Below are 109,348 nucleotides of genomic sequence, written 5' to 3' on the forward strand. Positions count from 1 at the left end.
GGAAGGTCGCGGCCTGGAGCTCGTTGCGCACCGCATGGCGATCGAACGGGAAGCCGAACAGCTCGGCACTCGCCTTCATCCGCGCGAGATGGCGTTCGAGCAGCGGTATGCCCGTTTCGGAATCGAACGCCATGGTCTCGATCAGATCGAAGGCGGTGGGGCTGGTCAGGAAATCACCCTTGGCAAGGCACTCGTCCCATTCCTGCTGTGCTTTCGAATCGGCGACGATGCCGCCGCCCACCCCGAATAGCGCCGGCGACACCGCCGCATCGCCGCGCCGGATCGCCAGAGTCCGGATTGCGACGTTGAACATCGCATCACCGTCCGCGTCCAGCCGCCCGATGGCCCCGGTATAGACGCCCCGCGGCGGACTGGCCCGTTCGACCTCGGCGATCGCCTGCATAGCGCGGATCTTCGGCGCTCCCGTCACCGAGCCGCAGGGGAAGAGCGCCGCCAGCACGTCGAGCGCGTCGCGATCCTCGGCCAGATCGGCGGTGACAGTCGAGACCATGGTATGGACGGTCGGATATGTCTCGACCGTGAACAGGGCCGGCACGGCGACGCTGCCCGGCCGGGCGATGCGTGACAGGTCGTTGCGCATCAGATCGACGATCATGAGGTTCTCGGCCCGCTGCTTCGGATCGGCGCTGAGCGCCGCGGCGAGCGCCCGGTCGGCGGCCTGGGTGGCGCCGCGCCTCACGGTGCCCTTCATCGGGCGGCAGGTGAGGCGGCGACCGTCGAGCGCGAAGAACAGCTCGGGCGACAGCGACAGCAGCATGTCCTGCCCGGTGTCGATCACCGCGCCGAATCCGGCGCGCGCGCGGGCGCGGAGCTGCGCGTACAGGGCAAGCGGGTCGCCGGCATGGCGGACGGTCGCGCGGTAGCTGAGATTGACCTGATAGACGTCCCCGGCCGCGATCAGATCGAGCACGCGGGCGAACTGCTCGCCATATCGGACCTGGTCGATCCCCGGCTCGGGCGGAGCGAGCCAGGCGCCGTCGGGATCCGGTAGCAGCGCGGCGACCTCGCCTGGCGCAATCTCCGCATAATCATGGAACAGGCCGAACCAGAGAAGCGGCCGGTCGTCGGTCCGCGGCGCGCCCAGCACCGGTTCGAACGCGGCACCCGCGTCATAGGAGACGAAACCCGCGGCATGGAGGCCCGCATGCCGCGCCGCGCGGAGCGCGTCGAGCGCCGGGAGGACCTCCGCAATCGTCCGTGCCTCCACCACGCGCGCTGGCCGGCGATAGAGCCGCGCGGGCGCGGCTTCCAGTCGGGCATCGTCCAGCAGAACGAAGGGGGCGGTTTCACGGGCAAGCATCAGGGAGCCGCCAAATGCAACCGGGAGGCGGAGACGGCAAGCCCGTGCTTCCCGAAGACGCGGGTAAGACGGCGGTAACTAAAGCCTGCCCGCGGACGCGGATATCCCACGCTTGCCCGCGGACGCGGGCGGGCTTACCTCGACACCATGGCTCTTCCCCCTCTTCGCGCGGCGATCGTCCCGGTCACGCCGCTCCAGCAGAACTGCTCGCTCATCTGGTGTACCGCCACGCTGCGCGGCGCCTTTGTCGATCCGGGCGGCGACCTGCCCAGGCTGCGCGCCGCGGCGACCCAGCACGGCGTGACGATCGAAAAGATCATCCTGACTCACGGCCATATCGACCATTGCGGCGAGGCCAAGCCGCTGGCCGAGGAATATGGCGTGCCGATCGAAGGGCCGCACGAGGCGGACCGTTTCTGGATCGCGCGGCTCGACGAGGACGGCAGGAATTACGGTATTCGCGGCGTCGTGTTCGAGCCGGACCGCTGGCTGGTCGAAGGCGACACGGTGACGGTCGGCGACGTGGTTCTCGACGTCTATCACACGCCCGGCCACACGCCCGGCCATGTCGTCTTCCACCACGCGCCGTCGAAGCTGGCATTGGTCGGCGACGTGCTGTTCCAGGGATCGGTCGGCCGCACCGACTTCCCGCTCGGCAACCATCAGGACCTGTTGCGGTCGATCGTAGAGAAGCTCTGGCCGCTGGGCAACGACACCGCGTTCATCCCGGGCCATGGCCCGGCAAGCAATTTCGGCCATGAGCGGCAGCACAACATGTTCGTCAGCGACCGGGCGATGGCGGCCTGACGATCAGCCCCTCCCCTGAAGGGAAGGGCTCAACGCCAAGGGCTTCTTATCCCGCCGCCGGGACGGTCTCGATCACGGTCGGCTTCGCCTCATGCTTGGCGATCAGCGGCAGGCTGATCGTGTAGAGGCCGAGGCCGAGCAGCAGCAGGAAGGTGACGCCGGTCCCGATCGAGCGGCCATATTTCATGCCGTCCATGCCGAGCGGATGGAGGATGCGGGCGACGAGGAACGCAACGCTCGCCACCCAGAGCCAGGTCGAGCTGCCGGCGGTGAATTCGATCAGCGCGATCAGGATCACGATGAAGGGCGCATATTCCGTGAAGTTCGCCTGGGCGCGCATGCGGCAGATCAGCGCCGCGTCGCCGCCGTCGCCGATGCTGACCTGGGCCTTTTGCCGCACGCCCCCGGTGCGGAGCGCGAGCCACAAGGCGATCAGGGCGGCCGCCCCCGCCGTCGTGAGCGTGATCGGCAGCATGATCGGATTCATTATCTCTCTCCCCCTGAATATGATGCGCGAGCGTGCCAGCCCTTCGCCGTGCTTGCAACGCTCGCCCGAATCGCTATAGGCGCACGCTTCGCGATGCGTCCGGCCGCTGGTGCCTACCGCGGCTGACGGAAGCGTCGGTTGCGTAGGCGTCCCTCCGGGCGTACCGCGCTATTGACCCAGACAAGACAAGGTTTCGCCGAAATGGCCGTCCCCAAGAGAAAGACTTCGCCGTCCAAGCGCGGCATGCGCCGCAGCCACGACTCGCTCAGCATCGACTCCTTCCAGGAGTGTCCGAACTGTGGCGAACTGAAGCGTCCGCATAACCTGTGCGGATCGTGCGGCCATTATAATGGCCGTGAGATCGTCTCGGTCGAAGGCTGAGCCAGACAGTCCAACAGGGGGCCAGCCGCGTGTCGAACAGCTCCCGGATCGCCGTCGACGCGATGGGCGGCGATGAAGGTTTGGCCGTCATGTTGGCCGGCGTCGCGCGTGCGCGCCGGCGCTTCGAGGACATGCGCTTCATCCTGGTCGGGGACGAGGCGCAGATTCGCGAGGGCCTGAAGACTCATCCCAACCTGACCGCGCATAGCGAGATCGTCCACGCCCCCGAGGTCGTCGGATCGAGCGACAAGCCGAGCCAGGCGATTCGCCGCGCCAAGACGACGTCGATGGGCGTCGCCATCGACATGGTGAAGCAGGGCCGCGCCGGCGCCGCCGTATCCTCCGGCAATACCGGCGCGCTGATGGCGATGGCCAAGCTGTCGCTGCGTATGCTGCCCGGGATCGACCGCCCCGCGCTCGCCGCGATGCTGCCGACGCTCGGCGAAAACGACGTGGTCGTGCTCGATCTCGGCGCCAACACGGAATGCGACGCGCGCAACCTCGTCCAGTTCGCCGTCATGGGCGCCGCTTATGCGCGCACCAATCTCGATCTCGAATCACCCCGGGTCGCGCTGCTCAACATCGGCAGCGAGGACCAGAAGGGCACCGAGGAGATTCGCGATGCCGCCCAGGCGCTGCGCGATGCGACTCACCTGCCGATGACCTTCACTGGCTTTATCGAGGGCGACCGGCTGTCGCGCGGCGATGTCGACGTCATCGTGTGCGACGGTTTTTCCGGCAATATCGCGCTGAAGACGGCGGAAGGCACCGCCCGATTCGTCGCCGACCTGCTCAAGCGCGCCTTTCGCAGCTCGACCCGGTCCAAGATCGGGTTCCTGATCTCGAAGCCGGCGACCGAGCTGCTGCGGCACCATCTCGACCCGAACAACCACAATGGCGCGGTCTTTCTGGGCCTGAACGGAATCGTGGTGAAGAGCCATGGCGGCGCCAACGAGCTCGGCGTCGCGACCGCGATCGCCGCGGCCGCCAAGATGGTGCGGGACGACCTGACCCGGCGCATCAGCGAAGACCTGGGGAATTTCGAGGCAAAGGCAGCGTGATTCGATCGATCATCACCGGCACCGGATCAGCGCTGCCCGCGCGCCGCGTGTCGAACGAAGAACTGGCCGAGACCGTGGAGACCTCCGACGAGTGGATCGTCGAGCGCACCGGCATCCGCTTCCGCCATATCGCCGGCCCCGACGAGACGACGGGCACGCTGGCCGCCGACGCGTGCAAGGCAGCGCTGGCCGCAGCCGGCCGCACCGCGCAGGAGATCGACCTGATCGTGCTCGCCACGGCGACGCCCGACCAGACCTTCCCGGCGACCGCCACCAAGGTGCAGGCGATGCTGGGCATCAACGACTGCGTGGCGTTCGACGTCGCGGCGGTCTGTTCCGGCTTCCTCTACGCGGTGCAGGTCGCCGACAGCATGATCCGGGCCGGCGCCGCGCGCCGCGCACTGGTGATCGGCGCCGAGACGTTCAGCCGTATCCTCGACTGGGAAGACCGCACCACCTGCGTGCTGTTCGGCGATGGCGCCGGCGCGATCGTGCTCGAGGGAGAAGAGGGCGATGGCGCGCGCGGCATCCTCGCGACCCGCCTCCACGCCGATGGGCGCCATAACGAACTGCTCTATGTCGATGGCGGCCCTTCCACCACCGGCACCGTCGGCAAGGTGCGGATGAAGGGGCGCGAAGTGTTCCGCCACGCCGTCGTCAATCTGGCCGCGGTGATGACCGAGACACTTGCCGCCGCCGGCCTTGAATCAGCCGATGTCGACTGGGTCGTGCCGCACCAGGCCAATGCCCGGATCCTCGACGCGACCGCGCGCAAGCTCGGGCTCGATCCCGCGCAGGTGGTCGTCACCGTCGACCAGCATGCCAACACCTCGGCAGCCTCGGTGCCGCTTGCGCTCGACACGGCGGTACGCGACGGACGGATCAGGCCGGGCCAGCTGATCGTGCTCGAAGCGATGGGCGGCGGCTTCACCTGGGGCGCCGCCGTCGTCAGGCTATAGCCTATAGGATCGGACGCCGTTCTCAGAGTGTAACAAAGCCCTTTCCGTCCGCTCCCTCATTGTGTTAGGTTAAGTTCTTACCACTCGGGGGAGGGTAGCGAATGGCACCTGCGGGCACGTTGACAAGAGCTGATCTGGCCGAGGCGCTGCACCATCAGGTGGGGCTGTCCCGGGCCGATTCGTCCAAACTGGTCGAGCAGATTCTCGGTCATATGTGCGAAGCGCTGTCGAAGGGCGAGAACGTCAAGATCTCCGGTTTCGGGACCTTCGTGCTGCGCGACAAGGGCGAACGCGTCGGCCGCAACCCCAAGACCGGCGTCGAAGTGCCGATCGCGCCCCGCCGCGTGCTGACTTTCCGCGCCAGTCAAATGATGCGCGACCGCATCGTCAGCGCGGGCTGACCCCATCATGGCCGGCATGCCCGACAAGGCGGCCGGCGCGTTCCGGACGATCGGCGAGCTTTCCAGCGAGACCGGCCTGCCCCAGCATATCCTGCGCTATTGGGAAACGCGCTTTCCGCAGCTCCGGCCGCTGCAGCGCGCCGGCAAGCGCCGCTATTACCGGCCCGAGGATGTCGCGCTGGTGGCGCGGATCAACAGCCTGCTCAACCAGGAAGGCTATACGATCCGCGGCGTGCAGAAGCTGCTGTCCGACGAGCGCAAGCGCGCGCCGGCATCGCCCCGGGCGACCGGCGGCGCGGATATCGACGCGATCCGCTCGGTGCGCGACTCGCTTGCCGACGCGCTGGCGGACGATTCGAGCCGCGCCTGAGCAGGGTCGTTCGATCCAACACGACCCGGCATTTCCGTCCGCTTTTTTCCGCTGTTATGTTGGATTTCGCACCGGATTCGGCGCTGCTTTTCAACGGGTTGAGCGCGCTTTCCCGGTTATCGCGTAACAGCGGAAAAACGGGCGCGGAAAAGCGGAAGAAGAACGATTTCCGCGCGTGAATCGGGCGGAAAACCATCCAACAAAGCTGACGATGAGAAAAAGCGGATCGCGGTTCCGGCCTGAATCCCGACCGTGCCACGCTGCCATGACGATTCGTGGCGTTGAATCGAGCCGCGCGTCATCATGCCGTTGCGCCCGGCGCTACCCTACACCGCGCTCGCATGGGACGGGCCGCCAAAAGCCGCCCCGCGCCTATTCGCCGTCGAACACGGCGGGCATGGCGGGTCCGTCGAACTGCGAGCCGATCTTGCCCAGCGTCGTCTCTTCGATCGCATGGGAGACCAGGGTCGGGCGGTGCCACTCGCGCTGGGTGTCCTGGGCAATCTGGTCGTTGATCTGAACCGTCGGCATTGGCCGTCCCCTTTTCCTGCAGAACGATGCGGGTGCCTGCCACGACGCGACGGCAGCCAGCCCCTTGGCACGAGCCTAAACCATGTTTGTTTTCGGGCATCAAGCACCTCTCCCAGGCACTTGGCCGAGACAGTTACCCGAAAATGCCGTGCCGCGGATATCGAAGCCGCTCAGCCGAAGCTGGCCGCGCGAACCGCCGCTCCGTCCTGATATCCGCCGCGTTCGCACAAGACGGACCGGCCAAAGCCGTCCCGACGCCTGTCAGCCGTCGAACAGGGCGGGCTGGGCGACTCCGTCGAAGTCCGAGCCGAGCTTGCCCAGCGTCGTCTCTTCGATCGCGTGGGAGACCAGGGTCGGGCGGTGCCACGCGCGCTGGGCGTCCCGGGCAATCTCGTCGTTGATCGGAACCGTTGGCATTGGCCTTTTCCCTTTCCTGCAGAACGATGCGCGTGCCTGCCATCACGTGAAGGCAGCCAGCCCCTCGGCACGAGCCTAAATCATGTTTGTTTTCCGGCATCAAGCATGTGCCCCGGGCACCTGGCCAAGACAGTTACCCAAAAATACCGCGCCGCGGATATTGAAGCCCCTTTGCCCTCGCAAGCGCCGAGTCGATCGGCTAGCGCCGCCGCGATGTCAGCGCTCTTCGGCTACTTCCTGCGCAAAGAAACCGGGCTTTCCCAGCGCCCTCGCCTTGAGGCGATCGGCCGCGGACGGCGCGGCGCCCCCGCCTGGGCCGACGCGGCGGTGACACTCTGGGGTACGGCCGTGGCCGATCCGGCCACGCCGCGCGCCATCGTTAGCGACGGTACGGTACACAACCGGCAGGAACTGGCGCACGCGCTCGGCGTCGGTCCGGGCCAGCCATGTGATGCGACACTTTTGCACGCCGCTTTCGCGCGTTGGGGTGCCGCTGCGAGCGTGCGGATCCAGGGCGACTGGAGCGCCGCCATGTGGGACCCGCGCGAGCGCCGCCTGCTGCTCGCACGCGACCGGTTCGGCAGTACCGCGCTCTATTATCACGCCGCGCCGCACATCTTCGCCTTCGCATCGTCGCGCGCCGACCTGCTCGCGCTCGACCTCGCTCCCTCCGTGATCGACGAGTTGTATCTGGCGCAGGTGCTCGTCTCCTGGTTCGCTTATCATGGCGAACGGACCGCGGATCGGTCGATCGCCCGACTACCTCCCGCGCATCACCTGTCCGTGACGCCGGACCGGATCGACAGCCATTGCTATTGGCGGTTGGAGGACACTCCGGAAACGCGCCTGCCGCGGCGCGAAGATTATGCCGCGCGGATGCGCGAACTGCTCGATCAGGCGGTGCGGGACCGCCTGCCGCCGCATGGTGCGGTCGCAGCAACGCTGAGCGGCGGGTTGGATTCCGGCTCCGTAGCGGTGACCGCCGCGCCGATGCTGGCCAGCGACGGGCGCCGGCTATCGGCCTATGTTTCGACACCGGCCCATGATCCACGCCCCTATGTCGGGCAAAGTATCGGCGACGAAGGTGCCCTGGCGTCGGCCACCGCGCGCTCTGGCGGGACGATCGACCTCACGCGGATCGACGCGGCCGACGTCTCTCCGGTCGGCGCGCTGCGCGAGGCACTGGCGATCACGCGCGAACCGGAACACGCGGCCCCCGGATTTTTCTGGATGCTCGAACTGTTCCGCACCGCCGCGCGGGACGGCAACGGCGTGCTGCTGCTCGGCCAGATGGGCAATGGCGGCATGTCGTGGGACGGTGACCCGACATCCATGCCGCTGTGGCGCCAGATGGACCGCGGACGGGCCGTGGAGATGGCGAAGCTGCGGCTGCGGCGCGCGCTGCCCTGGCCCGCCGAGCGCGCCTATCGTCGGCTCCGCGCCCGCCCCGGCCATCCCACCTCGGCGATCCGAAGCGACTTCGCGGACCGGATCCGGCTCGATGAGCAGCGCGGCGACGATCCTTCCGAAGGCCCCTATCTGCCCGCGCTTGCGCAACGCCTCAGACTGATCCGGCCCGGCGCGCTCAAGGCCGGAGCGATGCAGGCCGAGCTTGGCGCGGCCGCGGGCATCGCGATCACTGATCCAACCGCCGACCCGAGACTGCTCGAATTCTGCCTGTCGATCCCCGATTCGGCCTATGTCGATCCCGAGACCGGCATGGGTCGCTGGCTGGTACGCGAGGCGATGAAGGGCCGGCTTCCCGACGAAGTCCGCCTCAACCGCTCGATCGGCCGCCAATCGGGCGATCTGGTCCCACGGCTGCGACAGGTCGCCGGCGATGTCGAAGACGCACTGGCCGAGATCGAGCATGGCCCCGGCGCCGGCTATGTCGATCTGCCAAAGATGCGCGAGGTCTGGCGACTGATGCAGACCGAGGACAGCCGCAGGGCGCTCGACCTTGGCGGAACATTGCTCCTGCGCGGGTTGATGGCCGGACTGTTCGTCAACGGCTTCGGCACTGACTATCGAGGCGGTCGCGACGCATGAGCCACCTCCACCTTGCGCATGGACTGGTGCTGTCGCTGCCCTTCGCGTGCGACGAATTTCCGCGCGCCGCCCCCGGAGCGGTGCCTGATGTCATCGTGCACGAGGGCCCCGTACCGGAGACGCTGATCGACGCGAGGTTCCGCGACCCGGCGCACGAGACGTCGCAGACCCGCTATCTGATGCGGGCCGGCGCGGCCGGACGGTTCCTCGCCGAAGGCGGCACCACCCTCCTTTTCCAGCGCGGACCGCAGTGCGAGGAATCGCTCTTCCGGCACATCCTGCTGAACCCGATGATGGCGGCGTTGCTGCGTCAGCGCGAGATGTTCGTGCTCCATGCCTCGGGCGCGGTGTCGCCGGATGGAGTGGTGTTGCTGTGCGGCGATTCGGGCGCGGGCAAATCGACGACCGCCGCGGCGCTGACCCAGCTTGGCTGGCCGTTGCAGACCGACGATGTCAGCGCACTTCGGCTCGACGGGAAGGATTCGATCGACGTTCCCGCCGGCGCGCGCCACGTCCATCTTTTCGAGGAATCGTCGAAAGCGCTCGACCTGGACACGCGAGGTCTCCCCCGCAATCCGTGGCACCGGATGAAGATGCCGGTGCCGGCGCTTGTCGAACCGGTCAGGCCGCCGCGCAGGCTCCGCCGGATCGTCCATCTCGAATGCGCGCACTCGCCCGGCATAGAGGTCGCGCCGGTGACCGGACGCGGTAAGCTGCCGCTTCTGATGGAGAGCGTCTACGGCCCCTATCTGGCCGAGACGGTCGCGGCGCGCGCGATGCTTGTCGGCCAGGCCCTGCGGAGCGTCGAGATGCTGCGCGTCAGGCGGCCTCGGACGAACTGGACGATGAGCGCGGTGCTCGACGCAATCATGTCATGAATGCTGTGATGACGGGGCGGATTCCCCCGGACACACAGAACCATATGGAAGAATAACCGGGGGTCTTGTCACTATGTCCAGCCAATCGCGGCCGATCGGGCCGGGGACGATCGTCGTGCGCGATTCAGCGCTGCCCGCCACGCCCGTGGACGACGACATCGTCATCCTCAACATCGCGACCGGACGCTATGTCGGGCTCGACGAGATCGGTCGGGACATCTGGGAGCGGATCGCCGAGCCAATCACGGTCGGCGACCTTTGCGCTGCGCTGGCCCCGCGATATCGCGCCGATGCGGACCGGATCGCCAAGGACGTCAGCGCCTTTATCCAGGAGCTGGCCGACGAGGCGCTGATCCGCATCGAGGCCTGAACGTCATGACCCGCCATGACGAGGCAGCCGCGCTGCTCGGCTGCCTGCGCTGGGATGCCGCGGGCGACAGCCGCCTGGCCGCGCTGACACAGGAGGAATGGCCTGGCTTGCTTGCACAGGCCGAGCGGGATGTCGGCCTGTCGCTGCTTGCGCGGCGGCTGCGTCGTGCGTCTCTGCGCCCCCCGGCTCCGGTCGCCGCGCGGCTGCGCGCGCATGGCATGGGGGTGGCGGCGCGGACCATGCAGGCGCGCGCGCTGATCGGCGAGGCCATTGCGGCGACCGGGCGCCCGATGCTGTTGCTCAAGGGCATCGACCTTGCCGACCGGCTCTATGCCAATCCCGGGCACCGCCAGATGGGCGATGTCGACTTCCTCGTCAAAGACGAGGATGCGATGGCCTGTCACGCCTGGCTCATCGCACGCGGTTTCACCGCTGGCGCGGTGCCCGACGACGCGATGCGCGCGATCGACTGGCAACACCATCTGATCTACGCGCCACCGGGCGGATCGGGGCTTCCGTTCGAGCTCCACTGGCGGCTTGCCGGTGGGCGGCTGGACTCTGCGATCGACATGGACGGGGTCTGGTCGCGCAGTCTGCCTCATTCCGCCCTTCCCGACGGCGCACGGGTGATGGCGTCGGAAGATCTGTTCCTGCACCTCTGCCTGCATCTGCAGCACCATGTTTTCGAGGTGCCGCTGACGAGCCTGTGGGATATCGCCGAACTGGCGGACTGCCCCGCCCTGCCGCTTGACTGGCGTGTCATCCAGGAGCGTGCCGCGGCCTGGGGACTGTATGAGACGGTCACGGCGACACTTCACCTCGTCGAGCAAATGCTCGGAGCGCCCATGGCCCGTCACTGGGACAGCGTTCCCGATCCGGCGCTCGCGGCACTGCTGCCCGAGACAGCCGCCTCGCTCGGCAGCTTTCCGGCCATCATGCCCATTGCCGGGGCGCGGCTCGGCCAGGCGCTGGCGAGCGGCGCCGGGTGGCAAGTCCGGGGTGCGGCCCTGCTGCGCGGACTCGTCCCGCCGAGGCTCGAGGTACGGGGTCGTTATGGCAGGCCCGACCAGGGCCTGTGGGGCGACCTGCGTTGCTACGCCATCCGCTTCCGAACGATCTGGCGCAGCAAGCTTGCCGTGCTGTTGTCCTGGGCGAGCGGCAAAGATGACCTGCGCCACTCGATCGACCGGATCAACCGTCTGCGCGATCGTTTCGACCGGCAGCGTTGAGGTCCGGCTCGGCGCGTGCCGGCCGGTGGGTTCAGGGTTGGCGAGGCAGGCTGTCTACCCTCGGGCGACTCCTATGCCCCTGGCGAGCATCTCGGCGACCGAGTCGGCGACCTGATCGGGCGAGGCATCGTCTTCCCACACGCCGTAGCGCAGGCCGAGGAACACGTTCATGCCCATGATCGCCCAGGCATGGACTTCCGACACGTCGGCACGGATTTCGCCGCGCGCCGCCCCCGCCTTGAGCCGGGCGGCGATGCGATCGGCGGTGACCGCATAATGGAGGTGAAAGCTTTCCGGATCGACGAATTCGGATTCGTCGATGATCCGGTAGATTTCCTTGTGGCCGCGCACGAAGGCGATGAACTCGCGGAGACCGGCGCGCTCGGCCGCGATCTGGTCGGGCGCGGCGCGAATCGCCGGGGCGACGAAGTCACGCACCTGATCCGACATGTCGCGCACCAGCGCGCGGAACACCGCGTCCTTCGAATCGAAATAGGTGTAGAAACTGCCCAGCGCGACGCCGGCGCGGCGTGTGATGCCGCTGATCGAGGCCTCGTGGAACCCCTTCTCGCCGAACTCGATCGCGGCGGCGTCCAGGATCGCGCGCAGCGTCTTGCGCCCGCGCTCGGTACGCGGCGCCTTGCCCTCGCTGGCCGCCAGCGCGGTATCGCCCCTTGAAAGACCTGTCTGATCCCTGGCCTCGACGCCAGTCCCGACCGTTGCCGGTTGGCCACGCTCACCCGCCATTTGCGGCTCCCTCCCATTCCCAAGTTGAAACCTGGTTCATGTTTCAGTATAGCGCCTTCGACTGGCGCACAACCCGGTAACAGACCGGGCGCATGCAAGCGGCGCCGCAGGAGGGGATATCTTCATGACACGCCATTATTCCATGCGCACGCTGCTCAACGCCGGCGCCGCGATTGCCGCGCTGGCTGCAGCGCCCGCCATGGCGCAGGACGCGCCGGCGGACCGGGCGCCGGCAGCAGAGGCGCCCGGCGACGATGCCGACATCGTCGTCACGGCCCGCCGCCGCGAAGAGACCCTGCTCGACGTGCCGGTCGCGGTGACCGCCTTTTCGGCGGCGAAGCTGGAGCGCACCGGCGCGCTCGACCTGACCGACCTGCAGAACATCACCCCCAATACCACGCTGAAGGACGCGCGCGGCACCAACTCCACCCTCGCCGCCTTCATCCGCGGCGTGGGCCAGCAGGATCCGGTCCCCGGCTTCGAGGCGGGCATCGGCATCTATCTCGACGATGTCTATCTCAACCGCCCGCAGGCCGCCGTGCTCGACATCTATGACGTCGACCGGATCGAGATCCTGCGCGGGCCGCAGGGGACGCTGTACGGCCGCAACACGATCGGCGGCGCGGTGAAATACGTCACCAAGAAGCTGCCCGATCATTTCGAGGCGAGCCTGAAGGCCACCTACGGCTCCTATGACCAGGCCGATGGCATCGTCAGCGTCTCCACCCCGATCGGCGACATGCTGAAGGTCGGCGTGTCGGGCGCGCGGCTGTCGCGCGGCGGCTTCGGCCAGAATACGAACCTGAACATCGACAATTACAACAAGGATATCTGGGCCGGCCGCGGCACCGTCGAGTTCAACTCGCCGGATTCGCGCCTGTTCGTCCGGATCACCGGCGATTACACGCATGACAAGTCGAACGCGCGCAACGGGTATCGCCTGATCCCGGGCCTGTTGTCGGGCGCGCCGGTGCAATCCAACGTCTATGACACGCGCGCCGGGCTCAACAGTCCAAGGAACGACATCGAGGCCGGCGGCCTGTCGATGGCGGTGACGGCCGACCTGACCGACCATCTGACGCTGCGCAGCATCAGCGCCTGGCGCAAGGACAAGTCGCTGACGCCGATCGATTTCGACGCGCTGCCCGCGGTCGATGTGGATGTGCCCGCGGTCTATCGCAACGAGCAGACCAGCCAGGAATTCCAGCTCCATTACAAGAGCGAGAAGCTGAACGGCCTGATCGGCTATTATTATCTCGGCGCCAAGGCGAGCACGACCTTCGACGTGCTGCTGTCGACGACGCTCGCGAACTTCAACGCCAATACCAAGGGCGATGTCCGCACCGAGACCAGCTCGATCTATGGCGACTTCACTTATGATTTCACGCCGCAGATCAGCCTGTCGCTGGGCGGCCGATATACCTGGGACGAACGCCAGTCCTATGTGTTCAAGGCGAGCTATTTTGGCCAGAGCGCCGAATTTGGCGGCAACCCGACCATCGTCGGCGCCCCCTCCACGGATTTCCGCGGCAAGGCGACGTTCAAGCGCTTTACCCCCCGCGCATCGCTCAGCTTCAAGCCGGTCGAAGGCCATATGCTCTATGCGTCCTATTCGGAGGGCTTCAAGGGCGGCGGTTTCGACCCGCGTGGATCGGGCACCTCGTCGCCGATCGCCAACCCGGCGGTTGGCCGGACCTATCAGGACATCTACGATTATCTCTCCTTCGACCCCGAGGTGGTGAAGACCTATGAGATCGGCTGGAAGGGCGCGGCATTCGACCGCCGGCTGACCTGGGCGCTGGACGGCTTCTATTCCGATTACAGCGATGTGCAGGTGCCGGGATCGGTCGGCTGCGTAATCGGCGGCGTCCAGTCCTTCTGCGGCATCACCACCAACGCGGCGAAGGCGACGATCAAGGGCGTCGAGCTCGAGACCAACGCCACGCTGGCGCGCGACTTTGCCGGGCCGGGATCGTCGATCTATTTCGCCGGCACGCTCGGTTATATGGACGCCAAGTACAAGACGTTCATCGGCCCGACCGGCACTGACGTCGCCGCTGTCCGCGTGTTCCAGAACACGCCCGACTGGACCCTGTCGGGCACGCTCGGCACCAGCGTCCCGGTCGGTTCGGGCACGGTCAATGCGTCGACCGTCGTTTCCTATCGCAGCCTGACACATCAGTTCGAGACGGCGAGCCCGTTCCTCGACCAGCCGGCCTATACCTTGTGGGACGCGCATCTGACCTACAGCTTTGGCGAGCGCGGGCGCTATTCGATCGGCATCCACGGCAAGAACCTGACCAACAAGCACTACAAGACGGCGGGCTACCAATATATCCGCACCGACATTGCGGGTAACCCGATCAGCGCGACGAACGTGCCGGTGCCGAACGGGCCCTATGTGCCGACCCTGGGCAAGGAAGGCATCGCCACCGCCTTTTACGGCAATCCGCGGCAGATCTTCGGGACCCTGGCCGTGAAGTTCTGAACCGCGCGACGATAGACGGCATCGGGACCGGGCGCTCGGCACAGAGCGTCCGGTCTCGTCATTTCAGGTGCAAAGGCGATCGATGACCGACACCCAATCCCGCGGATATCGCGCGCTGGCGCTGGCGATGCTGCTGCTCGTCTACACCTTCAACTTCGTCGACCGGCAGATCTTCAGCATCCTGGTGCCGGCGATCAAGGCGGAGCTGAGCCTGACCGATACGCAGCTCGGCGTGCTGGGCGGGCTGGCCTTTGCCCTGCTCTATTCGACCCTCGCTATCCCGCTTGCCTGGATCGCCGACCGGACCAGCCGAACCTGGACGATCACGATCAGCCTAGGGGTGTGGAGCGGGTTCACCGCGCTCTGCGGTTGGGCGGGGAATTTCGCGCAATTGTTCGGCGCGCGGCTCGGTGTCGGCGTGGGCGAGGCCGGGGGTGTCGCGCCTTCCTACGCCGTAATCGCCGATACCTTTCCGCCGGAGAGCCGGGCGCGGGCTCTGGCAGTTTATTCCTTGGGCATTCCGCTGGGATCGGCGGCGGGCGTGCTGCTCGGCGGCTATATCGCGACGACGGTCGACTGGCGGGCGGCATTCGTCGTCGTCGGGCTGGCGGGCGTGGCGATCGCACCGCTGTTCCGCCTGCTGGTGCGTGAGCCGGTGCGCGACCGGACCGTCGCCGCAACCGAGCCGGTGCGGCGCGTGTTCGCGATCCTGGCGCGCAAGCCGAGCTTCTGGCTGCTTGCCTTCGGGGCCTCGGCCAGCTCGATGCTCGGCTACGGTCTCGCCTTCTGGCTGCCCTCGTTGCTCAAGCGGAGCTTCCATCTCGAGTTGCAGGACGTGTCCTATTTCTACGGCGCGATCCTGCTGCTCGGTGGCGTGCCGGGCGTGCTGCTCGGCGGGATGATCGGCGACAGGTTCGGCACGAAGGACCGAGCTGCCTATGCGCGGGCGCCGGCGATCGCCTTCGTCATCGCGGTGCCGCTGTTCGCCGCGGGCATCCTGTCGTCGTCGGTGACGGCGGCGTTCCTTTTCTTCCTGGTGCCCCAGGCGCTGGCCTATGTCTGGCTGGCCCCGGTGATCACCGCCGTCCAACATCTCGTGCCGCCGCATATGCGGGCGACGGCGTCGGCGAGCTTCCTGTTCATCAACAATCTGATCGGGCTGGGAGCTGGGAGCTTTGCGCTGGGGGCTTTGTCCGACGGGCTGACCAGGCGGTTCGGGGACGAGGCGCTGCGTTATTCGATGCTGATCGGGCTGGTGCTGTATCTGGTGGCGGCGCTGCTGATGTGGCTGGCGGCGAAGCCGCTGCGCAAGGATTGGGTCGACTGACCCAGTTCGTCATGCCGGACTTGTTCCGGCATCCGTGTCTCGGCGAGCATTGCCCCTTATGACGACACGCGGCGCCTGATGCACGATGGACCCCGGCACAAGGCCGGGGTGACGTTCTGCTTGAGGCCTACCGCTCGCGCGTCGCGGCGAATTTTACCTTGGGGTAGCGGTCCGCCACGTACCCCACGTCCCAGGCCGTCTTCGCCATATAGACCGGGTTGCCGTCGCGGTCCTTGGCCATGGAGGAGCGGTTGAGATCCATGAACGCCTTGAGGTCGGCGGGATTCTCGGCCGAGACCCATCGGGCGGTGTCGAACGGCGCCATCTCCAGCCCGGCATCGACCTTGTACTCGGCGTCGAGGCGCGACAGCAGCACTTCAAGCTGAAGCTGGCCGACCACACCGATGATCCAGTTCGACCCGATCTCCGGATAGAAGACCTGAGTCACGCCCTCCTCCGCCATGTCGTCGAGCGCTTTCCGAAGCTGCTTGGTCTTGGTCGGATCCTTGAGCGCGACGCGGCGCAGGATTTCGGGGGCGAAATTGGGCAGGCCGGTGAAGCGGATCGTCGCCTTTTCGCTGAGCGTGTCGCCGACCCGCAACGTGCCATGGTTGGGGATGCCGATGATGTCGCCCGGGAACGCCTCGTCGGCGAGCTCGCGATTCTGCGCGAAGAACAGGATCGGCGAATGAATCGCGATCGGCTTGCCGTGCCCCGTCGGCGTCAGCTTCATGCCGCGTTTGAAAATGCCCGAGCAGAGCCGCATGAAGGCGATGCGATCGCGGTGGTTCGGGTCCATATTGGCCTGGACCTTGAACACGAAGCCGGTGACTTCGGCATAGTCCGGCGCGATCGCGTCGGGTTGGGCCGGCTGGGGCCGCGGGCCCGGCGCATGCTGGCCGAGCGCGCCGATCAGTTCGGCCACGCCGAAATCCTTCAGCGCCGAGCCGAAATAGATCGGGGTGAGATCGCCGCGGCGATAGGCCGCCGGATCGAAGGTGGAATAGCCGCCCTGCGCCAGTTCGGCCTCGTCGCGCAATTTCTGCAGGCCATCCTCGGAAAGGACCTTGGCCAGCGCGGGATCGTCCAGTCCGGTGAAACGCAGCGGCTTGCCCATAAATTCGCGCGACGGGCCTTCGGGCTGGCTCAGCGTATTGGCGTAGAGATCGTACACGCCCTCGAAATCGCTGCCCATGCCGACGGGCCAGCTCATCGGACAGACGTCGAGCTGCAGGATGTCGGCGACTTCGTCGAGCAGCTCGAACGGATCGCGGCCCTCGCGATCGACCTTGTTGACGAAGGTGATGATCGGCACCGAGCGCAGGCGGCAGACCTCGAACAGTTTCCGGGTCTGGGCCTCGATGCCGCGCGCGGCGTCGATCACCATCACCGCCGAATCGACCGCGGTCAGGGTGCGATAGGTATCTTCCGAGAAATCCTCATGGCCCGGCGTGTCGAGCAGGTTGAAGGTCAGGCCGTCTTTCTCGAAGGTCATCACCGAGGAGGTGACCGAGATGCCGCGCTGCTGCTCGATCTTCATCCAGTCCGAGCGGGCGCGCCGGTTCTGGCCTCGCGCCTTCACCTCGCCGGCGAGATGGATCGCGCCGCCGAAATAGAGCAGCTTTTCAGTGAGCGTCGTCTTGCCCGCGTCGGGATGCGAGATGATCGCGAAGGTGCGGCGGTCGGAAATTCCAGTCATCGCAGCGCCCCTAGCGGGTCAGGGGCGCAACGTCACGCCCAGTGCGCATGTCCAGCTGTCGCCGGGCGCGATCTCGAAGACGCCGGGCTTGTCGCGGAAGTCCCCGGCAAAGCCTTCCGGGTCGGCGATACCGTGCCAGGGCTCGATGCAAAGGAAGCGTGCGCCGGGCTTGGTCCAGATGCCGAGCTTCGCCGTATCGGGGAAGGCAATGTCGAGCTGCGCGCCGATCGGCGCACCATAGGTGACCTGGCGCGATTGGACCGGATCCCAGATCAGTGCATCGTCGGTGAAGAGATTGTCGCGCAGCGCGAGGATGCGCCCGTCGAGCGGCGACGGGCGCGGAATGTTGCCGATCAGGCCACCGGGAACGATCTGCTTGAGCGAATCGGGCTCATCGCTGTCGAACAGGATGTGATGCGCCTCGCGCGGCTCGCCATAGGGTAGCGGCCAGGCAAAGGCCGGATGCCAGCCGAAGCTCGCCGGCATGGAAGCGCCTCCGCGATTTTCGATGCGGGCCTCGATGTGAAGCGTCGTGCCAGCGATCACGTAGGTCAGGTCGAGCGCGAAGGCGAAGGGATAGGCGGCGCGGGTTTCTTCGCAGTCCGTGAGGCGGAAAACGGCGCGGTCTGGCGCCCGTTCCAACACCGTAAAGGGCATGCGGCGGGCGAAGCCGTGCTGCTTCATCGGATAGGTGGTGCCGTCGATGCGGAGCACATCATTGTTCAGGCGGCCGACGATCGGGAAAAGGATCGGGGCGTGGCCGGTCCAGAAGGCCGGATCGGCATCGGTCATCAGCTCCCGGCCTTCGGCGTCGCGGAGATGGGTGAGTTCGGCGCCGAACGGGTTGATCGCGGCGGAGAGGCCCGAGGAGGCGATGTCGATCAGATCCGTCACAAAACCTCCGTTCGCTTCGAGCGAAGTCGAGAAGCCTTACTATGAGGCCTGTTTCTCGACTTCGCTCGAAACGAACGGAAGAGGGAAACAGGCCTCGCTTAGCCAGATGCTTCAGCCCCGCAACACCGCCCCCAGCTTTGTCGCCGCCGCCACGACCTTGTCGGCGACGACCTTCAGTTCCTCGTCGGTGAAGCTCTTCTCACCGGGCTGGAGCGTGACTTCGAGCGCAAGGCTCTTCTGGCCATCGTCGACGCCGGCGCCGGTGAAGACGTCGAACAGGCGCACGCCAGTGATCGCCGCCTTGTCCGCGCCCTTCACGGCGCGGAGCAGCGAATCGGCGCCGAGATCGACGGGCACGAGGAACGCGAAGTCGCGGCGCACGGCCTGCAGCGCGGGCGGCGCATAGGCCGGACGCATGAAGCCTGCCGAGCGCTTGCCCGGGATCGCATCGAGATACAGCTCGACCGCGGCGACCGGACCATCGAGATCGAAAGCGCGGGCGGTGAGCGGGTGGACCATGCCGAAGGCGGCGAGCACCGTCTTCGGGCCGAGGCGCAGGGTGCCGGACTGGCCGGGATGCCAGGCATCGCCCGACGCTTCGTCAATTGGCCCCATGACCTGGAGATTCTCCACCGGGGCGCCGGCCGCGGCGAGCAGCGCGAGCGCCTCCGCCTTGGCATCGAACGCGTCGAACGGGACAGCCTTGCCCTGCTGCCAGCCGCGTGCGCGGCCTTCGCCGGCGAGGACGACGCCAAGCGTCGGGCGTTCCTTGTCAGCGAGATAGCGGCGCCCGATCTCGAACAGGCGCACGGTCTGCGCGCCGCGCTTCAAATTGCGCGCTGCCGCGGCGAGCAGGCCGGGGAGCAGCGACGGGCGCATGACCTTGAGGTCTTCGCTGATCGGGTTGGCGAGGCTCCATGCGCCACCGCCGAAGGGCGCCGCTTCGGCTTCGGACAGGAAGCTCCATGTCACGGCTTCGTTGAGGCCGCGCGCGGCGGCGGCGCGGCGGGCGCGACGTTCGAGCTTCTGCTCGGGGGTCGCGGTCGGGGTGGCGACGCCGGGGATGCGATCGAGCGGAACCGGCGGGACCTTGTCGATGCCCTCGATGCGGATGACTTCCTCAACCAGATCGGCCGAGCCGTCCACGTCGCGGCGCCAGCTCGGCACCGTCACGTTCCAGCCGGCATCGACCGCGAAGCCGAGGCTTTCGAGGATCGTCTTTTGCCGGTCGGGCGCGATGGCGAGGCCGCCCAGCGTCTCGGCGCGGTTGGTGTCATAGGCAATCACGCGCGGCATCACCGGCGGGGTGCCGGCACGTGTCACGCCACTGGCCGTGCCGCCGCAGATATCGGTCACGAGACGCGTGGCGATGGCGAGACCGTCTTCGAGGAAGGCTGGATCGACACCGCGCTCGAACCGGGCGCGGGCATCACTGGTCAGCCCCAGCTTCTGGCCGGTGCGGGCGATATGGTCGGGATCGAAGAACGCGCATTCGACCAGCACGTCGGTCGTTTCCGCCGACACGCCCGATTCCTCGCCGCCCATGATGCCGCCGATGTCATGGACATGAGCGTCGTCGGCGATGACCGTCATGGTCTCGTCGAGCGCATAGGTCTTGCCGTTGAGCGCGAGCACGGTCTCGCCCGCCTTTGCCCGGCGCGCGACGAGGCCGCCCGAGAGCTTGGCGCGGTCATAGACGTGCAACGGGCGGCCGAGATCGACCGACACATAATTGGTGATGTCGACCAAGGCCGAGATCGGTTTCTGCCCGATCGCGACGAGGCGGCGGCGCATCCAGTCCGGTGCCTCGCCATTGGTGACGCCGGCGACGGTCTGGCCGAAAAAGGCCGGGCAGCCATCCGTGTCGTCGGTGCGCACGTCGGGGCCGGGACCTTCGCCCGCCACCGGATCGACCTTCAGCGGCTTGAGCGTGCCGAGGCCAGCGGCAGCGAGATCGCGCGCGATGCCGCGTACGCCCATGCAATCCTGGCGGTTGGGCGTGATGGCAACGTCGATCACCGGATCGTTGAGGCCGGCATAATCCGGGAATGCGGTGCCGATCGGCGCGTCTTCGGGCAGCTCGATGATGCCGTCATGATCCTCGCCCAGCTCTAGCTCGCGCGTGGAGCACATCATGCCGTTCGATTCGACGCCGCGGATCGCCGCGACCTTCAGCACCATGCCGTTGGACGGCACGACCGCGCCGGGCAGGCCGAACACGCCGACCAGGCCGGCGCGCGCGTTGGGCGCGCCGCACACGACCTGAAGCGGGCCCTCGCCGGCGTCGACGGTGAGGACCTGGAGCTTGTCGGCCTGGGGGTGCGGGGCAGCGGTCAGCACTTTCGCCACCTTGAAGGCAGCGAGCTTCTCGCCCGGATTCTCCACGCCTTCGACCTCGAGACCGACACGGGTCAGCGCCTCGACGATCGTGTCGAGGTCTGCGGTCGTCTCCAGATGCTCCTGGAGCCAGCTCAGGGTGAACTTCATGCCCCGACTCCCCCGGACAAGGTGGGCACGTCGAGTGCCGCGAATCCATAATGTTTCAGCCAGCGGATATCGCCGTCGAAGAAGGCGCGCAGATCGTCCATGCCGTATTTGAGCATGGCGAGGCGATCGATGCCGCAGCCGAACGCGAAGCCCTGCCATTCGTCGGGATCATAGCCGCCGGCCTCGATCACTTTGCGGTGGACCATGCCGCTGCCGAGCACTTCCATCCAGCCGTCCGACCCGCCGATCACGCGCTTGCCGTTCACGAGGCTGAAGCCGACATCGACCTCGGCCGAGGGCTCGGTGAAGGGGAAATAGCTGGGGCGAAGGCGCAGGACGATGTCGTCGCGCTCGAAGAACGCCTTGAGAAAGGTCTCCAGGGTCCATTTGAGGTGGCCGAGGGTGATGCCCTTGTCGATCACCAGCCCCTCCACCTGATGGAACATCGGGGTGTGGGTGGCGTCGCTGTCCGAGCGATAGGTGCGACCGGGTGCGATGATGCGGATCGGCTTGTTGCCGCCCGCCGCCTGCATCGCGCGAATCTGCACCGGGGAGGTGTGAGTGCGCAGCAGCATCCGCGAGGAACCGAGCGCGGCCCGCGGCGAGCCAAGCTCGCCGTCGGACGACGGGCTTTGCCCGTCGCCGGCCGTGCTCGCCTCCGGCTGCGCCGGGAAATAGAAGGTGTCGTGCATCGCGCGGGCCGGGTGAGTTTCCGGGATGTTGAGCGCGGTGAAATTGTACCAGTCGTCCTCGATCTCGGGGCCGGTCGCGACCGCGAAGCCGAGATCGGCGAAAATCTCCGCCAGCTCGTCCATCACCTGGCTGACCGGGTGGACACTGCCCGTACCGACGCCGTCGGCCGGCAGCGTCATGTCGAGCGTCTCGCGGGCGAGGCGAGCGTCGAGGTCGGCGCGGTCGAGCGCTGCCTTCTTGTCGGCGATCGCGACCGTCACCGCCTCGCGCAGGCCCTGGATGCGCGGGCCTTCGACGAGGCGTTGTTCGGGCGACATGCCGCCCAGGGTCTTGAGCAGGCCGGTGATCGTGCCCTGCTTGCCCAGCGCGCCGACGCGTACCGTATCGAGCGCGTCGAGCCCGCCCGACGCCTCCACGGCGGCGAGCAAATGTTCACGCATCTGGTCGAGATCGGTCATGCAGCCCTCTTCGTATCAAGGTCGATCGCCCAGAGAATGAGCGCGCCGTCCTCCGGATCGTCGCGCGTGCCGGTACGAACGAAACCGTTCTTTTCGAGCACGCGCTGCGAGCCCGGATTGTCCACGCTCGTCCCGGCGGTCAAGCCGGGATGTCCGTGTTCGCGCAGGATCGGCAGCAAGGCAGCCAGCGCCTGCGTCATCACGCCGCGACCTTCATGCGTCGGGGCGATGCCATAGCCGATCTCGTAGCGGCCATCCTCGTCGCGCCTGGTGAAGCTGGTCATGCCGACCACCATGTCGCCCTCGGCGATCAGCCAGGCAGTCGGCTTGTCCGTCGTCGCGGCGACCTGCGCCGTGACGCCGCGGAGCATGGCGCTGACCTCGGGCGGGGCGATGCCCCCTTCGCACTGGACCAGCCCGTCAGCGCGCGATTCCTCGCCCAGCAGCCAGGCATAGTCACGGTCAGTCATGGGGTGGAGCGTGATCATCAACTCGATTCCCAACGAAAAGGGCGCGGGTGGAAAACCACCCGCGCCCCAAATTTCGGTCGCTACAGGTCGCTCAGGCGGCCTGGGGCAGAGCCGCCTTCGCCTGCGCGATGATGGCGCTAAACGCAGCACCTTCGTGCATCGCGATGTCGGCCAGGACCTTCCGGTCGAGTTCGACGCCGGCGAGCTTCAGGCCGTGCATGAAGGTGCCATAGGTGAGGCCCTCAACGCGGACGGCCGCGTTGATGCGCTGGATCCAGAGCGCCCGGAACGAGCGCTTCTTCACCTTGCGGTCACGATAGGCGTACTGGCCGGCCTTTTCGACGGCCTGACGGGCGATGCGGATCGTGTTCTTGCGACGGCCATAATAGCCCTTCGCCTGATCGAGGATCCGGTTATGCTTTGCGCGGGTGGTTACACCCCGTTTTACGCGTGCCATTCTCTATATCCTCCAGTTCAGCTCAGACCGTAAGGCGCCCAGGCCTTCACGGTTGCGGTGTCTGCCTTGGACAGGACCGAGGTGCCGCGGTTCTGGCGGATATACTTGCCGTTGTGGCTGATCAGGCGGTGGCGCTTGCCGGCGACGCCATGCTTCAGCTTTCCGGTGGCAGTGAGCGTGAAGCGCTTCTTCACGCCGCTCTTCGTCTTGAGTTTGGGCATTTTCGTCTCCTCATATTCGCGACGATCTATGAACGGCCACGGCAGCCCATACCGGCCGGGCAGTTCCTCTTACTCGCGGAAAGGCGGGCGCATAGCGGCATGCCCCGTGGAATGCAACCTTCTGGAACTTGCGGCGTGCGCGAACGGTTGGAGGGCGATGGATTTGCCGCCTAAAACCAACCCCGCCGAAGAAACGGCTGCGAATAGGGTCGAAGAACCGCCCGTCGCGACCGAATCGGCCGCGGAAACGCCAAGTACCGGGCGGCGGCTTTCCAAGCCATGGCGAATCGTGCGCAACGTGGTGCTTGGCGTTATCGGCACGATCTTCCTTGCCTGGCTGATCCTGTACATCACCAAGGGCCGGTTCCTGAAGCATCCGTTCGAACGGACCGTCGCGGCGATGACACACCGCACGGTGAAGGTGCCGGGCGACTTCCAGCTCTATTTCGATCCGATCACCATCCATTTCGTCGCCGAGGGGATGACGATCTCCAATCCGGCCTGGGCGTCCAAACCCAATTTGTTCGAGGCAAAGCGAATCGATACGCGAATCGCCACCTTCCCGCTGATCTTCGGCAATCGCCGGATCCGGTGGCTCGACATGCTCGACGGCGCGGTGGATCTGGAGTGGAGCAAGGACCGCAAGAGCAACACCTGGACGTTCAGCGAGGGCAAGGGAAAACCCTTCGAGATGCCGCTGATCCGCCGTGCGACCGTTTCGGGGACCACGCTGCGCTATGTCGATCCCCGGCTGCAGTTATCAGTCGATCTCGCTTTCCAGACGATCAAGGCGAGCGACACGCGGTTCGAGAATACGATCCAGTTCACCGGCAAGGGTATCGAGCGGACGACGCCCTTCACGCTGTATGGGGCGATGCTGACGCCGAACGCCACCGTGACCAACGGCAAGAACCAGCTCGAAATGCATATCAAGGCGGCGCGGACCGCAATCGACGTTTCAGGCACGCTCGACGCGCCGACGCGAATCGAAGGCGCGAACCTGAAGGTCACCGCGCGCGGCACCAACATCGCCGATCTGTTCAGCATCATCGGCGTGGCAGTGCCCGAGACCCGTTCCTATCGGCTCGATTCGGCGCTGACCAAGGTCGGCGACGAGTATCGCTTCACGGGGCTGAAAGGCCATTTCGGCGACAGCGATATCGGTGGCAAGCTGACGGTGGCGATGATCGAGCCCCGGCTGAAGATTACCGCGGCGCTGGCGACCCGCACCCTGGATATCGTCGATGTGGCGCCGTTCATCGGCTATAACCCGGATGAGGTCGCAGCCCGGGGCAAGGCGGGTGTGATCACGCAGGTCGGCGGCGCGCCGCGGCTGCTGCCCGATGCGACCCTGCGCGTCGAGGCGCTGCGCAATTTCGATGCGGCCGTGCAGTACAAGGTGCGTTCGCTGCGGGCGAAGAGCGTGCCGGTGTCGAACATCGACCTGACGCTCGGGCTCGACAACAGCCTGCTGACGCTATCGCCGCTGACCTTCGACATGGCGCGCGGGCACGTCTCATCGGACATCAGGATCAACGCGCGCCAGCCAGTGGTGCACACCGATTACGACATCCGCCTGTCGCCGACGCCGATGGGCGTGCTGCTGGCCGGGTACGGCGTGGACGAAGCCGGCACCAGCGGCACGGTGAAGGCACGGATTCAGCTGACCGGGGACGGCGATACCGTCCACGAATCGCTGTCGACCTCGAATGGTCGGATCGCGATCATCATTCCGGCCGGCAGTTTCTGGACGCGCAACGTGCAGCTGTCCGAGCTCGATATCGGCACCTTTGTCCAGAAGATGTTCGAGGGGAAATTGAAGGAACCGGTGCGGATCAATTGCGGGCTGATCGCCTTCACGGTGAGGCGCGGTATCGCGGCGGCCGACCCGATCCTGATCGACACCCAGAAGAATGTGATCCTGGGCAGGGGCGGGTTCAGCTTCCGGAACGAATCGCTCGATCTCGCCTTTCGTGCCGACGGCAAGAAGTTCAGCCTGATCTCCGGCCAGTCGCCGGTGGGCCTGAACGGCTATTTCGCGAAGCCCGGGATCAACGTGGTCAGTCCGCAATTGCTGACGCGAGCTGGTGCCGGGCTTGGCCTGGCGCTGGTGGCGAGCCCGATCGCGGGTGTCCTTGCCTTTGTCGATATCGGCGACGCGAAAAGCGCGGCGTGCGGGCCCGTGCTGTCGGGCGCGACTGCAACGGCGCAGCGTACCACCAAGGGGCTGCCGCGCGACGATGTCGGCCACGGCACCACGGCCAAGGCGGAAAACGGGAAGAAGACGCCGCAGGAGCGCAAGGAGCAGAAGAAGAAGTTTCTGGGGATCTTCTGACGCGAACTCAGTGCCCGCGACAGGCCAGGGCTTCCAGAATATCCTCGATCCGTGCCGGATCGCCCGCCGCGACGACTTCGCCGATGCTGTCGGCGGTGAGCGGATCGCCCCACCAGTCGCACATGCGCCCGCCGGCGCCCTCGACCACGGGCACCAGCGCCGCGAAATCGTGCAGCTTCAGCCCGTCTTCGACGACGATGTCGAGCCAGCCCGAGGCGAGGCAGGCATAATTATAGCAATCGCCGCCGAGCACCGTGCTCATCACCGCCGAATCGAGATGTTCGAAGGCGTGGAGCTGATCGTCGCCGAACAGCGCCGGCGAGGTCGTCGCAAGCAGCGCCTTCGACAGTTCGGGGCAACTGCGCGTGGCCGCGGGCTTGCCGTTGAACAGGGTCGGGCGGCCGATCACGCCGAGCCAGCGCTCGCGCAGGATCGGCTGGTCGATCACGCCGAGCACCGGCCAACCATCGGCGACCAGCGCGATCAGGGTACCGAAGATCGGGCGGCCCGAGATGAACGCGCGGGTACCGTCGATCGGATCGAGCACCCAGGCGCGGCCGCTCGTGCCCTCGCGCACGCCATATTCCTCGCCGATGATCGCATCGTCAGGGAAGCGCGCCTCGATCGCCGCGCGCATCGCCGCTTCGGCGGCGCGATCGGCAAGGGTGACGGGCGAGGCGTCTTCCTTGGCCTCGAGCCCATGGCTGTTGCGGAAATAGGGCCGGATCGCCTCCCCGGCGAGGCCGGCAAGGGTTTCGGCAAAGGCGATCTCTGCATCGGTGACTCGCATGGCTATCGCCTAGCCGGGCCGCTCGCGGCGCGCCAGCCCGGTCAGTTGGGACTCGCGTCCGTAACAATCGGCTGGCAACACTTTGCGAATGCGCATCCAGACGATCCCCGCCGCCGCGACGATCTTGCTCCTCGCCGCCCCCGCCGCCGCTCAGCTCCGCCCGCTGGTCGAGCCGGTCGCCTCGGCCGAGGCCGCCCGGCAGGGCGTCGAGGTGTTCCTGCTCAACGAGGGCACCGCCGCGGCACCGGCCGAGGGCCCGGCCGAGATCGAGACCATCGCCGGTGACGGTGCCCATTTGCGGCTGATCATCACGCCCGACGCAGTGCTGACCGTGCAACCCGGCGCGTTCGCCAGGCTGCATTACCGGCTGGCCGCCGCCGCGCCGGCCCGGCCGGCGGGGAATGCCCAGGGCTCGGACGCGGTGCCGCCCGCGGCGCCCCCTATCCAGGTCGCGGCCGTCGAACGGGTCGTCACGGATTCATCGGGTTCGTCGAGCGGTTTCTGGGATCGCTTCCGGCCGCACGAGCCGATTTACGGCGCGGCCGGCCTGGGCGATGCCGGTGCCAAGCTGCAATTCAGCTTCGCCTTCCGCGCGCTGGGCCGGGAAGGCGGCCCCAATCTCAACTTCGCCTATACCCACACCATGTTCTGGGCGCTGGGGGAGCCCTCCGGCCCGTTCCGCGCGACCACTTACAGTCCGGAAGTCTATGTCGACATGCCGATCGACCCGACGACGACGGTCGGCGGCGGCTATCGCCACGATTCTAACGGGCTGGGCGTGGGCGGCTCGATCGACGTCAATCGCGTGTTCGTCCGCGCCGCCAGGGATTTCCGGCTGGGCAACGGCTGGACCCTGCAGCTGGTGCCCCAGGCCTGGTTCTATGTCGGACAGCAGGGCGCCGCGCCCGATCTCGACCGTTATTGGGGCTATAGCGCGCTCACTGCCTCGATCGGCCGGAAGGACGGCATCAAGCTTTCGGTGACCGGCCGCGGCAATCCGGGGACTGGCAAGGGCGCGGCCGAAGCCTATCTGTCCTATCCGCTCGCCTCCATTTCCGACGATCTGCCGCACATCTATCTCTTTGGTCAGGCATTCACTGGCTATGGCGAGGCGCTGAGCGACTATAATCGCCGCGCTACACACGCCCGGATCGGCATCGCCTTCACCCGCTAGGCGCAACGCCACTCGGGGGTGGCAGCGCGGGCCGGACCAGCCGCGGGTCGCGCATTAGCCACGCCAATTAATGGTGCAAAATCCCAATATCGCGCCGTCATTTTTCCCATTCCGATGTGGGCGGGATTGGTCGACCCAGCAATTTCAATGCTTTGCGAGTTTGGCACGCTCGATGCAGTCATCCTGGCATCGGCGGCCGGATGGTCCGGATCGCCAAGATCAGGGAATGAAACAATGTCCGTCCGTTTTCACAATGTCCAGAACCTCGCGCTCTCGTTCTTCGGTGCGCTGCTGTTCACCGCGCTGATGGTCAGCGCAGCCGTCCCCGTCGTCCCGGTCGTCTGAACCGGGACGCAGACCCAGAGAAAGACCGTAAAATGACTCGCTCCCTCGTGATCGGTTTCGCGTCCTTCGCGACGACCGCCCTCCTCATCCTCGGCCAGTACGCCGCCGTCGGCGCGATCGGCTGAGGACCCGCCCCGCCGCCCGCAGCGATAATGCGGGCGTAGCGGGGGCGAAGCGTGTAGCGTTCCGCCAGGGCATCCGCCCGATAAGGAACCGCCGCCATGGCCAAGAGCCAGAAAAAATCGAACAAGGAAGTCCGCAAGCCCAAGGCGGAAAAAGCCCCCAAGGCCAACGCGTCGAACCCTTCGAGCAAGGGCAAGGCCGTCGAAATGACCACGATCAAGAGCTGATCCATGGCCAGTGACGACGACGATTTCGTCTATGACGAAGCCAGCGGCGAATGGATCAGCGCTGCCGATGCGAAGGCGATATCGGCCGACGCCGATGCTGTCGAAGTGCGCGACTCGATGGGCAATCTGCTCGCCGATGGCGACCAGGTGACCTTGATCAAGGACCTGACCGTGAAGGGTGCCGGCCAAACGCTGAAGCGCGGCACCCTGATCAAATCGATCCGGCTGACCGGCGATCCACAGGAGATCGACTGCCGGTACGAGGGCATCAAGGGCTTGGTGCTGCGCGCGGAGTTCGTGCGCAAGCGCTGACGCGGACCGGCCGGGCCGGCCGGGCCGGCCCGCGCCGCCGTCGATCAGGCGTCGGCTTCGGCCAGCTCGGCCTGGGCGTTGAGCGTGCTTTCCGCCATCGCCGTCAGCTTCTCGTCGGTCGCCTTCTCTTCGGCCAGGGTTTCGGCGAGCACGCTCGCGCAGTCGGCGCGGCCAAGCTGTTTCGCCCAGGCGATCAAGGTGCCGTACCGCGTGATCTCATAATGCTCGACGGCCTGCGCCGCAGCGACCAGCGCTGCATCGAGCACCTGCTTGTCGGCAATATCGCCGGCGATCTCGTTGGCTTCCTTGATGATGCCGTCGATCGCCGGACAGGTCACTGCCTTCGGCTCCCGACCATGCATCTGGAAAACGCGCTCGAGCCGGGCGATCTGCCCTTCTGTCTCGCGCAGATGAGTCTCGAAGCCGGCCTTGAGGTCGGCTGCGGTCGCTTTTTCGATCATTTTGGGCAATGCCTTGGTGATCTGGTGCTCAGCGTAATAAATGTCCTGCAGGGTATGCACGAACAGGTCGTCGAGCGTCTCTATATCCTTGGTGAAAAGTCCCATGTCTCGTCTCCATTGATATTGGCCGGTCCGGCCACAGGGGGCGCCAAGCGGCAGCGGTGAAACGTCCACGATGCAATCAAGGTTGCGGGCGATATCAGCGGCTTGATCTGCATCAGTGCGATTCCGGAACCTCGCTAAGCTTGCCTGTGTTCTTATTATGTTCTATTCTGCGGGTATGCAGCAATGCTTCGATTTCCTGGCCGGGGATATCGTCCGCTGGCGCGACCGGCTTGGGCCGGTGCTGGACGGCCTGGGCCTCCCGGCACGCCGCAAGCCAACAGGTCAGTTCGTCAAATCGCTGATCAGCGGGCGAACGCGCGATCCGGTATCGCTGGCCGCCTATCATCGTCTGCGGGCCTGTTTCGGATCCGCATCCGGAATCGCCGCCGCCACGCCAGCTGAGGTGGAGGACATTATCGCCGACGTCACCTTCGCGCCGAACAAGGCCAGATGGCTGGTCGGCGCCCTCCGACAGATCGAGCGGGAACGCGGGAATTGCGACCTCGCCTTCCTGGGCCGACCACCGCTCGACGACGCTCTGGCGTGGCTCGAGCAGCTTCCGGGCGTCGGACGCAAGGTCGCCGCGTCGACGCTCAACGCCAGCACGCTTTCGCGGCCAGTGATGATTGTCGACAGCCATGTGCTGCGCATCCTGCAACGGCTTGGGTTCGTCACCGAAGCCGCGGATGCGCGGACGGCGAGCGAGACAGTGACCGCGGCCATGCCGGGCTGGAGCGGCGACGACTTCCTGTCCTTCCACATCGTCATGAAATATCTGGGCCAGACGATCTGCCGGTTCGATTCGCCCGAATGCGCTGCCTGCCCGCTCGCGGCCGACTGTCCGTCACGGCACGATTGACAGGCGCGGCCGGGTTCGGACATGCCGGGGGCCATGAGCGATGCGGTCAAACTCCATCCGAGCTGGCTCGAACCCCTCCGGCCCGAGTTCGACAGCCCCTATATGGCGGCGCTCAAGGCCTATCTCGTCGCGGAGAAGGCAGCGGGCAAGCGCATCTTCCCCAAGGGCAATGAGTGGTTCCGCGCGCTCGACCTGACCGCGCTCGAGGAGGTGCGGGTCGTGATCCTGGGGCAGGACCCCTATCATGGCGAAGGACAGGCGCACGGCCTGTGCTTCTCGGTGCAGCCCGACGTCCGGCCGCCGCCGAGCCTGGTCAACATGTACAAGGAAATGGCGAGCGATCTGGGCATCCAGCCGGCGCGCCACGGTTTCCTGGAGCATTGGGCGAAGCAAGGCGTGCTGCTGCTCAATTCCGTGCTGACGGTGCAGATGGGCATGGCCGCCTCGCACCGCGACCGCGGATGGGAGAAGTTCACCGACGCCGTCATCCGCCTCGTCAATGCGAAGCCCGAGCCGGTCGTGTTCATGCTATGGGGCAGCTATGCCCAGAAAAAGGCGGCGTTCGTCGACAGCGTGGATCGCGGCGGGCGGCATCTGGTGCTGAAGGCAGCGCACCCCTCCCCGCTATCCGCACATGCGGGTTTTTTCGGGTGCCGGCATTTCTCCAAGGCGAACGCCTTTCTCGAAAGCCATGGGCAGAAACCGATCGACTGGGCGTTGCCGGCCCTGAACTGACGCCGGCGCGGCCAGCGGCCAGCGACCGCACACGATATGCTGAGTCAGCCCGACCTTGCTGTGCACCAGCAACAGCTCGTCCGCCTGCCAGCTGATCGGCTCCACCTCCCAGTCGAACGCGTCGCCCTTGCGATAGACCAGGGTGAGATGCGGGCTGAAACGATAGGGCTGCCCGCGCAAGCGATCGACCCGCGCGATCGCGGCCGCGAGCCGCGCCTGCAGGTCGAACAGCGCCCCGATCCGCTCGCTCGGCCGCAGCACGACCGATCGGGCACTGCCGGTCATGCGATCCATCACGATCCGGAACGGCGGGACGGCAACGCACTCGCCGATCGCCTGCATCAGCGGAACGGCCCAGCCCGGCAGGCGCGGAAAATCCAGCTTGCACAGCGTGATGTGCAGATAGTCGGTCCGGACGGGCCAGCCGAGATCGAGCAGACGGCGTTCCTTGTCGATATGCGCCGCCACGGGTGCCGGCGGACGCAGCAGGAAGAGCAGGCGATCTGACCGTTCGAAGAACATGGCATGCGACTCGACAGTGTGTTCTCTTTATGTTCTATTCTTCGCAGCGTGTCCAGTCGCCGGTGGTGCTGGGCGCCTTGATTGAACCGGGCCAGCCCGACGATGGTTCAGTGCATTGCCTGAGGAGAGGAAGACATGACCAGGAGCCACCGCGGCGGATTCCACCATATCGACCTGACCGTCCGCGACGTCGCCGCGTCGAAGGCAGTGTACGGCCCGGTGCTCGAATATCTCGGCTATCGCTGCGTCAAGGACGAGCCCGAGGGGTGCGAATGGGATCTGGGCCCGGACGGGTCAGGCGCATCCCTGGGATTGAGGGTCTGCGACCCCGCGCTCGCGTCCCAAGTGCATGACCGCTACGCGCCGGGATTGCACCATCTCGCCTGGCGGGCGGCAAGCCGCGAGGATGTCGACCGGCTGCATGACCTGCTGATCGACCATGGGATCAGGGTGCTCGACGCGCCGGCGCATTATCCTGACTATTCGGGCGACTATTATGCGGTCTTCTTCGAAGATCCGGACGGCATGAAGCTGGAACTGGTCCACGCGCCCGGCTGGATCTGATCGACACGCCAGCGCGAATCAGCCGACGCGCGCGCAGGTCTTTTCCGTTGCGTCGAGCCGATAGGACGCAGGATTCCTGCGCGATTCAGGTCTTTATGCATGAATTTGGCACGTGCGGTGCGTAAATCGCGCGGATTTGATGAGAAACAGCGCCAGCGATCTGATATCAACCATGATGCCCGGCGCGTCCCCGCGGCGCACCGGGAACCGAACAAACAAGATACATAAAATAACAGCAACGAGTCGCCGGCCACCAACTACATCCTATAGTATATTGCGGACAAGGCGCCTCGATGGCGCCTGCTCGTCTGGAATATCTTCGGTTCATGCTCAACGATCGTTTATGGATAAGCCGCAACCATTGCGGTATGTTTCGGAGAGGCTTGCCGGGGGAGAATCGCTCTCTCCGAGAAAGGCACCGTGCCTTCCAGGGGACATGGCGGCATCGCCATGCACGCTGGTCGGCGATGAATTCGCCCTGTGCCGGGCCGACATAGCTCTTCGAGGAAGCAGATCATGCAGCGACGACCGGAAATGTGCATCGTCAACCGCGAGCTGGTGGAGGATCTGGAACCCCTGGTCGGATCGCAGGCCGAGGTGATGCAGCGGCTTGGCATCAGCTGGAACAGCTGGATCAAGATCGTCGCCGGGCTGCCGGTGCGCAAATCGGTCGGCCAACGGCTGAAGGAGCGCGCCCTGGCCCAGGCCGCCACCGTGCAGGGTCTCAGGACGAAATTCCCGTGCAGCTCGGCGCCCGACGGCATCAACCGCGCGGCGCTGGAGAGCGTGTTCATGGCGCCCGCCGCCAATGACGCCGGTCCGGCGACTCGGCCCCCCGGCTATGGCCTGCGCGGCGTGCGGCAGGCGCGGTCGTTCGCGATGAGCGAGGGTGCGCCGGGGTGATCCCACGGCGCGAGCGCCGATGCCGTCATTTCCCACCACTGTCCGACCATCGGGCCGCGCGGATGCATATCCCGCTTCTCCCATCCTCATTTCGCCGCGTGATCGAAGGGGCGGCGACAGCGCGGATGAAGTAGTGGGCTAGCCTGCGGCGTGATTGAATCGACACGAAGACCGTGGTCGTGCGGGCGAATGTCAGTAGGGTCGCTGACATTGAAGGCAACAAGTCCGGCTGGCCGGAAATGGCCCCCGCCGCCCTCGCGGTCCACGCCTCTCTTTACAACTTGTTTACCATGTGGCCCGATAGTTTCCCGGACGATCCGGCGGGGAAAAGCCATGCGATCCAGTGTTTTCGGTGCCGCCCAGGCCGTCTGGCGGCGATGGTCGCCACCGCCGCCGGCCGAAATCCGCGACAGCCTGGTCGCCTTTCAGTTCGCCAGCATCCACCGCCAGATTCCGACGCTCCACCTCGTCGCGCTGATCAACATCGCGCTGGTCGATTATGTGCTGTGGCATCAGCAGGTGCCGCTGCGCGACTATGGCTGGACGGTGATCGGGGTCGCGTTCAGCCTGTGGCGACTGGCCGAATGGCTCCGCCGGCCGGAGACCGGGGGCGACCCGGTCGCGATCGCCCGGTTCCTGAAGGGCACCCGCATCGCGGCGATCGCCTCGGTGGCGCTGGTCAGCGCGTTCAGCGCCGCAAGCTTCGCCGAAGGCGGCCTGGGCTATCCCCTGCTGATCCCGATCTCGCTCGCCTTCGGCACGTTCAGTATCGCGCATTGCCTGGCGCCGCTGCGCCTCACCTCGATCGCGACGCTGCTGATCGGCATCCTGCCCTCCGGCGCGGCGATGATCGTGTCGGGCGATTTCATGGCGATGGTGCTGGGCGTCAGCATGATCAGCGTCGCACTGCTCAACATCGGCTTCCTGCGCGATTATCACCGCCAGATGATCGAGACGCTGATGCTGCACCGGCGCGTCGAGACACTGGCCAATGCCGATCCACTGACGGGCCTGCCCAACCGGCGCGCGATCTGCGAGGCGATCGAGCGGGCGCTGGCCGAGGCCGGGCGGAGCGGCGAGCGGGTGACGGTGGCGCTGGTCGATCTTGACGGGTTCAAGGAAGCCAATGACACGCACGGCCACCATGTCGGCGATTCCCTGCTCAAGGTGGTGGCTAAACGCCTGACCCGGCATGCCGGACCGGGCGCGCTGGTCGGGCGGCTGGGCGGTGACGAATTCGTGCTGATGCTGCGCGAGGACGCGGGCGAAACGTCGGTCGACGCGCGGCTGGCCGGTGTGATCGCTCGGCTGTGCCGGCCGACGCAGATCGGGGAGCTGGATCTGCCGGTATCGGGCAGCCTCGGCTATGCGTCCTGCCCCGGGGACGGGCTCGATCTGGATACGCTGCTGCAGGCGGCGGACGAGGCGCTGTACGCAGCGAAGCGCGGCGGCAAGGGGCGTGCGCTCCGGGTGGAGGCCGGCCGGCGGGTGGCCTGACGCTTGCGGAATCGCGCGCCGCGGCGCATTCATTGCGGCGGAGAGAGGGGTCGGGGGGCGCCGATGAAGCTGTTCTTGTCCGCTGCCGGGGCTATCGCCGCCTTGCTGGTGTCGTCGCCGGCCATTGCCCGCGACTATTATTATTTCAACAAGCCCGCGGTCGATCGCCAGACCTATCTGGAAGACCGGCTGGCCTGCGACGCACTCGCGGGCGGCGTGGCGCGCATCTCGCCCGACACGACCGAGATGAACCGGCAGATCTGGCAGAACAACAATCTGACCACGGGCCAGTCGGCCGCTGCGGCGGGCATCGCCAACCTGCTGGCCGGCTTGCTGGCGGGCAGCGAGACGCGGCGACTGCAATGGCAGGTCGAGCGCATCTGCCTGGCCGACAAGGGCTATCGCCGGTTCGAGATGGACAAGGCCGACTGGAAGGCGATCGAGAAGACCGGGGACGTCGCCGCGCGGATCGACAAATGGTTCACGCTCGCCTCCAGCACCGCACCACCGGGCAAGGAAATGTACGAATGAGGGCATTGATGCGCGCGGTACTGGCGCTGGCATTGCTGGTCGTGGCGCCCGCCGCGCCGGCGAAGATCACATCGACCGGCCAGCTCAAGGCCGACAAGGCTTATCTGCTCGTCCAGGTCGACCCGGTGGTGGTCAAACTGATGGGCACGAGCCGGATGGTCACCGGAATCCTCTTCGCGCCCTATGACGTGCAGGCGAGGCAGGTGCGTGCGGGCGTGATGGCGCAGAACGACCCGATCGCGAAAGACGGCAAGCGCCGCCTGTTCCTGCTGGAGATCGACCCCGGCACCTGGGTGATCGCCGGGACGGGCGGTAGCGGCGCGTCGCTGGGATCGGCGGATACGAGCTTTTCGCTGGGCAGCTATCATTTCCAGGCCAGGGCTGGCGACGTGCTCGACCTGGGCGTGTTCGAGCCGCAGCGCGAGGAGACGGACAATCCAGATGCCAAGCTGACCAGCGGCAAGCTGATCGGGATGATGTTCCTGCACCAGCGGATCGAGCCGGTGCCGAACCGACTGGAAATCCGCCCGCGGGCAGAGGGCGATATCGCAATACCGGCGTGGCTGGCTTCACGGCCGCTGGTGCAGCCGGCGTTCGTCTATGGCGGCACCTTCGGCAACAGCCTGGGCGGGCTGGTCAATCGCATCGACGGCAAGGAAGGGCGCGGCCGGGCGGTTGGCACGGCAAGCTATCTGTCGAAGCTGGGGCAGCCGGTGGCCGAGCCGGCCGGGGCGGCAGCTTCCGAGCCTTGAGGGGGCCGCAAGTCCGGCAGCTCTCGCCCGACAATCGATAACGGTTGCAAAATAGCACGACCGTTCGTACTAAAAATGCATGAAAGCGGATGCGACTCGTGCACGGGTGATCGAGGAAGGGCTGCAGAGCCTGAGCCAGGGCGGGCTTGCCGCCGTCACGATCGGGCGGCTGGCCGAGGCGACCAGCCTGTCCAAGAGCGGCCTGTTCGCTCATTTCCGATCGCGTGAATCGCTGGAGATCGCGCTGATCGAAGAGGCCGTCCGAGTCGCTCGGCACCATGTGGTGGAGCCCGCGATGCGCAATCCGCAGGGGCTGCCGCGGCTGATGGCGCTGGTGGGCCAGTGGTTCGGCTGGTCGGCCCGCGCGGGATTGCGCGGCGGCTGCCCGATTGCCGCCGCGCTGTTCGAGCTCGACGACGCGCCGGGCGCGGTGCGCGACCGGGTGGCGGCGCTGGACGCTGAGTGGCGCGGGCTGCTGCGCGCCGAGGCCGGGGCGGCGGTGGCGCTGGGCCATCTGCATGCGGACACGGATCTGGACCAGCTTGTCTGGGAACTATGCGGCATCTATCTCGCGCACCATAGCGCGATGCGTTTCCACCGCGACCCGGACGCCGACCGGCGCGCGCAGACGGCGCTGGTCGCGTTGCTGCGGCGAAGCGGCGCCGACCCTGCCGATCTCTAGCGCCGGAGCAACTCCATGGCCTCCTCTGCCGCCTCGTCGGCGATCATCGACGACCTCGCGCAGCTGCGGCGGCTGCGCCTCGCCTCCTTCGTCGAGGCGAGCACATTGCTGATCCTGCTGCTGGTCGCGGTGCCGCTCAAGCATGTCCTCGGCTATGCTATGGCCACGCGCATCATGGGCCGGTGCACGGCGCGGCGTTCGTCGCCTATCTGTGGAGCATGATCGCCACCGTCTCGGGCGGCGGCTGGTCGCGGCGCGAGACGCTCCGGCTGGGCGTGGCCGCGTTCGTGCCGTTCGGTGGCTTCCTCAATGCCGGGCTGCTGCGCCGCAAGCGGGCGGCGCTCGCCGCCGGACTGGAGCGGCGGTGATGCCCTATCTCTGGGTGAAGGCAGCGCATGTCGCCGCCGTCCTGCTCTTCATCGGCGGGCTGTTCGCGCAGAGTGTCGCGGTGGCGGCCGGCCGGCTGGGCGAGCCGGCCATGGCGGCACTGGTTGCCACCTGGGACCGGCGCGTGACGGTGCCGGCGATGCTGCTGCTGTGGCTGACCGGTGCGACGATCGCGGTGCAGGGGGCGTGGTTCGGGAGCGGGTGGCTATGGGCGAAGCTGAGCGTCGTGGTGGCGCTCACGGGGCTGCACGGGGTTCAGTCTGGCAGGCTGCGGCGGCTGCGAAACAGGGCCGAAGTTGACGCGCGCCCGCCCGCCCTTGGTATCGCGACGTTCATCGCATGCGCGACCACGCTCATTGCGCTGCTGGTAGTCGTCAAACCGTTTTGAGACTGAGGCGGGGGCGGGCGTCGTATCGGCGCGTCAGCGCGGCGTGGGGCGCCGCACCGCGATCACGCCGGCGGCGATGAAGGCAATGAGCGCGAGGCCCTGGGCGATCGCGAAGGGCGGCTCGGTGCCGGTCGGCGCGAAGGCGTTGAGGAAGGGGATCTTCTGAAAGCCCTGCACGATCCCGACAAAGACGTTGAGATAGAGCGCGAAGACCGCGGTGATCGTATAGACGGGGCGCCAGATGCCCGCCCGCGCGAAGCCGTACAGCGCGACCAGCGCCACGGCGAGATCGACCAGCGAGATGGCGCCGACGATGTGCGGCGGGCCGATCACCTTGATCGGGAAGAAGAAGCCGGTAACGCTGGTCAAGATGGTGAAGACCAGGAAAGCGAGGTTCCAGCCCTTGAGCCATCGTCCGCCGAGCAGCGCCGCGAGGAAGACGAGCCCGGTCAGGATGCCGATCAGGCTGATGATCGTGTGAAGCTGCGTGAACGCCGGCACCGACAGTCCGAGAATCATTGGCCCACCCCCTAGTTTTGCGCAGAGTATATCGTGGGCGTGGCGTCGACGAGGGGTTTTGTGTCGGCAGCGGAATGAAAATTGTGCCGGATACGGAACGCGCCGTGGATGCGCGCAGTGGCTTCGGCACTCGGCCGAAAGCGTGCGGAACGGCATCTTCCCGCCCGGCGGCACCGAGACCTTGGTATGAGATCAACATTGCTGGTAATCCGCCATTGTCCTGACGACGCGGCAGGCATTTTTAGACAAGGTCCCTCGCATGACCGAAAAACGTCCGGATGGCATCAGGGACTATCACGAACCCGCGGGCGGTTGGGGTGCGCTCAAGGCGGTCGCGGTCGCCCTGAAACGCCAACAGGTGATCGTCCAGGGCAGCAAGACGCTGTTGAAGAACAACCAGCCCGATGGCTTCGACTGTCCAGGCTGCGCCTGGCCCGACCCCAAACACACCTCCGCGTTCGAATTTTGCGAAAATGGCGCGAAGGCGGTCGCGTGGGAATCGACGGCCAAGCGCGTCGATCCGGACTTCTTTGCCGCGCACAAGGTCGCCGACCTTTGGGAGCAGCCCGACCATTGGCTCGAAGGCCAGGGCCGCCTCACCCATCCGTTGCGATACAATCCGGCGACCGACCATTATGAAGTCGTCGATTGGGAAGAGGCGATCGCCGATATCGGCGCCAGGATGGCGGCGCTCGACCATGCGGACCAGGCGGAATTCTACACGTCGGGACGCGCCTCCAACGAAGCCGCTTTCCTGTTCCAGCTCTATGCCCGCGCGTTCGGCACCAACAACTTCCCCGACTGCTCGAACATGTGCCACGAGGCGACATCGGTCGGGCTGCCGAAGTCGATCGGCATCGGCAAGGGCACGGTCAGCCTCGACGATTTCGACCACGCCGATCTCATCCTGTCGATGGGCCATAATCCAGGGACCAATCACCCGCGCATGATGACGTCGCTGCACGACGCAGCGAAGCGCGGGGCGACCATCATCGTGCTCAATCCGTTGAAGGAGCGCGCGCTCGAGCGTTTTCAGGCACCGCAGGAACCGGTCGAGATGGTGACGATGCGCTCGACACCGATCGCCTCGGCCTATTTCCAGGTAAGGATCGGCGGCGATGCCGCGGCGCTGAGGGGCATCTGCAAGGCCCTGATCGACATGGACCGCGCCGCCACGGCGGCCGATACCGCCCCGGTGCTCGATCACAGCTTCATCGCGGGGCACACCGCCGGCTTCGACGCCTTCGCCGCCGATCTCGACGCCATCTCATGGGCAGAGATCGAGCGCGGCAGCGGCCTGGCCCGGGCCGATCTCGAACAGGTCGCCAGGGCCTATGCCGCCGCCGAGGCAACGATCGTCTGTTATGGCATGGGGATCACCCAGCATCGCACCGGCACCTCCAATGTCCAGCAGATCGCCAACCTGCTCCTGCTGAAAGGCAATATCGGCCGCCGCGGCGCGGGCATCTGCCCGTTGCGGGGCCATAGCAACGTCCAGGGCGATCGCACCGTCGGCATTACCGAGATCCCGACCAAGGCGTTTCTCGACCGGATGGAATCGGTCTTCGGCTTCGTTCAGCCGCGCAAGCATGGCCATTCGGTCGTCGATGCCATCGCCGCGATGCGCGACGGGACCTCGAAGGCGATCATCAGCCTTGGCGGCAACCTCGCCGTCGCGGGTCCCGATCCGGCGGCATGCTTCGCGGCGTTCCGCAATCTCGATCTGTCCGTCTCGCTCGCGACCAAGCTCAACCGCACGCATCTGCTCACCGGCAAGACGACCTATATCCTGCCCGTACTCGGCCGCACCGAGCTCGACGAGCAGGCGACCGGCGTCCAGTCGGTCACGGTCGAGGATTCGATGTCGATGGTGCACGCCTCACGGGGCTTTCTCGCGCCGCCGAGCGACATGGTGCGATCGGAACCCTGGATCATCGCCCGGCTCGCGCGCGCGACTCTGGGCGACAAGGTGCCGGTCGACTGGGAAGAGCTCGCCGGCGACTATGCCCTGATCCGCGACAGGATCGAAGCGGTTTTCCCCGATTTCGAGGCCTATAACGACCGCATCCGCCAACCCGGCGGCTTTCACCTGCCTAATTCCGCTGCCGAGCGGGTGTGGAAGACGGAGAGCGGCAAAGCCAATTTCCTGATCTTCCCGCATGGCGATGACGGCGTCGACGCGGAGCAGCCCGACATCTTGCGCCTGACCAGCCTGCGCGCGCACGATCAGTACAACACCACCATCTACGGGCTGGACGATCGCTATCGCGGGGTATTCGGGCGGCGCGACGTCCTGTTCCTGAATGTCCGCGACATGGCGCGCCTCGGCTTTGCCGAGGGCGATGTGGTGGATGTCGAGACGGCGCTGACTCATGCGCATCCCGACCGGGTGGTGCGGACACTGACGATCGTCCGCTACGATCTGCCGGATGGCTGTTGCGCCGCCTATTATCCCGAAACACAGCCGCTGATCGCGCTCGAGGATCACGATCCGGCGAGCCTGACCCCGGCGTACAAATCGGTCCCGGTGCGGTTGCGACGCGCGTCTCCGTCGGACCTCGCCACCGCTACCGTTATTCGCGCGGGCCTGGTCGGGCGTGCGGACGACGCGTCTCGGGCGCGGGGATCGGTCGCGATGCAGCAATCGCCCGCCGATCCGTCCGAGCGGTGAGGGGTCGCGCCACCGGCCAGGTGAGCGCCGCGCCAGCGAATGGCGATGTGGAAGATCGATGAATCGCTCCATACCCGGCACGTTCGACCGGATCGCCAGAAACGGCGATCGCGACCCCGTGACCCGCGCGGTTGCGGTGGAGAAGCCCATCGCGATCGAATTCAATGGCATCGGCTATGCCGTCATGATGGCTACCCCGCAGGATCTGGAGGATTTCGCGGTCGGCTTCGCCTTGAGCGAGCGGCTCATCGAAGACGATCGCGACGTTCTGGCGATCGACTCGCATGAAGTGGCCGCCGGCGTCGTTCTTCGGGTTCAACTCCCGGCCGCGAATGCCGCCAGAGTGGTCGACCGGGTCCGCCACCGCGTATCCGATTCCTCGTGTGGCCTTTGCGGGATCGACAATCTCGAACACGCCCTGCGGCCGCTCCCTCAACTGCCGGCAGCGCACGGCATCGCGGACCACGCGATCTTCGCTGCGCTGGAGCAGCTTGGCGACCACCAGCCGCTCAATCGCGCAACCGGCGCAGTCCACGCCGCGGCCCGATGCTCGGCGGATGGATCGATCCTCGACGTGCGGGAGGATGTCGGGCGCCATAATGCCTTCGACAAGCTGATCGGCGCCATGGTGAGGGCAGGCATCCGGTGGGATGGAGGCTTTGCCTTGCTGTCGTCGCGCTGTTCCTATGAGCTGGTCGAGAAAGCGGCTCTCAGCGGGTGCCCGACGCTGGTGACGATCTCGGCCGCGACCGACCTTGCGATCGCTCGGGCGCAATTCTGTGGCTTGCGGCTGATGGTCCTGGCCCGACCGGATGCGGTGCTTTCGGTCCCCGGAGGGGACGGAGCGCGATGACCCTCGGTGCGGTTCTCGCCGGGGGGATGTCGCGGCGATTTGGAACGGACAAGGCCATAGCCCTGTGGCGCGGCCGGCCGCTGCTGTCGCATGCAGCGGAGGCGCTTGCCCCCCATTGCGATCTCGTCGCGGTCTCCGGCGGCAGTCGTGCCGTGATGGGCTTCCCGGCCATCCCCGATTGGCCACGCGACGATCTCGGCCCGCTGGGAGGGATTTGCGGCGCGATGCGGCACGCCAGCGACATGGGTTTCTCCACCGTCCTCACCATCGCCTGCGACACGCCTGTCGTCCCGGCATCCGTCTTCGTCAGCCTGCTCGCCGCGAAAGCGCCGGCGGTTGTCCGGGGGATGCCGGTTATCGGATGCTGGCCGGCGGACCTGGCCAGCGATTTGGCGGATTATCTGGAGCGGTCGCCGGAGCGGTCGATCATGGGCTGGGCGGAGCAGATGGGCGCGATCCAGATCGAGGTGGAGCGGCCTATTCCGAACGTCAATCGTCCGGATGATCTGGCTGGGCTCACAGCGCCTTGACGGCTTAGGTGCCGGTCAGGACGGGGCGAGTTTAGTATAGTGTCCCTGAGACTCCCAGGTCACAGGAGGTGCACTTCCAGCCTGCGCCGCGCAGGCGGTCCAGCGCGGAGGGGGCTTTTTACGGCCGAAGAATTTCATAGAGATTCTCGGTCATGACCAATGGCCTTTTCCGCCGTCTCGCTTGGGGCGAGGCCCCTCCACCATTCGCAAAGGGCGAATGGTCCCCCTCCCCCTGCTGCGCAGAGGGAGGAATGAGAGGGGCGCCTCACGTTCGCGTAAACCTCACTCGGCGGCCGGCAGGTAGATCTCCCCGCCAGTTTGACGGAATTTCTCGCTCATTTCATCCATGCCCTTTTCGGCATCGGCATTCGCAAAGCGCGCCCTTGCCGCATCCCCCTCCTGCGCCGGTGCGGCGGCAAGGAAGTTGTCTACGCCGCTGTTCTGCTTCGCCGCGAAGTCGCGCACCTCTTGCGTGATCTTCATCGAGCAGAATTTCGGCCCGCACATCGAGCAGAAATGCGCGGTCTTGGCGCCTTCGGCGGGGAGGGTCTGGTCGTGATATTGCTCCGCCGTGTCGGGATCGAGCGACAGGTTGAACTGGTCGCGCCAGCGGAATTCGAAGCGGGCGCGGCTCAGCGCGTCGTCGCGGAGCTTCGCGGCCGGGTGGCCCTTGGCGAGATCGGCGGCGTGGGCGGCGAGCTTGTAGGTGACGACACCCACCTTCACATCGTCGCGGTCGGGGAGCCCGAGATGCTCCTTGGGGGTGACGTAGCAAAGCATCGCCGTGCCGTACCAGCCGATCATCGCGGCGCCGATGCCGCTGGTGATATGGTCATAGCCCGGCGCGATATCGGTGGTGAGCGGCCCGAGCGTGTAGAAGGGCGCCTCGCCGCAAACCTCGAGCTGCTTGTCCATATTCTCCTTGATCTTGTGCATCGGCACATGGCCGGGGCCTTCGATCATGACCTGGACGTCCTGCTTCCAGGCGCGGTGGGTGAGTTCGCCGAGGGTATAGAGCTCGCTGAACTGCGCTTCGTCATTGGCATCGGCGATGCTGCCGGGGCGGAGACCATCGCCGAGGCTGTAGGCGATGTCATACGCCTTCATGATCTCGGTGATCTCGTCGAAGCGTTCGTAGAGGAAGCTCTCCTTGTGGTGCGCGAGGCACCATTTCGCCATGATCGAGCCGCCGCGGCTGACGATGCCGGTGACGCGCTTCGCCGTCATCGGCACGTACGCAAGGCGCACGCCGGCATGGATGGTGAAATAATCCACGCCCTGTTCGGCCTGCTCGATCAGCGTGTCGCGGAAGATATCCCAGGTGAGGTCCTCGGCGACGCCGCCGACCTTTTCCAGCGCCTGGTAGATCGGCACGGTGCCGATCGGCACGGGGGAGTTGCGCAGGATCCATTCGCGCGTGTCGTGGATGTTGCGGCCGGTCGACAGGTCCATCACCGTGTCCGCGCCCCAGCGGATCGACCAGACCATCTTGTCGACCTCCGCCGCGACGTTCGAGGCGACGGCGCTGTTGCCGATATTGGCGTTGATCTTGACGAGGAAGTTGCGGCCGATCGCCATCGGCTCGGATTCGGGGTGGTTGATGTTGTTGGGGATGATCGCGCGACCGCGGGCAACCTCGTCCCGGACGAATTCGGGCGTGACGTGATCGGGGATCGAGGCACCCCAATCCTGGCCGTCGCGGATCAGCTTCTCCTTGGCGGCGGCGCGGCCCATATTCTCGCGGATCGCGACATATTCCATTTCGGGCGTGATGATGCCGCGGCGGGCATAGTGCATCTGGCTGACATTATGGCCGGCCTTTGCGCGCAGCGGACGCTTCACGACATTGGGGAATTGCGGCACGCCGGCGGAACGGTCCGGGCCGGACAGGCCGTTATCCTCGGGCCTGATCTCGCGCGCGTCATAGCTTTCGACGTCGCCGCGGCCGATGATCCAGTCGCGACGGAGCGACGGCAGGCCGGCATTGATGTCGATGATCGCCTTGGGATCGGTATAGGGGCCCGAGGTGTCATAGACGCGCAAAGGCACTTCACCGCTCGACGGCTCGAGCACGATCTCACGCATCGCCACGCGCCATTCGCCGACATGGATCTTGCGCGAGCCGCGGATCGGGCCAGTGGTGACGCCGATTTCGGTGCGGGCGGGGATGTCGGCCATGGGTGTTCGCTCCAATATGCGGAGCGAGGACGGATTTCGGGTGAAAGCCGCTCCCTCCCTCCGCCGGTCTCAACCGGATCAGGTTCGGCGGGTCGGGGGCTGCAGCCCCCCTCTCAGGCGCGCATCAGCGCCCCCCCGGGGATGGGACGGACCCTAGGCGTGTCAGCGCACAAAGAAAAGGCCGCGCGACCCAAGGGTCGCGCGGCCTGTCTCTTTGCGATCCTGCCAGGTTCAGTTGGCGGCGCTGGTCTTGAAATAGGTGCTGATCACGCCGTTGGGGTAGAAACCCCCGCCGACCACCGCCGAAGAGGAGGTGTACAGCACATTGAGCGCCTGGCCGGGGGTACGGCCGAAGACGATGCCGTCGATATTGGTCGGCGTGACGTTGGCGGTGCTCGCATTGCCGGTGACCCCCTGATCATTGTCGCTGGCGCCGTCGAATGAATCCCGGGCGTTGCTGAGCTGATCGGTCGCCGAGCGCGCGGCGGTGCCACGGGCATAGAGCTGCGAGCGGACCATCGCGGCGTGGAAGGATTTCGTCGCCAGCGCGTCCGCCGCCGCGTTGAGATAGAGCAGGTTCGCGATCGACGGCGCCGTGCCGATATAGGCGCTGACGATGACGTCCTGCAGCAGGAAGGCGCCGAGCAGGAAGTTGGTCTCGCTCGAATAGGGATCGAACTGATCGGCGGGACCGATCAGGCCCGCCACGCGCGCCAGCCGGGTGAAGCCGCCGGTGATGCTGTTCGAGATGTCGATTGCCGGCTGGGCGGAAACCGCCGCCGAGCCGATCGCCGAGCGCAGGAAGCCGAGCAGGGCGAGCTCGCCCGCCGCGATCTCGCGCGCATATTGGCCAAGCAGGGCATCGGTGAAGGTCACCTGAGTGCCGCCCGTCACCGCGCCCTGGGTGCCGGTGCCGGTGAGCAGCGCGGCACCGCCGCCGGGCAGGGTGGCCGAGGCGGGGATCGCCTCGACACCAGCGCCTGTGGTCGCGCGGATGAAATATTGCGTGACGAGATATTGCAGCTGAAGCGTGAAGTTGAGGTAGTCGACGTCGAGCGCGACCGTGGAGGTCGAGGTGGGCGACGGCGTGGGCGTGACGGTCGAGGTGGGCGTCGGCGTCGGGGTGCTGCTGTTGCTGCCGCCACAGGCAGCCAGGCCCATCGCCACGGTGGCGCTGCCAGCGAGCAGCAGGAAGCGCCGGCGCTGCCCGAAGCTGCGGTCGTCGGCGGGGCCGGCCATGTCGAGCGCCGGGATCGGGGAGTCGGTATCGGTCATCGTGAAATCTTCCCTTTGGGGAGCACAGGTGCGATCAGTTCGCCGAGCTGGTCTTCACCGTGCCGTTGAGGCCGGCGGCGAAAAAGCCGCCCAGGCTGACGGCAGCGCTGTTCAGATAGAGAATGTTGAGCACCTGGCCGGTCGAGCGGCCGGCGATGAGGCCGTCCGCGCCGGCGGGCACGACGTTCGACACGATATTGCCGCTGACCGTGCTGGGCGAAATGCCCTGATCGAGATCTGCGGTGCCATCGAGCGTATCCCGGACGTCGGAGATCTTGTCGGCGTTCGTCCTGAGCGCCGGCGTCGCCACGCCCTTTGCATAGAGCAGCGACCGGATCACCGCGGTGTGATGCGCGTGCGTGGAGACCAGGCCGAGGACCTTGCCGAGGAACGCCTTGTCCGAGATCGAGGCGGCGGCGCCAGCAAAGGCGGTGACGAGCACGTCCTCGAAGATATAGGCGCCGAGCAGGAAATTCTCGTCGCTGGCATAGGGATCGAACGCGCCCGCGGCAGCGATGCCGGCGGCGACCGCCATCTTGCTGAACGCACTGGTCGTGCCGGTGCCGAGATCGATCGCCGGCTGAGCGGTCGCACCGTCGGTGCCGAGCGTGGCGCGCAGGAAGGAGACATGCGCCGCCAGGTCCTGCTGGATCTCGCTGGCATATTGAGCGACGAGCGGATCGGTGAAGGTCACCTGACGCGCGCCGGTGGCGGCGCCGGCGGTACCGACCCCGGTCAGCATCGCGGCGGGAAGGCCGGCACCGGTGACGGCGAAGCTGTAATATTGCGCGGCGAGATATTCGAGCTGGAGCAGGAAATTGCCCATGTCGTTATCGACGATCGTCGCGGCCGAGGCCGACGTGGCGATCGACAAGGCGCCGGCGCCCGCCGCGGTCGCCGCAGCGGCGCCGAGCGCGGCCCTGAAGAATTCGCGGCGCTCGTTACGCAGGTTGCTTTCCGGCTGGAGGGGCGACTCGCTACCCTCGATCAGCTGCTGGTCGTCGGTCAAAATGACCTCTCCTTGAGATGGTGTCCCATGACAGGACGGATTCAGCCACCGTTTCCCGTCATTTGCATGACCGGGCATGTCGATTTCCGACCGGTTTCCGTCTTCGGGTAGCCGATGTGCGGGGGCGACAGCAACAGTCGTTCGCCCCCGATCCATCGCACATCCCTTCGGTCCATCTCAAAAAAGGGATCAGAAGGTATAGCCGAGCCCGATCGCGCCGAACCACTGGTTGCGACTGCCGGCGATGCTGACCACCGGGCTGTCGGCATAACTGCCCTGCATCCGGGTGTAGGAACCCATCGCATAGATGCCGAGGCCGTGGAGCAGATCGCCGGTGAGCGAATGGCCGACGACCGTGCCGAAGCTCACGTCCTTCCAGCCCTTGCCGCCGCTGAACACCGGCAGGCCGCTACGCGCCGAGCCAGCGGCATCGACGTCGAAATAGGCGCGGGAATAACCGGCGCCGGCATAGTCGGCCGAGACCGAAATGCCGACGAACGCCTTGCGGCTGAGCGGCGTGGTATATTCGATCGACGGCGTGATGACGTAGCTGCGATAGACCTTGCCGACATCATGGACATAGGCGACCTTGAGCGAGAGGCTGTCATAGTCGCTGGTGATCACGCCGGTCTTGGCGATGCCGACATAGCCGCCGGCCTCGAGCGCGATCTTGCGATTGCCGAGCGCCTTGACCTGCGGATCGGTGACGCGACCGGTGCGGTTGAAGTTGAGGCCGACGATCGGGCCGAGCTGAACATCGAAGGACGGGCCCGACGGGTTCGGGATCAGGTCGACATAGAGCTGGGTGCCGCGCGTCGAGAAGGCGAAGCCGGCGACCTTGCCGCGCGCCGCGACGGCGGGGGCGATGATATAGTCGTTCGACCCTTCATAGCTCGGCATCAGGGCCGCGCCGCCGCCGATGGTGAAGCTGGTGCGGTCGGCATCGGGGGCCTCTTGCTGCGAAGGGCCCTGGGCGGACACCGCCGGTATCTCCTGCGCGAAGGCGGGCGCCGCGGTGAAGCAGGACAAGGTTGCGGCGAGCAGGGCGATACGATTTTGTGCGGTCACAAGCATACTCCAGGAACGGGTCATCAGGGCGGCAAACGCGGCCTGCCGCGCTTTGGGTCCGCCGCCTCGATCCTAAAGCAGGTAAAGCATCCTCACCTGTTGCGCATCGGCATCACCGGAGACGGTGAAACGCGCCGCCTTGAAGCTGGGCGGGCCGAAGGTGATGACCGGGTTGCGCGAGAAGCCGAAACCCTCTTTCGGAATGCCGGCAAAGGTGTCGAGCTTGCCATTGCCATTCTCGTCATGGATCACCGCGATGGCGTAATCGCCGCGCGGCAGGCCGTCAAAGGCGATGTCGTGGCGAGTCGCCGGCACCGACCGGGTCACAGCATGCCTGTCGTCGGTGCATTTGGGGAAGTTCGCGGGATCGGCGGTGAGGCAGATGCGGATCAGACCATGCGTCGAGCGCAGCTTCGCCACGTCGAGCGACAGGTCAGAGACCGGCGTCGCGCCCGGCAGCAGCGCCATCGCGACGATCGCCAGGCCCAATCGCCTTGTCATGTGCCGCCTTCCGCCGCGCGCGCGCATGATCACGGGCGAAATCGCCGATGCCGCGGTCCGTGCCGCAGAGGCGATCCCAGAAGCGGAAATAGAGCCCATAATTCCCCCCATATTGCTCATGGTGGCGCTGATGATGGCTCGCCGTGATGAGCCAGGCCCCCATTCGCCCCCGCCACATGAACGTAGGAAAAACCTCCCACCCCATATGGTTGGTAACCCCCATAACGGTCATCACGGTGAGCACCACCGCGAGCGCGTAGGGGTGGATCGGAATCACGAACACCAGTAGCGGAATTGCCACAGCGCCGGTGATCGCCTCGATCGGGTGAAACGCCATCGCCGCCCAGGCGGTGGGCGGGCGGCTGGCATGATGGACGGCATGCGCGAGGCGGAACGGCCGGGGCAGATGCATCCAGCGATGCGTCCAGTAGAACCAGGCGTCATGCGCGATCAGGTAAAGCAGCACCGAGACCGGCAGATACCAGAGGGGGAAGGCGTGGACGTCGCTGTAGATCCTCGTCCAGCCGCGATTCTGCCAGCCCCAGGCGATGATGCCGGCGGGCGCGCCGTAGATCGCGGCGGAGGCGAGGCTCCACCAGATCTCGCGCCGGATCTGCGGATCGAGCCCGGCGTAAAGGCCGGGATGCTTCGCGCGGGTCGCCAGATCGAAGGCGCCGCTGACGATCAGGTAGCGTATGCCGACGATCAGCGTCATCGCGACGGCGGAGAGCAGGATGGCGAAGGCGATAGTCATCGGCACCGCCTTACACGGCAAAGCCCCGGCTAGACCACCATCGCGGCGCAATCCCGCGCGATACGTTCCAGCGACTCGCGCGATTCGCCGGCGCGGGCCCGCACGCTGAGCGAATGCAGCGCGGAGGCGACGACCACGGCGGACGCGGCCGGGCGCGTGCTGCCCGCCTCCACCAGCAATGCCTCGATACAGCGATCCTCCATGGCGAGGAATCGCGCGAGCACCGCGCGCACCTCCGGATCGGCGGCGGCCTCCGCCGTGGCGGTCCCGACGAGCAGGCACCCCGACGGCCCCTTCTCGCCCGACATATAGCCGTTGATCGCCCCGATCAGCATGCGTTCGACCATCTCGCGCAGCGGCAGGCCGAGCCCGTGCAGCGTGCCGAAGGAACGCTCGACCCGCTCGATCAGCCGAGTCAGCGCGGCGACATAGAGCGCGCGCTTGTCGCCGAACGCGGCATAGAGGCTGGGGCGCGCGAGGCCGGTCGCGTCGGCCAGTTCGTCAAGCGACGTGCCGGCGAACCCGTGCGTGCGGAAGCGTTCCGACGCGGCCTTGAGCGCGACATCGGCATCGAAGCTGCGCGGGCGGCCGCGGGGGCGTTCTGACAAATCTGTACCGTTTCGCAAAGAATCATTGACGAACGACTATATTATGCGAAACAGTATAGAAATCAACCAAGGCCCGGGAGGTCCCCATGAAGCTCTATTTCATTCCCTTCGCCTGCTCGCTCGCCACGCGGATCGCGATCGAGGAAGCCGAGCTCGATGCCGAGTTCGTGCAGGTCCTGCCGGGCGGGCGTCTGCCCGACGGGCGGCCTTTCACCACGATCAGCCCGATGGGCTATGTCCCGGCGATGGAGACGATCGGCGGCCTCGCGCTGACCGAGGGGCCGGCGGTGCTGACCTATATCGCCGATCTCGCCGCCGAGGGCGTGCTGGCGCCGGCGCCCTATACCGAGGAGCGTTATCAGATGATGCGCTGGCTCAACTTCATCTCGACCGAGCTGCACAAGGCGGTATTCGTCCCGCTGATGAGCAAGTCGGCGCCCGAAGGTGCCAAAGCCTGGGCGCGCGCGCTGGCGACAAAGCGGCTCGACCTGTTGTCGGCCCATCTCGACGGCGCCGACTATCTGGGGGACAGCTTCAGCGTGGCCGATGCCTATCTGCTGAGTATCCTCAACTGGTGCGAGCATGCCGGCATGCCGATCGCCGACTGGCCGGTGCTGCTCGGCTGGCGGACGCGCATGCGCAAGCGCCCCTCGATCGCGCGGGCGATGGGAGCGGAGATGCCGCTGCTCCAGGCCGCCTGAGCCCGGAGGGACGGCGTCAGCGCTTTTTGGCACCGTCCTTCAGGTCGAGCGGCGAGATCTTCGTTCCTTCGACCATCCAGGCGGTGTCGTTTCCGGTCCCGACCGCGATCGGCTTGCCCATCCAGAGCGACAGATAGACATGGATCTCGGTCGGGTGCGGGTCGAGCAGGTGCGTGACGAAGCCCATGACGGCGTCCTTGGGCTGCGCCACGACGAGGCAGGTCTTGGCGAAATCGCGCGTGGCGGCGACCCTTCCGTCAGCGCCGATATCCACCTCGTGATGGCCACCGAACGGATAGGCGTTCTGCGTGACCATCGGGGTCAGGAGATAGACCGGGATAGTGCCGTCCGGCTGGGGTGGCAGGACCACGCTGTTATAAGGCCGGTCGACGCAGCCCTTGAGCTCCAGGTCCCGCGCGACCTCGAGCGCCGCGATCATGCGTTCGCCCTGGGCCGACAGCGCCTCGCGGGTCGCCGGCACGCGCTCGGCAGCGACCTTGCCGTCCGCATAATCCGCGGCGTAGATCGCATAGGGCTTCGTGCCGTCGAACCCGTAATAGGTGACGGTAAGGGCCTCGCCATGCGGTTCGACGACCCAGCCGCGGATCGCGGCCATGGTCTCGCCCGGCAATTTCTTCGCGACCATCGCGTCGGTGGTATACCAGGCGGCCTGATCGAAGGCGTAAAGCTGCGCGCCGCGCCGGCTCACCGTCTCCAGATCCGCGGTCTTGATCCGCTCCTGCGCCACGGCCGGCGACAGCGTCAGGGCAAGTGCGGCGATGGCGGCCAGGATATTCATGGATGATGTCCCCTCGGCCCCGATCCTAATCCACCATCGCAAAGGGACAAGCGGGCGATTTGCACAGCGAAGCGATTCCGCTACGCAACATCATGCCCGCGCCTCTCTCCTGCGATATCGCGATCATCGGCGCCGGACTGGCGGGCGGGCTGGTGACTCTGGCGCTGAAGAAGCGACGCCCCGATCTCGACATCCGGCTGATCGAGGAATCGGGCCGGATCGGCGGCAACCATCTCTGGTCCTTCTTCGCCAGCGACGTGGCGGAGGGCGACCGCTGGATCGTCGCGCCGCTGATCAGCCACGGCTGGGGGCGATATGACATCGCCTTTCCGGCGCACCGGCGCACGCTGAACACCGCCTATAATTCGATCGACTCCGCACAGCTGGATAGCGTCGTGCGCGCCGCACTGCCGGAAGGCGCGCTGGTGACGGGGCGCAGAGTGATCGAGGCCGGTCCGACCATGGTGGTGCTGGAGGACGGCGAACGCATCGCGGCAGGGGGCGTGATCGATGCCCGGGGGCCGGCCGATCTCGGCCTGCTGGATCTGGGCTGGCAGAAATTCCTGGGCCGCGAGCTCGAACTGGGCGCGGCGCACGACCAGCCGACGCCGCTGGTGATGGATGCGACCGTCGAGCAGATCGACGGATACCGGTTCGTCTATTGCCTGCCCTTCACGGCGACGCGGATGTTCGTCGAGGACACCTATTACAGCGACACCCCCGATCTCGACCGCGCCGCGCTGACCCGGCGCATCGACGGCTATGCGGCGCGGCGCGGCTGGCAGGTCAGGCAGGTCCTGCGCGAGGAGACCGGCGTGCTGCCCGTCGCGATGGGCGGCGATTTCGAGGCCTATTGGCGCAGCGGGGGCTCCAGGGTCGCCAAGGCCGGCATGCGCGCCGGGCTGTTCCACCCGACCACCGGCTATTCGCTGCCCGATGCGGTGCGCACCGCATCGCTGATCGCCCGGGCGGCCGACCTGTCGGGCAGCGCGCTGCACGACCTGACCTATGACCTCGCCCGATCGACCTGGCGCCGGCGCGGCTTCTACCGCATGCTCGACAAGATGCTGTTCAGGGCTGCAGAGCCCGCCGAACGCTATCGCATCCTGGAACGCTTCTATCGACTCGATCCTCGTCTTATAGGCCGTTTCTATGCTGGAAAATCGACCCTATCCGACAAGGCCCGTGTCCTGATGGGCAAGCCCCCCGTACCGGTGGGTCGCGCGCTCGAAGCGATCGCCGGTTCCGCCATCCGCCCGGCCGCGCGCCGGAGCCCGGCATGAGCCGTACCGCCATCGTCATCGGCGCCGGGTTCGGCGGGCTCGCGCTCGGCATCCGCCTGCAATCGGCGGGCGTCGAGACGACCATCGTCGAGGCGCGCGACAAGCCCGGCGGGCGCGCTTATGTGTGGGAGAAGGACGGCTTCACCTTCGATGCCGGGCCGACCGTCATCACCGACCCGCCCTGCCTGCAGGAATTATGGGCGCTGACCGGGCGCAGCATGGCGGACGACGTGACGCTCACCCCCGTGCTGCCTTTCTACCGGCTCAACTGGCCCGACGGCACCAGTTTCGACTATACCAATGACGACGCTGTGCTGATGGCGGAGATCGCTAGGCTCAACCCGGAGGATGTCGCCGGCTATCGCAAGTTCCTCGACTATTCGGCGGGCGTTTTCCACGAAGGCTATGAGAAGCTCGGCCATGTCGCATTTCTCGACTTCGCGTCGATGATCAAGGCGGCGCCTGCGCTGGCGAAATATCAGGCCTGGCGATCGGTCTATTCGATCGTGTCGAGCTTCGTGAAGGACGAGCATCTGCGCCAGGCGCTGAGCTTCCACACCTTGCTCGTCGGCGGCAACCCGATGACGACCAGCGCGATCTACGCGCTGATCCACAAGCTGGAGCGCGACGGCGGGGTGTGGTTCGCCAGGGGCGGGACCAACCGGCTGATCGCCGGCATGGTCACGCATTTCGAGCGGCTGGGCGGGGTACTGCGGCTGAACGATCCGGTGACCAGCATCGAGACCCTGGGCGACAAGGCGACCGGCGTGGTCACGGCGTCGGGCTGGGAAGGCACCGCCGACATGGTCGCGTGCAACGGCGACGTCGTCCATATCTATCGCGACCTGCTGAAATCCTCGCGCAGCGCGCAACGCACGGTGCCCAAGCTCGAGCGCAAGCGCTTCTCGCCGTCGCTGTTCGTGGTGCATTTCGGGATCAAGGGCACCTGGCCGGGCATCCCGCACCACATGATCCTGTTCGGCCCGCGCTATAAGGGGCTGCTCACCGACCTGTACGAGACCGGCGTGCTGCCCGAGGATTTCTCGCTCTATCTCCACCACCCGACCGTGACCGATCCGAGCCTGGCACCAGAGGGTCATTCGACCTTCTATGCGCTGGCACCGGTGCCGCATCTCGGCAAATTCCCGGTCGACTGGGCCGAGATCGGGCCGATCCTGGAAAAGCGCATCCTCGATGAGATCGGGCGGCGGCTGATCCCCGATATCCATGACCGGATCGTGACCAAATTCCATTACGCGCCGAGCGATTTCGCGACCGACCTGAACGCGCATCTCGGCAGCGCCTTCAGCCTGGAGCCGATCCTGACGCAGAGCGCCTGGTTCCGGGTGCATAATCGCGACGACGAGATTCCGAACCTCTATTTCGTCGGCGCGGGCACGCATCCGGGCGCGGGGATTCCAGGGGTCGTCGGCAGCGCCAAGGCGACGGCGGCGTTGATGCTGGAGGGACCACGGTGATGTGTTTTCAAATCCTCCCCGGTACGGGGAGGGGGACCGCCCGCTTCTTCAGCGGGTGGTGGAGGGGGAGCGCCACAAGCGCTTCGCCTGCGGAAGCCCCCCTCCACCATTCGCCGGAAGAGGCGAATGGTCCCCCTCCCCGTGCCGGGGAGGAGCTATGAAACGCCTTGCCGTCTATTGCGGATCGGCCAGCCCAGCCGATCCGGTTTACATCGAGTCCGCCCGCGCCGTCGGCCGCACGCTTGCCGAGCGAGGGATCGGCGTCGTCTATGGTGGCGGGCGGCTCGGGCTGATGGGGGCGATCGCCGATAGTGCGCTGGAGGCGGGCGGCGAGGTGATCGGGATCATCCCGACCGCGCTGGTGACCGCCGAGGTTGCGCATCGCGGGCTGACCGAGCTGCAGGTCGTCGACACGATGCACCAGCGCAAACAGGCCTTCACCGACCTGTCCGACGGCTTCATCAACCTGCCCGGCGGAACGGGCACGATGGACGAGTTGTGGGAAGCGCTGAGCTGGGCGCAGATCGGCTATCACGCCAAGCCGGTCGGGCTGCTCAACGTGGCGGGCTATTACGACCATCTCATCGCCTTTTACGAAAAGATGGGCGAAGTCGGTTTCCTGCGGCCGCAGCATCAGAACATCCTGCTGATCGACGACACGCTCGACGGGCTGCTCGCGAAGATGGCCGATCACACGCCGATCGAGACGATCACCAAGATGCGCGCCAAGGACCTGTGATTCCCGCATCCCCTCCGTTCGTATCGAGCGAAGTCGAGCAGCCCGTCCCTGACCAGGGTGTCTCGACTTCGCTCGATACGAACGGAGGGAAGGGGATTTCACGGTGACGACCGGTACCCTCCCCACACGCGACGCGATCGTCGCGACGGCGGCGGAATCGATCGCACGGGGATCGAAGAGCTTCGCGGCGGCGAGCCGGCTGTTCGACCGCAAGACGCGCGAACGCGCCTGGCTGCTCTATGCCTGGTGCCGCAAATGCGACGACATCGCCGACGGCCAGGACCATGGGCACGGCATGACGATCGTCGAGGATGCGCCGGCGCGGCTGGCGCGGATCTCGGCGATGACCGAGGCGGCGCTCGCCGGCGACTGGGTCGGCGACCCGGCATTCGACGCGCTGCGCATCGTCGCGGCCGAGACGAACATGCCGCGACGCTTCGCGCGCGACCTGATCGCGGGATTCGCGCTCGATGCGGAGGACTGGCGGCCGCGCAGCGAGGATGACCTCTACAAATATTGCTATCATGTCGCCGGCGCGGTCGGCTGCATGATGGCGGTGGCGATGGGCGTGTCGCCCGATGACGACGCGACGCTCGACCGCGCCTGCGACCTCGGCATTGCCTTCCAGCTCGCCAATATCGCGCGCGACGTGGAGGAGGATGACCGGGTCGGGCGCTGTTATCTGCCCGAGGACTGGCTGGTCGAGATGGACATCCCGCCGGGCCAGCATATGAAGCCGCCCTTCCGCCAGCGGCTCGCGGTGCTGACCAAAAGGCTCGCCGCACGCGCCGCCGACTATGAAACGAGCGCGCGGGCGGGGACCCCGGCGCTGCCCTTCCGATCCGCCTGGGCGGTGCTGGCGGCGGCGGGCATCTATGGCGCGATCGGGCGTGCGGTGGCCGAGCGCGGCGAACATGCCTGGGACCACCGCGTCACCACCTCGACCAGCGCCAAGATCGCGATGATCGCGCGGGCGGCGCGCGAGGCGACCCAGCGGCGGACGCTCTATCCGCCCCTGCCCCGCGACCCGAATTTGTGGACAAGGCCGCGCTGACGCTTCAGCCGAGCAACGGCTCCCCCGGATAGGGCTTGCGGTGCGCCCATATGCCGATCGCGCCGCCCACGATGGGCAGGGTCACCGCGCAGGCCTGCATCCACAGCGGGTGGGGCAGGGTGACGATGGTCGCGATATTGTCGGCGAGCACGACGAACGAGACGATCCATCCCGCGACGCGCCAGTCGCTGACACGAAGCGCGAGCCACGCCCCGGCCAGCGCGCCGACCAGCCAGCCCGCCACTACGACCAGCTTGGCGAAAACCGGCATGCCGCGGACGATCTCGGCCAACGCAGCGGAGTCGGCACTGTCCAGTTCGGACACTGGATACAGATAGCCCGTCACCCACAGCACCAGCAGTGCCGCGATCACGCCAAGAATAATGCCTAGAATCCTGCGCATCGCCCGCCCAGCCGCGTGTGACGGTCACCGTAGCAGCGACGCCCGAAAGCGGAAGGGCTTCAGCCGCCCCGGCGTTGCGGATTGGCCTGGACGAGTTGCGGGCGGTTGGAGCGGCACGCGGCGCTGATGACCGGGTAATCGATGTCGCTGTTGCGCTGGAGCATGGCGGGCATCGCGGCCTGGCATTGCGCGACCGAGGCATAACGCACGGGCACAACGCGCGCCTCCGCGCATTGAGTCGAACCGTCCGCGCAGCCCATGATCGCCATGACGAAGTAGAACGGTTCCATGCTTCGGCTCCCAGTCAAGGCGTCAATCGACGAAGCGAGACTCTTGTTCCGTGAAATACTTTCGATTGGAGGCAGCGTGCCTATATTGGCCACAATGCCCCCCATGACCGAACCGACCCGCATCGAGCGCCCGCTGATTCCGACACTCCGGCGCTTCCTGCCCTATCTGTGGCCGGCCGATGCGCCGATGTTGCGGCTGCGCATCGTCATCGCGCTGCTGCTAGTGCTCGCCTCCAAGCTGGTGCAGGTTTACGGCGCGCCTTTCGCGCTGCAGGGGGCGATCGACGGCATGGGCGCGGGCGACCGCAGCGCGACCACGCTGATCCTGCTGCTGGTGATCGGCTATGCCGCCGCGCGCTTCGGATCGGTGGTGTTCGACAATCTGCGCAACGCCGTGTTCGAGCGCGTCGGGCAGGAAGCGACGCGCCGGCTGGCGGCGGCGGTGTTCCGGCACCTCCACCGCCTGTCGCTGCGCTTCCATCTCGAACGGCGCACCGGCGCCGTCACCAAGGTGGTCGAGCGCGGCACCAAGAGTATCGACACGATGCTCTATTTCCTGCTGTTCAACATCGCGCCGACGGTGCTCGAGCTGAGCCTGGTGCTCGGCATCTTCTGGACCAAATTCGGGCCCGGGCTGGTCGTCGGCACCCTGGTGATGGTCGCGGCGTACATCGTCTTCACCCGGTTCGTGACGGACTGGCGCGCGGCACTGCGCTCGCGGATGAACGATCTCGACACCGGCGCGGTGGCGCATGCGGTGGATTCGCTGCTGAATTTCGAGACGGTCAAATATTTCGGCGCCGAGGAACGCGAGGCCAGGCGCTATGACGAAGGCATCGCCGCCTATGCCAGTGCCGCGGTGATCAGCGAGAATTCACTAGCCTGGCTGAATATCGGCCAGGCGCTCATCACCAATCTGATGATGGCGGGCGGCATGGCGCTGGTCGTGTGGGGCTGGAGCGAGGGGCGCTATACCGCCGGCAACGTCGTGCTGGTCAGCACCCTGCTTGCCCAGCTGTTCCGCCCGCTCGATCTGCTCGGCATGGTCTATCGCACGATCCGCCAGGGCGTGATCGACATGGGCGCGATGTTCGACCTGATCGACACGCCGTCGGAAGTGACCGATGCGCCGGGCGCCAAGCCCCTGGTCGTCGGCGCCGGCCATGTGCGGTTCGAGGATGTGCGGTTCGGCTATGATGCCGGCCAGCCGATCCTGAAGGGCATCGACCTGGACATTCCCGCCGGGCACACCCTGGCGGTGGTCGGGCCGTCGGGCGCGGGCAAATCGACGCTCGCGCGGCTGATGTACCGGTTCTACGATCTGACGGGCGGACGCATCACCATCGACGGGCAGGATATCGCCCAGGTGACGCAGGATTCGCTGCGCGCCGCGATCGGTATCGTTCCGCAGGACACGGTGCTGTTCAATGACACGATCGGCTACAACATCGCTTATGGCCGCGAGGGCGCGAGCCAGGAAGATATCGAACGCGCGGCACGGGGCGCCGCGATCGCGGAGTTCATCGAGCGCCAGCCTTTGGGCTATGCGACCCGGGTCGGCGAGCGCGGGCTGAAGCTGTCGGGCGGCGAGAAGCAGCGCGTGGCGATCGCCCGCACCCTGCTCAAGAACCCGCCGATCCTGATCCTCGACGAGGCGACCAGCGCGCTCGACAGCCGCACCGAAGCGGAGATTCAGGCGACGCTGGAGGATATCGGGCGGGGCCGATCCACGATCGTCATCGCGCACCGACTGTCGACCGTGGTCCATGCCGACGAGATCGTCGTGCTGGAGGCGGGACGCGTGGTCGAGCGCGGCAGCCATGCGGCGTTGCTGCGCAGGGACGGGCTCTATGCGGAGATGTGGAACCGCCAGGCGCAGGAACGCGAAGAGGGTGCACTGGCAGCCGAGTAAGGCTCAGGCCAGCGGTTCGGCCAGCAGATCCTGCCACTCCGGATGCCGTTCGATATAGGCCTTCACGAACTTGCAGACCGGCCGCACTTTCAGCCCGCGGGCGCGCACCTGAGCCAGCGCGCCCGAGATCAGCCGGCTGGCCACGCCATGCCCCTCCAGCGCCGGCGGGACGATGGTGTGGGTGAAGGTGATGACATCGCCGTCCAGCGTGTATTCGCTGAAGGAGAGATGGCGATCGACCACCAGCTCGAAGCGGTGGGCAGCGATATTGTCGCGAACTTCCTCGGTCATGCACACCCGCTAACAGGAAAGCACCGGGCTAGGCCAGCCACCTCGCACCACATATCCCAAGGTGCCGCATGGCTTTTTGAAGCGGCGGGATTATGTGAGGCAGCGTGAACGATCCGCTTCCCGTCCTGCAATCCACTTTCGGCTTTCCCGAGTTCCGCGGCGTCCAGCGCCAGGTGGTCGACCGCGTGCTGGCCGGGCAAAATACGCTCGCGGTGATGCCGACCGGTGCGGGCAAGTCGCTCTGCTATCAATTGCCGGCGGTGATGCTCGACGGCACCTGCGTCATCGTCTCGCCGTTGATCGCACTGATGCACGATCAGCTGCGCGCGGCGGAAGCGATCGGCATTCGCGCCGCGACCCTGACCTCGGTCGACACCAACCAGATGGAGACGATCGGCCGGTTCCGCGCAGGCGAGCTCGACCTGCTCTATGTCGCGCCCGAGCGGGCGTCGGGCGAGAGCTTCCGCAATCTGCTCGGCCAGGCGCGGCTGGCGCTGTTCGCGATCGACGAAGCGCATTGCGTGTCCGAATGGGGGCATGATTTCCGGCCCGATTATCGCCTGCTGCGGCCGTTGTTCGATCATTTCCCCGATGTGCCGCGACTCGCGCTGACCGCGACCGCCGATGCGCATACCCGCGCCGACATCCTCGAACAGCTCGGCATCCCGCGCGACGGCATGATCGTCGCCGGGTTCGACCGGCCCAACATCCGCTATCTGATCTCGCCCAAGGACAACACGACCCGGCAGATCGCCGATGTGATTGCCGAGCAGCCCGGCCCGGGCATCGTCTACGCCCAGACGCGCAAGGCGGTCGAACAGCTCGCCGAGAAGCTGGCGGCGACGGGCAGGTCGACCCGGCCCTATCATGCCGGCCTCGAACCGCATGTCCGCGCGCGCAACCAGGCTGATTTCGTCGCGTCCGAGGACATGGTGATGGTCGCCACGGTGGCGTTCGGCATGGGCATCGACAAGCCCGACGTCCGCTTCGTCGCGCATGCCGGGCTGCCCAAATCGATCGAGGCCTATTATCAGGAGACCGGCCGCGCCGGGCGCGACGGTGACCCGGCCATCGCGCATCTGTTCTGGGGGGCGGAGGATTTCGCCAAGGCGCGCCAGCGGATTTCCGAAGTGGAGCCGCATCGCCAGTCGGGCGAGCGCACCCGGCTGACCGCTTTGGGTGCGCTGGTCGAGACGGCGGGGTGCCGGCGGCGCATCCTGCTCAAGCATTTCGGCGACGAGTCGCCCGAGACCTGCGGCAATTGCGACAATTGCCTGAATCCGCCGAGCGCGGTGAATGCCACCGAGGTCGCGGTCAAATTCCTCTCCGCCGTGTTCCGCACCGGGCAGAGCTTCGGCGTGGGGTATATCGAAAGCATCCTGACCGGCCAGTCGAGCGAGCGCAGCCTGATGAACGGGCATGAGGCGCTGAAGGTGTTCGGTATCGCGTCGAGCCCCGAGGAAGCCGCGCTGATCAAGCCGGTCGCACGCGCGCTGCTGCTGCGCGATGCGTTGCGGGCGAATGATTTCGGCGGGCTCGAATTCGGGCCCGAGGCGCGGGCGATCCTGAAGGGCGAGTCCGAGGTGGCGCTGATCCTGCCGCCCAGGCGCGAGCGGCGAGGACGGCGCGGCGCGAATGCTGTGGCCAATCCGGTCGGCGATCCGCTGTTCGAGGCATTGCGCGCCAAGCGTCGCGAGCTGGCGCAGGAGGGGCAGGTGCCTCCTTACGTCATCTTCCATGATTCGGTGTTGCGCGAGATGGCGACGACCAAGCCGGGCAATCTCTCCGCGCTGGGACGGATTTCGGGGGTCGGGCAACGCAAGCTCGAAGCCTATGGCGATGCGTTTCTCAGCGTGATCCGCGATGGGGCGTGACGCAAAGCCCCTCTGCTTTTAGGAGAGGGGTTGGGGTGAGGTTGACCCATTTCCCGGCGTCCGACCGGTAGCTGAGTCGCCCTCACCCTCCCATGCTGCGCATGGGCCCCTTCCTCTCCCGCTGGGAGAGGGGTTTTTATGAAGGTTCGGCATGCACATTCGCCCTATCGACGATTCGATCTCCGTCTCCCCCCAGATCACGCCCGAGGACGTGGCGGAGATCGCCGCGGCCGGCTTCACCGCGATCGTCAACAACCGGCCCGATGACGAGGAAGGCGGCCAGCCCGAAGGCGAGGCGATCCGCGCCGCGGCCGAGGCGGCCGGCCTGTCCTATACCGCGATCCCGATCACCCATGCCGGCTTCTCGGGCAACCAGGTCGATGCGATGGTCGCGGCGCTCGAAGGCGCGGACGGGCCGGTGCTGGCTTATTGCCGCTCGGGCACGCGCTCCTGCAATCTCTGGGCGCTGGCGCGCGCGAAGATGGGCGACAACCCCGATCGACTGATGTCGAAGGCCGCGGCCACGGGATACGACCTTACCGGCATCCAGCCCCTGCTCGACACGCTGGCGGGCGGCAGGTGAACTGGGTCCAGCTCGCCGGGTCGATCGTGGCGATCCTGGCGCTGGCCGGGGTCGCGCGGTGGCTGCGGCTGGGCGAAAGCCGGATCGCCAGCGCGGCCGAGGCGCGCGAGATCGCCGAGGACATGCTGGTGGGTTTCTATGCGCATGCCGCGCTGGTCAGCCAGGATGGCGGCGCGGCGATCGTCGCGGGCAATGGCGCGATCGCGGTGCTGAAGCGGCACGGCGCGCGCGTCGCGGCGCGGCGGCTGCTTGCACCGCTGTCGATCGGACCGGCGATCGAGGGCGTCACGGTCAGGACGGGCGAGCGGCTGTTCGGCGACGTGACCCTGCTCGGCGTGCTGGAATCGGATGTACGTGGGCTGGAAGCGTCGCTGACAAGAGTGTAAGCAGTCTGCATGACGCTGCCGAATCCCGTCGATTATGCGGTTCCGGCCTTTGTCCTGCTGGTGCTGGCCGAGATGCTGGTCGCCTGGGCGAAGGACCGCAAACGCTATGAGCCGAAGGACACGCTGACCTCGCTCGCGCTCGGCACGGGCAGCACCGTGGCGGGGGTGCTGACCGGCGGTTTCGTCTATACGCTGGCGGTGTGGCTGTCGCAGTACCGGCTCTTCGACATCGGTTATGCCTGGTACTGGTTCGTCCTGTGCTTCGTGATCGACGATTTCGCTTATTATGTGTTCCACCGGTCGGCGCACCGGGTGCGGTGGTTCTGGGCGAGCCATGTCATCCACCATTCGAGCCAGCATTATAATCTGTCGACGGCGCTGCGGCAGACCTGGACCGGCTTCATCTCGATCGGCTTCATCTTCCGGCTGCCGCTGTTCCTGATCGGCTTCCCGCCGGCGATGGTGTTCTTCGTGGGTGGGATCAACCTGATCTACCAGTTCTGGATCCACACCGAAGTGATCCACCGCATGCCGCGCTGGTTCGAAGCGGTGATGAACACGCCGTCGCACCACCGCGTCCATCACGCGACCAACCCGCGCTATCTCGACAAGAATTATGCCGGGGTGTTCATCGTGTGGGACAAATGGCTCGGCACCTACGAGCCCGAGCGCGACGACGACCGGCCGCGGTACGGCATCGTCAAGAATCTGGGCAGCTTCAACCTGGTCTGGGCGGCGTTCCACGAATGGGTGGGCATCGCCAGGGACGTATGGGCGGCACCCGGGCTGCGCGCCAAGCTCGGCTATATCGTGCAGCCGCCGGGCTGGAGCCATGATGGCAGCCGCGACACGTCCGAAACAATCAAACAACGCTGGCTCGAAAAAGAGCAGGCACGAGAGGGGGTCGCGTGGAAGAAGCCGACATCGTCGTCATCGGGGGCGGATCGGGCGGAGCGGCAGCAGCCGGCCGGCTGAGCGAGGATGGGCGCTTCAGCGTTGCCCTGCTCGAGGCGGGAGGGCCCAACACCGGGTTCCGTACGCGAATCCCGGGCTTCATCGCTTTCCAGACGCCCAAGACCAACTGGCAGTTCGAAACGGTGCCCCAGGCCGGGCTGAACGGCCGGCGCGGATACCAGCCGCGCGGGCGCGGTCTCGGCGGGTCGAGCGCGATCAACGCGATGCTCTATCTGCGCGGCAACAAATGGGATTACGACAATTGGGCGGCGATGGGCTGCCCCGGCTGGTCCTATGACGAGGTGCTGCCGGTCTTCAAACGCAGCGAGAGCAATGAGCGCGGGGCCGATGCCTGGCACGGCGGGGACGGGCCGCTGCATGTCAGCGACCAGTGCGACCCGCATCCGGGATCGATCGAGTTCGTCGAGGCGGCGCGGCAGCTGCAGATTCCGATCAACGAGGATTTCAACGGCGCCAGGCAGGACGGCGTCGGCGTCTATCAGGTGACGCAGAAGGGCGGCGAGCGCTGGAGCTCGTCGCGCGCCTATGTCGAGAGCGCTGCCGGGCGGACCAACCTGCAGGTGCTGACCGAGGTCACCGCCGAGCGGATATTGTTCGACGAAGGCCGCGCCAGCGGCGTCGCCTATGTGCAGAATGGTCAGGCCAGGGTGATCCGCGCGCGCCGCGCGGTGGTGCTCGCGGGCGGGGTGTTCGGCACACCGCAATTGCTGATGCTGTCGGGCATCGGGCCGGGCGAGCATTTGCGCGAGCAGGGCATTGCCGTGCGCATCGACCGGCCGATGGTCGGCGCTAACCTGCAGGACCATGTCGATTATGTCGCCGGGTTCGAGGTGAAGGGCAGCTATTTCATCGGCCAGTCGCTCAAGGGCACGCTCAAGTCCATGGGCGCGATCGTGCAGTGGATGCGGCACCGGCGGGGCGCGATGACCACGCCCTATGCCGAGACGGGCGGCTTTTTGACGGTCGACCCCATTTCCCCCGCGCCCGACATCCAGCTGCATTTCGTGCCGGTGGTGCTGGAGGATCATGGGCGGACCAAGGTGAAGAGCCACGGCTTTTCCTGCCATGTCTGCGTGCTGCGGCCGGAGAGCCATGGCACCGTCCGGCTCCAGTCGATCGATGCGCGCGCCGCGCCGCTGATCGACCCCGCCTTTCTCAGCGACAGGCGCGATGTCGAGCTGCTGAAGAAGGGCGTGCGGGCGATGTACCGCATCCTCGAGACGCCGCCGATCGCCGATCACAAGGGCCGCGACCGCTATCCGGTCGACCTGAACGACGACGATGCGCTGGAGCGGCTGATCCGCGCCCGGGCCGACACCATCTATCACCCGGTCGGCACCGCGCGGATGGGATCGGACGATCTGGCGGTGTGCGACCCGACGCTGCGCGTGCGCGGCGTGGAGGGACTCTATGTCGCCGATGCCTCGATCATGCCCAAGCTGATCTCCGGCAACACCAATGCGCCGTCGATCATGATCGGCGAGCGCTGCGCCGATTTCGTGAAGGCCGATCTCGCGGGCTGACACCATTCATAACGCGCGCGTTCAGCATTTCGCGTGTAGCGCCGCCCGATGGACAGAAAGACCCTCAACCGCGTCGGCCTGGCGGCCGCGATCCTGCTCGTGCCGGGCGGCTTCATCCTGGGCGCGACCCTGGCCGCGCGGCGCTATCGCAAGCAGCAGGGTGAGGGCGACGTCGCCTCCGAACCCGCGGATACCCATGAGGAAGAAACGCCTCCCGCTTCCTGACATAAAAAAGGGCCGGTGCGTTGCCGCACCGGCCTGAGGTCGTCCGCAGGAGGAACGAGAGGGGGGGCCGGCCCTATGACCGGCCCCGAACTTGTCAGTAGTTGTAGGCGCGCTCGCCATGCTCGCTGATGTCCAGGCCTTCGGCCTCGACATCTTCGCTCGGGCGAAGGCCGATGGTGTATTTGAGCAGCGTGAACAGGGCGAAGGACACGCCCCCGGACCAGACCAGGGTGATCAGGATCGCCTTGAGCTGCGTGATCATCTGCGCGCCCATGTCGTACTTGCCGGCAACCGCTGGCATGACGGTGTAGTCGAACCAGCCCTGACCGCCGAGGTTCGGATCGGCCATGATGCCGGTCGCCAGCGCGCCGACGATACCGCCGATGCAGTGGACGCCGAACACGTCGAGCGAGTCGTCATATTTCAGCGCGTTCTTCACGGTCGTCACGAACAGGAAGCAGATCGGCGAGACGACGAGGCCGAGGATGATCGACGTCATCGGCGCGCCGAAGCCCGAGGCCGGGGTGATCGCGACGAGGCCGGCGACGGCGCCCGTTGCCGCACCGAGGAGCGACGGTTTCTTGTGGACAATCTGCTCGATCACGGCCCAGGAAACGGCCGCGGCGGCAGTGGCGACGAAGGTGTTGATGAAGGCGACGCCCGTGACGCCGTTGGCTTCGAGGTTGGAGCCTGCGTTGAAGCCGAACCAGCCGACCCACAGCAGCGAGGCACCGATCATGGTCATGGTCAGCGAGTGCGGCGGCATCGGCTCTTTCTTGTAGCCGAGACGCTTGCCGATCACGAGGCAGCCCATCAGGCCGGCGATACCGGCGTTGATGTGCACCACGGTGCCGCCGGCGAAGTCGAGCGCGCCGATCCCGTAGAGATAGCCGAAGTCACCCGGCTGCTTGGGCAGGAAGTCCGGGCCGGCCCAGTACCAGACCATGTGGGCGATCGGGAAATAGACGATCGTCAGCCATGCAACCACGAAGATGATCAGCGGCGTGAACTTCACGCGTTCCGCGAACGCACCGACGATCAGCGCCGGCGTGATGCAGGCAAAGGTCATCTGGAAGCAGATATAGGCATATTCCGGGATATAGACCCCGTTCGAGAAGGTCGCCGCCAGGGTGGTGGCATCGACGCCCTTCAGGAAGAGCTTGGAGAAGCCGCCGACGAACGGCGCGGTCGCGCCCGAACCGGCGGTGAAGGCCATCGAATAGCCCCAGCAAACCCAGACGAGCGACGCGACGCAGACGATCATCAGGACCTGCATCAGCACCGACAGCATGTTCTTGGTGCGGACCAGGCCGCCATAGAAGAGCGCGAGGCCGGGCACCGACATCATCAGCACCAGCACCGACGAGGTGAGCATCCAGGCGGTATCGCCCTTGTTGGGTGCCGGCGGTGCGGCCGCTGCGGCATCCTGCGCCCAGGCAGGAAGAGCGGCGAAGAGCGCCGCCCCGAGACCGGCCCCGAGACCGGCGATGCCGGCGTATTTCAATGCATGCTTCATCACTGCCCCCTTACTCACAGCGCGGTTTCATCGGTTTCGCCGGTGCGGATGCGCACCGCCTGGCCGACATCGAGAACGAAGATCTTGCCGTCGCCGATCGCGCCGGTGTTGGCCGATGCCTGGATCGCCTCGACGACCTTGCCGGCGAGGTCCGCCGCGCAGACGATCTCGATCTTGATCTTGGGCACCATGTTGGTGCTGTACTCGGCCCCCCGGTAGATCTCGGTCTGGCCCTTCTGTCGGCCAAAGCCCTTCACTTCCGTCACGGTCATGCCCGCGACGCCGATCTCGGTAAGGGCCTCGCGGACCTCGTCGAGCTTGAATGGCTTGATGATGGCAATGATGAGTTTCACCGGCGCCCCCCTTGTGAGAATTGTCCCGGGGGAACATCAGCAATGGTCGTGCCAGAGTCGAAAACACGCGTTTCCGCGCCATTTTCTGAAAGGAAATGTTACCCGCAGGTAAATTTTTGTGCAGCCGCTAACGGCTGCCCAAGAATCAGGCAGTATCCGACAGGATTTTGCGGGCGGCCGCCAGATCCTCGTCATCGACCATCACGCGGACGGGAATGAACAGATAGCTGCCGTCCGCGATGCTCGCATTGCCGTCGAGCGCGAGTGCATCGATCCCTTCCGAATCGAGCCGGCCGATCACGATATGGGCTTCGTTGCGGTTGAAGCGGCCCAACTCTACCAACGCCACTATTGAGCGGCCCGGGTCGGATTGCGGACGGGCAGGCCGTCGATGCTGTGGGTGCGCCGGGCATATTTGCCGAACCGCTCCTCATCGCTCGACTTCGCATGATATTTGCTGAGCGTCTCGCGCTCGCGCTCGAAGCGCATATGCGGCACGCCCCAGCCGCAGCTGGTCTGCACCTGGTCGATCGCCACCTCGAAGATCTGGCGGGTGCCCGGGAGCAAGGTGAAATGAGCTGCCAGCACGGCCCAGCGATCGTCCTGCGGCAGGACCGGCACGCCCCGGCCATAGATACGGAAGATCAGCGCGGGGCTCTCGAAGGCGCAGAACATGATGGTGATGCGGCCGTCGGCGAGGAGATGCGCGTTGGTCTCGTTGCCCGAGCCGGCGACGTCGAGATACGCGACGCGTTTGTCGTCCAGCACCCGGAAACAGTCCATGCCCTTCGGGCTGAGGTTGACCCGAGCCCCCTCGGCAGCTGTGGCGACGAAGAACACCGGCTGGCGCGCGAGAAAGGCGCGGTGGTCGTCGGTGAGGGCATCGAAGAACTCGGCCATGGGCGGTCCGTACCACAGCCGTTGCCGGTTCGGGAGGGGCGCGAGAAAGGAATATGTTCACGCGAAGACGCAAAGACGCGAAGAGGAACCCGATGGGCGCTCGTCCGCGACGGCACATCTTCGCGTCTTCGCGCCTTCGCGTGAAACGCCCTTCTTTCCAACGCGCGCCTGGGAAAGCTTGGAAGCTCAGACCTTGCGTGGCACCCGTGGCCGGCCAAGCGGGCATTCGAGCGCGTCGCGGTCCCAGCCGGCCAGGTCGGCGGCGGCATCATAAGTCGACTGGCAGAAAGCGAGCAGCGCCGCGTCGGGATCGGCGGCGGTGCGGACTGCGTCATAGGACAGGAGGAACTCGCCCATCTCGCTGCTGTAGACGGCTTCGGACGGTTCGACCCTGGCATCGCCATAGCCGGCGGGCGCCGGATAGGCATAGGCGTAGAAGGAGGCGTGCGGCCAGGCGTCGCTGCCGGGCCAGAAGCCGACGCTCGATTCCTCATGGCTGTACGCCTCGCACGTCACATCGTCAGGCAGGCCGGGCAAACCGCCGGGATGACGCGGCGCATCGCGGCCGGAGAAACGGGTCGAGGCGAGATCGAAGCTGCCCCAGAAGAAATGAGTCGGGCTGGCCTTGCCGAGGAAGCCGGTGCGGAACTGGCCGAACACCCGCTGCGCCTGGATCAGCGCACGCCAGAAGCGGCGCGCGGCCTCCCCATCATAAGGGCGATGCTCGCGATCCTCGGCGAAAGGCAGGGCGCCCGGCATCTCGCTGGGCGTGCCGTCGAACGACGTCGTGACGCCAAGGTCCCGGAGCGCCTCCACCACGGCAGCGTGGAAATCGGCGATGCTGCCGGCCGCGAGCGGAACGGTCTTCACGCCGCCGTCGCTGGCGGCGAAGACGACCCGGTCAGCGATCAGGTCGAAATCGATCTGCAGGATGCGGTCGCCGCACGGGATGGCCGAACTGCCCAAGCCGCGCGCGGTGACGTAGAGCGGGACGTGCCAGCTATGGTTGAGCCATGGCGTCAGCGCGAGGCGGACCTTGCCGATGATCTGGGTGCGAAGCTGGAGCCCGATCGCGGTCTCGCGCCACGAGAGCCAGTCGAGTTCAGGCCAGCCAGACATCATCTCTTCCTTGTTTCATCATCCCTCGCGCGGAGGGACGAAGATCACACCGCCGTGCCGCCCACCGTCAGCCCGCTGACCAGCAGGGTCGGCTGGCCGACGCCGGCGGGGACGCTCTGGCCGCCCTTGCCGCACATGCCGACGCCTTCGTCGAGCGCGAAGTCGTTGCCGATGCCGGTGACCTTGGTCAGCACGCTGGGGCCGTCGCCGATCAGCGTCGCGCCCTTGATCGGGGCGCCGAGCCTGCCATTCTCGATCTTGTACGCCTCGGTGCAGGAGAAGACGAACTTGCCCGAGACGATATCGACCTGGCCGCCGCCGAAGCTCTTGGCGAAGATGCCGTTCTTGACCCGCGAGAGGAGCTCGGCGGGATCGTCCTTGCCGGCGCGCATGAAGGTGTTGGTCATGCGGGGCATCGGAGCATGCGCGAAGCTTTCGCGGCGGCCATTGCCGGTCGGGGCGACGCCCATCAGCCGCGCATTGAGCCGGTCCTGGATATAGCCGCGCAGGATGCCGTCCTCGATCAGCACATTTTCCTGAGTCGGCGTGCCTTCGTCATCGATCGACAGCGAGCCGCGCCGGTCCGCGATCGAGCCGTCGTCGATCACCGTTACGCCCGGCGCCGCGACGCGCTCGCCGATCCGGCCGGAAAAGGCGCTGGTGCCCTTGCGGTTGAAATCGCCTTCGAGCCCGTGCCCGATCGCTTCATGCAGCAGGATGCCGGGCCAGCCCGGGCCAAGCAGCACGGTCATGTCGCCGGCGGGCGCAGCGACCGAATCGAGATTGACCACGGCCTGGGCCAGCGCCTCGTCGATCGCCCGGTTCCACGTCTCGGGCTGCATCAGCGTGTCGTAGAGATAGCGACCGCCAAGCCCGAAATTGCCTGTCTCGCGCCGGCCATTCTGCTCGACCACGATCGAGACGTTGAGACGGACGAGCGGGCGGATGTCAGTCGCGACGAAGCCATCGGCGCGGACGATCTCGACCACGCTCCAGCTTCCGGACAGCGATACCGAGACCTGCGCCACGCGCGGATCGCGCGCGCGGGCGGCGGCGTCGATCGTCTGGCAGAGATTCACCTTGTCGGCGAAGGGGATGAGATCGAGCGGATCGGCATCGGTATAAAGATGGCGGTTGGTCGCGCGCGGCGGCGGGGCCTTGGCCGCGGCGGACGGATCGATCAGCGCCATCGTCTCGGCGGCACGGCCGATCGCGGCGGCGCTCAGTTCATTGGCATGGGCGAAGGCCGTGGTCTCGCCCGAGACGGCGCGCAGGCCGAAGCCGGAATGCGTGTCGTAGCTGGCGGTCTTCAGCCGGCCGTCGTCGAAGCCGAACGCTTCCGACTTGCGATACTGGAGATAGAGCTCCCCGTCATCGGCCCTGGCGAGCGCCGACGCGGTCAGGCGTTGCGCCTCCGCGGGATCGAGCTGGCCATCGTGATAGAGGAACGAGCGGGGGTCTGTAAGGCTGGTCATGCACGCCAATATAGGCAGGTCAGACGCTGGCGCCAGCCGGATGATCGGGAAGCGTCGACTGATCGACACCATCGGCGGGCCCGCCGATCAGCACGAAGCGGCGGTCGCAATAGCCGCAATCGACATAGCCATGCTCGTCGATCTCGAGGAACACGCGCGGATGGCCGAGCGCGGCGCCGCCGGGAATGTCGGTCGCGCCGTCACAGGCGACACGGCGATGGGAGACGCGGAGGGTTTCGGGCGGGGCGATCATGAGGTGGCGCGATAGCAAGGTGGGAGGTGGTCGACAATCCTCCCCGGCACGGGGAGGGGGACCGCGACGCGAAGCGGCGTGGTGGAGGGGGCGTGCCGCGAGCGTTCCGTCTGCGGCACGCCCCCTCCACCATCCTTCGGATGGTCCCCCTCCCCGTGCCGGGGAGGATTGAGGTTGCGCCTTGCCGCGCCTACAGGCTCCCCCATGACCGAAGCCGCGATCGTCATCGACTCCCTGTGTAAGACCTACAAGGGCGGCAAGCGCGCGCTTGACGATGTGTCCTTCGAAGTGCCGCGCGGGCAGATCTTCGGGCTGCTCGGGCCGAACGGCGCGGGCAAGTCGACCCTGATCAACATCCTGGCCGGGCTGGTCAACAAGACCGAGGGCAAGGCCTCGATCTGGGGCTTCGACATCGACCAGCATCCGCGCAATGCCAAGGCGTCGATCGGGATCGTCAACCAGGAGATCCTGTTCGACCCCTTCTTCACCCCGTTCGAGACGCTGGAGATTCAGGCCGGGCTCTACGGCGTGCCCAAGGCGAAGCGGCGGTCGATGGAGCTGCTCCGCGCGGTGCATCTGGAGGACAAGGCGAACGCCTATGCCCGCACCTTGTCGGGCGGGATGAAGCGGCGGCTGATGGTCGCCAAGGCGATGGTGCATACGCCGCCGGTGCTGGTGCTCGACGAGCCGACCGCGGGCGTCGACATCGAATTGCGCCAGCAGCTCTGGGCTTATGTCCGCGGACTCAACCAGCAGGGCGTGACGGTGGTGCTGACCACCCATTATCTCGAAGAAGCCGAGCAGCTGTGCGACCGCATCGCCATCATCAACCATGGCAAGGTGATCGCGAACGAGCCGACTCGCGAGCTGGTCGGCAAGGCGACCGAGAAGCTGGTCGAGGTGACGGTCGACCGCGACGTCGTGACGCCACCCCAGTCGGTGTGTTTCCAGAAGATCGAGCTGAAGGGCACGAGAACGCTCGCGATCACCTATGCCAAGGACCGGGTGAATGCCGGCGAAGTGCTCGCCGCGGTTCAGGCCGACGGCTATGGCATCGTCGACGTTTCGACCCGCGAGGCCGATCTGGAAGACGTGTTCCTGAACCTCACCCGGGCATCCAACGGGTAGCGACCGCTTGTTTTCCCTTCCGTTTCGGGCGTAGTCGCTGGAAACGCGGATCGAACGACTGGTCTCGACTTCGCTCGATACGAACGGAGTAGGCGTGCCGGACTTTCATTCAAGCGATGTTCTGATCATCGGATCCGGCGCGGCCGGGCTGACCGCCGCGCTCAATCTCGCCGACCGGGTCAAGGTGACCGTGCTCGCCAAGGGCGGGCTCAACGAGGGATCGACTGCCTGGGCGCAGGGCGGCATCGCCGCAGTACTCGAACCGGGCGACACCTTCGAAAGCCATATCGAGGACACGATGATCGCCGGCGCGGGGCTGAACGACCGCGAGACCGTCGAGTTCGTGGTCGAGCGCGCGCCCGCCGCCATCGCGCGGCTGGAAGAGCTTGGCGTGCCCTTCGCCACTGACGGCGACACCCTGCACCTGACGCGCGAGGGCGGGCACAGCCACCGGCGGATCGTGCATGTCGCCGATGCGACCGGCTGGGCGGTGCAGGAAGCGCTGCAGCGCGCCGCCGAGGCGCATCCCAACATCACCCTGGTGCCCGACATGGTCGCGATCGACCTCGCCACCGGCCGCCATGAGGAGCGCTATTCGGGATCGGGCCATGTCTGGGGCGTCTATGCCGTCAACCGCGCGACCGGGCGGGTCGAGCTCTGCACCGCGCGCGCCACGATCCTGGCGACGGGCGGGGCGGGGCGGACCTATCTCTTCTCCACCGCGCCGCGCGGCGCGACCGGCGACGGCATCGCCATGGCGTGGCGCGCGGGATGCCGGGTGTCGAACATGGAATTCATGCAATTCCACCCGACCTGCCTCTATAATCTGGAGGTCAAGAATTTCCTGATCACCGAGGCAGTGCGCGGCGAGGGCGGGCATCTGCTGATTCCCGATACGGGATACCGCTTCATGCCCGATTTCGACGAGCGCGCGGAGCTGGCGCCGCGCGACATCGTGGCGCGCGCGATCGACCATGAGATCAAGCGGCTCGGCCTCGATTATGTCCATCTCGACATCAGCCATCGCGGGCCGGAGTTCGTGAAGGAGCATTTCCCCAACATCTACGAAAAGCTGCTGGGGCTGGGCATCGACATGACGAAGGACCCGATCCCGGTGGTGCCGGCGCAGCATTATACGTGCGGCGGGGTCGTGATCGACCTGCACGGCAAGACCGACCTGCCCGGGCTCTACGCCGCGGGCGAGTGCAGCGAATCGGGCCTGCACGGCGCGAACCGGCTCGCCTCCAATTCCCTGCTCGAATGTTTCGTGTTCGGCGAGGCGGCGGCCGACCATATCCTGGAGCATTGGGACGAGCTGCCCGCGCCGCCCCCGATCCGCCCCTGGGATGAAAGCCGGGTCGAGGATTCGGACGAGGAAGTCGTGATCAAGCAGAACTGGACCGAGATCCGGCGCTTCATGTGGAATTATGTCGGGATCGTGCGCACGACCAAGCGGCTTGAACGCGCGCAGCACCGCATCCGGATGCTCACCGACGAGGTGAACGACTATTACGGCCATTTCCGTGTCACGCCCGACCTGATCGAGCTGCGCAACCTGCTCCAGACCGCCGAGCTGATCGTCCGGTCCGCGCTGCATCGGCACGAATCGCGCGGGCTGCACTATACGCTCGATTATCCCGCGATGCTGCCCGAAGCGATCGACACCGTCCTGATCCCCTGAGGAACGCGCCCGGACCTGATCGAGCCACAAGACTCCCGAATGGAATCAAAAGCCTGGTCCCGATTGCTTTCACCAGCATTTCACCTTGTGACAGCCGCGGTTCATCGCAACGCTGGCACATTGGGGATTCCTCAAGGAGATTCCGGGCCTAAGATCGGCACCGGGGTGGGACATGATTGGTGACGCAGATTCTGCCGTTTGATTTTCCAAGGCCGGTATCGGTCATCCTGCTCGCCGCAGCGCTCTGCGCGTGCGGCAATGACGCCAGCCGGCACCTCGCCCTGATCCCCCCCGCGCCGGCGCGCCCCAGCTATCAGCTGGTCGTTCCCGTTCCGCCGCCCGCACCTAGGCCGCTGCCGCCCGCGGCGCCCGAGGCGCTGGTCGCGAACATCGCGTCGCTCGCCCGCAACTTCAACGGCAAGGTCGGCATCGCGGTGCGCAGCATCGACCAGGGATGGACCGTTTCCAGCAATGGCGAGACCCGGCTGCCGCAACAGAGCGTGAGCAAGCTGTGGGTGGCGATGACCGTGCTGGACTATCGCGACAGCGGCCGGCTGACGCTCGACGATCCGGTCACGCTGACCCGGGAGGATTTCACCCTGTTCCACCAGCCGATCGCCGCGCTGGTGAAGGGCGACGGCTATCGCACCACGATCGGCGAGCTGCTGCGGCGCGCGCTGACGATGAGCGACAATACCTGCAACGACCGGCTGCTGCGCTATGTCGGCGGGCCGGCGGCGGTGCGCGATTTCATCCGCCGCAAGGGACTGGGCGACATCCGCTTCGGCCCGGGCGAGAAGCTGTTGCAGAGCGGAACGGCGGGGCTCGAGTGGAAGCCGGAATATGCCTATGGCAATGCCTTTGCAGTTGCCCGCGCGCGACTGCCCCAGGCTGCACGGACCGCTGCGTTCGACCGTTATGTCGCCGATCCGCCAGACGGTGCCGCGCCTGCCGCCATCGCGGGCGCGCTCGCCAGGCTCAAGACCGGCCAGTTACTCTCCAGGCAATCGACCGACTATCTGATCGGCACGATGGAAGCCTCCAAGACCGGCAAGCAGCGCATGCACGGCGCAGTGCCCGGCGACTGGAGCTTCGGCCACAAGACCGGCACCGGCCAGGATCTCGGCGGACGCACCGCGGGTTATAATGATGTCGGCCTGCTGATGGCGCCCGACGGCCGCAGCTATGCCGTCGCGATCATGATCGGGGACACGCCCAGGCCGATCCCGGCGCGCCAGGCGCTGATGCAGGCAGTCGTCACGGCGGTGGTAGGAAGCCATCGCGGGGGCGGTTATGCGGTTGCCAGCGGCGGCGGCACGGCCGATGCCGCGACCATCCTGAACAACTAGAGCCCAGGGCAAGTCGGGCTTGGGGCAAGCGCTCCACGCTGCTATCCACCCGCCATGCCTCATCTCTACCTCGTCGACGGCTCGGGTTATATCTTCCGCGCCTATCACCGGCTTCCCCCGCTGACCAACGTGCACGGCGAACCCGTCGGCGCGGTCTATGGCTATACCACCATGTTGTGGAAGCTCGCCGACGAGCTGCACAAGGCCGATGGGCCGACGCATATGGCGGTGATCCTCGACAAATCGAGCCATACGTTCCGCAACGAACTCTACGACAAATACAAGGCGCAGCGTCCGCCGCCGCCCGAGGACCTGGTGCCCCAGTTCCCGATGATTCGCGACGCCACGCGCGCCTTTTCGCTGCCCTGCATCGAGGAGGACGGGCTGGAGGCGGACGACATCATCGCCAGCTATGCCAAGGCCGCGCTGCGCGAGGGCTGGTCGGTGACCATCGTCAGCTCCGACAAGGACCTGATGCAGCTGATCGAGCCGGGGCTCGACCTGTACGACACGATGAACAACCGGCGGCTCGGGGCCGAGCATGTCATGGAGAAGTTCGGCGTGATGCCCGACCGGCTGGGCGATGTGCTGGGCCTGATGGGCGACAGCGTCGACAACGTCCCGGGCGTGCCGGGCGTGGGCCCGAAGACCGCGGCCAAGCTGATCCAGGAACATGGCGATATCGAAGGCGTGCTCGCCGCCGCCCCGTCGATGAAGCCGGGCAAGCTGCGCGACAATCTGATCGAACATGCCGACAATGCCCGCCTCTCGCGCGTGCTGGTCACCCTGAAGGACGATGCGCCGCTCGCCGAGCCGCTCGAATCGCTCGAGCTGCAGGGCATTCCCGCGGCGCCGCTGCGCGCGTTCCTGGAGCATCACGGCTTCAAGTCGCTGCTCGCCAAGCTTTCCGCCGTCGCCGATGCGCCGGTCGAAGCGCCGAAGAGCGTGCCGCAGGAGGAGGACCCGCCCTGCGATCACGACGGTTATGAAACGGTGATCGACGAGACGGCGCTCGACCGCTGGATCGCCGAGGCGCGGCGCCAGGGCTGGGTCGCGATCGACACCGAGACGACCGGCGTGGATGCGACCCGGGCCGAGCTGGTCGGGATCAGCATGGCGCTCGCCCCGAACAAGGCGTGCTACATCCCGCTCGCGCATGGCGGCACCGGGCTGTTCGCCGAGAAGCCCGACCAGATCGCGCCGGCCGTGGCGCTGGAGAAGCTCGGACCGCTGTTCGAGGATCCGGGCGTGCTCAAGATCGGGCACAATCTCAAATATGACATGATCGTGCTCGGGCGGCTGGGCATCGATGTCGCGCCGCATGACGACACGATCCTGATGAGCTTCGATCTCGACGCCGGCCTGCACGGCCACGGCATGGACGAACTCGCCGCGACTCACCTGTCGCACAGCTGCATCGCGTTCAAGGACGTGGTCGGCACCGGCAAGAGCCAGTTGCAGTTCAACGAGATCGACCTGGCATCGGCCACCCGCTACGCCGCCGAGGACGCCGACGTCACCCTGAGACTGTGGCGCCGGTTCAAGCCGCGCCTGCCGGCCGAGGGCGCGACCCGCGTGTACGAGATGGTCGACCGGCCGCTCGCCCCCGTCATCGCCCGGATGGAACGGCACGGCATCAAGGTCGACCGCGAAAGACTTGCCCAGCTTTCCACCGAGTTCGCGCATTCGATCGCCGCGCTGGAGACCGAGATCCACGGCCTTGCCGGCGGCCCCTTCACCATCGGCAGCCCCAAGCAACTGGGTGACGTGCTGTTCGAGCGGATGGGCATCAAGGGCGGGCGCAAGGGCAAGTCGGGCGTCTATTCGACGGACGTCAACGAGCTGGAGCGAATCGCCGCGGACTTGGACTCGCCGGGCAAGGAGATCGCCCGCCAGGTGCTCGAATGGCGCCAGCTGTCCAAGCTGAAATCCACCTATACCGACGCGTTGCAGGCGCAGATCAACCCGGAGACGGCGCGCGTCCACACCAGCTATTCGCTGACCGGCGCACAGACCGGGCGCTTGTCCTCGACTGACCCCAACCTGCAGAACATCCCGATCCGCACCGAGATCGGCCGCCAGATCCGCGATGCGTTCGTCGCCGAATCGGGCAATGTCCTGCTCGCCGCCGATTATTCGCAGATCGAACTCCGGCTCGCCGCCCATATGGCCGACGTGCCCGCGTTGAAGGCAGCGTTCGCCAATGGCGACGACATCCACAGCCTCACCGCGCAGGAGCTGTTCGGCGAGGTCAATCGCGACACGCGCGGTCGCGCCAAGACGATCAACTTCGCGATCCTATACGGCATCTCGCGCTGGGGCCTGGCTGGGCGGCTGGACGTCACCGCGGACGAAGCGCAGGGCATGATCGACCGCTATTTCGAGCGCTTCCCGGGCATCAACCATTATATCGTCGAGACGACCGAGAAGGCGCGCGAGAAGGGCTATACCGAAACGCTGTTCGGCCGGAAGACGCATTTCCCGCGGCTGAAATCCAAGATTCAGCACGAGCGCCAGGGCGCCGAGCGCGCCGCGATCAACGCGCCGATCCAGGGCACCAGCGCCGACATCATCAAGCGCGCGATGGTGCGGATGGGCCCGGCGCTGCTCGAAGCCGGACTGCCCAAGGTGCGCATGCTGCTGCAGGTGCATGACGAACTGGTGTTCGAGCTGCCCGAGGGCGACGTCGAGGCGGCCAAGCCAGTGATCGAGCGCGTCATGGCGACCGCGGCCGAGCCTGCCGTGGTGCTCAGCGTGCCGCTCGGGATCGAGATCGGCGTCGGCGCCAGCTGGGGAGCGGCGCATTGACCAATCCGGTCGCCGCCGATGACGGGGGCACCGAGGATCTGAAGGCGCTTGCCAAGGGCGGGCGGACCAACATCCTCGGCTTCGCATTGCGGCTGCTGGCGCGGCTGCCTTTCCTGTTCATCGCTGGCCGGGTCTATGGCCCGGACATCGTCGGCCGGTTCGCGCTGGCCGTGGTGGTGGTCGAGCTCGCCGCGCTGCTGGCGACGCTCGGGCTGAAGCGCGGGCTCGCCCAGGCGCTGTCCTCGTCCGAGCGGCCGCATGTCCATGTCGCCTGGGATGCGATGGCGGTGGCGTTCTGCGCCTCGCTGATCGCGAGCAGCGTGCTGATCGCCATCCCCGAGATCATGTTCCCCAACAGCCCGATCCAGGGAATGGACCGGTGGCTGCCGTGCATCGTCTTCGCCGTCGCCTGGTCCGATGTCAGCCTGGCGGCGCTGGCCTATCGCCGCAACGTGAAGGCGACCGTGACGGCCCGGGCGGTCGTCGAGCCCTGGACGATCAGCGTCGCGGCCTATGCCTTTTCCTTCGTCTCGCTGCGCGACGGGCTGTTTTATGCCTATATCCTGTCGATGGCGGCGGCGCTGGTCGCCTCGCTGATCCCGTTCATCCGCAGCTATGGCCTGCCCTATGGCTGGCGGCCGCGTGTGGTGCGGCTGTTCGCCATGGCCAGCCGCAACGTGCCGCTGGCGGGCGCCGATGCGATCGAATGGAGCACGCGCAACGTCGACCGCTTCATCCTGGGCGTGATGTTCGAACCGAAGATCGTCGGCATCTATTATATGGCGCAGCAGGTCGCCTCGCTGCCCGCCAAGCTGAAGACCAGCTTCGATCCAATCCTGGGGCCGGTGATCACCGCGAGCCTGGCCCGGGACGACCGCGAGGCAGTGGCAGCGCAGGTGCGCCAGGTCGGTTTCTGGATCATGGCGGCGCAGGCCGGCCTGGCGTTGGTGGGATCGATCCCAGGCGAGGCCGTGATGGGCGTGATCGGTCCGCAATTCGTCGCCGGCACCGCGGCGCTCGCCTTCCTGCTGACCGCCGAAGTGGCGGCATCGACCGGGGCGGTGTGCGAATCGGCGCTGGTCTATGTCGCGCGGATGCGGAACCTGGCGATCTCGCTCTTCATGCTGGGCTTTCAGGTCGCGCTGAGCTTCGGCCTGATCTTCGGGATGCGGGCGATCGGCTGGCCGGTCAATTTCCAGGCGGCGGGACCTGCCGTCGCCTTGCTGATCTCGCTCGCGATCAGCTCGATCGTCAAGGCGAGCTTCCTGTCGCGCCTGCTCAAGGCGCGGGTATCGGGGTTCCGATGGCCCTTGCTCTGGGCCGCGGTCGCCGCGATCGCGGTCGGCTCGCTCTTCACCTCGCTGCCCAGGCGCTATGAATGGGCCGAGCTGATCATCGGCGTGCCGGTGATCCTCGCCACCTATGTGTTCGTGCTGCACCGCTGGGCGTTCGGCCCCGAGGACCGCGCGCTGTTCGGCAAGATCCCCGCGGCGGAAGACGCGCTGCCGACCTGAGGATCCCCGAAGATCAATGCCGGAAGTGGCGCATGCCGGTGAACACCATCGCCAGCCCCGCTTCGTCCGCCGCCGCGATCACCTCGTCGTCGCGGATCGAGCCGCCCGGCTGGATGACGGCGGTCGCCCCCGCCTCGACCGCAGCGAGCAGGCCATCGGCGAAGGGGAAAAAGGCATCCGAGGCGACGGCCGAGCCGATCGTGCGCGGTATGGCCCAGCCGGCCTTGTCGGCGGCGTCCTTTGCTTTCCAGGCGGCGATGCGGGCGGATTCGAGGCGGTTCATCTGCCCGGCGCCGATCCCAGCGGTGGCGCCGTCCCTGGCATAGACGATCGCGTTCGACTTGACGTGCTTGGCCACGGTCCAGGCGAAGCGGCAATCGGCGAGCTCGGCCTCGGTCGGCTGGCGCTTCGTCACCACCCTGAGCTCGGGCGCCGCGCCGTTATCGCGGGTCTGGACCAGCCAGCCGCCGGTGATCGACTTGGCCATAATGCCGTTGCGCGCCGCATCGGGCAGGTCACCGGTGAGCAACAGGCGCAGGTTCTTCTTCGCGGCGAAGATGGCGAGCGCGGCTTCGTCGGCATCGGGGGCGATCACCACCTCGGTGAAGATGCCCGAGATGGCGCGCGCGGTCGCTTCGTCGAGCGCGCGGTTGAGCGCGATGATGCCGCCAAACGCCGAGACCGTGTCGCAGGCAAAGGCCTCGGCATAGGCCTGTTCGATCGTCGCGGCAGTGGCGACGCCGCAAGGATTGGCGTGCTTGACGATGACCACGGTCGGCGCGGCATCGCGGAATTCGCTGACCAGCTCGAGCGCGGCATCGGCATCGTTGTAATTATTGTAGCTGAGTTCCTTGCCCTGCACCTGGCGCGCCTGGCCGACGCCGCGCGCGGCCGGGCCGGTGGCGGTGTAGAAGGCGGCCGACTGATGCGGATTCTCGCCATAGCGCAGCGTCGCGCCGCGCTTCAGCGTGATCGGCAGGGTTTCCGGAAAGGCCTCGCCCTGATCGGCGAAACCGAACCAGCTTGCGATCATGCCGTCATAGGCAGCCGTCGCGGCAAAGGCGCGCGCGGCGAGGCGCTTGCGCAGTTCCAGGGTGGTCGCGCCGGCGCCCGCGTCCATCTCGGCGATCAGCGCCTCGTAATCGGTGGGGTCAGTGACGATCGCGACGAACGCGTGGTTCTTCGCCGCCGAGCGGACCATCGACGGGCCGCCGATATCGATGTTCTCGATGATCTCGGGCCGGTCGGCGCCCTTCATCACTGTCTGGAGGAAGGGATAGAGGTTGACCACCACCAGGTCGATCGCGCCGATGCCATGCTCCTCCATCGAGGCGACATGCGCCGCATCGTCGCGCACGGCGAGCAGGCCGCCATGCACCTTGGGATGGAGCGTCTTGACCCGGCCGTCCATCATTTCGGGAAAGCCGGTCAGGTCCGAGATGTCGCGCACTGCGAGCCCGGCGTCGCGCAGCGCCGCAGCGGTGCCGCCGGTCGAGACCAGCTCCACGCCGTGGCGGGCGAGCGCCCGGCCGAGATCGACGATGCCGGTCTTGTCGGATACCGACAACAGGGCGCGGCGGATGGTGATGGCGGTCATGGGCACTCCGGGGGTAAGGATTGCGCGCCCCTCTGCCGCCTCAGGTCGCGCGCTTCAAGGTCCAGCTGACATTGGCGCCGCCGGCGGGCGATTCGCCGGAGACGACGAGCTGCTGGGTCGACTGGGGGCGGCCGTCGCCGTCGATCCACAGGCTGTCCTCGATCGTCAGCGTGCCGCCGCGGCAGCGGAACTGCCACAACACCCCACCCGGCAGGCGCAGAAGCGCGGCCATGCCGTCCGCCGTGGGCGAGACCGAGACGCCCTGGCCGAGATGGAAACGGACCGCGAAGGCCGTCGCGGCGAGCGCGCGCTTCTTGCTCGCGGGCAGGAGCATGTCCTCGCCGCGCACCTCGCGCCCGTCGCCGGTCATGACGAGCTGGCGGCGGTGGAGGAAGCCGTACCGCCTGGCATAGCCGTCATGGCTTGCCTCGATCCGGCTCGACGCCTCGCTTTCCTGGCGCGTCAGCTCGACTTCGGCGACACCCCGGCCGAGCGTCCCGTCGGCATGGATCGCGGTCGAATTGCTGTCGCCGACGACCAGGGTCGAATGCGCGGCGGTGGTGCGCAGGCCATCGGCGAGCGCGGCGGGCAGCTGCGCGACGGCAGCGCGGGCGCCGCCGCAATTGACGACGAGGCGGTGCGGCCCGTCGGAGAGTTCGAACGCGAGCGTCGAGGCGCAACCGCCCTCGACCAGCCGGGCGATCGGCGGGGGCGCCGCATCCATGATCAGCACCGCGGCACCGGCGGCGAGCCGCTGATAGCCCCAGTCGCGCGCCTGGCGGAGCGGCCGTGCGCGAATCCCGGTCGCGGCGATGATCGCGTCGAGCGTCTCGCCCCGGACAGGGCCCCCGCCCTGCCAGCTGGAAAGCCCGTGATCGCCGAGACACACGCCGAGCAGCGCCGGCACCATGCGCGCCAGCACCGCGGCGATGGCCGGCGGTTCGACCAGGCGGCGGGCGGCATAGACATGCTTCAGGCTGGTCAGCAGCATGATGATGTCGAGCTGCGCCATGGGCGAGCGCGCCACGCTGCCGCCATCCTCGAACACCGAGACCGACAGCGCCTTGGCCAGCGCGGACTCAGCCGCGCCGCGCCGCGCATCGCCGCCCGGAATCAGCAGGCCGGCCGCGACCACGCCGCACAACGCCGCGACCCGGGGGGCGCCGGGCGGGAGCTTGTCCGCGCCGCGATCGATGTGGCGCGCGCCGCGGGCCAGCGTGTTGAGGACGAGGCTGCGATAGACCAGGTCAGTGCTCGACAGGATCAGCGGCGCATGGGCGGCCCAGAGCAGGATGCGGCGGCCCCACAGATCGGCGCGCCAGGCCGGCTCGCTGACCTTGTCGGCATGTGCGGCGAGCCAGCGGCGCATCAGATCCTCGGCGATCGGCGTCGCCTGGCGGCGCGGCGCGGCGGTGGAAAGGTCGCGCAGCCACAGGAAGCCGTGAAGATAATCGCCAAAGGCGCGCGAGAAATCGGGCGCGGCCAAATCGAGGTCGGCGATGACCCGGATTTCGCCACGCAGGTTCAGTGTTCCCTCGAGCATCGCCTGGCCGCGACGCGGATCGCCCGGAAAAGGATCGTCCGGCACCGCGATCAGCTTCAGCGGATGCCGGCCCTTCAGCCGCATGCCGTGGATCGGCGTCTTCCAGGTCAGGCGGTGGAGATATTCCGAGAGACGCTCGGCAAGCGACAGGCCCTTGTCGCCCCCCGATCGAATCAGCCGCTTGCCTTCTTCGATGCCGTCGGCGCCGGAATCGCGATCGTGGTCCTTCACCCGCCTCTCAAGGCAAGGATATTGGCGGCATAGGCCGAGGCGCCGCCGCGGAAGGTCGCGGTACCCGCCACCAGCGCGTCGGCGCCGGCGGCGATCGCCTCACGCGCGGTGACCGGATCGATGCCGCCATCGACTTCGAGATCGACGCTGAGCCCGGCCTTGTCGATCATCTTGCGCACGCTTTCGATCTTGCGCAGCGCGCTGGCGATGAAGCCCTGGCCGCCAAAACCGGGATTGACGCTCATCACCAGCACCAGATCGACTTCCTCGAGCAGGTAATCGAGCGCCTTGGCCGGCGTCTGCGGCGTCAGCACCACGCCGGCACGCTTGCCCAGCTTGCGGATGTGCTGGAGGCTGCGGTGCGTGTGCGGCCCGGCCTCGACATGGATGCTGATGGTGTCTGCACCGGCCCCGGCGAACTGGTCGAGGAACGCATCGACCGGCGCGATCATCAGATGGACGTCGAGCGGCTTGGTCGTGTGCGGGCGAAGCGCCTTCACCACGGCCGGGCCGATCGTGATGTTGGGCACGAAATGGCCGTCCATCACATCGACATGGATCCAGTCGGCGCCAGCCGCATCGATCGCACGCACTTCCTCGCCGAGGCGCGCGAAATCGGCGGAGAGGATCGAAGGGGCGATACGGACAGGCTGTTGCATGACCGATTCCTTAGCATGGCTGAGTCGCCCCGCAAGGCAAGTCAGGCGGCACGGCGCAATCGGGCGATGAAGAAGCCGTCACAGCCGCCTTCCTCGCCGAGCATGCCGGGCAGGGTACGCACCCAGCCGCGCTGATGCGGCGCGATGCCGCTGGGCAATTCCTCGTCGCGGACCGGATCGATCGTGAAATCGGGCTGGGCCGCGAGGAACGCCATGAGCTGCTCCTCACCCTCGGCGCGTTCGAGCGAGCAGGTGGCATAGACCAGGGTGCCGCCGGGCTTGACCCATTTGGCCGCGCGGGCGAGCAATTGCGCCTGAACGCGGGCCATTTCGGCGATCACCCGGGGGTTCACGCGGTGGAGCACATCGGGATGGCGGCGGAAGATGCCGGTCGCGCTGCACGGCGCGTCGAGCAGCACGGCATCGGCGGGCGCATCGGGCGACCATTTGAGCAGATCGGCGGCGATCACCGTCGCGTCGAGATGCGTGCGCTCCAGATTCTCGCGAAGCCGCGCCAGGCGGTTGTCCGAGGAATCGACCGACGTCACGCTCCAGCCGGCGCTGGCGAGCTGCATCGTCTTGCCGCCGGGCGCCGAGCAGAGATCGAGCGCGATACCCTGTCCCTTGCCGATCAGCCGGGCGGGCAGCGAGGCCGCGATATCCTGCACCCACCAGCCGCCTTCTTCGAAGCCCGGAAGTTCGCGAACGTTCGTGCTGGCGAGGCGGATATGGCCGGGGAGCAGCGAAATGCCCTCCATTTCCTCGGCCAACACTTCGGTAGCGGCCGGATCGGCGAGGGTCAGATCGAGCGGCGGGGGCACGGCAATGGCGCGTTCGGCGGCGCCGACCTGGTCCTCGCCCCAGGCATTCTGCCAGCGCGCCTCGACATCCTCGGGCAAGGTCGGAAATTCCGGGAGCGTGGCGGCGCCGCGCATCAGGGTGCCGAATACGCCATGGACCAGCTTGCGCGGGCCGCCATCGACCAGCGGCAGCACGGTGGAGATCGCGGCGTGCGGCGGCGTGCCGAGCGCCAGTGCCTGGACCAAAGCGATACGCAGGGCGAAGCGCGCCTTGGCGTCATCGGGCAGGCGGCTGCGCGTCGCCGAATCGATCAGCAGGTCGAGATCGGGCAGGCGACGCAGCGTCTCGGCGGCGATGGCATGCGCGAGCGCGCGATCGTCGCTGCGATCGATCCCCTGAGTCGCGCGGTCGAGCGCTACCTCGAGCGGCAGGCCCTGGCGCAGCACCGCATCGAGCAGCTTCAGCGCGGCGCGGCGGGCGGGCACGCCCGGCGGATCGGCGGGGCGGTCGGAGGATTGGCGTGGAGGTCGGGTCAAATCGCTTGAACTCATGTCGTGACGGGTGGATGGGGTGGCAAGCAGCATCCGGGATGAACCGCCATGGGCCGCCGCCCGCCACATGTGAAGCCGCCAGCCTATCTTTCCAAGAGCCCGCCGGTGCCGAAACCCGATCCCCAGCCCGCGCCAGAGGCGGAAAACGACCCGCCCGGGCTCGATCCGACGCGCTATGGCGACTGGACGCTCAAGGGCATCGCAGTCGATTTCTGACGTCGCGAATCGTCCCTTCCGCGACGACTTTTTCGCTGTTTTTCCCTGTTAAATCCGTATTTTATTTTTTCGCGCTTTTTCCCCGGTCAGATTGGATTTCGCGCCCGGATTTCCCGTGCTTCAACAACAGGTTGAAGACCATTTCCCTGTTATCCGATAACAGGGAACGCCATGGCCCGGAACAGGGAAAATCTGGCCATGACAAGCGCCGGCTTGACCATGACGCGAACCGTTGACGACCGACGATGCGAAAGAGCGGGGAGGGCGATGAAGCACGACTCGTCCATCATGCTATCGTCGGTTGCGAGCATTTGAATCGACCGCCGCCTCGCCGATGGCAGTCAGGCCAGCAAGTCCCGCAGTTTTTGCACCGTATTCCAGTTGCGCATCGTCGCGAGCTTCGGGAATTTCACCTTCGCCATTGCCGGCAGCAGCTTCGAATGCCCGACATCCACCGGGAAATCGATGAACAGCTCGCGGTCGATCGCCTTCAGAAGCTCGGGTCCGTCATAGATGGCAGGGATTTTCTCGATCAGCCCGTCCGGCACCGGGTCGCGGTGGAACGACACCAGCAGATGGTTGGGATGGGCCTTTGCGGCGTCCGGAAAGGGGTTCGCGGCGATCACCGCTTCCAGTTCCTTCAGATTGCGCACCACGACCTCGGTCTTCAGGCCCCAGGCGGCGAGTGCCTCCTCCAGGGCCTTTTCCAGTTTCGCCCCGTCAGTCTCGGTGGCGGTAAAGACGACATTGCCCGAGGCGAGCAGCGTCTTGACGTCACGATGGCCGATCTTCTCGACCAGCGCCTTCAACTCGGTCATCGGGATCTTCTTGCCCCCGATATTGATCCCCTTGAGCAGGGCTGCCCAGCGCATCACTGATCCTCCCGGGTGAGCGGCCGCGCCAGCAGCGCGCCGACGACTTCTCGCACGTCCGCGCCGTCGAGCAGCGCGCAGACGGCTTCGGTGACGGGCATGTCGGCCCCGACCTCGGCCGCGGCCTCGCGCAACACGGGCGCGGTGAAGGCGCCTTCCGCGACGGTGCGGCGATCCGCCATCAGGTCGCGCGCCGATTTGCCCTGGCCGAGCCCCATGCCGAGCGAGAAGTTGCGCGAGCTGGTCGAAGAGCAGGTGAGCACGAGATCGCCCAGCCCCGAAAGGCCGGCCAGCGTCTCTGCCCGCGCGCCGCGCGCCAGACCGAAGCGCGTCATCTCGGCGAACCCGCGAGCGATCAGTGCGGCACGGGCATTCTGGCCAAGCCCGGCGCCCTCGACCACGCCGCAGGCGATGGCGAGCACATTCTTGACCGCCCCGCCAATCTCCGCGCCGATGACGTCGGACGAGAAATAGGGCCGGAACGCCGGGCCGGCGAGACGATCGGCCAGGCGCGCGCCGAGATCCTCGCTGTCGCAGGCAAGCGTGACGGCAGTCGGCTTGCCCTGGGCGACCTCGAAGGCGAAGGTCGGGCCCGAGATCACCGCGATCGGCGCGTCGGGATGCACCGCGCGCGCGACCTCGCCGACCAGCAGGCGCGATCCGGCCTCGATGCCCTTGGCGCAGAGCACCAGCGGCGTGGCGCCGATCGGCATGGCGCCGAGGATGCCGCGGATATGCTGGGCGGGGACGACGATCAGCAACGCATCGCAGGCCGAGACGGCGTCGAGCGACCCGGTCGCCTCGATCGAGGCGGGCAAGGCGATGTCGGGCAGGAACAGCGGGTTCCGGTGCGTGGCGTTGACCGCCTCGACCACCTCGGGCTCGCGCGCCCAGAGCAGGACAGGCTCGCCTTCGCGCGCCGCGACGCTGGCGAGCGCGGTGCCCCAGGCCCCGCCACCGACGACTCCGATCCTCATGCCTTCACTCCCGCGCCGCGCACAGCCTCCGCCCCCGGATCGAGCGGCCAGCGCGGCCGCGCCGCCACGTCGAGCGGATCGGTGAAACCCATGGCGAAGCGCTCCGCCCCGGCCCAGGCGATCATCGCGGCATTGTCAGTGCAGAGCCACAGGGGCGGCGCGACGAAACGCAGGCCGCTGGCGGTCGCCAGACCCTGCAGCGCGGTGCGGACCGACCGGTTGGCCGCCACGCCGCCCGCGACGACCAGTGACGTCACGCCGTCAGCCCGGCCCAGCGCCTGCGTCGTCCGATCGATCAGGCAATCGACCACGGCCGCCTGGAAGGACGCGGCGATATCCTCCGCGCTCCAGGTGCCGGCATCGCGCGCGCGGGCGACCGCGCTCTTCAGCCCTGCGAAGGAGAAATGCGGCTCGGCCGAACCTCTCAGCGGGCGCGGCAGCAGCACGGCGGTCGGATCGCCGAGCTCGGCCGCCCGCTCGACCGCGGGGCCACCGGGGAAGCCGAGGCCGAGCAGCTTGGCGGTCTTGTCGAAGGCTTCGCCCGCCGCGTCGTCGATCGTGGTGGCGAGGCGGCGATAGGTCGCGACTCCCTCGACCAGTAGCAGCTGGCAATGGCCGCCAGAGACGAGCAGCAGCAGATAGGGAAAATCGAGATCGGGATCGGACAGGCGCGGCGACAGCGCATGGCCTTCCAGATGATTGACCGCGATGAGCGGCTTGCCGACCGCATGCGCCAGCGCCTTGCCGGTGACGAGGCCCACCATGACGCCACCGATCAGCCCGGGCCCGGCGGTCGCGGCGATCGCGTCGACGTCCGCCAAGGTCACGCCGGCATCGGCCAGCGCGCCTTCGACCAGCGGGATCAGCGCCTCGACATGCGCGCGTGCCGCGATCTCCGGCACGACACCGCCATAGGGGCGATGTTCCGCTTCCTGCCCGAGCAGGCGGTGGGCGAGGACGCGGCGGTCGCTGGTCACCAGAGCGGCGGCGGTTTCGTCGCAGCTCGATTCGAGGCCGAGGATGAGTGCCATCGCGCCTCCCTAACGGGTCGCCCCGAGCTTGTCGAAGGCCCGCTCTTTCTTCTAGGCCGGAAACGTTCAGTCCAACGGAGTCTGCCTTGTCCAATCCCCGCCTTCGCCTTGGTACCCGCGGATCGCCGCTTGCGCTCGTGCAGGCCGGCATGGTGCGGGGTGCCATCTGCGCCTTTCAGGGCTGGGGCGAGGACGCCGTCGAGATCGTGCCGATCAGGACGACCGGCGACAGGGTGCAGGACCGGGCGCTGGCCGAGATCGGCGGCAAGGCGCTGTGGACCAAGGAGCTGGACCGCGCCCTGATCGACGGCGAGATCGATTGCGCGGTGCATTCGATGAAGGATGTCGAGACGATCCGGCCGGCGGCGATCCGCATCGCGGCGATGCTGGCGCGCGCCGATGTCCGCGACCGGCTGATCGGCGCCGACAGCATCGACGCGCTGCGGCAGGGCGCGGTGGTCGGGACCAGCTCGCCGCGGCGCAGCGCGCAGCTCAAACGGATCCGGCCGGACCTGGAGACCGTGTTCTTCCGCGGCAATGTCGATACGCGGCTCGCCAAGCTGGCGGCGGGCGAAGTCGACGCCACCCTGCTCGCCGCGGCCGGGCTCGACCGGCTGGGGCGTTTCGATATCGGCGTGGCGATCCCCAATGACGTCATGCTGCCGGCCCCGGCCCAGGGCGCGGTGGGGATCGAGGCGCGGGCCGATGACGAACAGGTGATCGGCTGGCTGACGGGGATCGACCATGTCGACACGCATCGCTGCGTGCTGGCGGAGCGCGCGCTGCTCGCCGCGCTCCAGGCGGATTGCCATTCCCCGGTGGCGGCCCTGGCGACGATCCAGGGCGACCGGATGACGATCCGCGCGGAACTGCTGGCTGAGGACGGTAGCGGCCATGTTTCAGGCGAGACCAGCGGCGCGATCGGCGATACCGCCAGTGCCGATGAACTGGCGCGCGACCTGCTCGACCGGGCGCCGCCGGCAGTGCGGCGGCTGTTCGCGGCATGACGCCAGGCGTCGCGGTGCTGCGCCCGGAACCGGGCAATGCCGCGACCATCGGGCGGATCGAAACGCTCGGCCTTTGTGCGATCCGGCTGCCCCTGTTCGAGATTCGCGCGCTTGGCTGGACCGTGCCCAACCCTGCCGCGTTCGACGCGCTGCTACTGACCAGCGCCAACGCCGTCCGCTTCGCCGGGCCGGGACTGGAGGCGCTGCGGCATCTGCCGGTACTGGCCGTGGGTGCAAGAACCGCGGAGATCAGCCGCGCGGCGGGACTTGACGTCATGGTGTCGGGTACATCCGACGCTGCGTCTCTGCTCGCCGGTGACCATGGCTTTACCCGTATCCTCCATCTCGGCGGGCGCGAGCGGTCGATCGATACGGGCGGCGTGATCGCGCGCGCCATTGCGGTCTATGCCAGCGAGCCGCTGCCGGTACCGGCGGCGGACCTCGCTGCCCTGAGCGGGTCGATCGCGCTGTTGCACTCGGCCCGCGCGGCCATCCGCCTCGGCGAACTGGCCGACGCGCATGGTCTCGCCCGATCATCGGTCGGTCTCGCTGCGTTCAGCCCCGCCGTCGCGGCGGCAGCCGGGACGGGCTGGGCGTGGATCGCCACTGCTGCCGCGCCCAATGACGCCGCGTTGATCGAGGCTGCGATCGCGACGCACGCGCGATTGACCGGGTGAGCATGCGCGGGGATAAGGCGGCATGAGCGACGACCTGCCGACCCCGACGGCTCCCCCCCGCAAGCTCGACTGGCGCACCGCGGCGATCCTGGGAGCAATCGCCTTCCTCGCCGGGCTCGGCGCGATGGCGCTGGGGCTCTACGCCTTTCCGCAATGGTTCGGCCACAAGCCGGTCGCCACCGTGACCCTGCCGCTTGCCGCCACCGCCGACGGCAAGCGCACCCCCGTGGTGATCGTGCCCGGCGACGCCACCACGGCCGCGCCGGCGATCGACCTCGACGCGCTGTCGACGCGCGAGACCGAGCTGGCCGCGCGCCTCGCCGACCTGGAAACGCGCACCGCGAGCGTCGGCGGGCAGGCACGCGCCGCCTCCGGCTATGCCACCCGCGCCGAGGGCCTGATGATCGCCTTCGCCGCGCGCCGGCAGATCGATCGCGGCCTGCCGCTCGGCTATATCGAGGAGCAATTGCGCGAGCGCTTCGGCCCGATCCAGCCCCAGGCGGTCGGCACGATCATCCAGGCGGCGCAGCAGCCGGTGACGATCGAGGATCTGCGCGTCGGGCTCGATTCGATCGCGCCCGAGCTGAAGACGGGCGCCGCGCGCGACGGCTGGCTGGCCAGCCTGGGCCGCGAATTCGGCAATCTGATCGTCCTGCACCGCGCCGACACGCCGTCTCCGCTGCCCGCCGACCGGCTCACCCGGGCGCGCCGCACGCTGGAGGCGGGGCATGTCGAGGCAGCCCTGGCCGAAGTGGCGCGGATGCCGGGTGCGTCAAGCGCCGAGCGCTGGACGACCGCCGCGCGGCGCTACATCGGCGCGCGCCAGGCGCTCGACACGATCGAGACGGCGGCGATCCTGGGGCAGGGTGCGGCCGTTCGGTAGAGCGGCGGCGAGCAGGAACTGTTCCCCGGCGAAGGCCGGGGCCCAGTTGGAGAGGTCGAGTAACGACCCGCAGCACAAGCCAAGAAACGTCCCCCAAACTGGGCCCCGGCCTTCGCCGGGGAAGCAGAGAAGGTGAAGGCGAGCACCGACTCCCGCCTTCTTTTGGTAGCCAGTATCAACCGTTGGCGTTGATCCGCTCCAGCAACGCCATCGCGCCGGCGGGCGCGCGCACTTTCGCGCCGTTGATGAAGAAGACGAAGGTGTCGCGCGGTTTTTTCGGCGGCTGTTCGGATGAAGCATAGGGCAGGCCGTCGGGCTGGCCGCCCGCCGCCCAGTCCTGCGCGACCTCCAGCCAGCGATCGAGTTCGGCGGGGATATAGCCGGTCGGCACGCTTTCGACCGCCTGTTCCAGCCGGGCATAGACGACATCGCCGGTGACATCGGCAATGGCGGGGTATTCGGCCGAATCGGCGAAGACGAGCGAGACGCCGGCGGCGCGCGCCATGGCGACGAATTCGGGCACATGGAAACTGTCGTGCCGGACCTGGATCGCATGGCGCAGCGCGACGCCCTCATGCGATGCGGGCAGCAGCTTCAGGAAAGCGGCGAAATCATCCGCGTCGAATTTCTTGGTCGCCATGAACTGCCACAGGATCGGACCCAGCTTGTCGCCAAGCTCGACGATGCCCTGGCCGACGAACTTCGCGATCGACTCGCCCGATTCGGCCAGGACCTTGCGGTTGGTGCAGAAGCGCGAGGCCTTGAGTGCGAAGACGAAGCCATCGGGCGCGGTCTTGGCCCAGGACGCGAAGGTCGCCGGCTTCTGCGAACCGTAATAGGTGCCGTTGACCTCGATCGCCGTCACCGCGCGCGAGGCATATTCGAGCTCGCGCTTCTGGGCGAGGCCCTCGGGGAAAAACACCCCGCGCCAGGGCTCATAGGTCCAGCCGCCGATGCCGGTGCGAATCATGCCGTTGCTCATGCCCATTGCTCCTGGAGCATGATTCTAGGGCAGATCGACGGTCGCGTCATCGGTACGTTGCCGAGCGCGGGTCCGCCGTCAGGGGGGAGTGCCCTGCCTCAGCAGCAGGCCCTGCGCGATGGCCGCTTCGGTAAAGGCGTCGATATCCGCGACGATGTCGTCGGCCTTCACGCGAAAGTCGGTTGCTATCCGGTCAATCAGCATGGCCCGGTCCATCCCGGCGGCAATTCCCCGCCAGATCGCGGCGGCGGTGCCGTTCAGCAAATGATACCGGTCATCACGCTCGTCGAACAAGGCGAGATCGCCGTCGACATTCTGCCAGGCGATATAGCTCGGGATCGTCAGCATCGTGTTTCTACCCTGCGCGCTCATGGCCAGACACCAGCGGGCATCCCGGCCTGAAGCCGACGCTGCTCCCACAGGGCGAACGGCCGCGCCACCGTCGCCATGGCAAGCTTGCGCCACATCCGACGCAGCCTGAATTCGACGATGTCGTCCAGCACGAGCGAGAACAGGATCATGCCAAGCAACAAGGCGGCCACCAGCCACCATTTGTTCGCATCGGTTGCCCACCATGTCAGCATGATCGTGCCGATCCTGAAGTGAAGAAGGTAGAGCGGATAGGTGAAGGATCCGATCCGGCGTGCCCAGGGCAGGCGGATATCGCTGCCCCGCATCGCCAGAAAAAGGACGAAGACCCCCATCATCAGGACGATCCCGATCCAGGGATCGAATGGCATGCCGCGTGAGGCGATGATGATGGTCCGCGTGCCGAGCAGGGCAGTGACCGCGAGCAGCGCCAGGTTCAGCCTTTCGTTGCGGCGCTGGTACAGCAATCCCATCACACAGCCCGCGGCCAGGAAATAATAATCCGTCCCGAGCAACGGCGCCCGCGGAAAAAAGGGTGCGGCAACCACCTGAAGCGCGATCCACACAGCCACGACCGCCTGGATGTGCCTGAGCCACCCCAGCATCGCGACCGCGACGATCATCGCATAGAAAATGATCTCGACCCTCAGGGTCCAGTAGGAAGCGTCCGCCGGACGATAGCCGAACGCCTCGGCATTGATCGTCAGGTTGGCGAGATATTGCCAGAAGCCGACATGCATCCGGCCCAGTTCCCCGATTCCCAGCAAGCTGGTGAGCGACAGGCAGACGACAAAGGTCGGATAGATGCGCGTCACGCGGTGCGTGACGAAGGTCGACAATTTCTGGCGCTGGACGATCTGGACGATCATCATGCCGCTCATGATGAAGAAGGCGAACAGCGCGATATGCCCATAACTCGCCATATCGGAGATCAGGCCGAGATCGGTGTTCGTCAGGCCCGGTATCCTGGGCACGACGACAACGACATAGTGCGTCACCACGACCATGATCGCGCACAGCAGCCGCAGATAATCCAGCCAGTCGATTCTGCGTTCGGCGGATGCTGATGAATCGGCCACTTTGCTCTTCTTGCTGAACCTCGGTCCATGGCGATACGCCCTGCCCGGGCGTGGCGCCAGCCGCGCTTCGGCTGGCGTCGGCGGCACGATGGCAAGCCTGCCGCATTATGATAAACCAGCGGCATGGCAGGGAGAGTGACATGAGCCGCGGATCGACGTCTTCCGCCACGGAAATCTGCCTGGTCGTCCCGCCGTTCGATTCAATGCATTATCCGCAGCTCGGAACCGCGATCCTCAAAAGCGCCTGTACGGCGCGTGGCCTGGGCACGCGCATCTTCTATCCGGGGATGATGCTGGCGGGGCGGGTCGGGCTGGAGGCCTATGATGCGATCAGCCACGGCCAGAAAAAGGCGATGGTCGGCGAGCGGCTGTTCCGTCCACACGCCTATCCCCCCGACATCGTGGCCGCGCTCCCGCCGCTCGAAGCGCTGACGGACACGCAGGATGCCGATTACCACCGGGTGGTCGATGCGATCGCCCCGATGCTCGACGAGGCGATCGAACGGATTCTCGCGCTGCGCCCGCGCATCGTCGGTGTGTCGTCGACATTCGAGCAGAATATGGCGGCCTCCGCCATCGCACTGCGCGTGAAGGAGGCCGATCCGACGATCGTGACGGTGATGGGGGGCGCGAACGCGGCATGGCCCCTCAGCCTTGGCCTCGCCAAGGCCTTTCCGTGGATCGACCATTTCTTCGCGGGCGAGGCCGATATCGACTTTCCCGACTTCTGCGAAAACTATCTTCGCCATGGCGCGCGGGCGGCGGCGCGGGTGATCCACACCGAGCCGATCCGCGACATGCGCACCGTGTTCCCGCCCGACTATTCGGATTTCTTCGCGACGCTGCGCCCGCTACAGGCCGCCGGCGTCCTGCCCGAATGGCTGCCACGCTATCTGACGATGGAGACGTCGCGCGGGTGCTGGTGGGGCGCCAAGAACCATTGCACCTTTTGCGGGCTGAACGGCGAGGGCATGGCGTTTCGCGAAAAGCCGGCCGAGACGGTGATCGACGAGCTCGACGCGCTGGAGCATTGGGGCGTGGACCAGGTCTTCATGACCGACAATATCATGCCGATGCGTTATCTGCGCGAGCTTTGGCCCGATCTCGCCGCGCGCGGCCCGCGCGTGAAGATGTTCTACGAGGTCAAGGCAAACCTGACCGAGTCCCAGCTCGACACCATGGCCATGGGCGGCATCGTCTCCATCCAGCCAGGCATCGAATCCCTGTCGAGCGACGTGCTCAAGCTGATGCGCAAGGGCGTGTCGGCGCACCAGAACATCGCCTTGCTGCGACATTGTCGCGGGATCGGCATGCGGGTGCACTGGGGCATGATCTACGGCTTCCCGGGCGAGCAGGCCGCTGATTACGAAGCGATGATCGGCCTGATCCCCAAGCTCGTGCATCTTCACGGTCCGACTGGAAGCAACTCGATCCTGATCGATCGCTACAGCCCCTATTATAACGATCCGATCGGCCTGGGCATCGGCGAGCTCGCACCGTTCCCGGGCTATCGCCAGCTCTATCCGGCAGATGTCGGAGCGGACGAGGTCGGCTATCATTTCAGCGGTTCCTACACCACGCCGCTGCTGAGCGATACCGATCTGCTCGAGCGCCTTCGTGTCGTGATGGACGCCTGGAAACAGGCCTGGCGGCAGGAAAAGCTGCCCGCGCTCGAGCTGTTCGACGTCGGTGCGACACAGGCGGTGCTCGATACCCGCCCGCTGGCGCGCGCACCGCTCACGCCGTTGACGACCGGGCAGGCGGCGGTCCTGCTGGAGCTCGAAAAGCCGCTGCCCCGCCGATCGCTGGCCCCGGAAAAACTGGCCGATGCCGATTGGCTGATCGCGCGGGACTTCGTCATCGATTACGAGGACAGGCTGATGAGCATCGTCGTCCGGGCGCGGCACGAGGTGACCGCCCAGTCGCTGTTGCACAAGGCCGGCGCGCTCGAGGTAGCGGCATAGGCCTCGCACCCCACGTCGCGGCGCGGTGGCGGCCTCAGGATTTCAGGATCCCCTGCAGCAACGCGCCGACATCGGCGAGCGCGGCAAAGTCGTGGGGATAGCGGAGGCGGTAGCTTGGTACCGCCCTGACCGCGGCGTTCAGGCGCGCGAACCCGCGTACCCGGTCGGGCCGGGCCGGGTCGCCGGGGTCGAACTGCACCAGCATATGCGCCGCCGTCACCAGTGCCTCGGTTTCGCTCATCGGCTCGAGCACCGGGGCGATGTCGCCGTCGCGCCTGAGAAAGACGAGCGCGCGCAGCGGCACGGGCACTATGGCCGGTTCGCCGTCCGGTACGAAATGGGTCTTGCCGTGATAACCCGGCATCGGCCGGCATCGCTCGATCGGAAGGCCGAGCCCTTCGCGCGACGCAGGCCAGACGCACACGCCCTTTGCCGCAGGCGCGATCAGGGGCTCTTCCTGCCCCCACAGCACGGAGATATCGTCGCTGAGGATATGCCAGTCGGCATGACCCAACGCCGCGGTCATGGTGGATTTCCCCGCCCCGGACATGCCCAGCAGGAGAAGGCCGCCCTCCGGCCGCGCCAACGCCGCGGCATGGATGGCGCTCGCCCCGAACAGCGTTGCCACGCGGGGCAGCACGCGCCGGACCAGAACGTCGACACAGGCGTCGAAGGAGGCGCCAGGCGCGGCGATGCACCGCACCGTGCGCCGCTCCCTGCTGATCAGGAACGCCCCATCCAGCGCCGAGGTCATCAGCCATTCGTCGCCACAGGTGCCAATGACGAGCTCGTAACGGCCCGGCCAGCGATAGGACACCCGGTCGTGAACGGGCGGCTCCCCGGTTTCGAACGAAAGCGCGAGATCGGCCCAGCCATCGGCGTCGACAGGGCATGTCCGCAATTGATCGACCGGTATGGCCGAATGCAGCCGCAGCCCACCGAAACTGTAGATAGACGTCAACCCGTTCCCACCTTTCCTCGTACCGGCCAGCCGATTGCCAGGTCAGTGATACATGCTATGCCGAAACGCTGTCAGGCCGGACTGGAGACGAAATTGGGTGCCATTGCGGGCGCGGTCCATGTCGATGGCCGGGACATGACCGAGGCACTGCTTGCGTCCATTGTCAGGGCCGCCGTGCCCCGGGGCTTCGACGGCGTCAAGCATTGGCATGATGGCGCGGCGGGCCTGATCCGCTTCGCCCATGCAACCACGCCCGAGTCGGTCGGCGAAGTGCAGCCCTTTATCAGCGAACGCTCGGGCGCGATCATGGTGTTCGACGGCCGCCTCGACAATCGTGCCGATTTGATCGCCCAGCTCGGCGCGCAGGGCGAGGGGATGAAGGCCGCCCCCGATGGCGAAATCGCGCTGGCGCTGTTCGATCGACGGGGCGACGATTATGTCGCGTCGCTGGTCGGCGATTTTGCCATCGCCACCTGGCAACCGCGCGACCGGCGATTGCTGATGGTGCGGTCGCCCTATGGCTGGCGGCCGCTGGTGTGGACGTTTGACGGGACCACCTTCGGCTTCGCGACCGAACCACGCTCGCTCGTCGTCGGTCTGGGCATGGAGCGCAAGCTCAACGAACCCGCGATCGGAGAGTTTCTCTCCGCGCGCTTCGTCAGCCAGACGGATACGTTCTGGCAGGGGCTCAACCGGCTTCCGCAGGGCTCGGCGCTGGCTTTGGAAAAAGGCAGAGTCAGACAATGGCATTGGCATACAGGTCCGTTCGAGGATTGGTCCCGCCTGTCCGAGGCCGATCATGTCGCGCGTTTCCAGGAGCTGTTCGATCAGGCGCTGATCGCGACCACCCGCAGCGCGACACCCTTGTCGTCGCAGCTTTCGGGTGGGCTCGATTCCTCTTCGGTCGTGTGCCGGGCGACGGAACTCCACCGGGCGGGACGGATCGGCCGGCAAATCGGGGCGATCACGGCGCGCTTTCCCGGGGAGCCGCATGACGAGACGGAGTGGAGCAGCGCGGTAGAGGCGCATCTCGGTATCACCGCCAAAATCGTCGGGGCGCGGCCGTTCAGCGCGGATGCCGCGGCGGCGTGGTGCGCCGAAACGCTGCAACTTCCCCTGCGGCCCAATGTGCTCGACACCCTGGCGGAGGTCTGTATCCGCCTGCAGGCCGATGGGGAACGTGTGCTCCTGACCGGGGAGGGCGGCGACGACTGGCTCGCCGGGTCGCTGGCACATTGGCCGGACCTTGCCAGGACCGGTCGGTGGGGCGCGCTGCTCAGGACGGGTTTCGAGCAATTTCCCGACAAGCCGGCTTATGTTTCGGCGCGCCGAATCCTCTATCACGGCTTCGGGCCCCTGGTTCGCCCGCGCCACCGGGAGCGCCTGCTCCGGCCGCACCTCGATTTCGCCACTCAGGCACCCCCGTGGCTCAATGCCGATTGGGCGGAGCGGATCGGCCTGACCGAGCGATGGCATGCCGACGCCCTTCCCGTCGATCTTCCGGGCTTCGCGCAAAAGCAGCGCTACGGCGTGTTCGCACTGGCGCGGCGCCACGTGAACGTCGAGCCGGCGATGGCGTATAGCGCCAGCTTCGGCATCGAGCAGCGCCATCCGTTCCATGATCAGCGCCTCGCGCGTTTCATGATGGGCGCGTCGGGCAATGTGCTGAACCGATATGGACAAAAGAAATACCTGCTCCGTCAGGCGATGAAGGGCACGTTGCCCGAAAAGGTCCGGACGCGGCAAAGCAAGGCGGCGTTCGTCGCCCACACCGTCGACGCGATCTCCGAACTGCTGCGTCGACGCCCGGTCGAGCAATTGCTCTGCGCCCAGCTTGGCTGGGTGGAGGGCGCGAGGATCGGGGAAATGCATGCCGCCTTCCAGCGCTGGCGCGACCAGGGGTCGACCGGCCCCATTCCCGATCAACCCTGGGGGCCGGTATGGTTCACGCTGGCGATGGACATGTGGCTGGAAAACGCCTTCAAGATCTGAACATCGTCCATGAGGAGCGGCGCGACCGATGCGAGCGAACGACATTGATGACGGCAGGATGGTCAGCCGCTGTGGGAACATGATCGCGGCGGACGTGGGCGACGAAGCGGTCATTCTCGATATCCAGAGCGGCTATTTCTTCCAGCTCAACCGCACCGCGGCCCAGATCTGGGCATTGCTCGAATCGCAAATCTCCGTTGGCGAATTGTGCGCGAAGATGGCTGAGGCCCATTCAGTCGATGCGGCGCTCTGTCACGACGATGTGATCGAATTCATCGCGGATATGCGCGACAGGGACTTAATCGCCGTCGCCTGACGATCGGCGCCGGCGCGCACGGTAAGCCCAGCAATTGACCGCGAAACGGGAATCGCCGAACACGCCTGATGGGCATCGCACGGTGAGCACTTCGTGCGGCGCCCAGGACGGGAAGGCGACAAGACTGTTGTGGTCCGGGGCGATATCCACACCCATGTCGCCGGGCACCGCGCCGATCCGATGCAGCCTGAGGCAGCCGCCCGAAAATGCCTTTGGCATGCGGTGAAAATAATAGACGGCGCTGAGCATCCGATCGCCCCTGGCGCTGCCCTCGCCCGTGTAGAGATCGCCGTGCAGGGCAAAATGCGCCCCGTCATTATGCGCAACCAACTCCAGCTCGATGTCGTCGGCGACGAAGGGCGTCACGCGCATCTGCTCGATCATGTCCGGCAAAATGGCGCGAACATGCGCCTCGAACAGGGCCGAGAACGGCCCGAGGTCCCGCAAGCTGAGCGAGCGGCGTATCGTCGGATCGACCAGCCCCTTGTCCAGCGCGGCGGGCCTGAAGCGCGCCTCGTTGTCGAGTGTCCAGCCAAGCAGATCGCGACATTGGTGCGGGGACAGCATGTCGCGTCGCACCTGCCATGGAGGCATGAGACCGCGAGAGGCGTTCACGACGTGCAGCCGCTCGCCCCGCGCGTGGCGTTCTCCCGCAGGAAGCGCAGCACCATCGCCTCGTTCCGCACGTCCGACTGGCGCTTCATGCGAACTGCCGGAACTGCCGCCTTGCTGCCGAGATGGCCGAGGAGGGACCCAATCACCGCGTCGTGATCGCGCGTCAGACCTTCATAGGTCACGCCATCGGGGACAGCGCCGATCGCCGCGAAAAAGCCGAGCCAGTGACGATGGCAGAAATCGGCATAGGCGATCAGCCGTTCGATCGTCGCAAAATCAAAACTCGGCGCCGTCGCTTCGGGCCGTTCGCCCATCTGCGGTATCTGGCGCCAGATGCCGGTCTGCACCGCGGCGGCGGCGGAGACCGCCTGCCGCACCCGGTCTCGCCGGACGAGATGGATATGGTGCGCGGCGGGGAAGAGCGGCGCGATCAGCCCGGCGATCTCGCGGTACGTGTCGGGCAGGGTTTCCTCCGGCCGACGCCCGTGCAAATCGTCGAAACGGCCGGGCTCGAGTTCCTCGGCCAGTTCGATCACATCGCGCCAGAACAGTTTCACGGACAGGGTGCCGGACACGTCGGTACGCCAGCGATGGACCGCCCGACCATAATCCGACAGACCGACGCATCCCCATCGCGCGGCGAGAACCGGACGGAACCCGGCATGGAAATATTCCAGCGGACAACCCAGGCCCCTGGCGAAATACAACGCCTCCCCGAGCAGCGTACTGCCAGATCGGGGATGAGTGCAGATCAGGATCGTGCGGAGCGGCGCGCCATCCCAGGCGGGATAGTCATGATCCGCCGTTGCGAGATCATATGGCCTGCTGGGCGGGTCCGCGCCAGGCGAACCTGCCACCACAGGAGAAGTCCCAGATCTCGGCGCGCCTGCCGTCCCAGGTCCGTCAGTCAACGTCCAAAAACAGCGCGTTGATCAGGTGAGGTTGCTGATGCCGTCGTTCGGCCGGTAGGAGATGCCTTCGGCGGCCTGAACCGGCGCAAAGGACGTGATCTCCGGCTTCACCCATTCCGGCTTGTCGACAACTACAGCCTCGGGGACCGGTGCATCATTGTTGGTATCGTTCATGAGCTGATCCAGCATTGCCTAACCCATTAGCGATGCGCCGAAATCGCTTGCAAGTCAAATCCGGCGGGGTCGCCCCGCCAGATGCGGACGCGATTTCCCTCGTGGCATGCGCCGATCGCGAAGGATTCGCCGGGCGCCGACATGACCGGCACGGCAAAGGGCCAGAAGATCGCGCCCCAGCACGACGTCGCGCCTGGCCGGGGACTGTTTTCGTACCGTTCCCGATCGTCCAGGTCGAGCGCGATCCATTGCAGCACGCCGCTCACGCGCCCGCCTTGCGAAGCGACAATGGTTGCGCGGCGCTCTCCCCGCCAGGGACCATTTGCGAAATCGAACGTGAACAAGTCGGTGGCGGCGCTGCGCAGCGCGATCGAAGCGTTACCGATCGGGATGTTGCGATAGGGCTGGCGCAACTTGTTGAACGCGCTCAGGTCGAAGGAGTCGATAAGGCCCAGATCCGCTTGCGCCGCGCCACCGTCGTCCACCAGCGCGATTCGGATCTGGCCACGCACCGGAATCACGGCACCGCCGGGTTTCAGAAGGCGCGGCACCGCATCCTCATGCGCCAGGAGCGTGCCTTCGCTCAGCATGTCGTTACTGACGATCTCGGACACGAGCACATCGGCCGGCCCGCCGACATCCGCGAGCTCGACCATGGTCGAGTGCTTGTTGACCACCGTGACGCGGTCGGCGAATCCATTGATAGCGATATTTTCGCGCGCCGCGGCAGCGACGGCCGAATCGGCTTCGCAGGTGACCACCCGCGCTGCGCCCGCGCGGGCGGCCATCATGGCGAGCAACCCCGTACCGGTGCCGATTTCAAGGACCGTGCAGCCTGGAAAAACCGCCCTACGCAGCGCCGCGTCATAGGCCTTGTTGCGCACCGCATCCCGAACGATCGAGAAGTGCCACGAATGCACGCCGTCGCTCAGCAACTCGGTGGCCAGAGCACGCACCTCTCCATCGCCGGGCTCCAGCGCCAGCGCGCACGCGATCAGATCGAGCGCGCTCGCGCGCTCACCGACCGTGGGCAGCTGACGCGCCAGCGCCAGCATCGCCATCGGCTTTCCCTCGACCAAGGGTCGCATGGCGAGTAGCTCCCGCGCGCGATCTCTCATCCGTCGTTCCTGTCTTTCCGCCCGAACCTGGGCACTGGAAAATAGCTGACCAAATGCGCTGCTACCCGCCAGGGTGTGTAAAGCCAGCGAAGCCTCCTGGGGAGCGGCAGATCGCGATAGGCTTGCCACGACGGGGTCAAGCTTCGCCCGACCGCCCGGGCACGGCGCCGCAGCCCCTTTCGCTGGCGCCATTCAACTGCGGTCGTCGCGAACCAGTCGCGCCAGCGGAACAGCCGATCAGCACCGCGGCTGTGCCGCTCGAGCTCGGGTGGCGCATGGTCCGGATGGAGAAACCTGATGCAATCCCGCGCCATCCTGTCCGCAAGCCCCGCATCGGCAGGCCAATGCCCCGCCACGGCGGCGGCGAGGAGCGCGGGCATGTCAAGGCACGCGAGGACCAGCTTTTCCAGTCCGGCGCGCTGCGCGCGCACGCGCACCACGGCGACATCGAAATCGGGCGCCGCGGCGATCCGCCCGAGATCGCCGATCCAGTGAAGGCGCGACCATCGATGGCGGCTGTGGTGATAGCAGATGTAGACGAACAGATCGGCGGTCGAGAAGACCGGCAATGTCTCGCCCCTGATCGCCACCGTCTCCGCCCGGTCGAGCAGTTGTTCGGTGGGAAAGTCGGCCCCGGTGAGATCCACGTTCTGATGAAGATCGACCATCTGGCCCGATGGCGCGCGCATCGAGACTTCCCGGTTCAGGCTGCACATCGCCTCGACATGCGCCGCATGGCTCTGTTGGTCCGCGGGCAGCTCGAACGGCTTGGTCAGGCGAAACCCCCGGGCGATCAGGTGCGTCACCGTATCCGCGAACCCCTTGCTGCTCACCAGCAGGTCGAGGTCACGGCAGGACCGTCCGTTGACCGAGCCATAATAGCGTTGGGCCAGTGCCACCCCTTTGAAAACCGCAAAGCGGATTTGTTCCGGTCGGAACCAGGACCGATTGAGCTCGGCGGCGATCGCGCTGAGCTGAAGGGTGTGGGCGGTCGCCACGATCACGGCGCGATCGAGTTCGGCCATGATCTCGGCCGGAACGCAGTCCCGGATCTCGACCAGTCGCTCCCGCAGCATGGGAAGCGACAGGTGGTGGGTCGCCTGCCGTAACATGGCCGGCCAGTCGCAGACCTCGCCTGCGAGGTGCCTCAGTTGAGGAGGTGGTATCAGAGCTGGATCAAGCGCGCAGGCGAGCAGAAGTCGTGCTTCCACCGGCAGGACGATCGGCGCACGGTCGCCCCCTGCGATCATGCCGGTGCCTTGCGTCGATATTTATTCGGCAAGTTCCCAAACACTCCAAGAGACATTGTGGCGAACGGCTGAGGCACCGTCCAGTTGTGCTCTTTTTTGGAGGTCGATCATAGCTCGGCCAACGATACGCAGAACGAGCCCCTCCCGCCGAGCGCCGCAAAGACGGGCTCGTGAGCGCGGACGAAGTCGCTTTCGCGAAGGCGCGCGACCCTGCTAGAACCGGAATGGACCATGGCATGGGGAAGATGATGGCGACCGACCGGACCGAGATCGATCCGACTGATCCCTATGAGCGGACCGCGCAGACCTTTCCGGTGCTGGCCGAGGCGATGGTCGAGCGCATGATGGCCTATGGCCGCGGAGAATCGGTCGCCAAGGGCACCGCGCTCTATTCGCGGGGCGAGCGGGGCGTGGATTTCTTCGTCGTGCTGGATGGGTCGATCCAGGTGCTCGATATCGACGAGCATGGGGTGGCCAATATCTTCACCACGCATCATGCGCGGCAGTTCACCGGCGAGCTGGACCTGTTCAACAATCGCGCGATCCTGGTCACCGGGCGCACCGGCGAGGACAGCCGGGTGCTGCGGATCGGGCGCGTCGATTTCCGCCGCATGGTCTCGACCGAGGCGGATATCGGCGAGATCATCATGCGCGCCTTCATCCTGCGGCGCGTCGGACTGATCAAGCATGCGCATGGCGGCGCGACGCTGATCGGATCGGGCCATTCGGGCGATACGCAGCGGCTGCAGCGCTTTCTCGAGCGCAACGGCTATCCGCACCGGTTGCTCGACACCGACAGCGATCCGGATGCGGAGGGTTTCCTCGAATGCTTCTCGATCACGCCGGACCAGTTGCCGGTCGTCATCGCGCCGGGCGAATCGGTGCTGCGCAACCCGCCGACGGGCGAACTGGCCGATGCGCTGGGGCTGACCGAGACGCTCGACCCGACACGCGTCCATGACGTCATCGTGGTCGGCGCGGGGCCCGCGGGGCTGGCGGCGGCGGTCTATGCCGCGTCGGAAGGGCTCGACACGATCGTGCTCGAGGGGCTCGCGCCGGGCGGGCAGGCCGGGACCAGCTCCAAGATCGAGAATTATCTCGGCTTCCCGACCGGCATCTCCGGCCGGGCGCTGGCGGGACGCGCGCAGGTGCAGGCGCAGAAATTCGGGGCGCGGCTGGCGATCGCACGGCCGGCGACGGCGCTCGATTGCAGCCACGACCCCTATGTCGTGACGATGGAGGACGGGCAACGCGTGTCCGGCCGGGCGGTGGTCGTCGCGAGCGGGGCCCGTTATCGCAAGCTCGACGTGCCCGATTATGACCGGTTCGAGGGCCAGGGCATTCATTATGCCGCCACCGCGATGGAAGCCGGCCTATGCGCCGGCGAGGAAGTGCTGGTCGTCGGGGGCGGCAATTCGGCGGGGCAGGCGGCGGTGTTCCTGTCACGCACGGTGAAGCATCTCCACATCCTGGTGCGATCGCGCGGGCTGGCCGAGACGATGTCGGACTATCTCGTCCAGCGCATCCTCTCGTCGAGGCAGATCACGCTGCACACGCATTGCCAGGTCACCGGGCTGGAGGGCGATGGCTATCTGCGCCGCGTGACCTGGACCAATGCGAAGACCGGCGAGAAGCAGCGCCACGACATCAGCAACATGTTCGTGATGATCGGCGCCGAGCCCAATACCGACTGGCTCGACGGGTGCCTGGCGCTGGACGACAAGGGATTCGTCAAGACCGGCGCCGACGCCGACGGATCGACATCGCCTTATGCCACGAGCAAGTCGGGCATCTTCGCGATCGGCGACGTCCGCGCGGGATCGGTCAAGCGCGTCGCCTCGGGTGTGGGCGAGGGATCGGTGGTGGTGTCCTCGGTCCACCGCTTCCTGCACCCGATGGAGTGATGCCGGTCAGGCGTGCTCGACGAAGTCGTAGTAATCGCGGATGCGGCGGTTGAAGAAACCACCCTTCGAGGTCACGCGGCGCATCGCGTCGAACACCGATTCTGGCACGTCCAGATAGGAATAGCGCCGGCCGCTGACGAACTCGATGTCGAGCCGCTGCTCGACCGGGTCATAGTCATAGGAGCGAATGACGCTGGAAGGCATAAGCCTTCAACGTCGCACCGGCGTGGGGGTTGCCGCAGGATTCGCGCGAAAAGGCGCGTGCGAGGGACACGTCGGGCTTGTCGATCGTTACGGGGTTGGGCATTTCACCGGTGAGATGCCGCGCGAAGGGAATCCAGATGAACGAGGACACGCTCGAGGGTGAAGGCCGCAATCTCGCCGGCCAGGTGAAGGAAACGATCGGCAAGGCGACGGGCGATGCCGCCACGGAGAATCAGGGCGTCGCCGATCAGGTCGTCGGCAATTTGCAGCAAAGCTATGGCGCGGCACGGGATGCCGTGGTGCAGGGCGCCGGTCCGCTGGCGGACAAGGCCAAGGCATTTGCCAAGGAACGGCCCTGGGCGACGGCTGCTCTGGTCGGCACGCTCGCGCTGGCGGTGATCAATACGCTGCGCGGCAAGAAAGCCTGACCGCAGACTCACCCTGCGGGCTGGTTCGGCGCCGCCGCATTCCCTATGTTCATGGGGGAACAGTCAAGCAGGGTGAGGCCGTGGCCGACTATCAGCTTTTCGATACGGCGAACGGCGTCGCGGGAATCGCGTGGGTCGACGCCGGGGTGGTGGGCTTTCGTCTGCCGGCCGACTCGGCCGACAGGACCGAGCGGGCGTTGCTGCGCCGCTTTCCCGACGCGGCGCGCCGTACGCCGCCGCCGGAGATTGCCGAAACCATCGCCGCCGCGCAGCGCTATTTCGAGGGCGAAGAAACCGATTTCTCCGCCGTCAGGGTCGATCTGGGCGAGCAGGCGCCGTTCTTTGTGCAGATCTATGACGCGGTGCGGCGGCTCGGCTGGGGTGAGACCACGACGTACGGCGCCGTGGCGAAGGAACTCGGCGCCGGCCCGGAATCGGCGCGCGCGGTGGGCCAGGCCATGGCGTCCAACCCGGTGCCGCTGATCGTGCCCTGCCACCGTGTGCTGGCAGCCGGCGGCAAGGTCGGCGGCTTTTCCGCGCCGGGCGGATCCGAGTCGAAGGTGAAGATGCTGGCGATCGAGGGTATCGACCTGTCGCCGCCCGAACCGGCCCAGCAGGGCTTTGGTTTCTAGATTTTCCGTCGCGTTTTCCGAGCCGCTGGCTGCTCCAGCCAGCTCGAAAATGCGCTGCCGACCATTACCCCGGATGTCAGTCGCCCTGGCCGTAACCCGCGGCGAAGGCGATGCGCAGCGCGTCCGAAAAGCTGCGTGCCTCGAACTTCGCCATGATGTTCGCGCGGTGCACTTCGACCGTGCGCGGCGAGATGCCGAGGTCGAACGCGATCGTCTTGTTCGGCAGCCCCTTGGCGAGGCCCTCCAGCACGTCGCGTTCGCGCGCGGTGAGCGCGCCGACCAGCACCGCGGCATCCTCCGCGCGCGCGGTGGCGGTCTCCGACTGGGCGATCCGATCGAACGCGGCGTCGATCGCGCGGAGCAGCGCGGCCTTTTCGAACGGCTTTTCCAGGAAATCGACCGCGCCCGCCTTCATCGCCCGCACCGCGATCGCAACGTCGCCATGCCCGGTCAAGATGACGACGGGCATGGTGATGCCGCGCTCGTTCAGGGCATTCTGCACCTCCAGGCCGTCCATCTCCGGCATGCGGATGTCGAGCAGGATACAGCCGGACTGGAGATGCTTGACCTCCTTCAGGAACGCCACGCCGGAAGGCCAGGTCTCCACCGCGAAACCCGTTGTCCTGAGCATGAAGCTGGCCGAACGCCGGATCGAGTCCTCGTCATCGACGATGTGAATCAGGCGCCTATCACTCATCTTCCACCTCCAGGCTCGTACCGACCAGCGTGAAATGGAAGCTGGTGCCGCCGCCGGGGCGCGGCTCCATCCAGATTCGACCGCCGTTCGCCTCCACTATCGTGCGACAGATCGACAGGCCAAGCCCCATGCCCTCGCTCTTGCTGCTGTTGAACGCCTGGAACAGGTTTTCCGCGATCTCGGGCGCGAGACCGGGGCCGGTATCCGAGACGGTCACCCGCACCGTGCCGGGCGTTTCCTGGCGCGTCGCAATGAGCAGCCGGCGTTCGTCGCTTTCCGCCATCGCATCGATGGCGTTGCGCAGCAGGTTGATGAGCACCTGCTGGATCTGGATCTTGTCGACCAGCACGGGCGACGTCACGGCCAGGTCGAACACCGTCTCGACCCCTCTTTGCGGCGCGCCGATCAGGCCGAGCTTCGCTGCCTCGTCGATCAGCGGCGGCAGATCCTCGATCGTCTTGTCCACTTCGCCGCGCGCGACGAATTCGCGCAGGCGCCGCACGATGTTGCCGGCGCGCATCGCCTCGCCCGCCGCGTCGTTCAGCGCCTCGCGAATCATCGGCAGGTCGTCCGGATCGGGGCGATCGAGCAGGTCGCGCACGCCTTCCATGTAATTGGCCACGGCGGTCAGCGGCTGGTTCAGTTCGTGCGCCAGAGTCGACGCCATGGTGCCCATCGCGCTCACCCGCGCGACATGGATCAGGCCGGAGCGAAGCTCCTCGATCTCGGCCTCGGCCCGCTGCTTCTCGCTGAGATCGCGCACGAAGCCAGTGAAGACCTGCTGGTCGCCGGCGAGCGCTTCGCCAACCGCCAGCTCCATCGGGAAATGGCCGCCGTCCTTGCGCATCGCGGTGACGACCCGGCCGATGCCGATGATGCGGCGCTCGCCCGTCGTCAGATAGCGGTCGAGATACCCGTCATGCGCCTCGCGATAGGGCGAGGGCATCAGGACGGACACATTCTTCCCAACCATTTCCGCTTCGCTGTAGCCGAAGGTGCGCTCTGCGGCGGCGCTGAACGACATGATTCGCCCCCGATTGTCGATCAGGATCATGGCGTCCGGGACGGTGGAGAGGATCGACTGGAGGAGCGCGGCATTGGAACTCAGCTCGCGCTCGGCGGCGCGCTGCGCCGTCACGTCGCGGATGACCTTGCCGAAACCGCGCAGGACATTCTCGTTATCGTAAAGCGGCGTCACCGTCACATGCGCCAGGAACTCCGTCCGGTCCTTGCGCAGGCGCCAGTCCTCCTCCTCGAGCTTTCCGTGAAGGCGCGCGCGCTCCAGGTCGGCGTCGGGCTTGCCTGCGGCGACGGCGCTTTCGGGATAGAAGATCGAACTGTGCTGGCCGACCACTTCCTGCTCGGTCCAGCCCTTCAGCCGTTCTGCGCCCTGGTTCCAGATCGTGACATGGCCGCTGGGGTCGAGCATGTAGATCGCATAGCCCGCCGCGCCGTCGATCAGCAGGTTGAGCTCGTCCGCGACCTCGCTGGCCGAGCGCGCGCGGGCGACGGCATGTTCCTCCGAGACCAGCGAGCGCCGCTTGAACCGCGACATCCGGTCGGCGATCACGATGACGAGCGCGCTCGCGACGACGAAGGCGGCGGGTTCGACAAGGCCGGCCGAGCCGCGTGGCATGCCGCCGAGCACGATCGCGAAGACCAGCGCCGCGATCGTTGCGGCAACCGCCGGGCCAGTCCCGCCAAAGGCGGCCGCACCCAGCACCGCCACGATATAGAACAGGAAATGGGCATCGGCCTGCAGCCAGGGGTTGAGCACCACCTGGCCGACCGCGCCGATACAAACGACCAGAGCCGCGACGGCATAGCCAAAGACCGGCGATTCCTGCCGTTCCGCATCCGGGGCAGTCACCAGGGTCATTCGTCCGCCATCTTCCGCATGGCCCGCAGGGCTAATCGATCCATCGCCGGCCAGCAATCTGCTCCTCATGCCCTACCCCATAAGGATGGGAGGGCCAGTCCGATCCTAGGACCTTTACGTACAGCCGCGCGCTGCCCCGCCCCCTAGCAGTTTGACGACGATCAAGGGCCGCGAGCGCGGCGACCGTCATTCGGCACGCGCTGATGACCGTGGAAGGGTGGGCAATGGACGATATTCTATTCAGGGCTGGCGCCTGGCTGCTGCTGGGCCTGCTCGCGCTGCTAGCGGCGGCGAGCGCGATCGATCACGGTTTCGCCGTGCAGATGGGCATCGTCGCCGGCGCGGCGCTCATCGCCGCCGCGGGCACGATGCGCGGCGCGAGCAATCCCTATCCCGCGATGGCACCGCGCAACCGCTATGACGACGAGGTCATCCGCTGGGGCGTGATCGCGACCGTGTTCTGGGGCGTGGTCGGATTCCTGGTCGGTCTCGTCATCGCCTCGCAGCTCGCCTTCCCGCTGCTCAATCTCCATTCCGAATATAGCACCTTCGGCCGCCTCAGGCCGCTGCATACCTCGGCGGTGATCTTCGCCTTTGGCGGCAATGCGCTGATCTGCACCAGCTTCTACGTCGTCCAGCGCACCTGCCGCGCGCGCCTGGCCTTTCCCTGGCTCGCGCGCTTCGTGTTCTGGGGATATCAGCTGTTCATCGTGCTGGCCGCGACCGGCTATCTGCTCGGCATCACCGAGGGCCGCGAATATGCGGAGCCCGAATGGTATGTCGACATCTGGCTGACGATCGTCTGGGTGTCCTATCTCGCGGTGTTCGTCGGCACGATCGTGCGCCGGTCCGAGCCGCATATCTATGTCGCCAACTGGTTCTATCTCGGCTTCATCATCACGGTCGCGCTGCTCCACCTGGTCAACAACCTGTCGATGCCGGTCAGCCTGGTCGGCTCCAAATCCTATTCCGCCTTTGCCGGGGTCCAGGATGCGCTGACTCAGTGGTGGTACGGCCATAACGCGGTCGGCTTCTTCCTGACCGCCGGCTTCCTCGGCATGATGTATTATTTCGTGCCCAAACAGGCGGAACGGCCGATCTACAGCTACCGGCTGTCGATCATCCATTTCTGGTCGCTGATCTTCCTCTATATCTGGGCCGGTCCCCATCATCTCCACTACACCGCGCTGCCGGACTGGGCGCAGACGCTGGGCATGGTCTTCTCGATCATGCTGTGGATGCCGAGCTGGGGCGGCATGATCAACGGGCTGATGACGCTCAACGGCGCTTGGGACAAGATCCGCACTGACCCGATCATCCGCATGATGGTCTTCGCGCTCGCCTTTTACGGCATGTCGACCTTCGAAGGGCCGATGATGTCGGTGAAGTCGGTCAACTCGCTCAGCCATTATACCAACTGGACGATCGGCCATGTCCATTCGGGCGCGCTCGGCTGGAACGGCATGATCACCTTCGGCGCGCTCTATTACATGACACCGAGGCTGTGGGGTCGCACCCGCCTCTATTCGCTGCGCATGGTCAACTGGCATTTCTGGTGCGCGACGCTCGGCATCGTGCTCTACGCCTCGGCGATGTGGGTGGCGGGCATCACCCAGGGCCTGATGTGGCGCGAATATGGGGCCGACGGTTATCTCGTCTACTCCTTCGCCGAGGTCGTCCAGGCGATGCACCCCTATTACGTGATCCGCACCACGGGCGGGCTGCTCTACCTGCTCGGCGCGCTGTTCATGGTCTGGAACATCTGGATGACCATCGCGGGCAAGCTGCGCGACGAAGCGCCGATGTCGAGCCCCGCCTTCGATCCGGCCCGCGACGTGCCGGTCGTGCCCGCCGCCCAGCCAGCTCACGCCTGAGGACCAAGCCATGGCCAACGCCCTTTCCCGCCACAAGGCGATCGAGCGCAACGTCACGTTGCTCGCGGTCCTCGCCTTCATCACCGTCGCGATCGGCGGCATCGTCGAGATCGCCCCGCTGTTCTGGATCGACTCCACCGTCACCCGGACGGAAGGGGTGCGGCCCTATACGCCGCTCGAGCTCGCCGGACGCGACATCTATATTCGTGAGGGCTGTTATGGCTGCCACAGCCAGATGATCCGCCCGTTCCGCGACGAGACCGAACGCTACGGCCATTACAGTCTCGCCTCGGAGAGCATGTTCGATCACCCGTTCCAATGGGGATCGGAGCGCACCGGCCCCGATCTGGCGCGCGTCGGCGGGCGCTATTCCGACGAATGGCATGTCCAGCACCTCAAGGATCCGCGCTCGGTGGTGCCGGAATCGATCATGCCGCCTTATGCCTTCCTGGCCGAGCGGGATGTCGACACCAGCCATATCGCCGATCACCTGATCGCGCTGCGCCGGGTCGGCGTGCCCTATAGCGACGAGGATATCAAAAAGGCGGCCGAGGACATTGTCGGCCAGGGCTCGGCCGATGGCGACGCCGCCGCGATCGCGAAGCGCTATCCCAAGGCCCAGTCGCGCGATTTCGACGGCAATCCCGGCCGCCTGACCGAGATGGATGCGGTGGTCGCCTATCTCCAGGGCCTGGGCACGCAGATCGACCTCAAATCGGCGGCCCCGAGGGAGCAACAGAAATGAGCACCTACGACACGCTTCGGCATCTCGCCGACAGCTGGGGCCTGGTGATGATGGGCATCGTCTTCCTGGTCCTGGTCGGCTGGACCTTCCTGCGCGGCGTGGCCGAAAGCCACCAGCGCGCGGCCCTGAGCATCTTCGAACGAGAGGACGATATCGATGGCTGACGGAAAGCGCATCGACGAGGCGACCGGCACCCCGACGGTCGGCCACGAATGGGACGGGATCGAGGAACTCGATACCCCGATGCCGCGCTGGTGGCTCTACACCCTGTACGGGACGATCGTCTTCGCGATCGTCTATATGGTCCTCTACCCCGCGATCCCGATGCTGCACGGCGCGACGCAGGGCACGCTGGGCTGGTCGAGCCAGGCCCAGTTCGAACAGGAGGTCGCCGCCGACAAGGACCGCAAGGCCCCGGTGATGCTCGCCCTCGCGCAAATCCCGATCGAGCGGCTGCCGGCCGATTCGAAGCTGCTCCACGCGGCGGAAGAGGGCGGACGCGCCGCCTTCAAGGTCAATTGCGTGCAATGCCATGGCTCGGGTGCCACCGGCTTCAAGGGCTATCCCAATCTCAACGACGACGACTGGCTGTGGGGCGGCGACATCAAGGCCATCCAGCAGACGCTCACGCACGGCATCCGCCAGCCCGGCGACGACCAGACCCGCCTGTCGATGATGCCCGCCTTCGGTCGCGACGGCATCCTGAAGCCGGTCGAGATCGACGATGTCGTATCCTG

At 66.6% G+C, this 109,348-nt stretch carries 115 protein-coding genes and 1 riboswitch (2 of these 116 cut by a window edge); of the genes, 61 read left to right on the top strand and 54 right to left on the bottom strand.

Annotated features, from left to right (window positions below):
- Positions 1-1,321, bottom strand: partial view of an aminodeoxychorismate synthase component I gene (gene pabB, locus ACZ1I2_RS01560; protein WP_465171350.1) — the 5' portion only. Its footprint begins 473 nt before the window's first position; only the first 1,321 of its 1,794 coding nucleotides appear in the window; it begins with the start codon at positions 1,319-1,321; the stop codon falls past the left edge of the window.
- 147 nt (positions 1,322-1,468) lie between these two features.
- On the opposite strand from pabB, the gene ACZ1I2_RS01565 reads away from it, so the two are divergent.
- Positions 1,469-2,128, top strand: a complete 660-nt coding sequence (locus tag ACZ1I2_RS01565; protein WP_465175336.1) for an MBL fold metallo-hydrolase — start codon at positions 1,469-1,471, stop codon at positions 2,126-2,128.
- A gap of 46 nt (positions 2,129-2,174) precedes the next feature.
- Here the strand turns inward: ACZ1I2_RS01565 and ACZ1I2_RS01570 are convergent, their stop codons facing one another.
- Complete coding sequence (locus tag ACZ1I2_RS01570; protein ID WP_465171348.1) at positions 2,175-2,615, bottom strand: MAPEG family protein; 441 nt, start codon at positions 2,613-2,615, stop codon at positions 2,175-2,177.
- Positions 2,616-2,816: 201 nt separating this feature from the next.
- On the opposite strand from ACZ1I2_RS01570, the gene rpmF reads away from it, so the two are divergent.
- The 5 genes from rpmF to ACZ1I2_RS01595 all read left to right on the top strand — a co-directional run bounded on the left by rpmF (position 2,817) and on the right by ACZ1I2_RS01595 (position 5,787).
- Positions 2,817-2,996, top strand: coding sequence for a 50S ribosomal protein L32 (gene rpmF, locus ACZ1I2_RS01575; RefSeq protein WP_272623741.1), 180 nt, complete (start codon positions 2,817-2,819; stop codon positions 2,994-2,996).
- A gap of 29 nt (positions 2,997-3,025) precedes the next feature.
- Positions 3,026-4,057: a phosphate acyltransferase PlsX gene (gene plsX / locus ACZ1I2_RS01580; RefSeq protein WP_465171347.1), complete on the top strand. Its 1,032-nt coding sequence runs from the start codon at positions 3,026-3,028 to the stop codon at positions 4,055-4,057.
- Positions 4,054-5,016 (top strand): beta-ketoacyl-ACP synthase III, encoded by a 963-nt coding sequence (locus ACZ1I2_RS01585; RefSeq protein ID WP_465175335.1) that lies wholly within the window; start codon positions 4,054-4,056, stop codon positions 5,014-5,016. The genes plsX and ACZ1I2_RS01585 overlap by 4 nt, the downstream gene beginning before the upstream one ends.
- A 101-nt stretch (positions 5,017-5,117) precedes the next feature.
- Positions 5,118-5,417 carry an integration host factor subunit alpha gene (locus tag ACZ1I2_RS01590; RefSeq protein WP_465171345.1) on the top strand — a complete coding sequence of 100 codons (300 nt, stop codon included), beginning with the start codon at positions 5,118-5,120 and terminating at the stop codon, positions 5,415-5,417.
- 7 nt (positions 5,418-5,424) lie between these two features.
- Positions 5,425-5,787 carry a MerR family transcriptional regulator gene (locus ACZ1I2_RS01595; protein WP_465171344.1) on the top strand — a complete coding sequence of 121 codons (363 nt, stop codon included), beginning with the start codon at positions 5,425-5,427 and terminating at the stop codon, positions 5,785-5,787.
- A 116-nt stretch (positions 5,788-5,903) separates the two neighbouring features.
- On the opposite strand, the gene ACZ1I2_RS01600 is transcribed toward ACZ1I2_RS01595, so the two are convergent.
- The 3 genes from ACZ1I2_RS01600 to ACZ1I2_RS01610 form a co-directional block, all read right to left on the bottom strand.
- The gene (locus ACZ1I2_RS01600) at positions 5,904-6,092 is read right to left on the bottom strand and encodes a hypothetical protein (protein WP_465175334.1); all 189 of its coding nucleotides are present in this window, start codon (positions 6,090-6,092) and stop codon (positions 5,904-5,906) included.
- A gap of 67 nt (positions 6,093-6,159) precedes the next feature.
- On the bottom strand, positions 6,160-6,318 hold the full coding sequence (locus ACZ1I2_RS01605; protein ID WP_465175333.1) for a hypothetical protein: 159 nt from the start codon (positions 6,316-6,318) through the stop codon (positions 6,160-6,162).
- Positions 6,319-6,579: 261 nt separating this feature from the next.
- The gene (locus ACZ1I2_RS01610; RefSeq protein ID WP_465171341.1) at positions 6,580-6,735 is read right to left on the bottom strand and encodes a hypothetical protein; all 156 of its coding nucleotides are present in this window, start codon (positions 6,733-6,735) and stop codon (positions 6,580-6,582) included.
- A gap of 213 nt (positions 6,736-6,948) precedes the next feature.
- Here ACZ1I2_RS01610 and ACZ1I2_RS01615 point away from each other — a divergent pair, with 213 nt between their 5' ends.
- From ACZ1I2_RS01615 to ACZ1I2_RS01630, 4 genes are all read left to right on the top strand, one after another.
- Positions 6,949-8,784 carry an asparagine synthase-related protein gene (locus ACZ1I2_RS01615; RefSeq protein WP_465171340.1) on the top strand — a complete coding sequence of 612 codons (1,836 nt, stop codon included), beginning with the start codon at positions 6,949-6,951 and terminating at the stop codon, positions 8,782-8,784.
- A complete protein-coding gene (locus ACZ1I2_RS01620) occupies positions 8,781-9,662 on the top strand; it encodes a hypothetical protein (RefSeq protein ID WP_465175332.1) in 882 nt (293 codons plus the stop codon). The genes ACZ1I2_RS01615 and ACZ1I2_RS01620 overlap by 4 nt, the downstream gene beginning before the upstream one ends.
- 73 nt (positions 9,663-9,735) lie before the next feature.
- Entirely contained in the window at positions 9,736-10,032 is a 297-nt protein-coding gene (locus tag ACZ1I2_RS01625; RefSeq protein WP_465171338.1) for a PqqD family protein, read from the top strand.
- Between the two features lie 5 nt (positions 10,033-10,037).
- Complete coding sequence (locus tag ACZ1I2_RS01630) at positions 10,038-11,261, top strand: nucleotidyltransferase family protein (protein WP_465171337.1); 1,224 nt, start codon at positions 10,038-10,040, stop codon at positions 11,259-11,261.
- A 54-nt stretch (positions 11,262-11,315) separates the two neighbouring features.
- Here the strand turns inward: ACZ1I2_RS01630 and ACZ1I2_RS01635 are convergent, their stop codons facing one another.
- On the bottom strand, positions 11,316-12,008 hold the full coding sequence (locus tag ACZ1I2_RS01635; RefSeq protein ID WP_465175331.1) for a TetR/AcrR family transcriptional regulator: 693 nt from the start codon (positions 12,006-12,008) through the stop codon (positions 11,316-11,318).
- Between the two features lie 124 nt (positions 12,009-12,132).
- Between ACZ1I2_RS01635 and ACZ1I2_RS01640 the strand changes: the two genes are divergently transcribed.
- Together ACZ1I2_RS01640 and ACZ1I2_RS01645 are read left to right on the top strand one after the other, a co-directional pair.
- Positions 12,133-14,496 (top strand): TonB-dependent receptor, encoded by a 2,364-nt coding sequence (locus tag ACZ1I2_RS01640; protein WP_465175330.1) that lies wholly within the window; start codon positions 12,133-12,135, stop codon positions 14,494-14,496.
- 82 nt (positions 14,497-14,578) lie between these two features.
- Positions 14,579-15,823: a spinster family MFS transporter gene (locus ACZ1I2_RS01645; RefSeq protein WP_465171334.1), complete on the top strand. Its 1,245-nt coding sequence runs from the start codon at positions 14,579-14,581 to the stop codon at positions 15,821-15,823.
- A 127-nt stretch (positions 15,824-15,950) separates the two neighbouring features.
- Here ACZ1I2_RS01645 and ACZ1I2_RS01650 read toward each other — a convergent pair whose 3' ends face one another.
- The 7 genes from ACZ1I2_RS01650 to rpmI form a co-directional block, all read right to left on the bottom strand.
- Positions 15,951-17,522: a peptide chain release factor 3 gene (locus ACZ1I2_RS01650; protein ID WP_465171333.1), complete on the bottom strand. Its 1,572-nt coding sequence runs from the start codon at positions 17,520-17,522 to the stop codon at positions 15,951-15,953.
- 18 nt (positions 17,523-17,540) lie between these two features.
- The gene (locus tag ACZ1I2_RS01655) at positions 17,541-18,416 is read right to left on the bottom strand and encodes an aldose 1-epimerase family protein (protein ID WP_465175329.1); all 876 of its coding nucleotides are present in this window, start codon (positions 18,414-18,416) and stop codon (positions 17,541-17,543) included.
- A 111-nt stretch (positions 18,417-18,527) separates the two neighbouring features.
- Positions 18,528-20,903: a phenylalanine--tRNA ligase subunit beta gene (gene pheT / locus ACZ1I2_RS01660; RefSeq protein ID WP_465175328.1), complete on the bottom strand. Its 2,376-nt coding sequence runs from the start codon at positions 20,901-20,903 to the stop codon at positions 18,528-18,530.
- Positions 20,900-22,054, bottom strand: a complete 1,155-nt coding sequence (gene pheS, locus ACZ1I2_RS01665; protein ID WP_465175327.1) for a phenylalanine--tRNA ligase subunit alpha — start codon at positions 22,052-22,054, stop codon at positions 20,900-20,902. The genes pheT and pheS overlap by 4 nt, the downstream gene beginning before the upstream one ends.
- Positions 22,051-22,524, bottom strand: coding sequence for a GNAT family N-acetyltransferase (locus tag ACZ1I2_RS01670; protein ID WP_465181560.1), 474 nt, complete (start codon positions 22,522-22,524; stop codon positions 22,051-22,053). The genes pheS and ACZ1I2_RS01670 overlap by 4 nt, the downstream gene beginning before the upstream one ends.
- Positions 22,525-22,615: 91 nt before the next feature.
- Positions 22,616-22,981 (bottom strand): 50S ribosomal protein L20, encoded by a 366-nt coding sequence (rplT, locus tag ACZ1I2_RS01675; protein ID WP_272623763.1) that lies wholly within the window; start codon positions 22,979-22,981, stop codon positions 22,616-22,618.
- A gap of 17 nt (positions 22,982-22,998) precedes the next feature.
- Positions 22,999-23,202: a 50S ribosomal protein L35 gene (rpmI, locus tag ACZ1I2_RS01680; RefSeq protein ID WP_272623764.1), complete on the bottom strand. Its 204-nt coding sequence runs from the start codon at positions 23,200-23,202 to the stop codon at positions 22,999-23,001.
- A 157-nt stretch (positions 23,203-23,359) separates the two neighbouring features.
- Between rpmI and ACZ1I2_RS01685 the strand changes: the two genes are divergently transcribed.
- Positions 23,360-25,537, top strand: coding sequence for an AsmA family protein (locus ACZ1I2_RS01685; RefSeq protein ID WP_465175326.1), 2,178 nt, complete (start codon positions 23,360-23,362; stop codon positions 25,535-25,537).
- Between the two features lie 7 nt (positions 25,538-25,544).
- Here ACZ1I2_RS01685 and hisN read toward each other — a convergent pair whose 3' ends face one another.
- Positions 25,545-26,327: a histidinol-phosphatase gene (gene hisN, locus ACZ1I2_RS01690; RefSeq protein WP_465171327.1), complete on the bottom strand. Its 783-nt coding sequence runs from the start codon at positions 26,325-26,327 to the stop codon at positions 25,545-25,547.
- Positions 26,328-26,415: 88 nt separating this feature from the next.
- Between hisN and ACZ1I2_RS01695 the strand changes: the two genes are divergently transcribed.
- From ACZ1I2_RS01695 to ACZ1I2_RS01705, 3 genes are all read left to right on the top strand, one after another.
- Complete coding sequence (locus ACZ1I2_RS01695; protein ID WP_465175325.1) at positions 26,416-27,501, top strand: phospholipase A; 1,086 nt, start codon at positions 26,416-26,418, stop codon at positions 27,499-27,501.
- Between the two features lie 566 nt (positions 27,502-28,067).
- Entirely contained in the window at positions 28,068-28,196 is a 129-nt protein-coding gene (locus tag ACZ1I2_RS01700; RefSeq protein WP_372856315.1) for a hypothetical protein, read from the top strand.
- 3 nt (positions 28,197-28,199) lie between these two features.
- Positions 28,200-28,508 carry an alkylphosphonate utilization protein gene (locus tag ACZ1I2_RS01705; RefSeq protein ID WP_465175324.1) on the top strand — a complete coding sequence of 103 codons (309 nt, stop codon included), beginning with the start codon at positions 28,200-28,202 and terminating at the stop codon, positions 28,506-28,508.
- Between the two features lie 44 nt (positions 28,509-28,552).
- Here the strand turns inward: ACZ1I2_RS01705 and ACZ1I2_RS01710 are convergent, their stop codons facing one another.
- Complete coding sequence (locus ACZ1I2_RS01710) at positions 28,553-29,074, bottom strand: YciE/YciF ferroxidase family protein (RefSeq protein WP_465171324.1); 522 nt, start codon at positions 29,072-29,074, stop codon at positions 28,553-28,555.
- A 175-nt stretch (positions 29,075-29,249) separates the two neighbouring features.
- On the opposite strand from ACZ1I2_RS01710, the gene ACZ1I2_RS01715 reads away from it, so the two are divergent.
- Positions 29,250-29,933: an endonuclease III domain-containing protein gene (locus ACZ1I2_RS01715; protein ID WP_465171323.1), complete on the top strand. Its 684-nt coding sequence runs from the start codon at positions 29,250-29,252 to the stop codon at positions 29,931-29,933.
- A 33-nt stretch (positions 29,934-29,966) separates the two neighbouring features.
- A complete protein-coding gene (gene ung / locus ACZ1I2_RS01720) occupies positions 29,967-30,668 on the top strand; it encodes a uracil-DNA glycosylase (RefSeq protein ID WP_465171322.1) in 702 nt (233 codons plus the stop codon).
- Here the strand turns inward: ung and ACZ1I2_RS01725 are convergent.
- Entirely contained in the window at positions 30,558-31,190 is a 633-nt protein-coding gene (locus ACZ1I2_RS01725; RefSeq protein WP_465175323.1) for a 2'-5' RNA ligase family protein, read from the bottom strand. The two genes, ung and ACZ1I2_RS01725, sit on opposite strands and share 111 nt — an antisense overlap.
- Before the next feature lie 135 nt (positions 31,191-31,325).
- Between ACZ1I2_RS01725 and ACZ1I2_RS01730 the strand changes: the two genes are divergently transcribed.
- The 9 genes from ACZ1I2_RS01730 to ACZ1I2_RS01770 all read left to right on the top strand — a co-directional run bounded on the left by ACZ1I2_RS01730 (position 31,326) and on the right by ACZ1I2_RS01770 (position 36,894).
- Complete coding sequence (locus tag ACZ1I2_RS01730; protein WP_465175322.1) at positions 31,326-31,754, top strand: VOC family protein; 429 nt, start codon at positions 31,326-31,328, stop codon at positions 31,752-31,754.
- A gap of 516 nt (positions 31,755-32,270) precedes the next feature.
- Positions 32,271-32,657, top strand: a complete 387-nt coding sequence (locus ACZ1I2_RS01735) for a hypothetical protein (protein WP_465171319.1) — start codon at positions 32,271-32,273, stop codon at positions 32,655-32,657.
- 333 nt (positions 32,658-32,990) lie between these two features.
- A complete protein-coding gene (locus ACZ1I2_RS01740; protein WP_465175321.1) occupies positions 32,991-34,154 on the top strand; it encodes a diguanylate cyclase domain-containing protein in 1,164 nt (387 codons plus the stop codon).
- A gap of 63 nt (positions 34,155-34,217) precedes the next feature.
- Entirely contained in the window at positions 34,218-34,685 is a 468-nt protein-coding gene (locus tag ACZ1I2_RS01745; protein WP_465171317.1) for a hypothetical protein, read from the top strand.
- Entirely contained in the window at positions 34,682-35,437 is a 756-nt protein-coding gene (locus ACZ1I2_RS01750) for a hypothetical protein (protein ID WP_465175320.1), read from the top strand. The genes ACZ1I2_RS01745 and ACZ1I2_RS01750 overlap by 4 nt, the downstream gene beginning before the upstream one ends.
- A 79-nt stretch (positions 35,438-35,516) precedes the next feature.
- The gene (locus ACZ1I2_RS01755) at positions 35,517-36,119 is read left to right on the top strand and encodes a TetR/AcrR family transcriptional regulator (RefSeq protein WP_465171315.1); all 603 of its coding nucleotides are present in this window, start codon (positions 35,517-35,519) and stop codon (positions 36,117-36,119) included.
- Positions 36,120-36,134: 15 nt separating this feature from the next.
- A complete protein-coding gene (locus tag ACZ1I2_RS01760; protein WP_465175319.1) occupies positions 36,135-36,341 on the top strand; it encodes a DUF3817 domain-containing protein in 207 nt (68 codons plus the stop codon).
- A complete protein-coding gene (locus ACZ1I2_RS01765; RefSeq protein ID WP_465181561.1) occupies positions 36,338-36,487 on the top strand; it encodes a hypothetical protein in 150 nt (49 codons plus the stop codon). The genes ACZ1I2_RS01760 and ACZ1I2_RS01765 overlap by 4 nt, the downstream gene beginning before the upstream one ends.
- Positions 36,487-36,894 (top strand): CopD family protein, encoded by a 408-nt coding sequence (locus ACZ1I2_RS01770; RefSeq protein ID WP_465171313.1) that lies wholly within the window; start codon positions 36,487-36,489, stop codon positions 36,892-36,894. The genes ACZ1I2_RS01765 and ACZ1I2_RS01770 overlap by 1 nt, the downstream gene beginning before the upstream one ends.
- A gap of 33 nt (positions 36,895-36,927) precedes the next feature.
- Here ACZ1I2_RS01770 and ACZ1I2_RS01775 read toward each other — a convergent pair whose 3' ends face one another.
- On the bottom strand, positions 36,928-37,413 hold the full coding sequence (locus ACZ1I2_RS01775) for a hypothetical protein (protein ID WP_465171312.1): 486 nt from the start codon (positions 37,411-37,413) through the stop codon (positions 36,928-36,930).
- Between the two features lie 259 nt (positions 37,414-37,672).
- On the opposite strand from ACZ1I2_RS01775, the gene ACZ1I2_RS01780 reads away from it, so the two are divergent.
- Genes ACZ1I2_RS01780 through mobA form a run of 3 tightly spaced genes read left to right on the top strand, consistent with a single transcriptional unit; the run spans position 37,673 to position 41,467 of the window.
- Positions 37,673-40,084 (top strand): FdhF/YdeP family oxidoreductase, encoded by a 2,412-nt coding sequence (locus tag ACZ1I2_RS01780; protein ID WP_465175317.1) that lies wholly within the window; start codon positions 37,673-37,675, stop codon positions 40,082-40,084.
- Positions 40,085-40,142: 58 nt separating this feature from the next.
- Positions 40,143-40,937 carry a formate dehydrogenase accessory sulfurtransferase FdhD gene (gene fdhD / locus ACZ1I2_RS01785; RefSeq protein WP_465175316.1) on the top strand — a complete coding sequence of 265 codons (795 nt, stop codon included), beginning with the start codon at positions 40,143-40,145 and terminating at the stop codon, positions 40,935-40,937.
- Positions 40,934-41,467, top strand: a complete 534-nt coding sequence (gene mobA / locus ACZ1I2_RS01790) for a molybdenum cofactor guanylyltransferase (RefSeq protein ID WP_465175315.1) — start codon at positions 40,934-40,936, stop codon at positions 41,465-41,467. The genes fdhD and mobA overlap by 4 nt, the downstream gene beginning before the upstream one ends.
- 282 nt (positions 41,468-41,749) lie before the next feature.
- Here the strand turns inward: mobA and thiC are convergent, their stop codons facing one another.
- The 7 genes from thiC to ACZ1I2_RS01825 form a co-directional block, all read right to left on the bottom strand.
- Positions 41,750-43,645 (bottom strand): phosphomethylpyrimidine synthase ThiC, encoded by a 1,896-nt coding sequence (gene thiC / locus ACZ1I2_RS01795; protein ID WP_465175314.1) that lies wholly within the window; start codon positions 43,643-43,645, stop codon positions 41,750-41,752.
- 38 nt (positions 43,646-43,683) lie between these two features.
- Positions 43,684-43,792, bottom strand: a riboswitch (TPP riboswitch).
- Positions 43,793-43,876: 84 nt separating this feature from the next.
- Positions 43,877-44,920, bottom strand: a complete 1,044-nt coding sequence (locus ACZ1I2_RS01800) for a ferritin-like domain-containing protein (RefSeq protein WP_465175313.1) — start codon at positions 44,918-44,920, stop codon at positions 43,877-43,879.
- A 34-nt stretch (positions 44,921-44,954) separates the two neighbouring features.
- Positions 44,955-45,929 (bottom strand): ferritin-like domain-containing protein, encoded by a 975-nt coding sequence (locus ACZ1I2_RS01805; protein ID WP_465175312.1) that lies wholly within the window; start codon positions 45,927-45,929, stop codon positions 44,955-44,957.
- A 189-nt stretch (positions 45,930-46,118) separates the two neighbouring features.
- The gene (locus tag ACZ1I2_RS01810; protein ID WP_465175311.1) at positions 46,119-46,997 is read right to left on the bottom strand and encodes a MipA/OmpV family protein; all 879 of its coding nucleotides are present in this window, start codon (positions 46,995-46,997) and stop codon (positions 46,119-46,121) included.
- Positions 46,998-47,069: 72 nt separating this feature from the next.
- Entirely contained in the window at positions 47,070-47,498 is a 429-nt protein-coding gene (locus ACZ1I2_RS01815; RefSeq protein ID WP_465175310.1) for a DUF2141 domain-containing protein, read from the bottom strand.
- A complete protein-coding gene (locus ACZ1I2_RS01820; protein WP_465175309.1) occupies positions 47,431-48,252 on the bottom strand; it encodes a sterol desaturase family protein in 822 nt (273 codons plus the stop codon). Before ACZ1I2_RS01820 ends, ACZ1I2_RS01815 begins: the two co-directional genes overlap by 68 nt.
- 29 nt (positions 48,253-48,281) lie before the next feature.
- Positions 48,282-48,860 (bottom strand): TetR/AcrR family transcriptional regulator, encoded by a 579-nt coding sequence (locus ACZ1I2_RS01825; RefSeq protein ID WP_465175308.1) that lies wholly within the window; start codon positions 48,858-48,860, stop codon positions 48,282-48,284.
- 86 nt (positions 48,861-48,946) lie between these two features.
- Here ACZ1I2_RS01825 and ACZ1I2_RS01830 point away from each other — a divergent pair, with 86 nt between their 5' ends.
- The gene (locus ACZ1I2_RS01830) at positions 48,947-49,561 is read left to right on the top strand and encodes a glutathione binding-like protein (RefSeq protein WP_465171301.1); all 615 of its coding nucleotides are present in this window, start codon (positions 48,947-48,949) and stop codon (positions 49,559-49,561) included.
- Positions 49,562-49,577: 16 nt separating this feature from the next.
- On the opposite strand, the gene ACZ1I2_RS01835 is transcribed toward ACZ1I2_RS01830, so the two are convergent.
- The gene (locus ACZ1I2_RS01835) at positions 49,578-50,360 is read right to left on the bottom strand and encodes a hypothetical protein (RefSeq protein ID WP_465175307.1); all 783 of its coding nucleotides are present in this window, start codon (positions 50,358-50,360) and stop codon (positions 49,578-49,580) included.
- A gap of 92 nt (positions 50,361-50,452) precedes the next feature.
- Here ACZ1I2_RS01835 and crtY point away from each other — a divergent pair, with 92 nt between their 5' ends.
- The 4 genes from crtY (at position 50,453) to ACZ1I2_RS01855 (ending at position 54,914) form a co-directional block, all read left to right on the top strand.
- Entirely contained in the window at positions 50,453-51,643 is a 1,191-nt protein-coding gene (gene crtY / locus ACZ1I2_RS01840; protein WP_465175306.1) for a lycopene beta-cyclase CrtY, read from the top strand.
- Positions 51,640-53,121: a phytoene desaturase gene (locus tag ACZ1I2_RS01845; protein ID WP_465175305.1), complete on the top strand. Its 1,482-nt coding sequence runs from the start codon at positions 51,640-51,642 to the stop codon at positions 53,119-53,121. Before crtY ends, ACZ1I2_RS01845 begins: the two co-directional genes overlap by 4 nt.
- A gap of 157 nt (positions 53,122-53,278) precedes the next feature.
- Positions 53,279-53,860, top strand: coding sequence for an LOG family protein (locus ACZ1I2_RS01850; protein ID WP_465171297.1), 582 nt, complete (start codon positions 53,279-53,281; stop codon positions 53,858-53,860).
- Positions 53,861-53,963: 103 nt separating this feature from the next.
- Entirely contained in the window at positions 53,964-54,914 is a 951-nt protein-coding gene (locus ACZ1I2_RS01855; protein ID WP_465175304.1) for a phytoene/squalene synthase family protein, read from the top strand.
- A gap of 4 nt (positions 54,915-54,918) precedes the next feature.
- Here ACZ1I2_RS01855 and ACZ1I2_RS01860 read toward each other — a convergent pair whose 3' ends face one another.
- Entirely contained in the window at positions 54,919-55,317 is a 399-nt protein-coding gene (locus ACZ1I2_RS01860; RefSeq protein WP_465175303.1) for a hypothetical protein, read from the bottom strand.
- A gap of 59 nt (positions 55,318-55,376) precedes the next feature.
- Entirely contained in the window at positions 55,377-55,607 is a 231-nt protein-coding gene (locus tag ACZ1I2_RS01865) for a hypothetical protein (protein ID WP_465171294.1), read from the bottom strand.
- A gap of 94 nt (positions 55,608-55,701) precedes the next feature.
- Between ACZ1I2_RS01865 and ACZ1I2_RS01870 the strand changes: the two genes are divergently transcribed.
- Positions 55,702-57,519, top strand: coding sequence for an ABCB family ABC transporter ATP-binding protein/permease (locus tag ACZ1I2_RS01870; RefSeq protein ID WP_465175302.1), 1,818 nt, complete (start codon positions 55,702-55,704; stop codon positions 57,517-57,519).
- 3 nt (positions 57,520-57,522) lie between these two features.
- Here the strand turns inward: ACZ1I2_RS01870 and ACZ1I2_RS01875 are convergent, their stop codons facing one another.
- On the bottom strand, positions 57,523-57,810 hold the full coding sequence (locus ACZ1I2_RS01875; RefSeq protein WP_465175301.1) for a GNAT family N-acetyltransferase: 288 nt from the start codon (positions 57,808-57,810) through the stop codon (positions 57,523-57,525).
- 104 nt (positions 57,811-57,914) lie between these two features.
- On the opposite strand from ACZ1I2_RS01875, the gene recQ reads away from it, so the two are divergent.
- The 6 genes from recQ to ACZ1I2_RS01905 all read left to right on the top strand — a co-directional run bounded on the left by recQ (position 57,915) and on the right by ACZ1I2_RS01905 (position 63,376).
- Positions 57,915-59,684 (top strand): DNA helicase RecQ, encoded by a 1,770-nt coding sequence (gene recQ, locus ACZ1I2_RS01880; protein ID WP_465171291.1) that lies wholly within the window; start codon positions 57,915-57,917, stop codon positions 59,682-59,684.
- A gap of 151 nt (positions 59,685-59,835) precedes the next feature.
- Entirely contained in the window at positions 59,836-60,267 is a 432-nt protein-coding gene (locus ACZ1I2_RS01885) for a protein tyrosine phosphatase family protein (RefSeq protein ID WP_465171290.1), read from the top strand.
- Positions 60,264-60,653, top strand: a complete 390-nt coding sequence (locus tag ACZ1I2_RS01890) for a hypothetical protein (RefSeq protein ID WP_465171289.1) — start codon at positions 60,264-60,266, stop codon at positions 60,651-60,653. The genes ACZ1I2_RS01885 and ACZ1I2_RS01890 overlap by 4 nt, the downstream gene beginning before the upstream one ends.
- A gap of 9 nt (positions 60,654-60,662) precedes the next feature.
- A complete protein-coding gene (locus tag ACZ1I2_RS01895; RefSeq protein ID WP_465171288.1) occupies positions 60,663-61,628 on the top strand; it encodes a sterol desaturase family protein in 966 nt (321 codons plus the stop codon).
- Positions 61,562-63,151: a GMC family oxidoreductase gene (locus ACZ1I2_RS01900; protein ID WP_465175300.1), complete on the top strand. Its 1,590-nt coding sequence runs from the start codon at positions 61,562-61,564 to the stop codon at positions 63,149-63,151. Before ACZ1I2_RS01895 ends, ACZ1I2_RS01900 begins: the two co-directional genes overlap by 67 nt.
- A gap of 48 nt (positions 63,152-63,199) precedes the next feature.
- Positions 63,200-63,376 carry a hypothetical protein gene (locus tag ACZ1I2_RS01905; RefSeq protein WP_465171286.1) on the top strand — a complete coding sequence of 59 codons (177 nt, stop codon included), beginning with the start codon at positions 63,200-63,202 and terminating at the stop codon, positions 63,374-63,376.
- A 94-nt stretch (positions 63,377-63,470) separates the two neighbouring features.
- Here the strand turns inward: ACZ1I2_RS01905 and ACZ1I2_RS01910 are convergent, their stop codons facing one another.
- The 7 genes from ACZ1I2_RS01910 to ACZ1I2_RS01940 form a co-directional block, all read right to left on the bottom strand.
- Positions 63,471-64,892 carry an ammonium transporter gene (locus tag ACZ1I2_RS01910; protein WP_465171285.1) on the bottom strand — a complete coding sequence of 474 codons (1,422 nt, stop codon included), beginning with the start codon at positions 64,890-64,892 and terminating at the stop codon, positions 63,471-63,473.
- 14 nt (positions 64,893-64,906) lie between these two features.
- Complete coding sequence (locus ACZ1I2_RS01915) at positions 64,907-65,245, bottom strand: P-II family nitrogen regulator (protein WP_372856643.1); 339 nt, start codon at positions 65,243-65,245, stop codon at positions 64,907-64,909.
- Between the two features lie 145 nt (positions 65,246-65,390).
- Positions 65,391-65,594 (bottom strand): putative signal transducing protein, encoded by a 204-nt coding sequence (locus ACZ1I2_RS01920; RefSeq protein ID WP_465171284.1) that lies wholly within the window; start codon positions 65,592-65,594, stop codon positions 65,391-65,393.
- Positions 65,594-66,145 carry a pyridoxamine 5'-phosphate oxidase family protein gene (locus ACZ1I2_RS01925; protein ID WP_465171283.1) on the bottom strand — a complete coding sequence of 184 codons (552 nt, stop codon included), beginning with the start codon at positions 66,143-66,145 and terminating at the stop codon, positions 65,594-65,596. Before ACZ1I2_RS01925 ends, ACZ1I2_RS01920 begins: the two co-directional genes overlap by 1 nt.
- 186 nt (positions 66,146-66,331) lie before the next feature.
- Positions 66,332-67,264, bottom strand: coding sequence for a DUF5996 family protein (locus ACZ1I2_RS01930; protein ID WP_465171282.1), 933 nt, complete (start codon positions 67,262-67,264; stop codon positions 66,332-66,334).
- Between the two features lie 44 nt (positions 67,265-67,308).
- Positions 67,309-68,739, bottom strand: a complete 1,431-nt coding sequence (gene tldD, locus ACZ1I2_RS01935; RefSeq protein ID WP_465171281.1) for a metalloprotease TldD — start codon at positions 68,737-68,739, stop codon at positions 67,309-67,311.
- 19 nt (positions 68,740-68,758) lie between these two features.
- Positions 68,759-68,992, bottom strand: a complete 234-nt coding sequence (locus ACZ1I2_RS01940; protein WP_299904562.1) for a zinc-finger domain-containing protein — start codon at positions 68,990-68,992, stop codon at positions 68,759-68,761.
- Between the two features lie 204 nt (positions 68,993-69,196).
- Between ACZ1I2_RS01940 and ACZ1I2_RS01945 the strand changes: the two genes are divergently transcribed.
- The 5 genes from ACZ1I2_RS01945 (at position 69,197) to ACZ1I2_RS01965 (ending at position 77,472) form a co-directional block, all read left to right on the top strand.
- On the top strand, positions 69,197-70,120 hold the full coding sequence (locus tag ACZ1I2_RS01945) for an ABC transporter ATP-binding protein (RefSeq protein WP_465171280.1): 924 nt from the start codon (positions 69,197-69,199) through the stop codon (positions 70,118-70,120).
- A 94-nt stretch (positions 70,121-70,214) separates the two neighbouring features.
- The gene (gene nadB / locus ACZ1I2_RS01950) at positions 70,215-71,801 is read left to right on the top strand and encodes an L-aspartate oxidase (RefSeq protein WP_465171279.1); all 1,587 of its coding nucleotides are present in this window, start codon (positions 70,215-70,217) and stop codon (positions 71,799-71,801) included.
- A 176-nt stretch (positions 71,802-71,977) separates the two neighbouring features.
- Positions 71,978-73,150: a serine hydrolase gene (locus ACZ1I2_RS01955; protein ID WP_465171278.1), complete on the top strand. Its 1,173-nt coding sequence runs from the start codon at positions 71,978-71,980 to the stop codon at positions 73,148-73,150.
- Positions 73,151-73,204: 54 nt separating this feature from the next.
- Positions 73,205-75,958: a DNA polymerase I gene (polA, locus tag ACZ1I2_RS01960; protein WP_465175299.1), complete on the top strand. Its 2,754-nt coding sequence runs from the start codon at positions 73,205-73,207 to the stop codon at positions 75,956-75,958.
- Positions 75,955-77,472, top strand: a complete 1,518-nt coding sequence (locus ACZ1I2_RS01965; RefSeq protein WP_465175298.1) for a lipopolysaccharide biosynthesis protein — start codon at positions 75,955-75,957, stop codon at positions 77,470-77,472. Before polA ends, ACZ1I2_RS01965 begins: the two co-directional genes overlap by 4 nt.
- 13 nt (positions 77,473-77,485) lie before the next feature.
- On the opposite strand, the gene purH is transcribed toward ACZ1I2_RS01965, so the two are convergent.
- From purH to ACZ1I2_RS01985, 4 genes are read right to left on the bottom strand one after another with little or no spacing between them, the layout of a single operon-like run.
- A complete protein-coding gene (gene purH, locus ACZ1I2_RS01970) occupies positions 77,486-79,069 on the bottom strand; it encodes a bifunctional phosphoribosylaminoimidazolecarboxamide formyltransferase/IMP cyclohydrolase (RefSeq protein WP_465171275.1) in 1,584 nt (527 codons plus the stop codon).
- A gap of 40 nt (positions 79,070-79,109) precedes the next feature.
- Entirely contained in the window at positions 79,110-80,843 is a 1,734-nt protein-coding gene (locus ACZ1I2_RS01975) for a heparinase II/III family protein (RefSeq protein ID WP_465175297.1), read from the bottom strand.
- The gene (gene rpe, locus ACZ1I2_RS01980; protein ID WP_465175296.1) at positions 80,840-81,502 is read right to left on the bottom strand and encodes a ribulose-phosphate 3-epimerase; all 663 of its coding nucleotides are present in this window, start codon (positions 81,500-81,502) and stop codon (positions 80,840-80,842) included. The genes ACZ1I2_RS01975 and rpe overlap by 4 nt, the downstream gene beginning before the upstream one ends.
- A gap of 41 nt (positions 81,503-81,543) precedes the next feature.
- A complete protein-coding gene (locus ACZ1I2_RS01985) occupies positions 81,544-82,839 on the bottom strand; it encodes an RsmB/NOP family class I SAM-dependent RNA methyltransferase (RefSeq protein WP_465175295.1) in 1,296 nt (431 codons plus the stop codon).
- 63 nt (positions 82,840-82,902) lie between these two features.
- Here ACZ1I2_RS01985 and ACZ1I2_RS01990 point away from each other — a divergent pair, with 63 nt between their 5' ends.
- Complete coding sequence (locus ACZ1I2_RS01990) at positions 82,903-83,070, top strand: DUF1674 domain-containing protein (RefSeq protein ID WP_465171272.1); 168 nt, start codon at positions 82,903-82,905, stop codon at positions 83,068-83,070.
- Positions 83,071-83,411: 341 nt separating this feature from the next.
- Here the strand turns inward: ACZ1I2_RS01990 and ACZ1I2_RS01995 are convergent, their stop codons facing one another.
- From ACZ1I2_RS01995 to tsaD, 3 genes are read right to left on the bottom strand one after another with little or no spacing between them, the layout of a single operon-like run.
- A complete protein-coding gene (locus tag ACZ1I2_RS01995; RefSeq protein WP_465175294.1) occupies positions 83,412-83,942 on the bottom strand; it encodes a DUF1697 domain-containing protein in 531 nt (176 codons plus the stop codon).
- Positions 83,942-84,919: an NAD(P)H-dependent glycerol-3-phosphate dehydrogenase gene (locus ACZ1I2_RS02000; RefSeq protein WP_465171270.1), complete on the bottom strand. Its 978-nt coding sequence runs from the start codon at positions 84,917-84,919 to the stop codon at positions 83,942-83,944. Before ACZ1I2_RS02000 ends, ACZ1I2_RS01995 begins: the two co-directional genes overlap by 1 nt.
- Positions 84,916-85,950, bottom strand: coding sequence for a tRNA (adenosine(37)-N6)-threonylcarbamoyltransferase complex transferase subunit TsaD (gene tsaD / locus ACZ1I2_RS02005; protein ID WP_465171269.1), 1,035 nt, complete (start codon positions 85,948-85,950; stop codon positions 84,916-84,918). Before tsaD ends, ACZ1I2_RS02000 begins: the two co-directional genes overlap by 4 nt.
- A 149-nt stretch (positions 85,951-86,099) precedes the next feature.
- On the opposite strand from tsaD, the gene hemC reads away from it, so the two are divergent.
- Genes hemC through ACZ1I2_RS02020 form a run of 3 tightly spaced genes read left to right on the top strand, consistent with a single transcriptional unit; the run spans position 86,100 to position 88,517 of the window.
- Entirely contained in the window at positions 86,100-86,957 is an 858-nt protein-coding gene (hemC, locus tag ACZ1I2_RS02010; RefSeq protein ID WP_465181647.1) for a hydroxymethylbilane synthase, read from the top strand.
- Positions 86,954-87,634 carry a uroporphyrinogen-III synthase gene (locus ACZ1I2_RS02015; RefSeq protein ID WP_465175293.1) on the top strand — a complete coding sequence of 227 codons (681 nt, stop codon included), beginning with the start codon at positions 86,954-86,956 and terminating at the stop codon, positions 87,632-87,634. Before hemC ends, ACZ1I2_RS02015 begins: the two co-directional genes overlap by 4 nt.
- 22 nt (positions 87,635-87,656) lie before the next feature.
- On the top strand, positions 87,657-88,517 hold the full coding sequence (locus ACZ1I2_RS02020) for a hypothetical protein (protein WP_465171266.1): 861 nt from the start codon (positions 87,657-87,659) through the stop codon (positions 88,515-88,517).
- A gap of 175 nt (positions 88,518-88,692) precedes the next feature.
- On the opposite strand, the gene ACZ1I2_RS02025 is transcribed toward ACZ1I2_RS02020, so the two are convergent.
- The 3 genes from ACZ1I2_RS02025 to ACZ1I2_RS02035 all read right to left on the bottom strand — a co-directional run bounded on the left by ACZ1I2_RS02025 (position 88,693) and on the right by ACZ1I2_RS02035 (position 90,947).
- Positions 88,693-89,499 (bottom strand): DUF72 domain-containing protein, encoded by an 807-nt coding sequence (locus tag ACZ1I2_RS02025; RefSeq protein ID WP_465171265.1) that lies wholly within the window; start codon positions 89,497-89,499, stop codon positions 88,693-88,695.
- Positions 89,500-89,577: 78 nt separating this feature from the next.
- Complete coding sequence (locus tag ACZ1I2_RS02030; protein WP_465171264.1) at positions 89,578-89,847, bottom strand: PqqD family protein; 270 nt, start codon at positions 89,845-89,847, stop codon at positions 89,578-89,580.
- A 20-nt stretch (positions 89,848-89,867) separates the two neighbouring features.
- Positions 89,868-90,947, bottom strand: coding sequence for an acyltransferase family protein (locus tag ACZ1I2_RS02035; RefSeq protein ID WP_465175292.1), 1,080 nt, complete (start codon positions 90,945-90,947; stop codon positions 89,868-89,870).
- Positions 90,948-91,087: 140 nt separating this feature from the next.
- Between ACZ1I2_RS02035 and ACZ1I2_RS02040 the strand changes: the two genes are divergently transcribed.
- Positions 91,088-92,911, top strand: a complete 1,824-nt coding sequence (locus ACZ1I2_RS02040; RefSeq protein ID WP_465171262.1) for a RiPP maturation radical SAM C-methyltransferase — start codon at positions 91,088-91,090, stop codon at positions 92,909-92,911.
- Between the two features lie 34 nt (positions 92,912-92,945).
- On the opposite strand, the gene ACZ1I2_RS02045 is transcribed toward ACZ1I2_RS02040, so the two are convergent.
- Positions 92,946-93,872, bottom strand: a complete 927-nt coding sequence (locus ACZ1I2_RS02045; RefSeq protein WP_465181562.1) for a hypothetical protein — start codon at positions 93,870-93,872, stop codon at positions 92,946-92,948.
- Between the two features lie 93 nt (positions 93,873-93,965).
- Between ACZ1I2_RS02045 and ACZ1I2_RS02050 the strand changes: the two genes are divergently transcribed.
- Together ACZ1I2_RS02050 and ACZ1I2_RS02055 are read left to right on the top strand one after the other, a co-directional pair.
- Positions 93,966-95,864: an asparagine synthetase B family protein gene (locus tag ACZ1I2_RS02050; RefSeq protein WP_465175291.1), complete on the top strand. Its 1,899-nt coding sequence runs from the start codon at positions 93,966-93,968 to the stop codon at positions 95,862-95,864.
- Positions 95,865-95,892: 28 nt separating this feature from the next.
- Positions 95,893-96,180 (top strand): PqqD family protein, encoded by a 288-nt coding sequence (locus ACZ1I2_RS02055; protein ID WP_465181563.1) that lies wholly within the window; start codon positions 95,893-95,895, stop codon positions 96,178-96,180.
- Here ACZ1I2_RS02055 and ACZ1I2_RS02060 read toward each other — a convergent pair.
- The 5 genes from ACZ1I2_RS02060 to ACZ1I2_RS02080 form a co-directional block, all read right to left on the bottom strand.
- Positions 96,163-96,747: a 2OG-Fe(II) oxygenase gene (locus tag ACZ1I2_RS02060; RefSeq protein WP_465181564.1), complete on the bottom strand. Its 585-nt coding sequence runs from the start codon at positions 96,745-96,747 to the stop codon at positions 96,163-96,165. The genes ACZ1I2_RS02055 and ACZ1I2_RS02060 overlap by 18 nt on opposite strands.
- Positions 96,748-96,791: 44 nt before the next feature.
- Positions 96,792-97,652, bottom strand: a complete 861-nt coding sequence (locus ACZ1I2_RS02065) for a Stf0 family sulfotransferase (RefSeq protein WP_465171257.1) — start codon at positions 97,650-97,652, stop codon at positions 96,792-96,794.
- 75 nt (positions 97,653-97,727) lie between these two features.
- Positions 97,728-97,895: a hypothetical protein gene (locus ACZ1I2_RS02070; protein WP_465175288.1), complete on the bottom strand. Its 168-nt coding sequence runs from the start codon at positions 97,893-97,895 to the stop codon at positions 97,728-97,730.
- Positions 97,896-97,906: 11 nt separating this feature from the next.
- Positions 97,907-98,941: a 50S ribosomal protein L11 methyltransferase gene (locus tag ACZ1I2_RS02075; RefSeq protein ID WP_465175287.1), complete on the bottom strand. Its 1,035-nt coding sequence runs from the start codon at positions 98,939-98,941 to the stop codon at positions 97,907-97,909.
- A 53-nt stretch (positions 98,942-98,994) separates the two neighbouring features.
- Complete coding sequence (locus ACZ1I2_RS02080) at positions 98,995-100,248, bottom strand: nucleotidyltransferase domain-containing protein (RefSeq protein WP_465175286.1); 1,254 nt, start codon at positions 100,246-100,248, stop codon at positions 98,995-98,997.
- Between the two features lie 236 nt (positions 100,249-100,484).
- Here ACZ1I2_RS02080 and ACZ1I2_RS02085 point away from each other — a divergent pair, with 236 nt between their 5' ends.
- A complete protein-coding gene (locus ACZ1I2_RS02085; RefSeq protein WP_465175285.1) occupies positions 100,485-102,152 on the top strand; it encodes an FAD-dependent oxidoreductase in 1,668 nt (555 codons plus the stop codon).
- 6 nt (positions 102,153-102,158) lie between these two features.
- Here the strand turns inward: ACZ1I2_RS02085 and ACZ1I2_RS02090 are convergent, their stop codons facing one another.
- Positions 102,159-102,356: a KTSC domain-containing protein gene (locus ACZ1I2_RS02090; RefSeq protein WP_465175284.1), complete on the bottom strand. Its 198-nt coding sequence runs from the start codon at positions 102,354-102,356 to the stop codon at positions 102,159-102,161.
- A 137-nt stretch (positions 102,357-102,493) separates the two neighbouring features.
- On the opposite strand from ACZ1I2_RS02090, the gene ACZ1I2_RS02095 reads away from it, so the two are divergent.
- Together ACZ1I2_RS02095 and ACZ1I2_RS02100 are read left to right on the top strand one after the other, a co-directional pair.
- Positions 102,494-102,784: a CsbD family protein gene (locus ACZ1I2_RS02095; protein ID WP_465171250.1), complete on the top strand. Its 291-nt coding sequence runs from the start codon at positions 102,494-102,496 to the stop codon at positions 102,782-102,784.
- A gap of 80 nt (positions 102,785-102,864) precedes the next feature.
- On the top strand, positions 102,865-103,416 hold the full coding sequence (locus ACZ1I2_RS02100) for a methylated-DNA--[protein]-cysteine S-methyltransferase (protein ID WP_465175283.1): 552 nt from the start codon (positions 102,865-102,867) through the stop codon (positions 103,414-103,416).
- A 76-nt stretch (positions 103,417-103,492) separates the two neighbouring features.
- Here ACZ1I2_RS02100 and ACZ1I2_RS02105 read toward each other — a convergent pair whose 3' ends face one another.
- Both ACZ1I2_RS02105 and ACZ1I2_RS02110 read right to left on the bottom strand, forming a co-directional pair.
- Positions 103,493-104,113 carry a response regulator transcription factor gene (locus tag ACZ1I2_RS02105; RefSeq protein ID WP_465171248.1) on the bottom strand — a complete coding sequence of 207 codons (621 nt, stop codon included), beginning with the start codon at positions 104,111-104,113 and terminating at the stop codon, positions 103,493-103,495.
- Entirely contained in the window at positions 104,106-105,992 is a 1,887-nt protein-coding gene (locus ACZ1I2_RS02110) for a PAS domain S-box protein (protein ID WP_465175282.1), read from the bottom strand. Before ACZ1I2_RS02110 ends, ACZ1I2_RS02105 begins: the two co-directional genes overlap by 8 nt.
- A 224-nt stretch (positions 105,993-106,216) precedes the next feature.
- Between ACZ1I2_RS02110 and ccoN the strand changes: the two genes are divergently transcribed.
- The 4 genes in view from ccoN to ccoP are tightly spaced (at most 10 nt apart) and all read left to right on the top strand, a layout consistent with a single transcriptional unit that may run on beyond the window.
- Positions 106,217-107,866 carry a cytochrome-c oxidase, cbb3-type subunit I gene (gene ccoN, locus ACZ1I2_RS02115; RefSeq protein ID WP_465175281.1) on the top strand — a complete coding sequence of 550 codons (1,650 nt, stop codon included), beginning with the start codon at positions 106,217-106,219 and terminating at the stop codon, positions 107,864-107,866.
- 10 nt (positions 107,867-107,876) lie between these two features.
- Positions 107,877-108,611, top strand: a complete 735-nt coding sequence (gene ccoO, locus ACZ1I2_RS02120; protein ID WP_465171245.1) for a cytochrome-c oxidase, cbb3-type subunit II — start codon at positions 107,877-107,879, stop codon at positions 108,609-108,611.
- Positions 108,608-108,775, top strand: a complete 168-nt coding sequence (locus ACZ1I2_RS02125) for a cbb3-type cytochrome c oxidase subunit 3 (RefSeq protein WP_465171244.1) — start codon at positions 108,608-108,610, stop codon at positions 108,773-108,775. Before ccoO ends, ACZ1I2_RS02125 begins: the two co-directional genes overlap by 4 nt.
- On the top strand, positions 108,768-109,348 hold the 5' portion of the coding sequence (gene ccoP, locus ACZ1I2_RS02130) for a cytochrome-c oxidase, cbb3-type subunit III (RefSeq protein WP_465171243.1). 376 nt of this gene lie beyond the right edge of the window; only the first 581 of its 957 coding nucleotides appear in the window; its start codon is at positions 108,768-108,770; its stop codon lies beyond the right edge, outside the window. The genes ACZ1I2_RS02125 and ccoP overlap by 8 nt, the downstream gene beginning before the upstream one ends.

It is taken from the genome of Sphingomonas sp. BL-S-29, from assembly GCF_055521495.1.

What these genes read in the sequence shown, in the direction of transcription:
- ACZ1I2_RS01565 (WP_465175336.1), top strand. Translation starts at nt 1,469, where the DNA reads ATGGCTCTTCCCCCTCTTCGCGCGGCGATCGTCCCGGTCACGCCGCTC.
- ACZ1I2_RS01570 (WP_465171348.1), bottom strand. Translation starts at nt 2,615, where the DNA reads ATGAATCCGATCATGCTGCCGATCACGCTCACGACGGCGGGGGCGGCC.
- rpmF (WP_272623741.1), top strand. Translation starts at nt 2,817, where the DNA reads ATGGCCGTCCCCAAGAGAAAGACTTCGCCGTCCAAGCGCGGCATGCGC.
- ACZ1I2_RS01590 (WP_465171345.1), top strand. Translation starts at nt 5,118, where the DNA reads ATGGCACCTGCGGGCACGTTGACAAGAGCTGATCTGGCCGAGGCGCTG.
- ACZ1I2_RS01595 (WP_465171344.1), top strand. Translation starts at nt 5,425, where the DNA reads ATGGCCGGCATGCCCGACAAGGCGGCCGGCGCGTTCCGGACGATCGGC.
- ACZ1I2_RS01600 (WP_465175334.1), bottom strand. Translation starts at nt 6,092, where the DNA reads ATGATGACGCGCGGCTCGATTCAACGCCACGAATCGTCATGGCAGCGT.
- ACZ1I2_RS01605 (WP_465175333.1), bottom strand. Translation starts at nt 6,318, where the DNA reads ATGCCGACGGTTCAGATCAACGACCAGATTGCCCAGGACACCCAGCGC.
- ACZ1I2_RS01610 (WP_465171341.1), bottom strand. Translation starts at nt 6,735, where the DNA reads ATGCCAACGGTTCCGATCAACGACGAGATTGCCCGGGACGCCCAGCGC.
- ACZ1I2_RS01615 (WP_465171340.1), top strand. Translation starts at nt 6,949, where the DNA reads ATGTCAGCGCTCTTCGGCTACTTCCTGCGCAAAGAAACCGGGCTTTCC.
- ACZ1I2_RS01620 (WP_465175332.1), top strand. Translation starts at nt 8,781, where the DNA reads ATGAGCCACCTCCACCTTGCGCATGGACTGGTGCTGTCGCTGCCCTTC.
- ACZ1I2_RS01625 (WP_465171338.1), top strand. Translation starts at nt 9,736, where the DNA reads ATGTCCAGCCAATCGCGGCCGATCGGGCCGGGGACGATCGTCGTGCGC.
- ACZ1I2_RS01630 (WP_465171337.1), top strand. Translation starts at nt 10,038, where the DNA reads ATGACCCGCCATGACGAGGCAGCCGCGCTGCTCGGCTGCCTGCGCTGG.
- ACZ1I2_RS01635 (WP_465175331.1), bottom strand. Translation starts at nt 12,008, where the DNA reads ATGGCGGGTGAGCGTGGCCAACCGGCAACGGTCGGGACTGGCGTCGAG.
- ACZ1I2_RS01640 (WP_465175330.1), top strand. Translation starts at nt 12,133, where the DNA reads ATGACACGCCATTATTCCATGCGCACGCTGCTCAACGCCGGCGCCGCG.
- ACZ1I2_RS01645 (WP_465171334.1), top strand. Translation starts at nt 14,579, where the DNA reads ATGACCGACACCCAATCCCGCGGATATCGCGCGCTGGCGCTGGCGATG.
- ACZ1I2_RS01650 (WP_465171333.1), bottom strand. Translation starts at nt 17,522, where the DNA reads ATGACTGGAATTTCCGACCGCCGCACCTTCGCGATCATCTCGCATCCC.
- pheT (WP_465175328.1), bottom strand. Translation starts at nt 20,903, where the DNA reads ATGAAGTTCACCCTGAGCTGGCTCCAGGAGCATCTGGAGACGACCGCA.
- pheS (WP_465175327.1), bottom strand. Translation starts at nt 22,054, where the DNA reads ATGACCGATCTCGACCAGATGCGTGAACATTTGCTCGCCGCCGTGGAG.
- ACZ1I2_RS01670 (WP_465181560.1), bottom strand. Translation starts at nt 22,524, where the DNA reads ATGACTGACCGTGACTATGCCTGGCTGCTGGGCGAGGAATCGCGCGCT.
- rplT (WP_272623763.1), bottom strand. Translation starts at nt 22,981, where the DNA reads ATGGCACGCGTAAAACGGGGTGTAACCACCCGCGCAAAGCATAACCGG.
- rpmI (WP_272623764.1), bottom strand. Translation starts at nt 23,202, where the DNA reads ATGCCCAAACTCAAGACGAAGAGCGGCGTGAAGAAGCGCTTCACGCTC.
- ACZ1I2_RS01685 (WP_465175326.1), top strand. Translation starts at nt 23,360, where the DNA reads ATGGATTTGCCGCCTAAAACCAACCCCGCCGAAGAAACGGCTGCGAAT.
- hisN (WP_465171327.1), bottom strand. Translation starts at nt 26,327, where the DNA reads ATGCGAGTCACCGATGCAGAGATCGCCTTTGCCGAAACCCTTGCCGGC.
- ACZ1I2_RS01695 (WP_465175325.1), top strand. Translation starts at nt 26,416, where the DNA reads ATGCGCATCCAGACGATCCCCGCCGCCGCGACGATCTTGCTCCTCGCC.
- ACZ1I2_RS01700 (WP_372856315.1), top strand. Translation starts at nt 28,068, where the DNA reads ATGGCCAAGAGCCAGAAAAAATCGAACAAGGAAGTCCGCAAGCCCAAG.
- ACZ1I2_RS01705 (WP_465175324.1), top strand. Translation starts at nt 28,200, where the DNA reads ATGGCCAGTGACGACGACGATTTCGTCTATGACGAAGCCAGCGGCGAA.
- ACZ1I2_RS01710 (WP_465171324.1), bottom strand. Translation starts at nt 29,074, where the DNA reads ATGGGACTTTTCACCAAGGATATAGAGACGCTCGACGACCTGTTCGTG.
- ACZ1I2_RS01715 (WP_465171323.1), top strand. Translation starts at nt 29,250, where the DNA reads ATGCAGCAATGCTTCGATTTCCTGGCCGGGGATATCGTCCGCTGGCGC.
- ung (WP_465171322.1), top strand. Translation starts at nt 29,967, where the DNA reads ATGAGCGATGCGGTCAAACTCCATCCGAGCTGGCTCGAACCCCTCCGG.
- ACZ1I2_RS01725 (WP_465175323.1), bottom strand. Translation starts at nt 31,190, where the DNA reads ATGTTCTTCGAACGGTCAGATCGCCTGCTCTTCCTGCTGCGTCCGCCG.
- ACZ1I2_RS01730 (WP_465175322.1), top strand. Translation starts at nt 31,326, where the DNA reads ATGACCAGGAGCCACCGCGGCGGATTCCACCATATCGACCTGACCGTC.
- ACZ1I2_RS01735 (WP_465171319.1), top strand. Translation starts at nt 32,271, where the DNA reads ATGCAGCGACGACCGGAAATGTGCATCGTCAACCGCGAGCTGGTGGAG.
- ACZ1I2_RS01740 (WP_465175321.1), top strand. Translation starts at nt 32,991, where the DNA reads ATGCGATCCAGTGTTTTCGGTGCCGCCCAGGCCGTCTGGCGGCGATGG.
- ACZ1I2_RS01745 (WP_465171317.1), top strand. Translation starts at nt 34,218, where the DNA reads ATGAAGCTGTTCTTGTCCGCTGCCGGGGCTATCGCCGCCTTGCTGGTG.
- ACZ1I2_RS01750 (WP_465175320.1), top strand. Translation starts at nt 34,682, where the DNA reads ATGAGGGCATTGATGCGCGCGGTACTGGCGCTGGCATTGCTGGTCGTG.
- ACZ1I2_RS01755 (WP_465171315.1), top strand. Translation starts at nt 35,517, where the DNA reads ATGAAAGCGGATGCGACTCGTGCACGGGTGATCGAGGAAGGGCTGCAG.
- ACZ1I2_RS01760 (WP_465175319.1), top strand. Translation starts at nt 36,135, where the DNA reads ATGGCCTCCTCTGCCGCCTCGTCGGCGATCATCGACGACCTCGCGCAG.
- ACZ1I2_RS01765 (WP_465181561.1), top strand. Translation starts at nt 36,338, where the DNA reads ATGATCGCCACCGTCTCGGGCGGCGGCTGGTCGCGGCGCGAGACGCTC.
- ACZ1I2_RS01770 (WP_465171313.1), top strand. Translation starts at nt 36,487, where the DNA reads ATGCCCTATCTCTGGGTGAAGGCAGCGCATGTCGCCGCCGTCCTGCTC.
- ACZ1I2_RS01775 (WP_465171312.1), bottom strand. Translation starts at nt 37,413, where the DNA reads ATGATTCTCGGACTGTCGGTGCCGGCGTTCACGCAGCTTCACACGATC.
- ACZ1I2_RS01780 (WP_465175317.1), top strand. Translation starts at nt 37,673, where the DNA reads ATGACCGAAAAACGTCCGGATGGCATCAGGGACTATCACGAACCCGCG.
- fdhD (WP_465175316.1), top strand. Translation starts at nt 40,143, where the DNA reads ATGAATCGCTCCATACCCGGCACGTTCGACCGGATCGCCAGAAACGGC.
- mobA (WP_465175315.1), top strand. Translation starts at nt 40,934, where the DNA reads ATGACCCTCGGTGCGGTTCTCGCCGGGGGGATGTCGCGGCGATTTGGA.
- thiC (WP_465175314.1), bottom strand. Translation starts at nt 43,645, where the DNA reads ATGGCCGACATCCCCGCCCGCACCGAAATCGGCGTCACCACTGGCCCG.
- ACZ1I2_RS01800 (WP_465175313.1), bottom strand. Translation starts at nt 44,920, where the DNA reads ATGACCGATACCGACTCCCCGATCCCGGCGCTCGACATGGCCGGCCCC.
- ACZ1I2_RS01815 (WP_465175310.1), bottom strand. Translation starts at nt 47,498, where the DNA reads ATGACAAGGCGATTGGGCCTGGCGATCGTCGCGATGGCGCTGCTGCCG.
- ACZ1I2_RS01820 (WP_465175309.1), bottom strand. Translation starts at nt 48,252, where the DNA reads ATGACTATCGCCTTCGCCATCCTGCTCTCCGCCGTCGCGATGACGCTG.
- ACZ1I2_RS01830 (WP_465171301.1), top strand. Translation starts at nt 48,947, where the DNA reads ATGAAGCTCTATTTCATTCCCTTCGCCTGCTCGCTCGCCACGCGGATC.
- ACZ1I2_RS01835 (WP_465175307.1), bottom strand. Translation starts at nt 50,360, where the DNA reads ATGAATATCCTGGCCGCCATCGCCGCACTTGCCCTGACGCTGTCGCCG.
- crtY (WP_465175306.1), top strand. Translation starts at nt 50,453, where the DNA reads ATGCCCGCGCCTCTCTCCTGCGATATCGCGATCATCGGCGCCGGACTG.
- ACZ1I2_RS01845 (WP_465175305.1), top strand. Translation starts at nt 51,640, where the DNA reads ATGAGCCGTACCGCCATCGTCATCGGCGCCGGGTTCGGCGGGCTCGCG.
- ACZ1I2_RS01850 (WP_465171297.1), top strand. Translation starts at nt 53,279, where the DNA reads ATGAAACGCCTTGCCGTCTATTGCGGATCGGCCAGCCCAGCCGATCCG.
- ACZ1I2_RS01860 (WP_465175303.1), bottom strand. Translation starts at nt 55,317, where the DNA reads ATGCGCAGGATTCTAGGCATTATTCTTGGCGTGATCGCGGCACTGCTG.
- ACZ1I2_RS01865 (WP_465171294.1), bottom strand. Translation starts at nt 55,607, where the DNA reads ATGGAACCGTTCTACTTCGTCATGGCGATCATGGGCTGCGCGGACGGT.
- ACZ1I2_RS01870 (WP_465175302.1), top strand. Translation starts at nt 55,702, where the DNA reads ATGCCCCCCATGACCGAACCGACCCGCATCGAGCGCCCGCTGATTCCG.
- ACZ1I2_RS01875 (WP_465175301.1), bottom strand. Translation starts at nt 57,810, where the DNA reads ATGACCGAGGAAGTTCGCGACAATATCGCTGCCCACCGCTTCGAGCTG.
- ACZ1I2_RS01885 (WP_465171290.1), top strand. Translation starts at nt 59,836, where the DNA reads ATGCACATTCGCCCTATCGACGATTCGATCTCCGTCTCCCCCCAGATC.
- ACZ1I2_RS01895 (WP_465171288.1), top strand. Translation starts at nt 60,663, where the DNA reads ATGACGCTGCCGAATCCCGTCGATTATGCGGTTCCGGCCTTTGTCCTG.
- ACZ1I2_RS01905 (WP_465171286.1), top strand. Translation starts at nt 63,200, where the DNA reads ATGGACAGAAAGACCCTCAACCGCGTCGGCCTGGCGGCCGCGATCCTG.
- ACZ1I2_RS01910 (WP_465171285.1), bottom strand. Translation starts at nt 64,892, where the DNA reads ATGAAGCATGCATTGAAATACGCCGGCATCGCCGGTCTCGGGGCCGGT.
- ACZ1I2_RS01925 (WP_465171283.1), bottom strand. Translation starts at nt 66,145, where the DNA reads ATGGCCGAGTTCTTCGATGCCCTCACCGACGACCACCGCGCCTTTCTC.
- ACZ1I2_RS01930 (WP_465171282.1), bottom strand. Translation starts at nt 67,264, where the DNA reads ATGTCTGGCTGGCCTGAACTCGACTGGCTCTCGTGGCGCGAGACCGCG.
- tldD (WP_465171281.1), bottom strand. Translation starts at nt 68,739, where the DNA reads ATGACCAGCCTTACAGACCCCCGCTCGTTCCTCTATCACGATGGCCAG.
- ACZ1I2_RS01940 (WP_299904562.1), bottom strand. Translation starts at nt 68,992, where the DNA reads ATGATCGCCCCGCCCGAAACCCTCCGCGTCTCCCATCGCCGTGTCGCC.
- ACZ1I2_RS01945 (WP_465171280.1), top strand. Translation starts at nt 69,197, where the DNA reads ATGACCGAAGCCGCGATCGTCATCGACTCCCTGTGTAAGACCTACAAG.
- polA (WP_465175299.1), top strand. Translation starts at nt 73,205, where the DNA reads ATGCCTCATCTCTACCTCGTCGACGGCTCGGGTTATATCTTCCGCGCC.
- purH (WP_465171275.1), bottom strand. Translation starts at nt 79,069, where the DNA reads ATGACCGCCATCACCATCCGCCGCGCCCTGTTGTCGGTATCCGACAAG.
- rpe (WP_465175296.1), bottom strand. Translation starts at nt 81,502, where the DNA reads ATGCAACAGCCTGTCCGTATCGCCCCTTCGATCCTCTCCGCCGATTTC.
- ACZ1I2_RS01990 (WP_465171272.1), top strand. Translation starts at nt 82,903, where the DNA reads ATGGGCCGCCGCCCGCCACATGTGAAGCCGCCAGCCTATCTTTCCAAG.
- ACZ1I2_RS01995 (WP_465175294.1), bottom strand. Translation starts at nt 83,942, where the DNA reads ATGCGCTGGGCAGCCCTGCTCAAGGGGATCAATATCGGGGGCAAGAAG.
- ACZ1I2_RS02000 (WP_465171270.1), bottom strand. Translation starts at nt 84,919, where the DNA reads ATGAGGATCGGAGTCGTCGGTGGCGGGGCCTGGGGCACCGCGCTCGCC.
- tsaD (WP_465171269.1), bottom strand. Translation starts at nt 85,950, where the DNA reads ATGGCACTCATCCTCGGCCTCGAATCGAGCTGCGACGAAACCGCCGCC.
- hemC (WP_465181647.1), top strand. Translation starts at nt 86,100, where the DNA reads ATGGTGCGGGGTGCCATCTGCGCCTTTCAGGGCTGGGGCGAGGACGCC.
- ACZ1I2_RS02015 (WP_465175293.1), top strand. Translation starts at nt 86,954, where the DNA reads ATGACGCCAGGCGTCGCGGTGCTGCGCCCGGAACCGGGCAATGCCGCG.
- ACZ1I2_RS02020 (WP_465171266.1), top strand. Translation starts at nt 87,657, where the DNA reads ATGAGCGACGACCTGCCGACCCCGACGGCTCCCCCCCGCAAGCTCGAC.
- ACZ1I2_RS02025 (WP_465171265.1), bottom strand. Translation starts at nt 89,499, where the DNA reads ATGAGCAACGGCATGATTCGCACCGGCATCGGCGGCTGGACCTATGAG.
- ACZ1I2_RS02030 (WP_465171264.1), bottom strand. Translation starts at nt 89,847, where the DNA reads ATGCTGACGATCCCGAGCTATATCGCCTGGCAGAATGTCGACGGCGAT.
- ACZ1I2_RS02040 (WP_465171262.1), top strand. Translation starts at nt 91,088, where the DNA reads ATGAGCCGCGGATCGACGTCTTCCGCCACGGAAATCTGCCTGGTCGTC.
- ACZ1I2_RS02055 (WP_465181563.1), top strand. Translation starts at nt 95,893, where the DNA reads ATGCGAGCGAACGACATTGATGACGGCAGGATGGTCAGCCGCTGTGGG.
- ACZ1I2_RS02060 (WP_465181564.1), bottom strand. Translation starts at nt 96,747, where the DNA reads ATGCTGTCCCCGCACCAATGTCGCGATCTGCTTGGCTGGACACTCGAC.
- ACZ1I2_RS02070 (WP_465175288.1), bottom strand. Translation starts at nt 97,895, where the DNA reads ATGCTGGATCAGCTCATGAACGATACCAACAATGATGCACCGGTCCCC.
- ACZ1I2_RS02075 (WP_465175287.1), bottom strand. Translation starts at nt 98,941, where the DNA reads ATGGCGATGCTGGCGCTGGCGCGTCAGCTGCCCACGGTCGGTGAGCGC.
- ACZ1I2_RS02080 (WP_465175286.1), bottom strand. Translation starts at nt 100,248, where the DNA reads ATGATCGCAGGGGGCGACCGTGCGCCGATCGTCCTGCCGGTGGAAGCA.
- ACZ1I2_RS02085 (WP_465175285.1), top strand. Translation starts at nt 100,485, where the DNA reads ATGGGGAAGATGATGGCGACCGACCGGACCGAGATCGATCCGACTGAT.
- ACZ1I2_RS02090 (WP_465175284.1), bottom strand. Translation starts at nt 102,356, where the DNA reads ATGCCTTCCAGCGTCATTCGCTCCTATGACTATGACCCGGTCGAGCAG.
- ACZ1I2_RS02095 (WP_465171250.1), top strand. Translation starts at nt 102,494, where the DNA reads ATGAACGAGGACACGCTCGAGGGTGAAGGCCGCAATCTCGCCGGCCAG.
- ACZ1I2_RS02105 (WP_465171248.1), bottom strand. Translation starts at nt 104,113, where the DNA reads ATGAGTGATAGGCGCCTGATTCACATCGTCGATGACGAGGACTCGATC.
- ACZ1I2_RS02110 (WP_465175282.1), bottom strand. Translation starts at nt 105,992, where the DNA reads ATGACCCTGGTGACTGCCCCGGATGCGGAACGGCAGGAATCGCCGGTC.
- ccoN (WP_465175281.1), top strand. Translation starts at nt 106,217, where the DNA reads ATGGACGATATTCTATTCAGGGCTGGCGCCTGGCTGCTGCTGGGCCTG.
- ccoO (WP_465171245.1), top strand. Translation starts at nt 107,877, where the DNA reads ATGGCCAACGCCCTTTCCCGCCACAAGGCGATCGAGCGCAACGTCACG.
- ACZ1I2_RS02125 (WP_465171244.1), top strand. Translation starts at nt 108,608, where the DNA reads ATGAGCACCTACGACACGCTTCGGCATCTCGCCGACAGCTGGGGCCTG.